Consider the following 111,950-nt stretch of genomic DNA (forward strand, 5'->3'; position numbering starts at 1 on the left):
CCATGGCTGAGAGCAGCGCGAACACCGAGATCAGGCCGTTCCGCGTCGAGATCCCGCAGGCCGACCTGGACGACCTCCGCGACCGGCTGGCCCGCGTCCGGTTCGCCGACGAGCTCCCGCGCGACCAGGTCACCACCGGCGAGCCGGCCGGCCCGGTGCAGCCCGGCTGGGAGTACGGCGTGCCCGTCTCGTTCGTCCGCGACCTCGTCGCCCGCTGGCGCGACGAGTACGACTGGCGCGCGCACGAGGCGCGGCTCAACGCGGTCCCGCAGTTCACCACCGAGATCGACGGCCAGCTCGTGCACTTCGCGCACGTCCGCTCCCCGGAGCCGGACGCGACGCCCTTGATCCTCACGCACGGCTGGCCGAACACCTTCGCCGAGTACCTCGACCTGATCGGCCCGCTCACCGACCCGCGCGCGCACGGCGGCGACCCGTCCACCGCCTTCCACGTCGTGATCCCGTCGCTGCCCGGATTCGGCTTCTCGGGCCACACCGCCGAGAAGGGCTGGGGCGCCGCCCGCACCGCCGACGCCTGGCACGAGCTGATGCGCCGCCTCGGCTACGACCGGTACGGCGCGCACGGCAACGACGCCGGCGCCATCGTCAGCCCCGAGATCGGGCGCCGCCACCCCGACGCCGTCATCGGCGTCCACGTCAACCAGATCTTCTCGTTCCCGTCCGGCGACCCCGCCGAGTTCGAGGGCCTCGGCCCCGAGGACATGCGGTACCTGCGGTTCCTCCAGCAGTTCGTCGAGCACGCCATCCACGACCGCGCCCAGCAGGCGCAGCCGCAGACCCTCGCGCACGCGCTCGCCGACTCCCCGTCCGGGCAGCTCGCCTGGATCGGCCAGCTCCTCGGCGGCGTCCCCGACCCCGACACCATCCTGACCAGCGCGTCGATCTACTGGTTCACCAACACGGCCGCCTCGTCCGCCCGCTTCTATTACGAGAACGCCCACGAGGAGAAGGCGACCGAGCCGACCACGTTCCCGATCGGCCTCGCCTCGTTCGCCTACGACTTCCGGCCGCTGCGCCGCTTCGCCGAGCGCGACCACACCACCATCGTCCACTGGAACGAGTACGACCGCGGCAGCCACTGGGCAGCCCACGATGCCCCCGACCTCCTGGTGGCCGACATCCGCGAGTTCTTCACCAAGCTCGCCTGACCCCGGCCACCCGCCGTCCCGGCGCCCGGCGGCACGACCCCGCCGGGCGCCTCGAACCGGCCGGCGCGGCATGGGCGCGGCACGGGCGCGCGACAGGCCCGCGGCGCGTAAGCTCGTACACCCGGACCCCCTTTGAGCTGGTACTACGCGGCGAGAGCGAGACCGAGACGTGGACCCATACGTGCTGACCCTGTCGTGCCCCGACCGGCCGGGCATCGTCGCCGCCGTCTCCGGGGTGCTCGCCGACCGCGGATGCAACATCGTGGAGAGCCAGCAGTTCGGCGACCCCGACTCCGGCACCTTCTTCATGCGGGTCCAGTTCACCGCCCGGCCCGGCACCGACGCCGACGAGCTGCGCGGCGCGTTCGCGTCCCTCGCCCCCGACCTCGGCCTCGAGTGGCGGCTGCACGACCTGTCCGAACGCCCCCGCGTGCTGATCATGGTGTCGAAGGGCGGGCACTGCCTGAATGACCTGCTCTACCGGCAGCGCTCCGGGCTCCTCGACATCGACGTCGTAGCCGTCGCGTCCAACCACCCCGACCTGCGGCCGCTCACCCAGTCGTACGGCATCGACTACCACCACCTCCCGGCCGGGCCCGGCGGCAAGGCCGCGCAGGAGGCCGAGATCCTCGCCCTGGTCGAGCACTACCGCGCCGACCTCGTCGTCCTCGCCCGCTACATGCAGATCCTCTCGGACGACTTCTGCGCCAAGCTCCCCGGCGCGATCATCAACATCCACCACTCCTTCCTGCCGAGCTTCAAGGGCGCCCGCCCCTACCACCGGGCGCACGAGCGCGGCGTCAAGCTGATCGGCGCCACCGCGCACTACGTCACCGCCGACCTGGACGAGGGCCCGATCATCGAGCAGGAGGTCGCCCGCGTGGACCACACCCACAGTCCGGAGGACCTGGTGGCGGTCGGCCGCGACGTCGAGTGCCTCGCCCTCGCCCGCGCCGTCCGCTGGCACGCCGAGCACCGCGTGCTGCTCAACGGAGACCGCACCGTCGTCTTCCGCTGACCGTTCGCGCAGGTGAAAGCGTGAGATGTCGGCATGGCGTGTTTCACTCCACGTGACATTGCCTCACTATGAGTAGTGAGAGATCGTCCGGACGTGCCGGTGGCTCACGGGGGTGGCTATGGCCGAGGCTCTGGTCAAGGACCTGATCGAGGAAGAACGCAGCAGGCGTCAGGCACGGCGCCTGGCTGTCCGCGAGTTCCGTCCGCGGCGCGCGTTCGCCGGGCTGGCGGCCGCGCTGGTGGTCACCGCCGCGGGCGGGATCGCCGCCATCGAACTGCTCGCCGCCGCGCTGCACTCCGGCGTCCACCCGGTCCCCGGCATGGGCGCCCTCGTGCACGCGCTGCGGCACCGCCCGTGGAGCGACGCCGGCGTCCGCGAGGCCGCCGCCGCGATCGCCGGCTGCGGGCTGCTGTTCCTGCTCGCCGCGGCGCCCGGGCGGCTGCGCGGCGTCCCGCTGGACGGCGCCGACCCGCGCCTCGCGGGCGTCGTCCGCCGCGCCGCGCTGCGCCGGGCCGCCGCCGACGCGGCGCTGACCGTCCCCGGCATCGAGCGCGCCCGCGCCCGCGGCCTCGGCGTGCTGCGCCGCCGGCTGGTCGTCCGGGTCGCCACGAACTACCGCAACCCGGCGAACCTCGAGGAACTGGTGCACACCGCGGTCACGGCGCGCCTCGACAGGATCGAGCCGATGCACCGTCCCCTGGTCGACGTCCGGCTCGGCTGGCGGAAGGACTGACATGAGGATCCCGATCGCGGCGACCGGCGCCCTGCTGCTGCTGTGCGGCGCGTCCGCCCTCGCCCTGGGCGTGTCCGGTCTCGGCGGGCACCCGCCGCTCGACCCGGCACTGGTGCGCTTCGCCTCCGGCAGCCCGTGGTTCCTGGCCGCCGCCGCCGGCGTCGCCGAGATCCTGGCGCTCGCCGGGCAGCTATGGCTGGTCGTGCAGGGCCGCACCGTCGTCCACCTGCGGTGGCCCGACCTGGACCCGCAGACCCGCGCGCACGCCCGCGCCGCCGCGGACGTCCTCGTCAAGACCACCAAGGAGCTCCCGGACGTCCAGGACGTCCGCGTCCGCCTCACCGGCACCGTCAACCGGCCGCGCCTGGTCATGCACGTGACCTGCGCCGGCGACGCGCTGCTCAGCGAGGTGTACGGGGAGCTCGGCGCCGGCCCGGTCGAGCGCTACCGCCGCGCCCTGGGCATGCCCGACCTGAAGGCGATCGTCCGCTTCCGCCTGGCCTTCCCGCAACAGCAGAAGCGCCCGAGGACGCCCCACCCGGAAACCGCCTGACCCCCACCGCCGCCAAGCCCCTGCCCGGACCGAAAGGATGCCGCGGACGCACCGTGCCGCAGCACGCCGAAGCCCCGGGGACGCGCCAACGTCCCCAGAACGCGCCGGGCTGGGACGTGCCGGGCAGGGGTGTGCCAGGCCCGGCGTGCGCCAGGCTCGGGGTGTGCCGGGCCGGGGTGTGCAGGGCTGGAGATATGTGGGGCTGGGTGTGCAGGGCCGAGGGTATTAGGGGGCGGTGGCGCGGCGTTGTCGGAGTCCAGGGAGCGCGCCGCGCAAGGGTGAACCGGACGTGCCGGTGCTCACGGAGCTTGTTGTCCTAGGGGTGAGCGTGAGCGGAACCGGTGACCGCAACGGGCGCGGGGGTTAGGCCCAGCCACGCGACAACCGAACCGTCGCGATCGCGTGCGAAGCCGGATTCGAGCGAAGCGAGAATCCGATCGCGCAGCGAGCCCCCAGGGCGAGTCGGAGCGATGCTGCGATCGCACGCATTGCCCGCCGAAGGAAGGCCGTCTAGCGGCCTGACGCCAAGGGCAATGCAAACAAACACGCGACACCCGTCCGGGGCGGCGCCGGGCGGGGGCGGCGCCGCGCCCCGGACGGGTGCCCGCGCTCGGGCAGGCGCCCATGCGCCGCGGAGCGGACGCATGCACACGATGGGCGCCCGCGCACACGGAAGCTGTGCAGGTCGTAGGGCATGCACCCGTCACTATGCGCGATCTTCTGGTAACGGTCACGGTTGTGTACATTTCGTTCACGGCATTGCCGAAACGAAAGGTACGGGTGGGATGCGGCGTCCCGGTTGGGCGGCGCCCGGACGCTGGAGCCTGGCCCGGCAGCTGCTGGCGCTGCAGGCGGCGATCGTCGCGCTGCTGGTGGCGGTCGGGGCGACCCTCGCGTACCTGGACGCCCGGCGGGCCACGGACGAGCGGGCGGCGCACACGGTGACGGCGCTGGCGGAGAGCATCGCGGACGCGCCGGACGTGCGGGCGGCGGTGGCCGCGCCGTCGCCGAGCCGGATCCTGCAGCCGTACGCCGAGCGGATCCGGCACGACACGGGCGTGGACTTCATCACGATCATGAGTCCGGAGGGGATCCGGTACACGCATCCGAATCCGGCGCGGATCGGCGGGCGGTTCGTCGGGAACACGGCGCGGGCGCTGGCGGGTCACGAGTTCACCGAGACGTACACGGGGACGCTGGGGCCGTCGGTGCGGACGGTGGTCCCGGTGTTCGGCGACGGGCACCGGGTGGTGGCGCTGGTGGCGGTCGGGATCACGATCCGGGCGATCTCGGCGGAGCTGCGGCGGCGGCTGCTGGCGTTGGTGGGGATCGCGGCGATGGTGCTGGCGATCGGGATCGGCGGGAGCTGGCTGGTGGCGGCGCGGCTGCGGCGCCAGACCCGCGGGGCGGCGCCGGGCGAGCTGCGCGGGATGTTCGAGTACTACGAGGCGATCCTGCACGCCGTGCGGGAGGGGCTGGTGCTGCTGGACCGCGGCGGGGGCGTCGTGCTGTGCAACGACGCGGCGCGCGAGCTGCTCGATCTGCCGCCGGACGGTCCCGGCGGGCGGCATGTCGGTGAGCTGGGGCTGCCGGAGGAGCTGGTGGCGTCGATGACGTCGCCGGAGCCGCGCGCGGACGAGATCCATGTCGGGGACACGCGGGTCCTGGTGGTCAGCACGTCACCGGTGCGGTCGGGGGACCGGGCGATGGGGAACGTGGTGACGCTGCGGGACCACACGGAGCTGCAGGGGCTGACGGGCGAGCTGGACACGGTGCGGGGGTTCGCGGAGTCGCTGCGGTCGCAGGCGCACGAGGCGGCGAACCGGTTGCACACGGTGGTGTCGCTGGTGGAGCTCGGCCGGCCGGAGCAGGCGGTGGAGTTCGCGACGGCGGACCTGGCGGCGGCGCAGCGGCTGACGGACCGGGTCGTCGGGTCGGTGCGGGAGCCGGTGCTGGCGGCGCTGCTGCTCGGCAAGTCCGCGGAGGCGGCGGAGCGCGGCGTCGAGCTGGAGATCGCGGAGGACACCGCGATCGACGGGGTGGTGGAGCCGCGCGACCTGGTCACGATCCTCGGGAACCTGATCGACAACGCGGTGGACGCGGCGGTGGAGAACGCGGGGGTGCGGCCGCCGCGGGTCCGGGTGAGCGTCCGCCGGGAGGAGGGGCGGCTCGTCCTGCGGGTCGCCGACAGCGGCCCGGGGGTGGATCCGGCGGACGTCCCGGAGATGTTCCGCCGGGGCTGGACGACGAAGTCGTCGGGCGGCCCGGTGGGGCACGGGCTCGGCCTGGCGCTGGTCGGCCGGGCGGTCCGGCGGCACGGGGGCACGGTGGAGGTCGCCGGTGGCGCCGGCGAGGGCGCGGTGTTCACCGTCCGGCTGCCGGTGGAGGCCCGATGATCTCGGTGCTGATCGTGGAGGACGACCCCGTCGCGGCGGAGGCGCACCGCTCGTACGTCGAGCAGGTCGCGGGGTTCGCGGTCGCGGGGGTGGTGCACTCGGGCGCGGACGCGCTGCGGTTCTGCCAGGGGACGCGGGTCGACGTCGTCCTGCTGGACTTCTACCTTCCCGACACCCACGGCCTGACGGTCTGCCGGGCGCTGCGGGCCGGGGGCAGCGAGGTCGACGTCATCGCGGTGACGTCCGCGCGAGACCTCGCGGTGATCCGTTCGGCGGTGTCGGTCGGGGTCGTCCAGTACCTGCTGAAGCCGTTCACGTTCGCGTCGCTGCGCGACAAGCTCGTCCGGTACGCGCGGTACCGGGAGCAGCTGGTGGGCTCGGGCGAGGTGTCGGGGCAGGCCGATGTGGACGGCATGCTGGCGACGCTGCGGACGCCGGACCACCGGTCGCTGCCGAAGGGGATGAGCGGCGAGACGCTCGACGCGATCACCGAGGTGCTGACGGGGGCGCCGGAGGGGCTGTCGGCGGCGGCCGCCGCGGACCTCACCGGGGTGTCCCGCGTCACCGCGCGCCGCTACCTGGAGTACCTCGCCGAGAACGGCCTGGCCACGCGCCGTCCGCACTACGGGCAGGTCGGCCGGCCGGAGGTCCGCTTCTACCCGGGGTAGAGGGGCGCGCCGCGGGGTACCTACGGGACGAACGATCCGTCAGCGACATCGGGGGAGTTGTCGTGGGTGACCTGAACGACAAGGTGGACCGCAGGACCGCCGAACCGGAGCGGAGGAACGAGTCGGGCGAGGCCCGCCCGGCGCGCCCGGCCCGCACGGCCCGCAACGGGGAGGCCGCCGACGACGCCGGACGCGCGGGGGACAAGCCGCGCAAGGTCAAGCCGGGCGACGCCGCCCGCAAGATGCGCGCGATGTTCAAGGGCTAGCCGCCCTTCGCGGCGGGGGCCGGCGGCGTGCCGCCGCCGGCCCCCGTTTCGCATGTAAAACCCTCTTGACCTGGCCATTCGCCCGCGCCGTACGGGTTTGGTGTGATCCGCGCTGAGCATCAATCGCACATTGCCGACGCATCGGGGGGACACCGTGAGCCAGGATGAGGGACGCAGGGAGGGCACGGTCGCCACGCAGGACCGGCCCGACGAGGGCTTGCGCCGCGCCCGTTCCGGCGGGTCGAGCGAGCTGGTGACGTCCGGCGGCCGCACCGAGATCGCCGACGTGGTGGTGGCCAAGATCGCCAGCATGGCGGCCCGCGAGGTGGGCGGCGTGCACGAGATGGGCGCGGGGATGAGCCGCACGATCGGCTCGGTGAAGGAGCGGCTTCCCGGCGTCGCCGCCGATCCGACGCAGGGCGTCGGGGTGCAGGTCGGGGAGCGGCAGGCGGCGATCGACATCGACCTCGTGGTCGACTACGGGGCCTCGATCCCCGATCTCGCCAACGCGGTCCGCTCCAACGTGATCGGGCAGGTCGAGCACATGTGCGGGCTGGAGGTCGTGGAGGTCGACATCACGGTCGACGACATCCACCTGCCGGGCGACGACCGCGAGGAACCCGAGCAGCCGACGGGCCCCCGGGTGCTATGACGGCCCGGACCCGGAGGACGCGGCCCGCCGCCGCGGAGGGCGCGGGCCGCCAGGCCCATGCCCGGATCCCGCCCGTCCCGCAGAGCCCGCCGCCCCGCGCGGCGACCGGAACCGCGGCGGCACGGCAGGGCACCGAGCGGGCCCGTGAGGATCCGGACGGCAAGGGGCGGCTCGTGGAGCGGGTCGCGGAGGCGGTGACCGGCTGCCGGTCGGTGGCCGGGCTGACCGCCGGGCCGCGGGCGCGGATCATGACGTACCGGGCGGGGCGGCCGCTCGCCGGCGTCGCCGTCCGGGACGCGGAGATCGAGGTCGGGGTGGTGGCGCTGGTGGAGCGGCCGCTGCCGGAGACGGCCGAGGACGTGCGGCGGGCGGTGCGCCCGCTCGCCGGGGACCGCCCGGTGCACGTCCTGATCGGCGACATCGCCGAAGGGGGAGCGACGTGATTCCGATATGGCCCCTGGTGGGGCTGGGCTTCGGGGTGGCGCTCGGGTTCGCGGGCGCGTTCGGCGGGTTCGGCCCGTTCTTCATCGTGCTGTTCCTGGGCTGCCTCGGATTCCTGACGGGACGGGCGATCGAGGGGAACCTCGACATCCGCCAGCTGTTCTCGTTCAACACCGGCCGGCGGCCGCGATGACGGCGGACCGCGCGCGAAGCGAAGGTGCCGAGCCTGACGGGCGCGTGGCGGCGGACGAGGAACGCGCCGGACAAGCGCCCGCTGAGGCCCACGCGGGTGAGGCCCACGCGGGTGAGGCCCACGCGGGCGAGGGCCACATACCTGCCGGCGAGCACAGGCCGGATGCGGCGCGTTCGGCGGGGGAGGCGCGTCCGCCGGGGGAACGGGGCCGGACGACGATCAGCGACCGGGTCGTGGCGCGCATCGTGGCGAAGGCCGCCGAGGAGACGGCGGGGTCGGGCGGCCTCGACCGGTCGGTGCTCGGCGTCGGGCTGCCGGGGCGCCGCGCGGCCCGCACCGACGTGCGCGTGCACGGGAAGGTCGTCACGGCGAAGGTGGCGCTGTCGGTGGAGTACCCGATGCCGGTGCGGGACGTGGCGCGCCGGGTGCGCGAGGGCGTCCGCACGCGGGTCGAGTCGCTGACCGGGCTCACCGTGCGGCAGGTGGACATCGACGTGGCCGAGCTGGAGCGGCCCGGCGGGAGGACCGTGTCATGATCACGCATGCCGGACAGCGGCGGGTGCCGGCGCACGGCACGCGGACGTCGGGGGAGCGGCGGGCGGACCGGGCGGCGCGGCACGCGTTCCGGTCGCGGCGGGTCCGGATCGGCTCGCTCGCGGCGCTGCTGCTGACCGCGGCGTCGGTGATCGCCGCGATCGACGTCCTCTCCGCGATGTTCGGGTCGTCGCTGCACGTCATCGCCTACCGGGAGCTGCTGGACGTCCGGTGGGACGGGTGGGTCACCCGGGCGATCAGCGGAGGGCTGGTGCTGGTCGGGCTGGTGTTCCTGCTGGCGGGGCTGCTGCCCGGGCGGTCGCGGGTCGTCCCGCTGCACGGCCGCGTGCCGGACGTGGTGATGGGCGTCAGCAAACGCGGACTGTGCCGGGCGATCGCGGCGGCGGCGGAGGACGCGACCGGGGTGTCGCGGGTCCGGCGGGTCCGGCTGCGGCCCAGGCGCGTGACGGTGGTCGCGGAGACGCCGGTGCGCGACGCGCGGGGGCTGGAGGACGGCGTCACGGACGCGGTGCGCGCGTGCCTGGAGCGGATACGGCCGCTGCAACCCCGGACCGTGAAGGTGCGGATGAAGCGCAAGGAGACCTAGATGGCGGGGGACCGAACGGTCAGGGGGCGCGGATGAACCGGGGGCCCGCTCATCTCAACCGGACCGGGCTGGTCCTGGTCGGGGCGCTCATGATCGCCGTGGGCGGGGCGGGGCTGGCGCGGGGGGCCGGCGTGTTCGGCCACGGCCGGGCGACCGGCCCGGTGTTCAGCGGCACCGTCCGGCGGTACGCCGCTGAGCACGACTGGTTCTGGCCGGCGGTCGCGGCGGCGGTGATCGTGCTGGCGCTGCTCGGGCTGGCCTGGCTGTTCGCGCAGGGCCGACCGGGACGGCTGCCGGGGCTGACGATGGAGCCGGACGCCGCCGGCGGGCGGACGCGCCTGTCCGGGAAGGCGGTGACGGACGCGCTGGAGTCCGAGGTCGGCGAGTACCCGGGGGTGCGGACGGTGCGGGCCCGGCTGATCGGTTCGTCGCGGCGCCCGGAACTGCGGCTGAACGTCGCGTACGGGCGGCGCGCGGATCCCGCGGAACTGCGGAGCCGCATCGAGGAGGAGGGGATGCCGCGGCTGGCGGCGGCGCTGGGCCGCGAGTCGGTGCCGGCGGTGGTGCGGCTGCGGCTGGTGAAGGGCGAGCGGGCGGACACGCTGCTCTGACCTTTGGCGACACCTTTGGGGCCTGTTGGGCGTGAAGGGTGGTTTGCCCGACTAGCGTCTTGTAGTGAACATGACGTCGAGGGAATGAGGAGGCTCGCTTGGTCGACCTGCCAATTCCGGGTGGCTCCGTCGAGGGGCCCTTCGACGCATGGAAGGAACAGACGGACCACGGCATGGGCCCCTCCCGCTAGAGCGGCCCGAAGACCCGGGGGTGCGGCGACGCCGCGCCCCCGGGTTCTTTGTGCGGCGGCCGTTCCCTCGCGATCAGTGAGTTGTGTTTTCCAACCTACTCCGCTTTGATGGTTGGAAAACACAACTCACCAGGAGCGCCATGCCGCCCGCCACCCCCTCACCCCCGCCCCGCCCAACCCCGCCCCCGACTCCGACCTCAACCTCGCCCTCGACTCCGCCGTCGACTCCGCTTTCGCCTCGGCTAGACCCCGCACCGGCTTCACCGGATGCGGGACGGTTCGGTGTGGTCTTCGCAGTCGTGGCGGCCGGTGTCGCCATGGCCAACCTGGACGTCTTCATCGTCAACGTCGCGCTCCCGGACGTCGGGCGGCACTTCACGGGGGCGTCGCTGTCGTCCCTGTCCTGGATCCTCAACGCCTACGCGGTCGTGTTCGCCGCGCTGCTCGTTCCCGCCGGACGGTTCGCCGATCGCACCGGGCCCAAGCGGGCCTACCTGGGCGGCATCGCCGTCTTCACCGTCGCGTCCGCGCTGTGCGCGGTGGCGCCGGATGTCTGGTCCCTGGTCGGGGCGCGCGCCGTCCAGGCGGCGGGCGCCGCGTTCCTGACCCCGTCCTCGCTCGCGCTGCTCGTCGCCGCCGCGCCGTCCGCACGCCGGCTCGCCGCCGTCCGCGCCTGGACCGCGATGAGCGGCCTCGCCGCCGCGCTCGGCCCCGTCGCCGGCGGCCTGCTCACCCAGCTCGACTGGCGCTGGGTGTTCCTCGTCAACGTTCCCGCCGGCATCGCCGTGCTGCTGGCCGGCCCGCGCGTCATCCGCTCACCGGCCCAAGCCGCCGCCCCAGCCCAAGCCGCCGCCCCAGCCCAAGCCGCCGCCCCAGCCCAAGCCGGTGCCTCAGCCCAAGGCGGTGCCCCAGCCCAAGGCGGTGCCCCAGCCCAAGGCGGTGCCCCAGCCCAAGGCGGTGCCCCAGCCCAAGGCGGTGCGCTGGCCCAGGGTGGTGCGCCGGGCCAAGGCGGTGCGCTGGCGCAAGGCGGTGCGCTGGCGCAAGGCGGTGCGCTGGCGCAAGGCGGTGCGCCGGGCCAAGGCGGCGCGTTGGACGAGGGCGGCGTGCCGGGCCAAGGCGGCGTGCCGGGCCAGGGCGGTGCGCTGGCCCAGGGCGGCGCGTTGGACGAGGGCGGCGTGCCGGGCCAAGGCGGCGCCTCGGGCCAAGGTGGTGCGCCGGGCCAGGGTGGTGCGCTGGCCGCGCGGGCGGCGCGGCCTGATCACGCCGGGGTGGGCTCGCGGGCGGTGCGGCCTGATCTTGCCGGGGCGGGACTGCTGACGGCGGGCATCGCCGCGCTCGCGCTCGCGCTGGTCAAGAGCAACGACTGGGGCTGGGGCTCCGGAGGCGTCATCGGGACGCTGGTGGCGGCGGCGGTTCTGCTGGTGCTGTTCGTGCACCGGTCGGCGCGGCATCCCGAGCCCGTGCTGCCGCTGCGGCTGCTCCGGGTCCCCGGCTTCGCCCCGGCGTCCGTGGCGAACCTGCTCTTCGCGGTCGCGTTCGCCGCGATGCTGCTCTCGGCGGTCCTGTGGTGCCGGCAGGTCTGGCACTGGTCCGCGCTGCGGACGGGCCTCGCGATCGCGCCCGGCCCGCTGATGGTCCCGGGCCTCGCCGTCGGCGCGGGTCCGCTGGCCCGGCGCACCGGCGCGGCCCCCATCGCGATCGCCGGCTGCGCGGCCTTCGCGGCGGGCATCGCGTGGTGGACGTGGATGATGACCCCGGACGACGGTTACGCCGCCGGCATGCTGCCCGGGATGCTGCTCACCGGAGTCGGCGTCGGGCTGGCGCTCCCCACCCTCGTCGGCGCGGCGGTGTCCGCGCTGCCGCCCCGGGACTTCTCCACCGGCTCCGGCATGGTCACGATGGCGCGGCAGATCGGCACCGTCCTCGGCGTCGCGATGCTGATCGCCGCACTGGGCTCGGACGCCGCACCGGGCGGGGCGGGCGCGTTCGACGACGGCTGGCGGCTGGTCCTCCTCGCGACCCTCGCGACGGCCGCCGCCTGCCTCCTGGTCCGCCGCCCCCGACCCTCGGCCGCCGCTCCGCCCGGCGACTCCGCCGGATCCGTCCAGGCGGAGGAAATGTGAGAGGCGGCACGCTCCCCAGTGGGTTGTGTTTTCCAACTCGCTGGGCGGATACTGGACAGTAAGTTGGAGAACACAACGGAGGTGGTCATGCGGGACGCGGTGATCGTGGAAGCGGTGCGCACGCCGGTCGGCAAGGGCAAGCCGGGCGGCGCGCTGCACGCCGACCATCCGGCCGACCTGCTGGCGCGGACGCTGAGGACGCTCGTCGAACGGTCCGGGATCGACCCCGCGCAGGTGGACGACGTGATCGGCGGCGTCGTCACCCAGGTCGGCGACCAGGCCCTCAACATCACCCGGACCGCCGTCCTGGCGGCCGGGTTCCCCGAGACCGTGCCGGGCATGACCGTCGACCGGCAGTGCGGCTCGTCCCAGCAGGCGCTGCACATCGCCGCGCAGGGCGTGCAGAGCGGCGCGTACGACATCGCGATCGCGTGCGGCGTGGAGTCGATGTCGCGGGTGCCGATGGGGTCGAGCGTGCTGCCCGGCAGCGACCCGTTCGGCCCGATGCTCAAGGAGCGGTACCCGGACGGCCTCGTCGGGCAGGGCATCAGCGCCGAGCTGATCGCCGCGAAGTGGGACCTGTCCCGCGAGGAGCTCGACGCGTACGCCTACGAGTCGCACCGCCGCGCCGCCGAGGCGTGGAAGAACGGCGAGTTCGACCGCGAGGTCGCCTGGAGCGGGCAGCGCGACGAGACCGTCCGGCCCGGCACGTCACCGGAGATCCTCGCCGGTCTCAGGCCCGCCTACTACGACGAGCGGACGGCGGCGCGGTTCCCCGAGATCGGATGGAAGGTCACCGCCGGGAACGCGTCCCCGATCAACGACGGCGCCGCCGCCGTCCTGGTCATGGGCGCGGACGTGGCGGAGCGGCTCGGCCTGCGCCCCCGCGCCCGGTTCCACGCGTTCGCGGTCACCGGCGACGACCCGCTGCTGATGCTGACGGCGATCATCCCGGCGACGGAGAAGGTGCTGGCCAGGGGCGGCCTGACCCTGGACGACATCGACCTGTTCGAGGTGAACGAGGCGTTCTCCCCGGTCGTGCTCGCCTGGCAGCGCGAGACCGGCGCCGACCTCGCGCGCGTCAACGTCCGCGGCGGCGCGATCGCCATCGGCCACCCGCTCGGCGCGAGCGGCGCCCGCATCATGACGACGCTGCTGCACGCCCTGGAGGACCGCGGCGGGCGCTACGGCCTCCAGACGATGTGCGAGGCCGGCGGCCTCGCCAACGCGACGATCGTCGAGCGCCTGTGACCAGCCGACCGAACGTGGCAGGCGGGCCGATCGTGGCAGGCGGGCCGATCGTGTCCGGCGGGGCGTTCGGAACCGGCGGCTAGGCTTCCGGTATGCCGAAGGACGCCCATCCCCGCGAGTGCTCCATCGCCGACACCCTCGACATCGTCGGCGAGCGCTGGACGCTGCTCGCGATCCGGGAGCTCAGCTACGGCGTCCGCCGGTTCGACCGGATCGCCCGCAACACCGGGGCGGCCCGCGACATCCTCACGACCCGGCTCCGCAAGCTCGAGGCGAACGGGATCGTCCGCCGCGAGCGCTACAGCGACCACCCCGTCCGCTACGAGTACCACCTCACGGCGGCGGGGCGGGAGCTGTGCGACGTGCTGATCGTCCTGATGGCGTGGGGCGACCGGCACCTGCACCCCGACGACCCGCCGGTCCGCTGGCAGCACTCCTGCGGCGAGACCCTCAGCCCGATGGTGATCTGCCGGCACTGCGGCAACGAGGCGCGTCCCGGCGCCCACTCGCCGACGGGGCGGGGCGCGCTGACGTCCTGACCCCGGAAAGACGGCGGAATGCGATAGAAGAGTGGACATCTTCAGGAAGGTGCGAGATGTCCGCGATGCCGTTGAGGGCCGGTGATCCGACGCACGTCGGTTCCTGGGAGATCGAGGGGCGGCTCGGCGAGGGCGGGCAGGGCGTCGTCTACCTCGGGCGCGGGGCCGGCGGCGAGCCGGTCGCGGTCAAGGTGCTGCGCGGGCTGGACGAGGAGGCGCTGCGGCGGCTGGGCCGGGAGGTCGAGACGGCCCGGCGGGTCGCGCCCTTCTGCACGGTGCGCGTCCTCGACGTCCGGCTGGATCCGGCCTCCGCCTACGTGGTCAGCGAGTACGTGGACGGCCCGTCGCTGCAGGACGCGGTGAAGGCCGAAGGGCCGCGGCGGGGCGCGGCGCTGGAGCGGCTGGCCATCGACACGGCGACCGCGCTCGCCGCCGTCCACTCCGCGGGGGTCGTGCACCGGGACTTCAAGCCGCACAACGTGCTGCTCGGCCCGGACGGCCCGCGGGTCATCGACTTCGGGATCGCGCGCGAGGTGGACGTCACGTCCTCGCTGACCAGGGGCCCGATCGGGACACCGGCGTACATGGCGCCCGAGCAGATCGAGGGCCGCCCCGCCACGGCCGCGGCGGACGTGTTCTCCTGGGGCGCGACCATGGTGTTCGCCGCGACCGGGCATCCGGCGTTCGCGCGGGACGGCGTGCAGGCGCTGTTCCACCAGATCCTCAGCGAGGACGCGGACCTGTCGGGCCTGGACGGGTGGCTGCGCGACCTGGTCGCGTCCTGCCTCGCCAAAGACCCCGCCGAGCGGCCGACGGCGGCGGAGGTGATCTCCCGCCTGACGGCGCGGACCGCCTGGCAGCCCGTCGACACGCTTCCCGCCGCCGCGTCGTCCGCGTCCGCGTCCGTGTCGCCGCCTCACGCGTCCGTGCCTCTTCCGCCCGAGGCACCGCCTCCCGCGTCGCCGCTTCTCGCCTCCGGGCTCGCCGGCACCGTGCCGCAGCAGGCACCGTGGACGGCACCGCCGGGCTGGCCGCAGCCGGGCCTTCCTCCGGGCGAAGCGCGCCGCCGCCGCCGGGTCTGGCCGTGGCTGACGGCCGCCATCGCGCTGCCGGTCGTCGCGGCCCTGGTGGCGGGCGGCGTCTTCGTGGTGCGGCAGGTGCTGCGCCACGAGAGGCCCGCCGCCGTGTCGTCCCTCCCGGCGGACATGTGCTCGATCTACGACTCGAGCGCGGGGAAGCGGGTCCTGGCCGACATGGGCGCCGCGAAGGGCAAGCGCATCCCGCGGAACAGCGCCGACCAGTACGGGGAGTGGAGGCTCTGCGCGTTCGGCACGGACCTCTTCCCGCCGACGGACACCTTCCAGATCCAGCTGAACCTCTACAACCGCGACGACCCGCGTAAGGGGATCGAGGACGCGCGCAAGGCGTTGCACGGCGGCTCGAGCTTCGGTTGCACCTCGGCGCCCGCCACCGGCGGCGGCGTGGGCGAGGAGAGCTGCGAGGGCGTCACCAGCAGTTCGTGGGCCGAGGTCGTGGCGCGCAAGGGCAACGTCATCGCGATGGCCTCCTGCTCCGCGGCGACCATCGACGACCGCTACCGCCAGGCCCTGCGCCGCGCCGCCGACCTGGCCCTCGACAAGGCCCTGTAACCCACGGCACACCGCTGTAACCCACGGCGCGACCCGCGCGGCCGGCGGATCAGGCCCGCGACCCCACCGGCGAGGCGCGGCCGCCGCTCAGCACTCGATGACGTTGACGGCGAGGCCGCCGCGCGAGGTCTCCTTGTACTTGTCGAGCATGTCGCGGCCGGTGTCGCGCATGGTCTTGATCGCCTTGTCGAGGGAGACGAAGTGGCGGCCGTCGCCGCGCAGCGAGATGCGGGCGGCGCTGATGGCCTTGATGGCGCCGACCGCGTTGCGCTCGATACAGGGGACCTGGACGAGGCCGCCGACGGGGTCGCAGGTCAGGCCGAGGTTGTGCTCGATGCCGATCTCCGCGGCGTTCTCCACCTGCTCGGGGGTGCCGCCGAGGACCTCGGTGAGCCCGGCGGCGGCCATCGAGCAGGCGGAGCCGACCTCGCCCTGGCAGCCGACCTCGGCACCGGAGATCGACGCGTTCTGCTTGAACAGCACGCCGATCGCACCGGCGGTGAGCAGGAACCGGACGGCGCTCTGGTCGTCGCCGCCCCGCACGAACCGGTCGTGGTAGTGCAGGACGGCAGGGATGATGCCGGCGGCGCCGTTGGTCGGGGCGGTGACGATGCGCCCGCCAGCGGCGTTCTCCTCGTTGACGGCGAGCGCGAAGAGCGTGACCCAGTCCATCGCGTGCAGCGGGTCGGACGCCTGCTCCGCCGACAGCTGGCGGTGCAGCTGCGGGGCGCGCCGCCGCACCTTCAGGCCGCCCGGCAGGAGGCCCTCGCGGGTGCAGCCGCGGGTGACGCAGGCCCGCATGACCTCCCACAGCGTCAGGAGCCCCTCGCGGATCTCCTCCTCGGTGCGGCCGAACGCCTTCTCGTTCTCCAGCATGAGCGCCGAGATGGACAGGCCCGTCTCGCGGCAGCGGTCGAGGAGCTCGGCGGCGGTGTCGAACCGGTGCGGCAGGACGGTGTCGTCCGGCTTGATGCGGTCGGCGCCGGTGGCGTTCTCGTCCACGATGAAGCCGCCGCCGACCGAGTAGTACACCTTGGAGCGCAGTTCGTCGCCGGACGCGTCGAACGCGGTGAACCGCATCCCGTTGGGGTGGCCGGGCAGCGACTCCTTGCGCTCGAAGACCAGGTGCTCGCCGACGGCGAAGGGCACGTCGTGCGAGCCGAACAGGCGGAGGGACTTGCGCTCGCGGATCGCGGCGAGCCGCTCGTCCACCGTGTCGACGTCGACGGTCTCGGGCTTGTCGCCTTCGAGGCCGAGGATGACGGCCTTGTCGGACCCGTGCCCCTTCCCGGTGAGGCCGAGGGAGCCGTAGAGGACCGCCTGGACGGACGCGGTCCGCTCCAGCAGGCCGTCCCGGCGCAGGCCGCGGGCGAAGCGGTGGGCCGCCGCCATGGGGCCGCCCGTGTGCGAGGACGACGGGCCGATACCGATCTTGAAGAGGTCGAAAACGCTGATGGCCATGGGTGCTACCTCGTCGTAGCGCGCGCCCCCCTCCCGCCCTGAGGGGGAAGGGGGCGCGTGGGAGTTACAGGTCGGGGTACAGCGGGTGCTCGTCGGCGAGGGCCTTCACCCGGGCCGACAGCGCGCCGGCGTCGAAGGACGGCTGCAGCGCCAGCGCGATGACGTCGGCGACCTCGGCGAAGTCCTCGGCGGTGAAGCCGCGGGTCGCCAGGGCCGGCGTGCCGATCCGCAGGCCGGACGTCACCATCGGCGGGCGCGGGTCGTTCGGGACCGCGTTCCGGTTGACGGTGATGCCGATCTCGTGCAGCCGGTCCTCGGCGTCGCGGCCGGTGAGCTCGGAGTCCACCAGGTCGACCAGGACGAGGTGCACGTCCGTGCCGCCGGTGAGCACCTTCACGCCGGCCTTCGCCGAGTCCTCGGCGAGCAGCCGCTCGGCGAGGATCTTCGCGCCCTCGACGGTGACGGCCTGCCGGGCCTTGAACTCGTCCGACGCGGCGATCTTCAGCGCGACCGCCTTGGCGGCGATCACGTGCTCCAGCGGGCCGCCCTGCATGCCCGGGAACACCGCCGAGTTGATCTTCTTGCCGTACTCCTCGCGGGCGAGGATCAGGCCGCCGCGCGGGCCGCCGAGCGTCTTGTGCGTCGTGGTGGTGACGATGTCCGCGTACGGGACGGGCGACGGGTGCAGCCCCGCCGCGACGAGCCCCGCGAAGTGCGCCATGTCCACCATGAGCAGCGCGCCCACCGAGTCGGCGATCTCCCGGAACGCGGCGAAGTCGAGTTGCCGCGGGTACGCCGACCAGCCCGCCACGATCATCTTCGGCCGGTGCTCGGCGGCGAGGGAGGCGACCTCGTCCATGTCGACCAGGCCGTCCTCGGCGCGGACGTGGTAGGGCACCACGTTCAGCACCTTGCCGGAGTAGTTCAGCCGCATCCCGTGGGTGAGGTGCCCGCCGTGCGCGAGGTCGAGGCCGAGGATCGTGTCGCCGTGCTGCAGCAGCGCGAAGTAGACCGCGGTGTTGGCCTGCGCGCCGCTGTGCGGCTGCACGTTGGCGTGCTCGGCGCCGAACAGCGACTTGGCGCGGTCGATCGCCAGCTGCTCGGTGACGTCGACGAACTCGCAGCCGCCGTAGTACCGCTTGCCCGGGTACCCCTCGGCGTACTTGTTGGTCAGGACGGAGCCCTGCGCCTCCAGCACCGACACCGGCGCGAAGTTCTCCGACGCGATCATCTCGAGGGTGGACTGCTGGCGGCGCAGCTCGGCGTCCACCGCCTCGGCGACCTCGGGGTCCGCCGCGGCGAGGGAGTCGTACAGACCCACGTCAGCTCTCCTCGATCAGCTTGTCGTAGGACTCGGCGTCCAGCAGGTCGCCCGGCTCGTCGGAGATCCGCACCTTGAAGATCCAGCCCTCGCCGTACGGGTCGTCGTTGATCACCTTGGGCTCGTCCACCACCGCGCTGTTGATCGCGGTGATCTCGCCGCTGACCGGCGAGTACAGGTCGCTGACCGACTTGGTCGACTCGATCTCCCCGCACGGCTCGCCGGCCTCGACGGCGTCGCCCTCGGAGGGCTGCAGCTCGAGGTAGACGATCTCGCCGAGCGCGTCGGCGGCGTGCGCGGTGATGCCGACCGTGACGATGCCGTCCTCGCCACCCAGGCCGGCCACCCACTCGTGCTCTTCGCTGTAGCGGAGCTGCTCCGGAACGCTCACGATCTTTTTCTCTCTCTTCCCATGTGGGGGCCGGGCCCCCACACCCCCGGACGACTGTGTTTCAGGAACGCTTGTAGAACGGCAGGGCGACCACGTCGACCGGCTCCTGCCTGCCGCGCACGTCCACCGCGAGGCCGGCCTCCTCGACGCCGCTGTCGAGGTAGGCCATGGCGATCGGCGTGCCCAGTGTGGGCGACGGGGCGCCGCTGGTCACCACGCCGCACGGCGTGCCGTCCGGCGCGACGACCCGGTACCCCTTCCGGGGCGCGCGACGCCCGCGCGCCACCAGTCCCACGAGCCTACGGCCCGCGGGGGTCTGCGCCTGCGCCGCCAGGGCCGCCTTCCCGACGAAGTCGACCGCCTTGTCCAGTTTGACCACACGGCCGAGGCCGGCCTCGAACGGGGTCGTCTCCCGGGTCAGCTCGTTGCCGTACAGCGGCATCCCGGCCTCCAGGCGGAGCGTGTCGCGCGCGGAGAGCCCGGCGGGCACGACCCCGTCGACCGCCGCGAGCGCCTTCCACAGCGCGACGGCGTCGGCGGCGTCCACGAACAGCTCGAAGCCGTCCTCGCCGGTGTAGCCGGTGCGGGCGATCAGGGCGTCCACGCCGGCGACGCGGTCGGCGAGGATGGCGTAGTAGCGCAGGTCGGCGAGCGGCGCGCCGGTGAACCCTTCGAGGATCTCCTGCGAGCGCGGGCCCTGGAGCGCGATCAGCGCGTAGGCGTCGGAGCGGTCGTCGACGGCGGCCTCGAAGCCCGCGGCCCGCTCGGTGAGCGCCTCCCGGACCACCGCGACGTTCGCCGCGTTCGCGACCACCATCCAGGTCTCGTCGGCGAGCCGGTAGACGATCAGGTCGTCGAGGACGCCGCCGTCCGGGTCGCAGATCATCGTGTACCGGGCCTTGCCCACCGCCATCGGCGACAGGTTGCCGACCAGCGCGTGGTCCAGCGCGTCGGCGGCGCCGGGGCCGGACAGGAAGATCTCTCCCATGTGGGACAGGTCGAACAGCCCCGCGCCGGTGCGGACGGCCTGGTGCTCGGCGGTCTCGCTCCGGTAGCGCAGCGGCATCAGGTAGCCGGCGAAATCGACGAGGTTCGCGCCGAGGTCCTGGTGGACGTCGTGCAGCGGCGTCTTCTTCGGGGTCGGGTCGGCGGACATCGGTTCGGCTCCTTCGTCGCGGGCGCGCGTGGTCCATCGTCCCACTCGCGCACCGGGCGTATCGGTGCCTCCCCCTCTGTCATCGGCGCCTGAGAGCTTCACCCGCCGCCCCGTACGGGACGCGGCGCGGGCTTTCACCTTCGGCGGGGGACGGGGTCCCCGCTTTCCAGAGGTCGCCTGGTCCGTGCGGTCCGTGGGCCTGAGAGGTTCCGGGGAGGATTTGCTCCTTCGGCGTCCCACGCCGGCTGCGTGGAACTCTCCCGCACGGGATCAACGGCGTCGCGCCCAGGCTAGCAGCGGCAACGCCGTGCGACCAGCGGCCGCCGCGCCGGGCCGGCGGCGCGGCCGGAGGCGGCGCGTGCTCCGGCCGAGCCGCCCTGCCGGGCCGCCGCGCGGCCGCTACTTCGGTGTGGCGGCGGGGGTGCCGGACATCGCCTTCACGCACGCCTGCAGCGCCGCCTTGATCTTGGCCAGCTCGGCCTTCGACGGCGTCGAGCTCGGGTGCGGGCTGGGCATCGTGATCCCGTGCTTGCGCACGCAGTCGTTGAACTTCTGCGCGGCCTGCGCCGTCCCGTTCCCGCCGGGGGCGGTGGGCACGGCCCCCGTGCCCTTCGAGGCGCCGGACGCCCCGGAACCCCCCGGCGGCGCGGACGACGCCGCCGGGGCCGGCGCGGCGGTGGTGGGCGACGAGGCGGCGCTCTTCTTGTGGTCCGAGCCGCCGCATCCGCCGAGCGCGAGCGACAACGCCAGTACCGCCACGAGACTGCGCTTCACAGGATCACTTCTCCAGAGACCGGGGTGGAAAGCGCCATGATGCGCAGAAGGCCGCGCGTGCGCCTACCGACGGGCGTGCCAAGAAAACGCGGGCCGGTTAGCACCGCTGCGCATAGCGGGCGCCCTAGAGGGGCGTCACATAGGCCCCGGAGATGCCGCCGTCCACCAGGAACTCCGACGCCGTGATGAACGACGCGTCGTCCGACGCCAGGAACGCGACCGCCGCGGCGATCTCCGACGCCTCCGCGAAGCGCCCCACGGGGACGTGGACGAGGCGCCGCGCCGCCCGCTCGGGGTCCTTGGCGAACAGCTCCTGAAGGAGCGGGGTGTTGACGGGGCCGGGGCACAGCGCGTTCACCCGGATGCCCTGCCGCGCGAACTGCACGCCCAGCTCCCGCGACATCGCCAGCACGCCGCCCTTGGACGCGGTGTAGGAGATCTGCGAGGTCGCCGCGCCCATCACCGCGACGAACGACGCGGTGTTGATGATCGATCCCTTGCCCTGCTCCAGCATGTACGGGATGACGTGCTTGCAGCACAGGTAGACGCTGGTCAGGTTGACGTCCTGCACGCGTTTCCAGGCGTCCAGGCCGGTCTCCAGGATCGAGTCGTCGTCGGGCGGCGAGATCCCGGCGTTGTTGAACGCGACGTCCACGCGCCCGTAGGCGCCGTGGACCGTCCGGTACAGGGCCTCGACCGCGTCCTCGCTGGTCACGTCCACCTCGACGAACAGTCCGCCGAGCTCGTCGGCGGCGCTCTTGCCGGCGGTCTCGTCGACGTCGGCGACGACGACCTTCGCGCCCTCGGCGGCGAAACGGCGCGCGGTGGCCAGGCCGATGCCGCTGGCGCCGCCGGTCACGACGGCCACCCGGCCTTCCAGACGCTGCATGCTGCTCTCTCTCCTGTCACTCGCGGGGCTTGCGGAGGCTTGTGGGGCTTGCGGGGGGCTTGCGGGGCGGGTGCCGGCCGGGTGCCGGCCGGGCTCAGTCGGCGGCGATGAAGACGTTCTTGGTCTCGGTGAACGCGTCGAGCGCGTCCGGGCCCAGCTCGCGGCCGAGGCCGGACTGCTTGAACCCGCCGAACGGCGTCCAGTACCGCACGGACGAGTGGGAGTTCACCGACAGGTTCCCGGCCTCGACGGCGCGGGAGGCGCGCAGGGCGCGGCCGATGTCGCGGGTCCAGATGGAGCCGGACAGCCCGTAGGGCGTGTCGTTGGCGATCCGGTACGCGTCGGCCTCGTCCTCGAACGGGACGACGGTGACGACCGGCCCGAACACCTCGTCGTGCCAGGCCGGGAGCGTCGCGTGGTCGGGGGTGGCGAGGACGGTCGGCGGGAACCAGAAGCCGGGGCCCTCGGGCGCCGAGCCGCGGATCACGACGGGCGCGCCGTCGGGCACGTACGACGCGACACGGTCCCGGTGCGCGGCGCTGATCAGCGGCCCGACCTCGGTCTTGGCGTCGCGCGGATCGCCGACCGCGACGCCGTGCACGGCCGGTTCGAGCAGTTCGAGGAACCGGTCGTAGACGGGCCGCTCCACCAGGATGCGGGAGCGGGCGCAGCAGTCCTGGCCGGCGTTCTCGAACACCGCGTACGGGGCGGTCGCGGCGGCCTTCTCCAGGTCGGCGTCCGCGAAGACGATGTTGGCGGACTTGCCGCCGAGCTCCAGCGTCAGCCTCTTCACGCCCGGCGCGCACGCCTGCATGATCTCCTTGCCGACCCGCGTCGAGCCGGTGAAGACGATCTTGCGGACGTCCGGATGGTCGACCAGCCGGCGGCCCGCCACCGGCCCGGCGCCCGGCAGCACCTGCAGCACGCCCTCCGGCAGCCCCGCCGCCAGCGCCAGCTCCCCGACGCGGCGGGCGGTGAGCGGGGTGAGCTCCGCCGGCTTGACGATCACCGTGTTGCCCGCGGCGAGCGCCGGCGCCATGCCCCAGCCCATGATCGGCATCGGGAAGTTCCACGGCACGATCACGCCGACGACGCCGAGCGGCTCGGCGAACGTCACGTTCACCCCGCCCGGCACCGGGATCTGCCGCCCGGCGAGCCGCTCCGGCGCGGCGGCGTAGTAGTGCAGGACGTCCCGCAGGTTGCCGGCCTCCCAGCGGGCCTGCCCGACCGGATGCCCGGCGTTGCGGACCTCCAGCGCGGCCAGCTCCTCCAGGTGCGCGTCGACCTGCTCGGCGAACGCCCGCAGCAGCCGCGCCCGGTCGCCCGGCGCCACGTCCCGCCACGCCGGGAACGCCCGCTTGGCCCGTTCCACCGCCGCGTCGGTCTCGTCCGCCGACGCCAGCGCGACGACCTCCACGACCTCCTCGGTCGCCGGATTCAGAACCTCGAACTCGCTCATGTCCCCCTCGATACGTCGCCGGCCCGCGGCGGGCCGCCGCCATAAGCCGCCCCATGGCGGCGGCCCGCCGCGAGCGAACGTGGTCCGGTCACGCGTGGCCCGCGGCTACAGGCGCTCGAAGCCGCGGAACATCTCCCAGTCCGTCACCGCGCGGTCGTAGGCGTCCAGCTCTACGCGCGCGTAGTTGGCGTAGTGCTCGACGACCTCCTTGCCGAACGCGTCGGCGGCCAGCGAACTGCGCTCCCAGTCGGCCGCCGCCTCGCGGAGCGTCCCGACCACCGTCTCCGCGTCGGTCGCGTACGCGTTGCCCGCGTACGGCTCCTCCAGCGGCAGCTCGTTCTCGATGCCCTGCAGGCCCGCCGCGACCAGCGCCGACACCGCCAGGTAAGGGTTGACGTCGCCGCCCGGCACCCGGTTCTCGATCCGCAGCGACGGCCCGTGCCCGACGAGCCGCAGCGCGCACGTCCGGTTGTCCACACCCCACTTGATCGCGGTGGGCGCGAACGAGCCCGGCTGGTAGCGCTTGTAGGAGTTGATGTTCGGCGCGTACAGCAGGGTGAAGTCGCGCAGGCACGCCTGCTGCCCCGCGATGAAGTGCTCGCCGATCTTCGACAGCCCGTGCGGGCCGTCCCCGGCGAGGACGGGCGTCCCGTCGGCGTCGCGCAGCGAGATGTGCACGTGGCAGGAGTTGCCCTCGCGCTCGTTCGGCTTCGCCATGAAGGTGATCGACATGCCCTCCTGGGCGGCGATCTCCTTCGCGCCGGTCTTGTACAGGACGTGGTTGTCGCACGTCCGCAGCGCCTCGTCGAACCGGAACGCGATCTCGTGCTGGCCGAGGTTGCACTCGCCCTTGGCCGACTCGACGTACATCCCCGCGCCGGTCATGCCGTTGCGGATCCGGCGCAGCAGCGGCTCGACGCGGGCGCCGCCGAGCAGCGAGTAGTCCACGTTGTACTGGTTCGCCGGGGTGAGGTCCCGGTACGCCTTCCGCCAGGCGTCCTCGTAGGAGTCCTGGTAGACGACGAACTCCAGCTCCGTCCCGACGTAGGCGCCCCAGCCCCGCTCCGCCAGCCGGCCGAGCTGGCGGCGCAGGATCTGCCGGGGCGAGGGCGCCACGTCGGACCCGTCCTCCCACACGATGTCGGCGTGGACCAGCGCCGCGCCCTCCTGCCAGGGGACCCGGCGGAGCGTCCCGAGGTCGGGGCGCATGACGAAGTCGCCGTAGCCCCGCTCCCAGGACGACATGGAGTAGCCGTCCACCGTGTTCATGTCGACGTCGACGGCCAGCAGGTAGTTGCAGCCCTCCGAGCCGTGCCCGGCCACCTCCTCCAGGAAGTAGCGGGACGACAGCCGCTTGCCCTGCAGGCGCCCCTGCATGTCGGTGATCGCGACGATCACGGTGTCGATCCGGCCCTCCGCCGCCTCCCCGCGCAGCTCGTCGAGGGTGAGCGATGTGGTCACGTGTCCGGTCTCCTAACGGGCTAGCCCAGCGACTGGAGTTCCTGCTCGATGGCCGCCAGCTCCTCGGCGCTGCCCTGCACCTTGGGGCCGGTGAACCACTTGCGGGCCGACAGCACCCACCACAGGCCCGCGCCGCCGAGGACGACGAGGATCGCGATGGGCGAGTAGTTGAAGGTGTCCTTGGTGATCGGCTTCGCCGGCGGCAGGACGAACAGGATCGAGATGACGACGACCCAGACCACGGCGAGCGTGCCGATCGGCTTGCTCCACCTGCCGAGGCTCCACGGGCCGGGCTTGAAGTCCTTGCCCTGCCGCAGCCGCAGGAACGTCGGGATCACGTAGGCGATGTAGAGGCCGATCACCGCGACCGACGTCACCGCCAGGTACGCGGTCAGGTTCCAGATCGCGGGCAGGGCCAGCACGAACGCGCCCCCGGCGGCCAGCCAGATCGCGTTGGTGGGGGTCCGGCTGCGCTTGTTGATCCGGTGCCAGAAGGACGAGAACGGCAGCGCCCCGTCCCGCGAGAACGCGTAGATCATCCGGGAGTTCGCCGTCACCGAGGACATCCCGCAGAAGAACTGCGCGCCGAACGAGACCAGGATCAGCAGCTTGCCCATCGTGTCGCCGGTCGCCGCGATGAAGATCTCCGCGGGGCCGCCCTCGACCGCCTTGCCGTAGTCCTGGATGGCGAAGGTGACGCCGAGCAGCAGCACCCAGCCCGCGACGACCGAGATCAGCACCGAGTTCACGATGCCCTTCGGCCCGGACCGCGCCGCGTCGTGCGTCTCCTCGGTCATGTGCGCGGACGCGTCGTAGCCGGTCAGCGTGTACTGCGACAGCAGCAGGCCGATCAGCGCCGCGTACGCGCCGTACTGCCAGCCCGTCTCGTTGACGAACTTGCCGAACACGAATCCGGCGGACTGGTGGTGCGACGGCTTGACCGCCAGCACCCCCACCACGAACGCGACGCCGAGCACGTGCCACCAGACGCTCACGCTGCTCAGGACCGACACGAGCTTCACGCCGAACTGGTTCAGCAGCGCGTGCACGACCAGCAGGATCGCGAACAGCAGGAACGTGTGGCCGAGCGTCACGCCGTAGCCGAACTGCAGGTCCAGCAGCGGGTTCAGGAAGGCCGCCGACCCGTAGACGATCGCGGCGGTCACCGCGACCTGGCCGATGAAGTTGAACCAGCCGGTGAACCACGACCACGCCGGGCCGTTCGACGGGGCGAGCTTGGCCGCCCAGTAGTACAGGCCGCCGGCGGTCGGGTAGCTGGAGCACACCTCGGCCATCGCGAGCGCGACCAGCAGCGTCATCGCGCCGACGCCGAGCCAGCCCCACGTGATGACCACGGGGCCGCCGCCCTTGAGGCCGATGGTGTAGGAGGTCAGGCAGCCCGACAGCACCGAGATGATGGTGAACGAGACCGCGAAGTTGGAGAAGCCGGACATGGACCGGCTGAGTTCCTGGGCGTAGCCCAGCTCGTGCAGCCGTTTCTCGTCGTCGGACATGGGATCGGGGGATGCCTTGTGCTCGTCGATGCTCACGAGCACCTCCTCGCGTGCCACGGGGGGTTTCGACACAGCCGCAATGGGCTAATGACAGACCATTAATGTTTGCGGAGGGGTCCCGCGTCAACCCCCCGAACGACGACGAAACGCACATGTAACGTGGAGCCCGAAGCCCCCCGCGGACCGAAGGACGGTCATGCCCGCACCCGAGCCTGACCCCCGCGCGCCCGGCGCGGACGCCCCCGGCTCCGGCGTCGCCGACCTGGCGGCCGCGGCGGTGTTCCGGCCCGTCCGCACCGGCAACGCGTTCGAGGAGACCGTCGAGCGCCTCCTCCAGGCGATCAAGCTCGGCGTCGTCGACCGCGGCGAGCGGCTCCCGCCCGAACGCGAGCTGGCCCCCCTCCTCGGCGTCAGCCGCGTCACGCTCCGCGAGGCGATCCGGGCCGTCCAGCAGGAGGGCTACGTCGAGTCCCGCCGGGGCCGCTTCGGCGGGACGTTCGTCACCTACGAGCGGCCGAAGCCCCGGCAGTCCGACCTCAGGCGGGCCCTCGCCCAGATGGGCGGCGACCTCAACGACGCCCTCACCTTCCGGATGGCCGTCGAGACCGGCGCCGCGCAGATCCTCGCCACCACCGACCTGCCGCCCGCCAAGCGGGCCCAGCTGCGCGGGCGCCTCGCCGAGCTGAACGCCGCCGGCCCGGACGAGTACCGCCGCCTCGACACCCTCTTCCACCTCGCCATCGCCGAGATGACCGGGTCCGCGCTGCTGTCGGCCGCCTGCGCCGACGCCCGGATGCGCGTCACCGACCTGCTCAACGCCATCCCCGTCCTCGGCCGCAACATCGAGCACGCCGCCGTCCAGCACGCCGCCATCGTCGAGGCGATCCTCGCCGGCGACCCCGAGGCCGCCCGCCGCGCCGTCGCCGAGCACCTGGAGGGCACCGCCGCCCTCCTCCGCGGCTTCCTGGGCTGAGGCGTAGCCGCAGGTGATTTTCCACAAAAAGGGTGCTCAATCAGTGGAGAGCGATATAAATGCCACATTATGCTTTCCTCTGAAATCCGCCGGGCATTGGGCGGTAAGGTCTGGCCGTGCTGCTCAGATACAAGTACCGGCTCTACCCGACGCCAGGGCAGTGCATTTCGCTGGCCAAGGCGTTCGGATGTGCACGCGTGGTCTTCAATGACGGGTTGCGCGTCCGGCAGGCCGCTCGCGAGGCCGGGCTGGCGTACATCAAGGACGCAGACCTGCAACAGCAAGTGATCACCGCGGCGAAGAAGACGCCTGAGCGGGCATGGCTGGCGGAGGTGTCAAGCGTGGTGCTCGTCCAAGCACTTGCCGACCTTCATCTGGCCTACCGGAACTTCTTCGCCTCCATCACCGGGCATCGCAAGGGACCGAAGTTCGCGCCGCCCCGGTACCGGTCTCGCAAGGACCGACGTCAGACCATCCGGCTCACGCGCAACGGGTTCCGGCTGCGCCCCAACGGGCGCCTGTACGTGGCGAAGCTCGGCGAAATACCGGTGCGCTGGTCCCGTCCACTTCCTGCGGAGCCGTCGAGTGTCACGATCGTCCAGGACTCCGCCGGACGCTACTTCGCATCGTTCGTCGTCGACGCCGATGACGATGCGCTGCCCGTGAACGGGCGCCGGATCGGCATCGACCTCGGCCTCGCCCACTAATACGCCCGCGTCGTCGACGCACGCCGTGACTTCCACCACCAGCTCTCCACCTGGATCATCCGTGATAACCAAGCGGTGTACGTGGAGACGCTGAGCGTGAAAGGACTCGCACGCACCCGGCAGGGCAAGTCCGTGCATGATGCGGGATGGTCCGCGTTCCTCGCGCTGCTGGAGACCAAGGCCGCCCGGTACGGGCGCACCTTCGTCCGCGTCGACAGGGCGTTCCCCTCCTCTCAGTTGTGCTCCGCGTGCGGACGCCGGGACGGGCCCAAACCCTTGCACGTACGACAGTGGGCATGTCCTGGGTGCGGCGCCTGCCACGATCGTGATCACAATGCCGCGCTCAACATCCTTCATGAGGGGCAGCGCATCGTCGCCGCAGGACGTACCCCGGAAGTGGGGCATGCGGAGACGCTAAACGCCTGTGGAGGCCGGGTAAGGCCGCCTTTGCAGGTGGCACGGGCCGTTGAACCAGGAACCCGCCAGAGGCCAGGGGACGCGGGGTGGCCGGCCACGCGCGGCCCCCGAGCAGGCTGGAATCCTTGCCCTGCAGGGCAGGGAGGACGTCAAGTAGTCTGAGGTGATTGCTGGAGGCCACCCCTCGGTGCGCGGGGTGCACGACGGAGGGGCATGACGCATGGGTTGGCTGGCGGGAGTGCTGATCCTGTTCTTCGGCCTGCTGGCGTCCATCGCGCTGCACGAGCTCGGCCACTTCAGCTTCGCCAAGCTGTTCCGCGTGCGGACGACCCAGTTCATGGTCGGGTTCGGGCCCACGATGTGGTCCAAGCGCAAGGGCGAGACCGAGTACGGCGTGAAGTGGATCCCGCTCGGCGGCTACATCCGCATGATCGGGATGCTGCCGCCGCGCAGGGGCGACGCCCCCGGTACCGTCCGGCGGATCAGCACCGGCCCCTGGCAGGGCCTCATCGAGTCCGCGCGCGGCGCGGCGCTCGAGGAGGTGCGGCCCGACGACGGCGACCGGGTGTTCTACGCCAAGCCGTGGTGGCAGAAGCTGATCATCATGTTCGCCGGGCCCGCGATGAACCTGGTGCTGGCGGTGGTCTTCTTCTCGATCCTGCTGATGGGCATCGGGCAGCAGACCGCGCAGCCGGTCATCCAGGAGGTCTCCGAGTGCGTCGTCCCGGCGAGCCAGTCGAACGTGACGAGCTGCCCCGCGAACGCCACCCCGACCCCCGCCCACCAGGCCGGAATGCGGCCCGGCGACCGGATCCTGTCCTTCCAGGGCCACAAGATCAAGGACTATGAGCAGCTCCGGAAGCTGATCCGCGACTCCGGCGGGCAGAACGTCCCGGTGACGATCCGGCGCGACGGCCGGGAGATGGCGCTGACCGTCCCGATCGCCCGCAACCAGATGTACGACCTCAAGGACGACACCAAGATCGTCAACGTGGGGTTCCTCGGCATCACGCCGACCCAGGCCATGGAGCGGCAGGGGCCCGGCGCCGTCGCCGAGGCCATGGGGTCGATGACCGAGCACACCGTCGGCGCGCTCGTCCGGATGCCGCAGAAGATGGTCGGCGTCTGGAACGCCGCGTTCGGCGGCGACAAGCGCGACCCGAACGGCCCGGTCGGCGTCGTCGGCGTCAGCCGCATCGGCGGCGACGTCGCCGCCTCCAAGACCCTCACGACCACCGAGAAGGTCTGGTACTTCGTCATGCTGCTCGGCTCGCTGAACCTGGCGGTCGGGCTGTTCAACCTCGTCCCGCTGCTCCCGCTGGACGGCGGCCACATGGCGGGCGCGCTGCTGGAGGCGCTGAAGAAGGCGTTCGCGCGGGTCTTCCGCAAGCCCGACCCCGGCTACGTCGACGTCGCCAAGGCCCTGCCCGTCACCTACGTGATGGCGGCCGTCCTGATCGTCATGGGCGGCCTGCTCATCTACGCCGACGTCTTCAACCCGATCAGATTCAAGGGCTGACCGGGTTCCGCGGCCGATCCGCCGCGGGGGCCGGTCAGACGGCGACCGGCATCTCGCCGGTCTTCAGGAACGCGTCCAGCGCCGCCTCGTAGGGGGCGATGTCCAGGCGCTGCGCGGCGAGCCACACGTCCGACCCGTACGTGCCCGCGTAGCGCTCGCCGCCGTCGCAGATCAGCGTCACCACGCTGCCGCGCTCGCCGCGCGCCCGCATCCCTGCGATCAGCTCCGCCGCGCCCCACATGTTGGTGCCCGTCGACCCTCCCACGTCCCGGCCGCTGACCCGGCTCGTCCAGCGCATCGCCGCGACGGACGCCGCGTCCGGCACCTGGATCATCCGGTCGATCACCGTCGGCAGGAACGACGGCTCGACCCGCGGCCGGCCGATGCCCTCGATCCGCGAGCCCGCCGCGGTCCGCTCCGGGTCGCCGTCAGCGAACGAGCCGAAGAACGCCGAGCCCTCCGGGTCCACCACCGCGAGCCGCGTCTGGAACCGCCGGTACCGGACGTACCGGCCGATCGTCGCGGACGTCCCGCCCGTCCCGGCGCCGACCACCACCCAGGACGGCTCGGGGAACCGCTCCAGCCGCATCTGCTCGAAGATCGACTCGGCGATGTTGTTGTTGCCGCGCCAGTCCGTCGCCCGCTCGGCGTAGGTGAACTGGTCCATGAAGTGCCCGCCGCACTCGGCGGCGAGCCGCCGCGACTCGTCGTAGATCGCGGACGGGTCGCCGACGAGATGGCAGCGGCCCCCGTAGAACTCGATGAGGCCGATCTTCTCGGGGCTCGTCGTCGCCGGCATCACCGCCACGAACGGCAGCCCGAGCAGCCGCGCGAAGTACGCCTCGGACACCGCCGTCGACCCGCTGGAGGCCTCGATGATCACCGTCCCCTCGCGGATCCAGCCGTTCGCCAGCCCGTACAGGAACAGCGACCGCGCCAGCCGGTGCTTCAGCGAGCCCGTCGGGTGCACCGACTCGTCCTTGAGGTACAGGTCGATGCCCCACTCCGGGGGCAGCGGGAACACGTGCAGGTGCGTGTCGGCGCTGCGGTTGGCGTCGGCCTCGACCTTGCGGATCGCCTCGGCGATCCAGGCCCGGCCCCCGGGGTCGCAGCGGTCGGCGGTACGGCTCACGTGATGTTCCCCTCGATCCTCGTCGATCACCCGGGTCCCACGATATCGGCGCATGTCACCGGGCATTATGGTGCCCAGCAGGGGGGCACATGATCGACCTTTTCCGGCACCGGATCGTGGAGACCGGGCGGCTGCCGCTGTTCGGCTTCTTCACCGCGTTCATCCTCACGTTCGTTCTGACGCGGGTGATCGTCCGGCTGATCCGCGCCAACGTGAGCGGCTGGTTCGGCAACGTCCGGGCCGGCGACACCCACGTCCACCACGTCGTGTTCGGCGTGGTGCTGATGCTGGTCGGCGGTGTCGCGAGCCTCGCCACCCCGGACGCCTACGTCGCGCTCGACTGCGCCGCGGCCGTCGTGTTCGGGGCGGGCTCCGCGCTCGTGCTGGACGAGTTCGCGCTGCTGCTGCACCTCAGCGACGTCTACTGGACGGAGAAGGGCCGCGCGTCCGTCGACGCCGTCTTCGTCGCGATCGCCGTCACCGGGCTGCTGCTGCTCGGCATCCGCCCGTTCGGGTTCGCCGACGCCGTCCCGGACCCGGCGGGCAGCGCCCTCGCGCGGGCGTACTTCGCCTCCACCGTCGCCAACCTCGTCCTCGCGGTGATCACCCTGCTGAAGGGCAAGATCTGGACGGGCCTGATCGGGCTGTTCCTGCCCGTCCTGCTGGTGGTGGGCGCGATCCGGGTGGCGCGCCCGGGGTCGCCGTGGTCGCGCTGGCGGTACGACCCGGACTCGCGCAAGTACCAGCGGGCCGTGCACCGGGAGGTCCGGTTCCGGCGGCCGCTGATCCGGGCGAAGATCTGGGTGCAGGAGTTCATCGCCGGCCGCCACGACCTCATCCCGCCGGAGCTGCTGCAGCGCAGCGCCGACGCCGCCGAGCGCGCCCGCCGCCGCCGGGTGGCCCGCGCCGCCCGGAAGGCCGCCGCCCGGGACCGCCGCCGCGCCCAGCGCCGCACCACGGCGCGGGAGCAGCGGCGCGCGGCGGCACGGGAGGAGCGCCGCGCCGCCGGGCGCGGCCGCCGGAGCGTCGCCGACCGCCTCCAGCGCCGCGCCTTCGCGCGCGGCCGCACGAGTGCCACCGCCCGCCGCCTGACCCGCCGCCTGGGCGCCGACGACCCGCCGCAGCCGCCCCGGCCGCCCCACCTCCGCCGCAAACTCCCCACCCGCCGCTGACCCGCACCCGCCAAGCCCGCCCCGGCCGTTCGCCGGCGAGGCCGGTTTCCAGGCCCGCACCTAGCGGCAGCGCTCGTGCCCGGCCACGCAGCGACCCGGACCGTCGCGATCGCGAGCGAAGCCGGATTCGAGCGAAGCGAGAATCCGATCGCGCAGCGAGCCCCCAGGGCGAGTCGGAGCGATGCAGCGATCGCACGCAGCGCCCGTTGAAGGAAGGCCGTCTAGCGGCCTGACGCCAAGGGCGCTGCTAGTAAACAGGCGCTACTGCGCGGACGGTTTCGATGGTGTCGGCTTCGGTGGCGGTCTTGTCGGGGCGGTAGCGGAGGACGCGGGCGAAGCGGAGGGCGATGCCGCCGGGGTAGCGGGGGCTCTGCTGGACGCCGTCGAAGGCGATCTCGACGACGAGCTCGGGCCGGACGTGGACGGTCCAGCCGTCCTCGCGGACGGCGAGCTCGCGGAGCTTCTCGGTCTGCCAGGCGAGGAGCTCGTCGGTGAGGCCCTTGAACGTCTTGCCCAGCATGACGAAGCCGCCGGTCTCGGGGTCGCGGGCGCCGAGGTGCAGGTTGGACAGCAGGCCCTGGCGGCGGCCGTGGCCCCATTCGACGGCGAGGACGACGAGGTCGAGGGTGTGGCGGGGTTTGACCTTGATCCACCCGGCGCCGCGGCGGCCGGCGGTGTAGGGGGTGTCGAGGGACTTGACGAGGACGCCCTCGTGGCCGCGGGCGACGGCGTCGTCGAAGAAGTCCTTGGCGGCGGCCGGGTCGGCGGTGACGATCCGCGGGATCCGCAGGTGCTCGGGGACGGCCCGGACGAGCGCCGCGTTGCGGTCGGCGCCGGGCGCGTCGAGCAGGTCGTCGCCGTCGAGGTGGACGACGTCGAAGAGGAACACCGTGAGGGGGACGGGCTCGGTGTCCTTGGCGGTGCGGGTCGCGGTGCGGGCGGCGGTGACCTGGAACGGGTACGGGGCGCCGTCGGGGCGCAGCGCGATGACCTCGCCGTCGAAGACGGCGTCGCGGACGGGCAGTTCGCGGACGGCGGCGACGACCTCGGGGAGCCGGGCGGTGATGTCGTCGAGGGTCCGGGTGAACACGCGGACGTCGCCGTCGCGGACGTGGATCTGGGCGCGGATGCCGTCGAGCTTCCACTCCACGGCGGCCTCCGCCTTGAGCTTGGCGAACGCCTCCTCGACCGACGGGGCGGACGCGGCGAGCATCGGCTTGACCGGGCGCCCGACCTCCAGGGTGAACGCGTGCAGCCCGGCGGTGCCGTCGGCGAGGGCGGCGGTGGCGACGGGGCCGAGGGACCCGCGCAGCATGACGGCGCGGCGGACCTCGGCGGACGGCACGCCGGCCGCCGCCGCGATCGCCTCGGCCATCACCCCGTCGAGGGCGCCCTGGCGCAGCTCGCCGGCCAGCAGCCGGATGAGGAAGCCCTGCTCGTCGCGGGTGGCGCGGCCGAGCAGCGCGGCGACCAGCTCGCGGCGCCGGGCGACGGACCCGGCCCCGGAGACGGCGCCGATCTCGGTGAACGCGGCGTCGACCTCGGGGACGGTGAGGGACGGCTCGGCGGCGGGCGGCGGGACGTCGCGCAGCGCGGCGTAGCCGACGCCGATCTGGCGCTGCGGCAGCTCGCCGGACAGGTAGGCGACGACGGTGGCGGCCTCGCCGGGCTCGGCGTCGCGCAGGCACTCCGCGAGCGCCGTGATCTTGGCCTTGCGGCCGGAGGTGCCGGCCACCTCCCGCGACGTCCGCGCGATCTCCGCTATCAGCACCTCCCCATTGTGACCACGGCGTCTGACAATTGACCCGGGCGGGACCCCTGGTCAGCCGAGGCGGTCCTGACTACGTTGACCAGTGGCGGGGTCGATGACGCGCGGGGGAGTGAGGAGCGGGGCGTGGGGCTGCAGCGCGAGCCGTTCCACCGGGTCTACTCGGCGCCGGAGCCGCCGTCGCCGAAGCGGCGGCCGCGGCTGCTGGCGCTGCTGGTCGCGCTGGTGGCGTTCGGCGGGGCCGCCGCGGCGGTGTTCCTGTTCCTGCCGGGGCACGGGAACGACGCGGCGGCGCCGCGGACATCGCCCTCCGGCACCGGCGCGACCGGCGGCGCGACCGGCCGCGGGACCGGCGACGCGACCGGCGGGACGGCGGAGCCGCCGCGCCCGTCCGAGACGCCGATGCAGGAGCAGCCGGTGGCGTCGCTGCCGAAGCCGTGCGCGATGGTCTCGGACCGGACGGTCGGCCGCACGATCCCGAAGCCCAGGCGGGCCGAGAGCGCGAACTCGACCTTCACGACGTGCACGTACACGGCGCAGGGGCCGGCGTTCCGGTGGCTGCGGGTCGAGGTGAACCTTCACGCGCCCGCGAAGACGCCGACGCCCGTGCAGGACGCGGAGGGCGACTACCGGGCGTCGTGGACGGAGGCGCACAGCGCGCCGCTCGTCCGCACGATCAGCCTGCGGCGGCAGCAGGGGATCGGTGACGAGGCGTACCGGTGGTTCAAGGCGGACGAGGGGCAGCCGACGGTGGTCGGCGAGGTGACGACGCGGTTCCGGAACGTGCTCGTGACGGTCAGCTACAGCGAGCAGGCGGCGAAGGGCCGCGCGGACGCCCGGGAGGGGGCGTGCCTCGGCACGGCGGAGGGCGTCGCGCGGGAAGTGCTGGCCACCTTGGCGCATTTCTGACCTGAATCGGCCGATCATGGCTTATTTTCTGTCAGAACCTTCTAAGGTGATTCCGGTAAAGGGGAGGAAGTGCGGCGGCCGTGCTCCCACTCACGTCCGGCGGCCGGCGCGCTTTGCGGCGCATGGGGAGGAGGAGGTCGACGACGTGACCGTTTCCGCGGTTGGAGTGTCCTGGGTGAGGTGATCTCCAGGTCAGCTGCCCGTTCTCGCCGACCGGGCCGCGGAGTGGACCCCGCTCCGCGGCCCTCGGCGTTCCCGATTCCGGACCATTGAAAAACCGTGCGGTATTCGGCCGCTGCCATTCCGTCACCGAATTCGTTTCGGTTTCGAGGGAAATGGCCGCGCGGTAGAACCGGTTACTATTTTGCGAGTCCCGCACGAACCCACACGTCGCGAGCCCGGCCGTCCAGGAATCCGACCTCGTCGAAGAACGCGGTGCACTTGCGGAACGCCCACGCCATCGTCTCCCGGCGGTGCTCGCTGCGCGCCGCGACCCGGCGGGCCAGCTTCGGGTCCAGCCCGACCGCCGTGTAGCAGGACGGGTGGATCACCTGCGTCGCCATCAGCCGGGTGCCCTGCGCCAGCGCGTACGCCGCCGCCCGCCGCCGCACCGGCGACGCGCGCGCGACGAGCCGCTTCAGCTCCTCCCGCGCGTACCGGATGTGCCGCGCCTCCTCGATCACGTGGATCCGGGTGACCTGCCGGATCATCGGCTGCACGCCCTCGTCCGGGAACGTCAGCCGCTGGAACGCGTCGGTGAACTCCTCCACCACCAGCGTCCCCGCGAACATCGGCATCGGGTCGTACACGGCCCCGAACAGCTTCGCGAAGTGGTACTCCGCCGCGCGCGGCCGGTGGGTGCGCAGCCCGCAGGTGCGCACCATCCGGCCGAACATCTTCGAGTGCCGGCACTCGTCGGCGATCTCCGTCAGCGCGTAGGCCACGTGCTCGCTGTCGTAGCGGCTCCGGTAGGCGTGCTGGACGAGCGCCTGCATCAGCAGCATCTCCGACCAGATGCCGAACGAGGCGATGCTGCACATCTCCCGCTTGGTCAGCTCCACTCGCTGCCGGTGCGTCAGGCCGTCCCACAGCGGTGTCTCGTAGATCGACACCAGCTGCGGCGGCGCGTACCAGACGTCGGGGTCCTGCGGCGCGTCCCAGTCGACGTCGGCGTCCGGATCGAAGGAGTGCTTGCGGGACGTCCGCAGCAGCCGCTCGGCGACCACCTCCCGGTCGGTGAGCTCCAGCGTGTGGTCGCCGTCCTTGCAGCGAATCCGCGCGGTCCAGGTGGTGGGGCGGTCGGTCAGCAGTTCGGGGGGCATCGATCCTTCTCCTCTCCTGGGGGAGGCCGAGGAGGGCCGCGCGAGGCCGTGCGCCGCACGGCGGGGCCGGCCCTATTGCACGGGGATTCGTGCGAGCAGGCGGGTGGACGCCGGCGAGATGCGGGAGAGCGCGTGCAGCAGGTGGCCCTCGAAGTTCACCGGGACCACGGCCTTGTTCTTGATGATGGCGTCGACGACCCGCTCGGCGACCTTCTCCGGCGGGTAGTTGCGCAGCTTGAGCGCCTTCTGGCCGCGGACGCGGACCCGCTCGCGGTGCGCCGCGTCGCCGCCGACGAACGTGGCGTTCTTGACGATGTTGGTGCCGGCGAAGCCGGGGCAGACGGCGGTGACGCCGATGCGAGAAGACGCCAGCTCGGCGCGCAGGCACTCGCTGAGCATCAGCACGCCGGCCTTGGTGGTGCAGTAGGCGGGCAGCGACCGGGTCGGCGCGAACGCGGCGGCGGACGCGATGTTGACGATGTGGCCGCCGAAGTTGGGCTTGTCGGGCTTGTTCGGCAGCGCGTTGACGCGCTCGACCATCTGCTTGCCGAACAGCCGCGACCCGTGGATGACGCCCCACAGGTTCACGCCGAGGATGCGGTTCCAGTCCTCGACGCCGTGGTCGAGGAACGGGCCGCTGACGGCGATCCCGGCGTTGTTGACGACGATGTCGGGGACGCGGTGGGCCTCGCGCACCTCGGCGGCGAACGCCTCCATGGCGGCGGCGTCCGCCACGTCCACCTCGTAGGCGCCGCCGCCCGGGCCGAGGGTCTTGGCGAGGGTCACGGTCCGCTCGGCGGACGGGAGGTCGATGTCGGCCGCCAGGACGGTCGCGCCGCGTTCGGCGAGGGCCAGCGCGATGGCGCGGCCGAACCCGCTGCCGGCTCCGGTGACGACGGCGAGCGCCCCGTCGAAGTGCGCGAGTGGCATGCAGACCTCCGAGATGTCCCGAGCGGAATGATCCCCAACCGTACTCAGCCCGCAGCGGCGTCCGCGATGACCGCGTCGACCTCCGCCTTCCGCTCGGCCTCCTCGGCCGCGAACCGCTCGGCGTCGAGCTTCTCGGCGATGTCCTCGTCCTGGTTCATCAGCGCCTCCAGGTCGGCCTTGGACATGTCGAGGACGCCCATGTCGTCGTAGGTCCGCTGGATGCGCTCGCTCCACAGGCCGATGTCCTTGACGCACGGGACGATGCGGCTGAACAGCAGGCTCTGGAACATCTGCATGTAGGGGGAGTTCTCCACCATCTCGTCGACCTCCTTGGGGTCGATGCCGAAGTTGGTCCAGATCTCCCGGCCGCGGATGCGGTCGCGCATGAGGTAGCAGCCCTCGATGACGAAGTCCTCGCGCTCCCTCAGCTCGGCTGCGGACAGCTGCTTGTAGTAGTCGCGCAGGGCGAGCCGCCCGAACGCGACGTGCCGGGCCTCGTCCTGCATGACGTAGGCGAGGAGCTGCTTGGGCAGTGGCTTGGTGGTGATGTCGCGGATGACGCCGAACGCGGCGAGCGCGAGGCCCTCGATGAGCACCTGCATGCCGAGGTAGGGCATGTCCCAGCGGGAGTCGGTGAGGGTCTCGTTCAGCAGGTCCTGCAGCTTGGTGTTGATCGGGTAGACCATCCCGACCTTCTCGTGCAGGAACCGCGTGAACAGCTCGACGTGCCGGGCCTCGTCCATGGTCTGCGTGGCGGAGTAGAACTTGGCGTCCAGGTCGGGCACCGACTCGACGATCCGGGCGGCGGTGACCATCGCGCCCTGCTCGCCGTGCACGAACTGGGAGAACTGCCAGGACGTGGAGTGCTGCCGCAGCTCGCCGCGCTGCTTGTCGGTGAGCTTGTCCCAGTACTTGGTGCCGTAGATGGCGAGGGACTGGTCGGGGACGCCGAGGACGTCGTGCGGGTCGACCTCCAGGTCCCAGTCGATCCGCTTGACCGAGTCCCACTGCTTGTCCTTGCCCTTCTGGTACAGGGCGAGGAGGCGGTCGCGGCCGTCGTCGTACTCCCACGTGAAGCGGGCGTCGCCGGCGAGCGGCACGTTCCAGGTGGACTTGCCGACGGGCTCGGTGTAAAGGTCATGGGTCGACACGGCGTTCCTCCCCGAGGGCGCGACACGTACGATGTACGTAAGACGTACGATGTACGTACCGTGTCACGGTGCACTTACGGGTGTCAACGGCGGGAAGGGGCGGGACCGATGAACGGCGACGTGACGTCCGACACGCCGGCGCCGCGACCCGTCCTGACCAGGGCGCGGATCGTGCAGGCGGCGGTCGGGCTGATCGAGCGGGAGGGCGCGGGCGCGCTGTCCATGCGCCGCGTGGCGGGCGAGCTGGGCGTCGCGGTGATGTCGCTCTACAACCACGTGCCGAACAAGGACGCGCTGCTCGAAGGCGTCGCCGAGCACGTCATCGCCGGCCTGGAGCTGGAGGACGAGCCCGACGAGCCGTGGCAGACGAGGGCGCGCGCCCTCGTCCGGGCGTTCCGGAAGGTCGCGCACGACTACCCGCGCTGCATGACGATCGTCCTCACCCACAAGATCGACACCCAGCTCGGGCTGCGCCCCGCCGAGCGGGCCCTCGCGCTCGCCGACGCCGCCGGCTTCGACGGCCCCACCTCGGTGCGGATCATGCGGGCGCTGATGGCCTACGCGCTCGGCGCGCAGCTCCGCGAGACCGGCGTGGTGAAGACGCTGGACAACCTCGTCGAGACCCAGGCCGAGTCGTGGGCCAAGCTCGACGCCGCCGAGTTCCCGCACGTGGTCGCGCTCTCCGAGGAGCTGGCCAGCCACGACCCCGAGACCGACTTCGAGTTCGGCCTCGACCTGCTCATCGGCGCCCTCGACGCCCTCCCGCGCGGACGGGGTCAGCAGCCCTGACCGGCGCCTTCCGCTCCGCCGGCGCTCCGCTCCGGGCGCCGGTCAGGCGAGGTAGGGGCTGAGGCCCTGCCAGCAGAAGTCGGTCATGTAGCGCGCGGCGTCCTCGGCGGTCACCTCGGGATGCCAGGTCCGCCACTGGGCGAGCCGCTCGCACGCGCCGATGATGATCTCGGTGAACGCGGCGATCGCCGGCTCGCCCGCGTGCGGGGCGAAGGCGGCGAGCACCCCGGAGATCAGCTCGCTCTGCTGCCGGCGGGTCGCCTCCACCGCCTCGACGGTCTCCTGCGACCCGGCGGCCGGCTCGCGCAGCAGCATCGCGAACGACTTGCTGTGCGCGTCGATGAACCCGAAGTAGGCGGCCATCCCGCGCCAGAGGATGTCCTTGGGGTCGGTGGCGCCCGCCATGGCCTTCTGCGTGACGTCCAGCAGCTCGGCCTTGGAGCGGCTCACGCACGCGACGAGCAGCCCGTCCTTGGAGCCGAAGTACTCGTAGAGCATCGGCTTGGAGACGCCGCAGCGCTCGGCGATCTCGTCCATCGAGGTGCCCTGGTAGCCGCGCTCGCCGAACACCTCCTCCGCCACGTCCAGCATCTGGCGCTCGCGCTCCGCGCGCGACATCCGGCGGCGGCGCTGCTGGCGGTGCGGTGTGGCGGCACTCACAGCGGAATCCTATCTGTTGGACCTACCGTCAGTAAGCTACTCCTAGTAACTTACTCCGAGTAGGTTACCGCGAGAGGACGGGATATGAGCGAGCGCGCCCCGGCGATCGTCATCATCGGCTCCGGCTTCGCCGGGCTCGGCATGGCCATCCGGCTGAAGCAGTCCGGCTTCCACGACTTCGTCATCCTGGAGAAGAGCGAGGCCCTCGGCGGGACCTGGCACGACAACACCTATCCCGGCTGCGCCTGCGACGTCCCGTCGCACATGTACTCCTTCTCCTTCGAGCTCAACCCGGGCTGGTCGCGGATGTTCGCCCCGCAGCCCGAGATCCGCTCCTACATGGAGCGCACCGCCGACAAGTACCGCGTCCGCGAGCACATCCGCTTCGGCAGCCACGTCGACAGCATGGAGTACCAGGACGACGAGCGCAGGTGGAACGTCGCCCTCACCGACGGGACCGTCCTCACGCCCCGGGCCATCGTCTCCGGCATCGGCGCCCTGCACATCCCCTCGTTCCCCGACCTGCCGGGCATCGAGAGGTTCGAGGGCACCACCTTCCACTCCGCCGAGTGGGACCACTCCTACGACCTCACCGGGAAGCGGGTCGCCGTCATCGGGACGGGCGCCTCCGCGATCCAGTTCGTTCCGCGGATCGCGAAGAAGGCCGGGGAGCTGGTGCTGTTCCAGCGGACGCCGCCGTGGATCCAGCCCAAGCCCGACTTCACCTTCCCCAAGCCCGTCCGCACCGCGTTCGACAAGGTGCCCGGCGCCGCCCGCGCGTTCCGCAACGGCATCTACTGGGCCCTGGAGGCCCGCGCGATCGGCTTCACCATCGACCCGCGGCTGTCGTTCCCGCAGGAGAAGCTCGCCCGCCGGCACCTGGAGAAGCAGATCCCCGACCCGGAGTTGCGCGCCAAGGTGACGCCGGACTACACCATCGGCTGCAAGCGCGTCCTGCTGTCCAACGACTACTATCCGGCCCTCACCCGCCCGAACGTGACCGTCGAGACGTCCGGCATCGCCGAGGTGCGGGAGCGGTCCGTCGTCACGGAGGACGGCGAGGAGTACGAGGTCGACTGCATCGTCTACGGCACCGGGTTCAAGGTCGTCGACGCGCTCAACGAGCTGCGCGTCACCGGCCGCGGCGGCGTCAAGCTCCAGGAGATCTGGGCGGACGGCATCGAGGCCCACCGCGGCACCACGGTCCCCGGCATGCCGAACTTCTTCATGCTGCTCGGCCCGAACACCGGCCTCGGCCACAACTCCGTCGTCTTCATGATCGAGGTGCAGATCCAGCAGGTGCTCAGCTGCCTGCGGCTGCTGCAGGAGTCCGGCGCCGTCGCGATCGAGCCGAAGCCCGAGGCGTCCCGCCGCTTCAACGACCGGATGCAGCGGCGGCTGCGCCGCGCCGTCTGGAACGAGGGCGGCTGCAACAGCTGGTACCTCGACGACCAGGGCGTCAACCGGACGCTGTGGCCCGGCCACACCTTCGAGTTCTGGGCCGGCAACCGCAAGGCCAAGCCGGAGGAGTACATCCTCACGCGCTAGGCGGCGGCCCGGCCGGATGCGCGGGCGCCGGGGACGTGTTAGGCAGGGGCATGCCCAAGCCACTGATGCCGCGGCGCCTGCGCCGCATCAACAAGGCCGTCACGAACCGGGTGCAGGGCGTCTACGCGCCCTACCTGCCGCCGCTCGCGGTCATCGTCCACAAGGGGCGGACGTCCGGACGCGAATACCGGACGCCCGTCACCGCGTTCCGCAACGGCGACCGGCTCATCGTCGGCCTGCCGTACGGGGCCGACACCGACTGGGTGCGCAACCTGCTCGCCGAGGGGCGCGGCGGGGTGGAGCGGCTCGGCCGCGTCCGGCGGATCGCCCGCCCGCGCGTGCTCACCGCCGCCGACGCCGCCGAGCTGCCGCCGGCCGCGCGGGCCGTCGCGCGCTACATGGACGTGCTGGTCGCCGACCTGGAGGACTGACCCGGCCCGGGCGGCAGGCCCGGGCGGCTACTTCTCCGGTGCGAACATCGGCCGGAAGCCCGCGACGAGCTGCCGGACCACCGGCCGCTGCTCGTCGGGCGTGCGGCCGCGCAGGTCGTGGATCGGGTCGAGGCCGTCGTAGTAGGGCGCGAGCGCCAGGAACGGCAGCAGCGTGAGGATCATCGTGGCGAGGACCTGCAGGTCGGCGTCCTCGCGGATGCCGCCCTGCGCCTTCCACAGGTCCAGCGTCGGATGGATGACCTGCAGGTAGTGCTGGTTCGCGGTGTCGCGCACCACCGACCGGACGCTGTTGTCCAGCTCGAAGTTCGTCGCGGCGGTGACCGCGCGCTCCAGCGGGTGGTCGGCCATGTACTCGGTCCAGTCGCACAGCACGTCGAACAGCCACTCGTCGAAGGACTGGTCGAAGTCGACGCGGGCGATCCGCCGCTCCATCTCCTCGCGGATCCGGCGGGACGCCTCGTCGCAGACGAACGCGAAGAACTCCAGCTTGTCGCTGAAGTACTGGAACAGCGAGCCCTTGGCGATGCCGGCCTCGCGGGCGATGGTGTTGAGGCTGCCGGTGGAGTACCCGTGCTCTCCGAACTCGCGCATCGCCACCTCGAGCACCCGTTCCCGCTTGGCGACGTTGAGGCGGAACCACGTGGACGTTGGCATGGACCCCTTCGACTTTCCGTCAGGAACCGGTAACCCTGAGGTCAGGATAACCGTCCATCGCATCTCGTGTGAACCAAATGTCACTCTCGCGCGTCGGGTTCCGCGCCCGCCGCCGGCTCCAGGTACCGCAGCGTGAACTCGGCGGACGCGAAGTCGCCGCCCTGCGGGGTGCCCGGCCCGACGAACGTGTCCGGAATGCCGTGTTCGGCGGCATCGTCCAGGGGCCGGTAGCCGAGCCGCTCGTCCAGTTCCCAGAACCGCCGCGCGTTCGCCGACACCGCGTACGCCGCGAGGAACCCCGGCGCCGGGACGGTCAGCGCCGCCAGCACGAAGCCGGCGCAGTCGCGGTGGCTCAGCCAGGTCGCCAGGTGCCGCGGCTCGTTCGGCGCCGCGTCGAGGCTGCCGATGCGCAGGCACACCACGTCCAGCCCGAACTTGTCGACGTACAGCCGCGCGAGCGCCTCCACCGCGACCTTGCTCACCCCGTACAGGCCGTCCGGGCGCGGCGGCATCTCCGCCGACACCGTCTCGGTGGAGGGGTACAGGCCGGTCAGCCTGTTGCTGCTCGCCAGCACCACCCGCCGGACACCGGTCACCCGAGCCGCCTCCAGCATCCGCTGCGTGCCGAGGATGTTGCCCTCGACCAGCTCGGGGAACGGCGCCTCGTCCCGCACCCCGGCGAGGTGGACGATCGCGTCCGCGCCCGCGACGATCTCCGCCGCGTCCGACAGGTCGGTGCGGTGCACCACCTCGTTCGGCGCCTCCGCCTCCAGCGGCACCCGGTCGGCGAGCACCAGCGTGCCCGCCGCCTCGCGCAGCGGCCCCCGCACGGCGGATCCGACCCGGCCCGCCGCCCCCGTCAGCACGATTCTTCCCAACGTCATGGTCAGCAGTGTTGCAGTGTCGATGCAATGCCGCCCCAAGGGGCTCGCCTTCGGCTTCGCCTCACCGGTCAGATGGCGCGCTCGCATGACGGTTCGCACCGTTGCAGGGCGGCTGTTCCGGTGCGCTTAGGTTGGTCGTATGTGCGTGTCCATGGACCAGGCCGCGTTCTCCGGGACGACGCTCTACGCGGGGCGGCGGCACCATCCCGAGCACGGCCTCATCGAGGTGCTCGGGTACCAGAACACGGCCGTGAACCTCGCGGGCGGCCCGAACGCGATGCTGCTGCACGTGCCCGCGCGCGCCCTGACGCCGGAGAACTTCCTCGCGCTCCGGCAGAGCGAGGCGGACGTGCTCAACCTGATGGTGGACGCCCTGACACCGGTGCCGGCCGCGACGATGGACTGGATGGAGGCCGACGGACCCGGCGTGCGGGTGTTCGACCACGACGTCTACACGGTCCTGCTGGCCGAGGACCCGACGCTGATCCCGGCGGCGCTGGACCGCGTCCCGCCGCACCGGAGGCCGCGTCCCGATCCCGAACTCATGGATTTCTACGCGACGCATTTCCCCCGGCACGTGATCATTCTCTGCTGCTTCGACAATGCCGACGCGCGCCGGGCGAAACCGCTGCTGATGTGGTACGAGCCGGACGACCCGGACCGCGTCGTCGTGCCCGCGCTCGACTGCCACACCGGCGGCGCGCCGCGCCTCGACGAGCCCGTCCGCACCGACCACTGGGTCGTCTTCGGCGCCGACGGCGCGTCCGGCGACGGCTGGGAGCCCGTCGCCTATCCCGGAAAAATGCGCTACAGCCTGCGCGAATACCTCCCGGACGCGGTGGCGGGGACATACTTCTCGGGCGCCGCGCCGAACGGCGACTTCGCGATCGCCCACGACGACCTCCTCGCCGGGCGCCTCGACCGGATCGAGCGGCTCGCCCCTTCCTGACCCGCCGGTGCGCGCCGGTTGATAATCCGGGCCGGCGGCCGAGGGCGGTAATTCGTCGCTCGCTGACAACCTTTTCCCCGCGCCTTGAAAGGTCATTCGCCGCCTGATTCAGTCGTCCCGTTGACCGGGTCTCGACGGGTGGAGGTGGGGCGGGTGCGGATGCGTTCACGGTCGGCCGGCGGCGCGCTGTTCGCGGGGCTCGGGGTGGCGGCGGTGCTCGCCGTGTCGGGCGCGTCCCCGGTGATCGCCGAGCCCGCGCCGTCCACCACCCCGTCCGGGGAGTCGCCGGCGCCGACCGACAGCCCGTCGCCGACCGACACCCCCACGCCGACCCCGACGGACTCGCCGACGGACGACCCGACCACGCCGCCGCCGGACACCGGCTCGCCCACCCCCACGCCGCCGCACGGCTCCTCGCCGACGCCGTCGCACACGCCGACGCACGTCCCGGGCGACCCGCACGATCCGGGCACGCCGGCGAAGCCGGTGCTGTCGGTCGCGGCCACCGTGTCGTCGGCGACGGTCCGCCCCGGCGGCTCGATCACCGCCACCGTCCGGGTGTCGGCGTCCGGTGCCACCGCGTCCGGGACCGTGCTGCGGGCGTCGGCGACGGGCGGCGCCACGGCGACCCCGTCCGAGCAGGGCCTCGGCGGCGTCGGTGCGGGCGGGACGTCCGCGACGGTGACCGTCCGGGTCCCGTCCGGCGCGAAGCCGGGGACGATCCGGCTCACCGTGCGCGCGTCGGCGGCGCACGCGGCCGCCAGGACGCGGACCTACATGCTCGTCGTCACCGAACCGTCCGGCGCGCTGCCGCCGGGCATCAGCCCGGGCGCGCTGCCGCCCGGCGTCCCGCCGGTCACCCCCGAGGGCGTGCCGGGCGGGCTGACCGGCCCGGACGTCGTGCTGCCCCCGGTCGTCGGCCCGCAGACCGCGCCCGCGCCGATCGCGCCGGTGCCGGTCGCGAACCTGCGCGCGCTGCCCCGGGACTCCTCGAACCTCGACGACCTGACCGCCCTGCAGGCCGGCGTGCTCGCCGCGATGGCGTCCTCGGTGACGCTGCTGCTGCTCAGACTGCGGCTGGCCCGCCGGGAGGGCGTCTCGCCCCGGCGGCCCGGCCGCCTCCACCTCCACCTCCGCCGTGCCCGTCCCCGACTCGACGGGCCGCCGGTGCGGCCCGTCCCGGCGCGGCCGGTGCGGCCCCGGCCGAGACCCGCCGCCGCGCCGCCCGCGGCGGTGTGGACGGTCGCGTCGTGGACGACCCCGGAGGCCCGGGCGGCGCTGCGCGCGGAGGCGGCACCGAAGCTGGACTGGCGGGAACCGGAACCGCGGCGAGAGCCCGAACCGCGCCGGCGCCGGAGCAGGCACGCCCGCCGCGGCCCGCGCCTCGCGCTCCTCCCGGCCAGGGCCCGCTGAACCGCCGTGCCGGGCGTCCGCGACGCGGCGCTCCCCGTCCCGGAGGCCCGGGGCGGGGACGCCGCGTCAGCGGGCCAGGCGGATGAGGATGCGGCACACCTCGTCGATGATCTCGGCGGCGTCCGCCTCGCCCTCGGCCGTCGCGATCTCCCGTCCGGCCTCGCCGATCACGGTGGTCAGCACCAGGCTCAGCACCTCCCCGGCGCGGCCCGCCGGGGTGCCGGCCGTGCCGTGCAGCAGCTTGGTGTTCTGCGCGATCCAGTGCTGCGCCCGGCTCCGGCGCATCAGCGACGAGCCGGACGGCCCCTCGCCGCCGTGGAACAGCCGCGCCGCCTCCCGCCGCTCCCAGCACACCCGCAGGTAGGCGCGGGCGCCCGCGATGAACAGCGCGATCGGGTCGTCCTCGCCGGCCTTGCGGGCGGCGGACACGGCCCGCGCGGCGCTCCGCTCCTGCTCGTCGGTGAGCTCCTCCCACAGCGCCACGTACAGCCCGGCCTTGCCGCCGTAGTGGTGGTACAGGCTGCCGACACTGATGCCGGACCGTTCGACGATCTCGGCGATGCCGGCGTCGGCGTAGCCGCGGTCGGCGAACACCCGCTGCGCCGCGGTCAGCAGCGCCTGCCGCGTGGCGTCCGCGCGCGCCCACTGCCGCCGGTCGGTGCCGGCCTCGCCCGCGCCGCCCGCCTGGCGCGCCCTGCTCGTGGTCATCCCCACATCGTGCCCGGATCGGGGCCCGGCCACCAGCACGCGCCGTCCGCGTCGCCTATCGGCCGCGGCTCAGTACCAGTGGTGCGCCGACCACCAGGACCACGCGCCGCACGGGTCGTGGTAGCGGGCCTTGATGTAGCCGAGGCCCCAGGCGATCTGGGTGGGGGAGCTGGTGCGCCAGTCGGCGCCCGCGCTGGCGAGTTTGGAGCCGGGCAGCGCCTGCGGGATGCCGTACGCGCCGCTGCCGGGATTGACGGCCCGCTCGTTCCAGCCGCTCTCGTGGTTCCAGAGCGTCAGCAGCGACGACCAGCAGTTGCCCCAGCCCTTGGCCGCGTTCATCTTCTTGCCGTACGCCTTGTTCTCCGCGGCGCTCGGGTTGGACTTGGCGAGCCGCTCCTTCTCCTTCTCGGCCTTCAGCTTCGCGCGCGCCGCCGCGTCCTTCTTGGCCTGCTCCTTGAGCTTCTTCATGTACGCCTGGTGCTCCTTGTAGGCCCGCTCCTTGGCGGCCGCGATGGAGTCGGCGGTGATGGCGTCCATATCGAAGCCCTGGAGGTGGGCGAGCATGTCGTTGGTCGACAGGCCGCTCGACGCGGCCTTCGGCGGCTCGGCCTCGCCGAGGACCTTGTCCCAGTCCACGAACGCCACCCCGCCGGCGAGCACCGCGATGCCCGCCACGGTGATGGTGACGTTGTGGGTGAGCAGCTTCCAGGCGCGCCGCCGCTTTCCCGGGCCGTACTGCGCGGACAGCTCCCGCGCGTCCCCGGACGGGCCGTACGGGCCGGAGGCTTCCGGCGGGGCGAGCGTGTCGAGCGCCTCGGGGGACGGCCGGGGCGCGGGGACCCGGGCGTCGTCCCGGCGGCCGCCGGCGCCCCGCTCCCGGGCCCGCCGCCGGCCGCCGCGCCGCTGCTCGGAGCGGGTGCGGCCGGAGGCGGAACCGGTGCGTCTGCGCGTGCCGTGACTCTGTGGCATAGGAGAAGACTGCCTTATCGCCCGGGTCTTGTGTTGTCGATGACGATGTACGCAGGCGATGTCACAGCCGGTTCACCGCGCCTCGCGGCGGGCTCCGCCCGCTCAGAGCTCCAGGTCGCCGGCCGCGAGCCGGGCCGGCTGGAGCGCCTCGAACAGGTCGCGGTGCATCCCGTCGAACGGCGCGAGCGCGCCTTCCGGGTCCTCCAGCGCGAGGTTCGCGGCGTTGACCTGCTCGCGTCCCGCCGCGGTGATCTGCACGAGGGTGGCGCGCCGGTCGCGGGGGTGCCGGGCGCGCTCGACGAGCCCGGCCGCCTCCAGCTGGTCCACGGTCAGCTTCACGGTCGTCGGATGCATCATCAGGATCCGGCCGAGGGTGCTGAGCCGGGCGTTGCCGTGCCCGATGAGCGCCAGCGTGGTCAGCAGGAAGTAGCCGGTCCGGCTCAGCCCGAACCGTTTCAGCTCGGTGTCCAGTGCCTTCTTGAGCATCTGGTGGAGCCGTTCGACCGAGCTGATCGCCATGAAGGGCCACGGCCCGCCGGCCATGCCCTGTCCCGACCAGCGGTCCCTGATGCCGGTGACCAGCGGGTCCACGCCGTCCTCCCGGGCTCGTTCCGCGCCTCGCCGCGCCTCGATACGCACGCCCGAGATCGTAGCTTCGGACAAATCATGATGTAAGTACTCGCTTCTTAGAACTTCTTCCAATAGAGTGCTCCAGATCACAAGCGGGACGAGAGTGTCCGTGTGACCCTGGTGGTCCCGTGAGTGGTACCGGTCTCGACCGAGACCACAGGTGGCGCGGAACACCCCTAGGACACAGCGGCGCCCCCGTGGTAGAGCAGGGAACCGGAGTATCGGATGGGCGCCGACGTCCGAGAACGAAGGAGGCTGGGATGACCCTTCACGCACCCCCCGCGGGGGAGGGCACCGGCTGATGGCCCTGAGCCTGACGAAGGCCCCGGACCTGGCACGCAGACGGGTCGAGCGCGCGCTCGACGAGACCGGGCTGCTGTGCGTGACCCTCCTGGAGGGGCTGCGCCGCACCTGGGACCTGCGGCAGTGGTGGGGCGAGTTCGTCGAGCAGTGCTGGTTCCTCGCCCGGGTGACCAGCGTGCCGGTGATGCTGATCGCGGTGCCGCTCGGCGCCACCATCTCGCTGCAGGTCGGCGACATCGCCCGGCAGCTCGGCGCCCAGTCGGGCACCGGCGCGCTGCTGACCGCCGCGATGATCCAGCAGGTGGCCCCGCTGGCCGCCGCGCTGCTGGTCTCCGGCGTCGGCGGCTCGGCCATCACCGCGGACATGGGCGCCCGCAACATCCGCGACGAACTCGCGGCCATGGAAGTCATGGGCATCAACCCGATCCACCGCCTGGTCACCCCCCGGCTGTGGGCGGCGAGCATGGTGTCCGGCCTGCTCTGCTCCGTCGTGATCCTGGCGGGCGTGCTCGGCGGCTACTACTTCAACGTCATCCAGCAGGGCGTCAGCCCGGGCGCGTTCTTCGACGGCGCGACGACCCTGCTGCAGTTCTCGGACCTGGTCATCACCCTGTTCAAGGCGTGGATCTTCGGGTTCATCGCCGCCGCGGTCGCCTGCTACATGGGCATGAACTGCGACCTCGGACCGGTCGGCGTCGGCCGGGCGGTGAACAAGGCGGTGGTGGTCACCTCGATCGTGGTGTTCGCCACCAACTACATCCTCACCATGATCTACCAGGTCCTGTTCCCCCCGAGGTTCTGATGGTCGCCATTTCCCCCGTACGCAAGCTGGGCCGGGCCGTCAAGGGCCGCACCGCCGGGCTGTCGGCCTCGGCCAACCTGCCGATCTTCCTCGGCCGGGTGCTGTACCACCTCCTCTTCGACATCATCATCCGGCGCAAGTACGGCAAGACGCTGGCCAAGCAGGTCAGCGACATCACCGTCGGCGTCGGCGCGCTGGTGATCGGCGGCGGCATGATCTTCGTCATCGCGACGATGTCGCTGGCCACCGGCGCGATGGTCGGCCTGCAGGGCTACCCCGGGCTCGAACGCATCGGCGCGGAGGCGTTCACCGGGCTCGTCGCCAGCTACTCCAACGTCCGCGAGGTCACCCCGATCATCGCGGGCGTGGCGCTGGTCGCGCAGGTCGGCACCGGCTTCACCGCGGAGATCGGCGCGATGCGCATCTCCGAGGAGATCGACGCGCTGGAGGTCATGGGCATCAACTCGCTGGCCTACCTGGTGTGCACCAGGGTCGCGGCCGGCGTCATCGCGCTCGTCCCGCTCTACCTGGTGTCGCTGTTCATGGCGTTCTTCGCCACCCGGTTCATCACGATCCAGTACTTCGGCCTGTCGCCCGGCATCTACGACTACTACTTCCACCTGTACCTGCCGCCGATCGACGTGTTCTACAGCGTCATCAAGGTCGCCGTCTTCGCGTTCATCGTGATGTTCATCCACTGCTACCGCGGCTACTACGCCGCGGGCGGCCCGGTCGGCGTCGGCGTCGCCGCGGGCCGCGCGATCCGGGAGTCCACCATCCTGATGATCCTGATGAACCTGCTCCTGTCGTACATCTTCTGGGGCCACGGCAGCACGGTGAGGCTGACCGGATGAGCGACGAGAGCCTCTCCTCCCGGTCCCGGACGATCTTCGGCCTGGTCGGCGCCGGCGTGATCGCGGTCGCCGCGGTCGCCGTCGGGATCTCCACCACCCCCTCGTACGCGGGCTCCACCTACTACGACGCGACGTTCGGCACCGCCGGCCAGGGCCTGGACCCCGGCAAGTCGGACGTGAAGATCCGCGGCATCGCGGTCGGCTCCGTCGACACGATCAAGCTCGGCCGCGACGGCCGGGTGACCGTGAAGATCCGCGTCGACAAGGGGGTCCGGGTCCCCGACACGGCCACCGCGACGATCGAGCCGGTCTCGGTGTTCGGTCCGAAGGACCTGGTGCTGGACCCCGGCGCGCACGAGCTGTCCGGCCCGTTCCTCAAGGACGGCGGGCGGGTCGTGAAGACCGCCGACCCGCAGGACCTGTCGCAGACGGCGTGGCCCGCCTACAACCTCACCAAGGCGATCAACCCGGACGAGGTGGCGACGATCCTGCACACCCTCGGCGCCGGGCTGTCCGGTGAGGGGCCCGCCGCGCGGCGGCTGATCCAGAACGGGTCGACGGTGGTGGACGCCACGTACGCCGACCGCGCGTACATCCAGGCGCTCCTCAACGACATCAACGGGCTGTCGGGCACGCTCGCCGCGCACGGTGACAACATCACCCGGTTCACCGGCGACTTCAACACGCTGTCGCAGGTGATCAACGCCAAGCCGGACAAGATCGACCAGCTGCTGACGCAGGCGGGGCGGCTCGGCGACACCGTCGGCACCACGATGCGCGGGCACGGCGCGAACCTCGGGAAGCTCATCGACAACGTCGGCGGGGTCGCCGCGACGGTGCACTCCGAGAACGACAAGCTGCCGGTGCTGATGGACAGCCTGAACGGCTTCTTCGCCCTGCTGGCGCGCATCATCCGGATCCCCGGGCCGTCGGGCACCACGATCGCGCAGGCCAAGGAGGCGCTCAGCCTCGACCTGTGCCAGGTCTTCATCGACGTGTGCACCACCGACCCGTTCCAGCCCAAGGGCAAGACGGCGAGCACGGCGGGAGGGCGGCCATGAGCCCGGTACGCGGCAAGGCCGCGCGCGGGCCGGAGTACACCACGATCCTGAAGTTCCTGGTCTTCCTCGTGGTGACCCTCCTGCTGACCTTCTACATCGGGCAGCAGATCCTCGGCGCCAGCTTCAACTCCCGCTACAAGCTGACCGCGACGTTCGACGACGTCACGGGCCTGCTCACCGGCGACGAGGTGAAGGTGGCGGGGACGCCGGTCGGCCAGGTGAAGAGCATCAAGGTGGTGCGCGGCAAGGCCGTGGTCGGGATGGCGGTCGACAAGGACGTCCGGCTGCCCGCCGACTCCACCGCCGCCGTCCGCTGGCGCAACGTCATGGGCCAGCGGGTCATCTACCTGGAGCCGGGCAGCAGCCCCGCGAGGCTCGGCAACGGCGACCGGGTGCCGCACACCCGGTCGGTGGTGGACCTCGGCGAGATCCTCAACAGCCTCGGCCCGCTCACCCAGAGCCTCGACCCGAACCAGCTCAACAAGATCCTCTTCTCCTTCTCGCAGGCGCTGGACGGCAACGAGCAGAACATCGCGCTGCTGACCGACAACCTCGACGCGCTGCTGCAGACCTTCGAGGCCCGCCGCGACACGATCAAGGGGATGATCGACGACTACGAGACGGTCAGCGACGCGATCGCCAAGCGGGACACCCAGATCGCCGCCAGCGTCGACAACCTGGCGTCGCTGACCGGCGTGTTCGCCGACAACCGCAAGCTGCTGGAGAACGCGGTCGTGCAGATCTCGGGCGTCACCACCAACCTGAACGCGGTGCTCGGCGGCAACGACGCGCAGCTCGCCCGCATCATCGACAACCTCGGCAAGTTCAGCGACACGTTCCGGCTGAACGTCGACCAGCTGGAGAAGATGGTGCAGCAGCTTCCGCTGACCCTCCGCGAGCTGTTCGCCGCCGCCAACGGCGGGCACTTCCTGCGCACCAACGCGCTGTGCCTGAACGTCGTGCAGGGGCCGTGCCCCTTCCCGATGCAGCTGCCGAAGGCGCCCGGCACCAAGCAGCCGTCCAAGCAGGACCTGGCCAAGCTGAAGGCGATGCTGACGGGGAGTGGCGGCTGATGGCGCTCAAGTCCCTGCGGGACGTCAACCAGCGGCTCGTCGCGATCGTGACGCTCGCGGTGCTCGCCGCCGCGCTGATCTTCGCGTTCGCGATCGGCCAGCTGCACCTGTTCGACCAGGGCTACACGATGAGCGGCTACTTCTCCGACCAGGCCGGCATCAAGAAGGGCGACGACGTGCGCGTCGCCGGCGTGAAGTCCGGCCGGGTCACCGCGGTGGAGCCGGACTTCGCGCACGGCCGGGTCCTCATCACCTGGCACGTCAACGCCGGCATCGACCTCGGCCGCGACACCCGCGCGGAGATCGAGACGACGACGCTGCTCGGCGGCCGCTACCTGAAGCTGTCCGGCCCGGTCGCCAGGCCCTACCTGGCGAGCCTGCCGGAGTCCCGGCGGCGGATCCCGCTGGACCACACCGGCGTCCCGTTCACCGTGCCGCAGGCGCTGGAGAACACCCAGAACATCGTCGGCAAGCTCGACGAGAAGAGCATGACGAAGCTGCTGACGGAGGTCGCGGCGATCAAGTCGCCGGGCGCGGCGAAACTGCACCGGATCCTGGAGAACATCCAGGACCTGTCGCGCACGCTCAACGACTCCTACCCGCAGATCCAGAACCTGATCGAGGCCAGCAAGACCATCACCGGCACGCTGGCGAGCAAGGACGACAAGCTCCGGGAGATCATCGACTCCAGCCAGGTGCTGCTGCGGTCGCTGGTGAACCGGCGCAACGAGCTCGCCGCGACGATCGGGCAGGGCAGCCGGACGGTCCGCACCCTCGACAACGTCATCTCCAGGAACCAGAAGAAGCTGGACGCGCTGCTGGACAACCTGCACCTGCTGACCACCCGGCTGGCGCCGAACATGGACGCGCTGAACACCGACTTCTCGCTGCTCGGCCCGACGTTCCAGCAGGTCGCGAACCTGAAGGGGAACGGGCCCTGGATCGAGGGCGTGCTCACCGGGCTCGGGCCGATCCAGCCGCCGGGACCGATCTCCACGCGGCGTTCCCCAGCCGGGCAGGGAGGCAACTGATGGGCCGCCTCATTCCGACGAAGCCGGCACGGGGGGCGCGGGACGTCCCCTCGCGGGCGAGGCCGGCCGGACGGGCCCGTCCGGCGCGGGCCGTCGCGGCGGCGCTCGCGCTGGCGCTGGCCGCCGCGCTCGGCGGCTGCTCGATCGGCTCGTCCGGCGGCGAGCGGACGATGACCGTCTACGTGCCGAAGGCGCGCTCGTTCTACCCGCAGTCGAAGGTCCTGGTGATGGGCGTCGACGTCGGGCGGGTCGACACGGTGAAGCAGCTGGACGACAAGATCAAGGTGACGTTCCACATCGGCCGGGACGTCCCGCTGCCGCAGGGCGTGCAGGCCTCGATCGTCCCGCTGAACCTGGTGGGCGAGCGGAACCTGGTGCTGCACCCGGCGTGGAAGCCGGGCGAGCCGAAGGAGACCTCCAACGTCATCCCGATCGAGCGGACGACCGTGCCGGTCGAGGTGGACGACGCGCTGAACTCCTTCACCAACCTGGCGAACGCGCTCGACCCGACGAAGATGCAGACGGCGCTCGGCAAGGCCGCCGACTCCGTGAACGGCAACGGCAAGGAGTTCAACGCCACGCTGGAGCAGAGCGCCCGGCTGGTGGAGAACGTCGCCGGGCAGGACAAGGACCTGATCGAGGTCGCGCAGAACCTCAGCCGGATGGCCGGGGTGGTCCGGGGCCGCGAGCAGGTGCTCGGCACCATGATCCAGGACTTCGGGCAGGCGACGCAGGTGCTCGCCTCCGAGCGCGGCGACCTGCAGGAGCTGATCGGCGCGGTGCTGGACCTGTCCAAGAACGGCGACAAGCTGCTCAAGAGGTACAAGGGGCAGCTGCCCTACGACCTCGCCGTCCTCACCCGGGTCGCGCTGGTGCTGAAGGGCAACACCAAGCAGATCGCGCAGCTGCTGAACGTGCTGCCGGGCGTCAGCGACGCCCTCATCGGCGGCTACGGCAAGAAGGACAAGTCGCTGCACATCCGGTTCGCCACCGACGCGTTCGTGCGGACGTGGCTGAAGGGCCTGATGGACACCGACGAGGTCGACTGCCCGCTTCCCGCGCCCAACTCCAACTGTCCCTGGCAGAACGGAGGCAACTGATGGGCAGGAAGGTCGTCTTGCTCGTCCTCGCCACGGTCCTCGCGCTCTCGGGCTGCAACTACAAGACGGTCGGGGCGCCGAAGGGGCACCTGACCCTGACCGCCGAGTTCAGCGACGTGCAGGGGCTGGTCGCCGGGCACAGCGTGAAGATGTCCGACATCACGATCGGCAGCGTCACCAAGGTGGAGCTGGACGGCTACCGCGCCAAGGCGACGCTGTCCATCAAGGACGGGGTCAAGATCCCGCAGGGCACCCGCGCCGAGATCAAGGTGACGTCGCTGCTCGGTGAGAACTTCGTCGACCTGCAGATGCCGCCGGGCGCCAGCATGGACCGCGGCCCGTTCCTGGCGAACCACGCGGCGATCACGCAGACCAGCGTGCAGCCGGCGTTCGAGCAGGTCGTCGGGCAGGCGGGCCCGCTGGTGCAGGCGCTGGCCGGCAACGACGTGGCGACGGTCGTCAACGCCGGCGCCACCGCGCTGGACGGCAACGGCACGCGGCTCAACACCTCGATCGCCAAGGCGACGAGCCTGCTGAAGCTCGTCGCGGACCAGCGCGAGCAGCTCGGCGAGTCGGTCGACCACCTCGCCAAGCTGGGCCGGTCGCTGGCCGCCGGGGACGGCGCGCTGAACGAGGCGCCCGTCCAGATCGAGCGCACCACCCGGCTGCTGGACCAGGACAAGCGGAAGATCCTCGGCACGGTCGCCAAGCTCACCGAGGCGGCCCGGCAGCTGAACGACAAGGTGCTCGAAGGGCGGGTCGCCCGGTTCCGCAAGCTGCTGGACGACCTCGACCCCGTCCTCGCGCAGCTCGGCAACAACCGCACCCGGCTGACGAACCTGGTCAACGGGCTGGTGACCTTCACCGACAAGCTCCCGAGGGCCAGCTACGACGGGCAGTTGCTGCTGTACCCGCTGCTGAACATCCTCTGGCCGGACGGGACGCCGGTGCTCGGCGGCGACAAGCCCGCGAAGAAGAAGAGCAAGGCGACGGGCGGCGGCAGCGGCGGCGGCGCGGGGGACACCGAGCTGCCGAAGCAGTTCCGGACCGCGTTCCCCGACCTCGACAAGATCCTGCAGGGGCGGCAATGACCAGGCGAGTGACGATCAACCTGGCGGTGTTCGGCGCACTCGCCGTGATCATGATCGTGTGGGCGTTCCGGAACGTGGTGCACTTCGACTTCATCGAGCGGCCGTACCACATCACGGCCGAGTTCGAGTCGTCGCCGGGCCTGCACCCGAACTTCGAGGTCGACTACCTCGGCCTGCGGGTCGGCAAGATCGACTCGGTGAAGCTGCAGGGGAACAAGGTCGTCGTCCGGCTCGACATGGAGCGCGGGGTGAAGATCCCGCGCGGCGTCACCGCGGCGGCGGCCCGCAAGTCCGCGGTCGGCGAGCCGGTGGTCGAGCTGACCCCGGCCCCCGGGCAGGCGGGCGCGCCGCCGATGAGGCCCGGCACCGTCATCCCGGTGTCGCAGACGAAGGTCCCGCCGAAGTACAGCGACCTGTTCGGCGCGGTCATCAAGTCCCTGGACGCCATCAACCCCGACGACGCGAAGGTGCTCACCCACGAGCTGGCGGAGGGCCTCGCGGGCCGCGAGGACTCGATCCGCCAGATCGTCAACGGCGGCGACCAGCTCACCCAGACGTTCGCGCAGAACACCGAGCTCCTGGACGGGCTGACCCGGGACCTCGGCAAGATCACCAGCGTGCTGAACCGGAACCGGGGGGCGCTCGGGGCGGGCATCGACAACGTCGCCGCCCTCACCTCGGCGCTCGCGCAGATGCGCGGCCAGCTCGCCGAGCTGCGCGACCGCGGCCCCGGCCTGCTGTCCACGGTGAACCAGCTGCTGGACGAGACCGGCCCGAACTTCGACTGCACGGTCGACATGCTCGGCACCTGGGGCATCTCCGCCTACAACCCGAACTACCTGTCGGACCTGAAGACGACCCTCGCCGTCGCGCCGCAGCTCAAGACCGTCCTCGACAACGTCATCGGGCTGGACCAGGGCAAGCCCGTGCTGAACGTCATCTTCGAGATCACGCTGAAGCACCAGGCGGCGCTGGAGTACAAGTACCCGCTGCCGCAGCCGCAGCTGGCCACCGTGCCGACGTGCGCCGGGGGCCGGACGCCGGACCTGGACGTCAAGCAGAACACCTACCGGGCGAAGAACCCGGGCGACGTGATCCCCACCCACGATCCCGCGCTCGACAAGCCGCTGAAGGCGCAGAACGCCGCGAACAACGGCAAGGACCCTTCTGGTGGGCCACCCGTTTGGCTAATCTACATTCCCCCGGTTCTGGCACTGATGGTGCTGATCAGGGTCATGATGGGCTCGGTGCCCGTGGTGTCCCGCCTGTCCCGGCTTCGCCGCCGGCACAAGGACTGACCCCAATCCCCGTAGGAGTACCGAAGTGACAGCCAAGACCACCAAGGAAGCCGCGGACGCCGCCCGGGAGAGCCACCCGGACGGCGAGGCCGACGAGGTCGAGGCGGTCGCGTCCGAGCAGGACGAGGCGGTCGAGGACGCGGAGGCCGCGCAGGCCGGGGCGTCGGAGCAGGAGGACGGCGCGGAGGACGGCGCCGCGGAGGCCGCCGAGCGGCCCGCCGCCGCGCGGCCGAAGCGCAAGCGGCGGGTCCGGGTCATCGAGGTCATCGACGACGATGACGACCTCGAGGACGTCCTGGAGGCGATCGAGGCCGAGGACGAGGAGGACGAGCGCCCGGCCCGGCCCGCGAAGGCCGCCCGGCCCGCGGCGAAGGCGGCGAAGCCCGCCGCCAAGGCGTCTCCCGCGCGGCCCGCCACGGCGAAGCCCCGTCCGGAGCGGCTCGAGCCCCCGGAGGAGGAGGCCGAGGAGCGGGCGGACGCGGCGGCGCGTCCGGCGCGCAAGGTCGGCCCGTTCTCCTACACGCCGACCCGCCCGCCGAAGGAGCACGCCGACTCGTCGTCGCTGGTCCGCGTCATCGCGACGGTCGTCGTGGTGGCGGTGCTGGCGAGCCTCGCGATCTGGCAGTGGACGAGGGCGAGCGGCCTGGCGTCGGACAAGGACGCCCGCGGCGAGGTCTCCAAGGTGGCCCTGCAGTACGGGGACGTGGCGTTCAACTACAACGCGTCCAACTACCAGTCGCAGGCGGCCAAGGCCGAGAAGCTGATGGCCGGGGACCTGCTCGACCAGTTCAAGCAGTCCACGCTGCCGGGCCTGACCGCGGCGTTCAAGAGCGACTCCCAGGTCGGGATGTCGTCCAAGAGCACCGACGTGTTCGTCGGCAGCGTCAACGGCAAGTTCGCCACCGTGGTCGTCATGGTCGACATCGGCCTGCAGACCAAGGACGGCAAGGTGAGCCAGCCGGCCACGCTGCTGCGCCTCGCGCTGGCGAAGGTCGACGGCAAGTGGAAGGTCACCAAGCAGTACCCGTCCGGCGTGAACGACAGCAACCAGAACGCCGGGAGCGGCGGCCTGGTGCCGGGGAGCAGCGCCGCGTCGCCGTCCCCGAGCACGACCGGGAGCGGCAAGCCCAAGAACTGACGCACGCGGCGTCCCGCGCCCCGCACGGTGGAAGCCGTGCGGGGCGCGGCGCGTTGTGCAGGGGAACGTGTCGGAGGGGGCGGGCAGAATGTCGATGGTGACGGAGCGTTCGGTCTCAGACGGCGGCACCCGGGTGCCGGACGAGGTGATCCAAGAGTTCGGCGCGCTGCTCGGCGCCGCGGCCCTGCTGGAGCGCATCGCGGGCCGCGAGCTGGAGCGCCGCTGCGGCATCCGGCACGCGGTGTTCGAGGTGCTGCTCCGGCTGTCGTCCGCGGGCGCGGACTGCCCCGACATGGGCGGGCTGGCCGGCGAGCTGATCCTCACCAGCGGCGGCATGACCCGGCTGGTCGACCGGATGCAGGAGGCGGGGCTCGTCCGCCGCCGGCCGCACGAGGGCGACCGCCGCCGCCACCTGGTCGAGCTCACCGATGCGGGCCGCGCCAAGCTCGACGAGGCGATGCGGGTGCACGCCGAGACGCTCCGCGAGCACTTCGCGGGCCCCCTCACCGACGAGCAGCGCCACGCCCTCGTCTCGGCCCTCCGCACCCTGAGCACCACCGCCCGCAAGGAACTCGGCACCCTGAGATAACCGCATGCCGCAGCGCCACGAGCCGCACGCCGCACGGTCACGAGGGACCCGAGCGGTGGCGTGAGGATCGACTGCGTCGTGACGGCAGTTCCAGGGGGTCGCCCCCCTGGGAATCATCTCGAGTAGTGCTCGACGACGAGTTGCTCGTCGCAGATGACGGGGATCTCGCGGCGTTCGGGGAGGCGGGTGAGCCGGGCGGCGAGGGCGTCGTGGCGGACGTCGAGGTAGGGCGGGACGGTGTCGGTGTGGCCGCCGGCGGCGGCGATCTGGAAGGCGTCCATGCCGCGGCTGCGTTCGGCGACGGTGATGACGTCGCCGGGGCGGAGGCGGAAGGAGGGGCGGTCGACGCGGCGGCCGTTCACGAGGATGTGGCGGTGCACGACGAACTGGCGGGCCTGGTAGATCGTGCGGGCGAGGCCGGCGCGCAGGACGAGCGCGTCCAGCCGGCGTTCGAGGTCGACGAGGAGGGCCTCGCCGGTCTTGCCGCCGGCCTTGGCGGCCTTGGCGAAGGCGTTGCTGAGCTGGGCCTCGCGGATGTTGTACTGCGCGCGGAGCCGCTGCTTCTCGCGGAGCCGGACCTTGTAGTCGCTCTCCTGCTTGCGGGCGCGGCCGTGCACGCCGGGCGGGTAGGGGCGGGCCTCGAAGTACGTGACGGACTTCGGGGTCAGCGGGATGCCGAGGGCCCGGGAGAGGCGGACCTTGGGCCGGGGGTTGTTCATCGCGCTCCTCAGTGGTTAGGTAAGCCTTAGTTAGGCAAGCCTAACTCAGTACGTCAAGGAGGCCATGGTGGGGCGAGCGGACACGACGGGGACGCGGGTGGGCGGGCCGACGGCGGCGGAACGGGCGCGGACGCTCGCCTACGGCATGGGGGACGGCGTCCTCGCGGCGCCGGGCGTCCCGCACACGCCCGTCCCGGCCTACACGACGGACCTCGACGGGCGGCCGCTGCTGCTCCTGCCGAAGGACTCGCCGCTGGTCAGGGCGCTGGACGGGGAGGACGACCTGCCCGCCACGCTGCGGATCTGCGACGTCGCGCCGGTGCCGCTCGCCGACCGGGTGCGGGGCCGGGCGTGGCTGCACGGATGGCTGACGGAGCTGCCGCCGGCCGGGCTGCGGGCCGCCGCGCTGCGGCTGTCCCGCCCGCACCCGCGTCCCGAGCTGCTCGACCTGGCCGCCGAGGAGCCGCCGAGCGACGGGGAGTGGACGGTGCTCACGATGGACGTCGCGCAGGTCGAGATCGAGGACGCCTGGGGCGGCGCGACCCTCGAACCCGAGGAGTACGCGGCCGCCGCGCCGGACCCGTTCGCGGCGATCGGCGCGGGCATCCTGGCGCACCTGGACTCCTGCCACCGCGACGAGCTGAAGGGCCTGCTGCCGGTGTCGGCGTCCCCGTCCGGCGACCCGGACGGGTTGCCGGAGGTCCGGCCGCTCGGGCTGGACCGGTACGGGATGTGGCTGCGCTGCTCCGCCCCGTCGCCGGATGCGGGCGGGACGTTCGACCTGCGGCTGACGTTCGGCGAGCCGGTCAGTGATCTCCACGGCCTGCGCCGGGTGTACCGGCACCTGTTCGCGCACGCGACCCCGTAGTCCGTACGGGACGAACACCGAAATATCAGTCCATATGGCCGTGATCTCACGGATGGCGCGGACCGTCCCCTTCGGGACATGCTCGGGTCTCCGGCCGCGGGACGCCGCCCGTCGCCCGCCCGGGACGCCCCGGCCACCGGCTCGCCCTCGCGGGGTGGGTGAGCAGGCGGACGGGAACCGTACCGGGCGGCGGGACGGCGGCGGCCCCGGCCGGGCCGGTGGTCCGGCGCCGCGGAGCGGAAGCCGGGGGCGTGGTCCGGGCCACTGGTCGAACCTCTCCAGGCCACTGCCCGCGATTGGCTCTGCCGCTCGCCCGCCGCCGCACCGCAGGCTGGGAACATGACCGGACACCATCCGCAGACCCGAGCCGTCCACCCGCCCGTGATCACGCCGTCCGGCAGCCGCCCGCTCGGCCAGCCGATCTACCAGGGCCACCTGTTCGCCTTCGACGCCGCCGACGACCTCGCCGCCGCGTTCCACGGCCCGGGGCAGGCGTTCCTGTACGGGCGGATGAGCAACCCGACCGTCCGCTCCCTGGAAGAGGCCCTCGCCGAGATCGAGGGCGGCGCCGGGGCCCTCGCCACCGCCGCCGGCATGGGCGCGGTCAACGGCGTCCTGATGGCGCTGCTGAAATCCGGCGACCACGTCATCGCGCAGTCGTCGCTCTACGGCGGCACGTACGCGCTGCTGCACGACCTCGCCGACCGGTGGGGCGTCGAGCTGACGCACATCCCCGGCGACGACCCCGGCGAGGTCCGGGCCGCGCTGCGCCCGAACACGCGCATGCTCTACCTGGAGACGGTCGCGAACCCGACCACCCACGTCACCGACATCCCCGCGTTCGCCGAGGCCGTCCGGGGGACGGGCGTGCTCACCGTCGTCGACAACACGTTCGCGCCGCTGCTGTTCCGGCCGCTGGAGCACGGCGCCGACATCGTCGTCCACTCCGTCACCAAGTTCCTCAGCGGGCACGGCGACGTCATGGGCGGCGCCGCCGTGTTCGCCGACCCGGACCTGCACCGCCGCGTCTGGGACCACGCCGTCGAACTCGGCTCCACCGCCGACCCGTTCGCCGCCTGGCTGACCCTCCGCGGGCTCGCGACCGCGCCGATGCGCGTCGCCCGGCACAGCGCGAACGCCCTCGACCTCGCCCGCCGCCTCGCCGGGCACGCGTCCGTCGACCGCGTCCACTACCCCGGGCTCGTCGACCACCCGCAGCACGAGATCGCGCGCCGGCTGCTGCCGGACGGCGCCGGCGGCGTCCTGTCGTTCGAGCTGGCCGGCGGGCGCGAGGCCGGGCGGGTGTTCAGCGAGTCGGTGCGGCTGGTGTCGCTCAGCCCGTCGCTCGGCGACACCGGCACGCTCGTCATGCACCCCGCGAGCACGTCGCACCGCCAGATGGACGCCGCGTCCCTCGCCGCCGCAGGCATCGGCGAGGGCACCGTCCGCCTCGCCGTCGGCCTGGAAGACCCCGACGACCTCTGGCAGGACATCGAGCAGGCCCTCGCGAAGGCCACCTGACCGAACGCGGAGGCTAGAGGTAGAAGCCGGTGGCGGTGGAGGGGGCCGCGTGCGTCTCGGGACGGTGCTCGCCCTTGCGGAGCGCGGCCAGCTCCGCGAGGGTGGCGCCGTCCGGGCCGATCTCGGACGCGGCGTCCGAGCCGTCCAGCCACGCCACCGACTCCTCGCGGGACAGCCGGCCCACCTCGATCTGCGCGAGGCAGCGCCCCGGCCGCACCACCGCCGGATGCAGCATCGCCAGATCCTCGTTGGTGGTGATCGCCACCAGCACGTCCCGGCCCTGCCCGAGCATCCCGTCGGTGAGGTTCAGCAGCCGCGACAGGCCCTGGCCCGTCGACTGCTTCGCCTCGCCGCGGATCAGCTCGTCGCAGTCCTCCAGGATGAGCAGCCGCCAGCGGCGGTTCTCGTCCTCGTCGTCGCCGACCGCCACCTCCATGAGGTAGCTCGGCGTGCCGAACAGCGCCTCCGGGTCCAGCACGCAGTCGGCCTGGCACCACTTGCCCCACGCCCGCGCGAGCGCGCGCAGCGCCGTCGTCTTGCCGGTGCCGGGCGGGCCGTGCAGCAGCAGGAGCCGGCCCGCCACCTCGTCGCGCGTCAGCTTCATCACCCGGTCGAGCGCGTCGGCGACCGCGGCGGTGTAGTTGCCGCGGATGTCCTCCCACGCGTCGGCGGAGATCGCCCGCTCGTCCCGGGACGGCCCGTGCATCCCCATGTGCCAGAAGCCCATCTCGACACTGGTCTCGTCGGTCTTCGGCGGATCCGTCGCGTCCTTCACCGACGCGTCCAGGACCGACTCCGCCAGCGCGTCCGACACCGCCGACACCGCGAGGTACGCGCTGCCGTTCTTCCACCGGTTCGTCAGCAGCGTCCAGCCGTCGCCCTCGGCCAGCACCGACTCCTTGCCCTTCTCGCGGGCCACCCGCACGAGCCGCGCCCCGTCCGGGCGCAGCGGCGCCTCCGGGCGGACGTGGTCCAGCCGCGTCGACCGCGACCACGGCTGCTCGCCGGACGCGAACGGGCGCAGCGACAGCACGTCCATCACGTCGGCGGGGGAGTTGTTGTCGCTGAGGTTGAAGACCACGGGCAGCGTCGCGTCGGGCCCGGGGTCGCTCGCGTTCTCCCCGGGGCCGACGAGATGCAGGACGTCCTGCGCGCTCTCCCGCGACATGGTCATGTCACTGATCATCAGGCGTCGCGGGCGGGTGCGTCCACCGAATTAGGGACACCGGAGCGGCTCAGGCGGCGCCGCCCTCGCGCTCCTGCCGGGCGGCCCGGCGCGCCTCCGCCTCCTGGAAGTCGAGCTTCTCGGCCTCCTCCGGCGTCGGCGCCGTGCCGCCGAGGTAGGCGGGCTGCCACCACTTCTCGCCCGCCTTCGGGACGTCGGGGTACTCGCGCTGCGCCTTCTCCAGCAGCTCGGACATGCGGCCCCGCAGGTCCTCGGTGACCTGGTCGTAGTCGTCGCCGCGCTTGGGGTACATGGGCTCGCCGACGAGGATCGTCACCGGCACGTTGCGCTGCAGCAGCCGGCGCTTGCGGCCCTTCGTCCACAGCCGCTGCGGGCCCCAGATCGCGACCGGGATCAGCGGGGTCTTGGACGCCACCGCCATCCGCACCGCGCCGCTCTTGATCTCCTTCACGGTGAACGACCGGCTGATCGTCGCCTCCGCGAACACCCCGACGATCTCCCCGCCGCGCAGCGCCTTCAGCGCCGCCGCGTACGAGGAGGCGCCCGCCTCCCGGTCGACCGGGATGTGCTTCATCCCGCGCATCAGCGGCCCGCCGACCCGGTTGTCGAAGATCTCCTTCTTCGCCATGAACCGCACCAGCCGGCCCGCCGGGTGCGCGGCCAGCCCCGCGAAGATGAAGTCGAGGTAGCTGACGTGGTTGCTGACGAGCACGGCACCGCCCTCGGCGGGAATGTGTTCGGTCCCCTCCAGACGGAACTTGATGTTCAGGGCCTTGAACACGCCAAGAGCCGTCTTGATCACTGGCGGGTACACGCGTTCGGACATGTCAGCACCGTACTTGAGGCACGCCATGATCAGCGAGTGCGGCGCCGGGATCGCGATGGATCCCACAAGCGGCCGGAACTCTGAGAAGGTGGGGGGTGTGACGTGATCCGCCGATGGTGAAGGGGGATGAGCATGGAACCGTTGGACGCGGCGGCGGACGTGCACGCGCTCATCCGCGACGTGCTCCCGGCGCTGGCGCCCAGCGCCTGGTTCGACTCCGGAACGTCCGAGGTGGTGCTGCCGCTCGGCCGGTCCGAGGCGCGCGCCTCCAGCTGGACGGTCCTGGAGCGCTGCGCCCGCGAGCCGCGCTCGGCGTGGCCGCAGGTGGTGGACGAGTGGGTCCGCGAGGTCGGCGACCGCGCGTTCCTCGCCGTGGGCGAGATGGAGCTGTTCGGCGACGTCCGCGAGCTGCTGCGGCTGCGGATCGTGCCGAAGCTCGCACCGCGCGACCGGGAGGGCCTCGTCGTCGTCCCGGCCGGCGACCACTTCGACGCGATGGTGATGATCGAGCATCCGCGCTACGGCGGGCCGCTGACGAAGGCGCGGGCCGGCCTGCTGGGCCTGCACAAGCTCGGCTACGTGATGACGAACACCCATGACCGCGAGCTGTCGGACGTGTCGGTGCACGACCAGCCCCTGCTGCCCGGACGCAACGTCCGGGTGGTCGCGAAACCGGGCAGCCGGTACGTGTCGGCGCTGCTCAGCGAGGTCGACCAGTTCCTCCCGGTGCCGAACGAGCACGGCGCGCTGGTCGGCGTCCCGTGCCACAGCACGCTGCTGCTGTACCCGATCACGTCCACGGCCGTCCGCGAGGTGCTCCCCGTCTTCGCCGACGTCGTCCGCGAGATGCACGCGGCCGCCGACGACCCCTGCGCCCCCGGCGTCTACTGGAGCCACGGCGAGCGCCGCCTGACCCCCCTGCCCCCCGACGCCCCCCACGAGGGCACCGGCGAGTTCGCCACCCTCCTCCGAAGACTGCCGCGTTGACCCAGGGGGGCGACCCCCTGGAACCCCTGTTGCGACGGGGGACGCGTTTCCCGCTCCGCTGGCGCTCCGCGGGAAACGCGTCCACCACCACGGGCAGGCCCGCTGCGCTCGCTGCACTCGCTCCGCGTGCCTGCCCGTGGTGGTGGCTGGGGTCTGGTCTTTCGTATGGGTGTTCAGCCGGGTCTTCCGGGCCGGCTTTTACGGGAGTTTCCAGTCGATGGGTTGGGCGCCTTGTTGTTCCAGGAGCTGGTTGGCGCGGGTGAAGGGGCGGGAGCCGAAGAAGCCGCTGTTGGCGGAGTAGGGGCTCGGGTGCGGCGACTCGATGCAGGGGACGTTGCCGAGCATCGGCTTGAGGTTGCGGGCGTCGCGGCCCCACAGGATCGCGACGAGCGGGCGGTCGCGGGCGGCGAGGGCGCGGATGGCCTGCTCGGTGACCTGCTCCCAGCCCTTGTCGCGGTGCGAGCCGGGCTTGCGCGGCATGACGGTGAGGGACCTGTTCAGCAGCAGGACGCCGCGCTCGGCCCAGGGCGTGAGGTCGCCGTTGGACGGCTCGGGGTGGCCGAGGTCGTCGCAGTACTCGCGGAAGATGTTGACGAGGCTGGCGGGCAGCGGCCGGACGTCGGGGGCGACGGAGAAGCTGAGGCCGACCGGGTGGCCGGGCGTCGGGTACGGGTCCTGGCCGACGATCAGCACCCGGACGTCGTCGAACGGCTGGGTGAAGGCGCGCAGGATGAGGTTCCCGGCGGGCAGGTAGCGGCGTCCGGCGGCGACCTCGGCGCGCAGCCAGTCGCCGGCGGCGGCGATCGTCCCGGCGACGGGGGCGAGGGCCTGCGCCCAGCCGGCTTCGACGATCTCGGTGAGGGGGCGTGCCGTCATGGCGCATCAGCCTAGTGCGATGATCAACGGGGCGGAGGGCGAACCGTTTCTTGATCAGGCCTGTGACGTTCCCTGACCAGAACAGGGCGGCCGATCGGGAAAAGGTTTCCTGTTGCCCTAATCGGCAGATGAACCGGGTGAAACGTCCCGTTAAGTCGGCGTTACTTCCCGCCGTGGAGCGTTGACGTTCCGCGTCCGCCGCCGAAACCTGGGAGGGCAGGCAAGTGCCGGACGAGCGGACGGGACGATCGGATGAACCAGCTGACCAGCGTGGACGCCACATTCCTGAACGCCGAGATGGGCAACGTGCACGCCCACATCGCGGGGCTCGGGGTGCTCGATCCCGCGTCGTGCCCGGGCGGGCGGCTCACCGTCGAGCAGGTGGCCGGCCTGGTGCGCGACCGCGCCCACCTGGCGCCGCCGCTGCGGCGGCGCCTCGTCCGGGTGCCGCTCGGCCTGGACTTCCCGTACTGGGAGGACGACCCGGACTTCGCGCCGGAGAAGCACATCGTCGAGATCGGGCTGCCCGCGCCCGGTGACGACCGGCAGCTCGCCGACGCGGTCGCGATGCTGCACGAGCAGCCGCTCGACCGGTCCCGCCCGCTGTGGGAGATCGCGCTGATCCAGGGGCTGCGGGGCGGCCGCGTCGCCGTGTACCTGAAGGTGCACCACGCCGCGATCGACGGCGTGCTGGCGGCCGAGACGCTCGCCGCGCTGCTCGACCTGTCGCCCGAGCCCCGCGAGCTGCCGCCGGACGACGCCGCTCCCACGCGCGCGCCGAGCCCGGCGGCCATGGTCGGGACGGGCCTGCTGCGGGCGGCGGCGCACCCCGTCCGGTCGGTGCTGTCGGTCGCGCGCACCGCCCCGTACCTGGACGAGATCCCCGGCCTCGCGTCGATCCCCGGCATCGGTTTCGTGTCGTCGCTGGTGCAGGGCGCGCTGGGGCGGCCGGAGGCGCCGCCGGTGCCGCGGGCCGCCGCGCCGCCCACCCCGTTCAACCGGCCGGTGGGGCGGCGCCGCGCCGTCGCCTGCGGCGAGCTGCCGCTCGCGGACGTCAAGGAGATCCGGCGGGGGCTCGGCGGCAGCGTCAACGACGTGGTCATGGCGCTGTGCGCGACCGCGCTGCGGCAGTGGCTGGACAAGCGCGGCGACCTGCCGGACGGCCCGCTGGTCGCGGGCGTGCCGGTGTCGCTGCGGCTGGCGGGCGGCGCCGGTCCCGGCGGCAACCAGGTGTCGATCATGAGCACGCCGCTGGCCACCCACATCCCCGACCCGGCCGAGCGGTACGCCGCCGTCCGGCGCGACATGGACCTGGTCAAGCGGCGGTTCACCGCGTCGTCGGGCGGCTGGGTGCGGGAGATGAGCGGGCTGCTGCCCGCGCCGGTCGCGGGCGCCGTCACCCGGTTCGCGCTGCAGGCGGCCTCGGCGGTGTCGCTGCGGCCGGTGAACCTCGTGGTGTCGAACGTGCCGGGGCCGCAGTTCCCGCTGTACCTGTGCGGCGCGCGGGTGCTCGGCTACTACCCGATCTCCGTGGTCACCGACGTCAGCGGCGGCATGAACATCACGGTCTTCTCCTACGACGGCAAGGTGGACGTCGGCATCGTCGCCTGCCGCGACCTGGTGCCCGACCCGTCGGAGCTCATCGACCACCTCGACGACGCGCTGGACGAGCTGCGGGCGCTCAGCCGGCAGGCCCTCGGGGAGGGCTGACGGCGCTCAGCCGCCGATGCCGAGGGCGGCGCGGTGCCGCCGGGCCAGCGCGAGCGCGGCGGCTCCGGCCGGCTGCATCGGCTCCGGGACCGGCCCGCCGAGGTCCGCCATGGACACGCGGCCCTCGTCGTTGACCTCGACGAGCCCGCCGAACAGGTCCGCGAACGCCGCGTCGTCCATCACGACGGCGGTCAGGATGTCGAGCGCGAACGTCAGCGGATCGACGCCGAGCCCGAGGAAATGGGCGCGGACGCGGCGCTCCTTCCGCGCTCGCGTCATCGCCCGGTGGAACGGCCATTCCTCCTGGACGAAATGGTCGCCGTAGTCCTCGTCCATTCCGAGCAGTTCCTCAGCGTATTCGCGGACCATGCAGCGCCACAGGTCGAGGTCGTCGCGCTCGTCCGCCAGCGGCTGGAAGACACCGACCGGCATCACCTGGTGGAGGCCGCCCGCGTGCGCGACCTTCGCCGGGTCCCGCCAGTGCAGCACGTACGCGCCGGACACCGTGACGGTCAGCGTCGTGATCGCGCACAGCGCCGTCCGGCGGCGCAGGTCGCAGGGGTCGCCGACGCGGCGGCGCAGGCCGTCTCGGCCGGCGGCCAGCTCGTGCGCGGCGGCCTCGCCGACGTTCACGCCGTCGAAGTACCGGCCGGGGCCGAACCGCAGCATGGGCGGGGCGGCGGCGAGCAGGCGGTAGCTCGGCCGGTCGTCGAAGATCCTCGGCGGGGCGAGCGCGGCCAGGGCGCCCGCGTAGGTGCGGTACCTGTCCGGGAGCCCGTCGGACGGGTCGGCGACGGCGGGCGGTTCGGGTGCCGGGTCCCATTCCAGCCGGACGTTCTCCAGGGGGACGGGGGCGTCCGGGATCCATTCCTCGCGGCACATCAGCCGTGTCCCCGCGACGCGCGGGACGCCGGGGTAGAGGTCGCTCGCGAGCCGCCCGAGGCGGTCGCGGCCGGCGTTCAGCAGCGCGCGCTCGGCCCGCCACCGTTCCTCGTCAGCGTTCACCACGCCGACCGTAGGCCATGGGGGCCGCGCCCGCGCGACCCGATCCGGGTCCGGATCACCGGAGAACGTGACCTAAAGTAGCGATACGTGCAGACCGCCCAAAGCGTAGAAAACCCCCTGGAACCCCTGGAGAAGCGGAGCGCGGCGCCCCTCGCCTGGGCGCTGTGGGGCGTGGGCGTCCTCGCCTACGTGGTGGCGGTCCTGCACCGGACGTCCTTCGGCGTCGCCGGCATCGACGCGGTCCACCGCTTCGGCGCGTCCGCCGGGATGCTGGCCTCCTTCACCGTCCTCCAGCTCCTGGTCTACGCGGGCCTCCAGATCCCCGTCGGGCTGCTGCTGGACCGCGTCGGCCCCCGCTGGATGATCGCCGGCGGCGCGCTGCTGATGGCCGCCGGGCAGGCGCTGATGGCCGTCTCCACCTCCGTCGGCACCGCCGTCGCCGCCCGCGTCATGGTCGGCGCCGGCGACGCGATGACCTTCATCAGCGTGCTGTCCATCGTCGCGACCTGGTTCCCCGGCCGGCAGGCGCCCGTCGTCACCCAGCTCACCGGCCTGCTCGGCCAGCTCGGCCAGGTGCTCAGCGCCGTCCCGCTCGTCGCGCTGCTGCACGGCCCCGGCTGGACGGCCGCGTTCGGCTCCGCCGCCGCCCTCGGCGTGCTCGTCGGCGTGCTGTCCGTCGCCGTCCTGCGCGACTCGGCGCCCGGCGCCGTCCGCACCGCGCCCCCGCCGCTGCGCCAGGTCGGCCGCGACCTGCGCGCCGCCTTCCGGCACCCCGGCACCCGCCTCGGCCTCTGGACGCACTTCGTCACCCAGTTCTCGTCCAACACCTTCGCGCTCATGTGGGGCTACCCGTACCTGGTGTCCGGCCAGGGGATGCGCCCCTCCGCCGCGTCGACGCTGCTCACCCTGTTCGTGCTGGCCAACGTCGTCTCCGGGCCGTTCGTCGGGCGGCTCGTCGCCCGGTACCCGCTGCGCCGCTCCCGGCTCGTCCTCGGCATCGTCGGGGTCAACGCCGCCGCCTGGGCCGCCGTCCTCGCCTGGCCGCCGCCCGCGCCGGCCTGGCTGCTGGTCGTGCTGGTGGTCTGCGTCGCGCTCGGCGGGCCCGGCGCCATGATCGGCTTCGACTACGCGCGCACCTTCAACCCGCCCGCCCGGCAGGGCACCGCCACCGGGATCGTCAACGTCGGCGGCTTCGCCGCCGCCCTCGTCACCATCCTGCTGATCGGGTTCGTGCTGGACGCCCTGTCGCCCGGCAAGGACTTCACCCCGTCCGCCTTCCGCGCCGCCTGGACCGTCCAGGTCCTCATCTGGACGATCGGCGTCGCGGGCGTGCTGCGGACACGCCACCTCACCCGCCGCCACCTCGCCCTCTCCGAGGACCGGTAAAGGCGCAGGAAAAGCCATTCTCCGGCCGGCCGTAATATGTCACCGGCTCGGTCAGATCCATCTTGACGCTCGGTGGACATCGATGTGTAGAGTTGATCTGTTTTCGACCGACAACTGCACGAGGGGCACCGGGTGGCGGACGGGCAGGACGGCGGCGCGGCCGCCTGGACACAGGTCGTCTACGTCCCCTCCCGCCGCTTCCACCAGGGCGACGGCATCGCCGAGTTCGTCCTGAGCCGGTTCGAGGACGGCCGCAGCGTCCTGCCCATGTACTCCTCCCTCGAACTCCTCGTCGCCGGCTGCGGCGAGGACCAGCCCTGGGTGGCCGTCCAGGTCCGCGCCCCCGAGGGCATCGAGGAGCTCGCCGAACTCGCCGGGGCCGACGTCGTCCTCTGGGACGTCGACTTCAGCCAGGTGGAGGGGGACGCCTCCTGACCGGCCGCCGGCTCGCACGGACCGGGGCGGGGCGAGGCCCGGCGGCGGACGCCGCCGGGCGGACGGGTCAGGGCCGCAGCTCCAGCGTGCAGCACTTGGGGCCGCCGCCGGCCTTGCGGAGCTCCGACAGATCCACCGGGACGGGCTCGTACCCGTGCTCGCGCAGCGTGCCGATCAGGCCGGCGGCCTCGGCGTTGATGACGACGTTGCGGCCGTCGCAGACCGCGTTGAGGCCGAGGACGGCCGCGTCCGCCTCGTCCGCGATCACGGCCTCCGGGAAGAGCCGTTCGAGCACCGCGCGGCTGCCGGGCGAGAAGGCGCCCGGGAAGTAGGCGACGTTCGCGCCGCCGAGCGGGAACAGCGCGGTGTCCAGGTGGTAGAAGCGCGGGTCGATCAGCCGCAGCGTCACCACCGGGCGGCCGAGGAACTCCTGCGCCTCCTGGTGGGCGGCGATGTCGGTGCGGAAGCCCGTCCCGGCCAGGATGACGTGGTCCAGCGTGAGGAAGTCGCCCTCGCCCTCGTTGGTGTGCTCCGGCAGGAGGACGTCCGGGAAGCCGTTCTTGCGGAGCCAGTCGGCGTAGGCGGGGCCTTCGGCGGCCCGCTCGGGGAAGGTGAACCGCGCGCCGTAGGCCCGCCCGCCGACGACGAGGGCGCCGTTCGCGGCGAAGACCATGTCCGGGAGGCCCTCGATCGGGTCGATGAGGCTGACCTCGTGGCCGAGCGACAGGTAGGCGGCGCGCAGCGCCTCCCACTGCGCGACGGCCCGCCCCGCGTCCGCGCCGGCGGCCGGGTCCATCCACGGGTTGATGGCGTAGGTCACGGCGAAGTGCTCGGGGCGGCACATCAGGTAGTGCCGCCGCAGCGCGGTCCGCCGCGGGGTGGTCGGCTCCGTCGCCGGCATCACGGTCATGCTGTCTCCTGGGGCTGCCAAAACGACTCGACTAAGCGAAAGCCTAGAAACGAACGCGCCGCATTCCAATGCGTCGTCCTTGCGCTGACCTGCGGATTCGTTGCGTGTTGCGCCCTGCGCACGGCGAATCGTTGCGGTGCCCCGGCAGGAGGCGGAAGTGTCAGGCGGGTGGCCGGGGGAGCGGGGTGAACATGTGGTCGAGCATCGTGTGCAGGAAGGCCCGGAACCCCGCCACGTCGTCGTGGGGGCAGGGGGCGGTGCTCGGGGTGTGGCGGCGGGGCGGCTCGTCCGGGCCGCTGTGGACGACGCCGCCGGTGAGGAAGCCGTAGACGCACCAGACCACGCTCCAGATGAGGTAGTCCGGATCGACGTCGGGCGGGACGAGGCCGCGCACCGTGTCGGCGATGTCGCGGGACAGGGGCTTGGTGTAGACCTCTTCGAGGTCGGGCAGGTCGGCGGCGTCCCCCATCCACCGGTGCTGCCAGAGCGCCAGGACCTGCGGATGGGAGGCGTAGAAGTCCAGGTAGGCGTCCGCGAGGAGCATGATGCCGCGCCGGTCGGGGGTGAAGCCGGCCAGCGCCTCCCGCAGCGCCGTCTCCTCGGCCTCGTCGGCGTGGCGCATCACGATGCGGTACAGGTCGGCCTTGGTCGCGGCGACGCGGCGGACGGTGTCGAGGTCGATGCCCGCCGCGTCGGCGATCATCTGCAGCGACGTCCCGTCGTACCCGAGTTCCGCGAAGATCCGCGTCGCGGTCTCGGTCAGCCGGTCCTCTTCGGTTCCCTCCATGGAAATCACTCTAAGTGAAGGGCTCGTGACGGTCGCGGGTGCCGTCGTGCGGAGAGGGCGCGCGGTGTGCGCGCCCGCCCCGCCGCAGGGTCAGGCGGATTCGGTGGGGAGCCCGGCGGCCACCCAGTCCTCGATTCCTTCGCGGTACTTGCGGACGTTGGTGTAGCCGAGCGCGGTGAGCCGGTCGGCGACCTGCCCGCTGTTGGGGCAGGCCGGGTTGGAGCAGTAGGTGACGATCGCGGCGGCGCGGTCGGGCAGCAGGGCGGGCGCCTGCGCGTCCACGTCCGCGGCGACGAGCGGCACGGCGCCGGGCAGGTGCTGCTTGGCGTGGTACTCGCCGCCCAGCGCGTCGACCACGGTGACGGTGCCGGCGTCGATCGAGGCCTTGAGCTCGTCCCGGCCGATGGGTGCGGTCATGGCAGTGCCTCCCGATGAGACGGACTATAGTCCGGTTATGCCTCGAGACGATACCGGACCGCAGTCCGCTTCTGCAACGCCCCTGGAACTGCTGCGCACCCCGCCGCCCAAGGAGCGCGCGGACGCCGCGCGCAACCGCGCGGCCGTGCTGGAGGCGGCCGGCCGGCTGTTCGCCGAGCGGGGCGTCGAGGCGGTGTCGATGGACCAGGTGGCGGCTGAGGCCGGCGTCGGCAAGGGGACGCTGTTCCGGCGCTTCGGCGACAAGGCGGGGCTGGCCGCCGCGCTGCTGGACGCGCGGGAGCGCGTGCTCCAGGAGGCGATCCTGCACGGACCGCCGCCGCTCGGGCCGGGGGCGGGGGAGGAGGAGCGCCTGGTCGCGTTCACCGGGGCGTACCTCGACTACCTGCTGGAGCACCTGGCTCTCGTGCGGATGTCGGAGACCGCGTCACCGGGCGCGCGGTACCGGATCGGCGCGTACCGGTTCTGGCACCGCCACGTCGCGATCCTCGCGCACGGCGCGCCGGACCCCGAGTACGCCGCGCACGCCCTGCTCGCGGCGCTGTCCGCCGAGCACGTGGCGGCGCTCCTGCCGGAACTGGGCGAGGAGCGCGTCAGGGAGGGGAGCGTCCGGCTCGCCCGGTCCGTGCTGCGGTGACCGGGCGGCGGGACGCGGTGTGGAGGGACGGGGCGGGGAGGGACGCGGCGCGGCGTGCCCGTCCGCGGCGGGGCGGGCACGCCGGAGCGGATCAGAGGTTGATCATGTGGCCGGCGAGGCCGTGCACGGCCTCCTTGATGGCCTCGCCCAGGGTCGGGTGGGCGTGCACGTTGCGGGCGACCTCGTGGACGGTCAGGTCCCACTGCTGCGCGAGGGTCAGCTCGGGCAGCAGCTCGGTCACCTCGGGGCCGATCAGGTGCGCGCCGAGGATCTCGCCGTACTTGGCGTCGCTGATCACCTTCGCGAAGCCGTCGCCCTCGCCCATGCCGAGCGCCTTGCCGTTGGCGCTGTAGGGGAACTTCGCGACCTTGACGTCGAAGCCCTGCTCCCGCGCCTGCGCCTCCGTCCAGCCGAACGAGGCGACCTGCGGCTGGCAGTAGGTGGCGCGCGGGATCATCACGTAGTCGAGCTCCATCGTCTCGGCGCCCGCGATGGTCTCGGCGGCGACGATGCCCATGGACTCGGCGGCGTGCGCGAGCATCAGCTTGGCGGTGACGTCGCCGATCGCGTAGATGTGCGGGACGGACGTGCGGCAGCGGCCGTCCACGTCGATCGCGCCGCGCTCGGTGAGCTGCACGCCGGTCTTGTCGAGGCCGTAGCCGTCCACGTTCGGCTGGAAGCCGATCGCCTGCAGCACCTTGTCGGTCTCGATGACCTGCTGGGCGCCGTCCTTGCCGGTGACGGTGACCTTGACCTTCTCACCGGAGTCGTCGATGCCGTCGACCCGGGTGGAGGTCAGCACGTCGATGCCGAGCTTGCGGTACCGCTTGGCCAGCTCCTTGGAGACGTCCGCGTCCTCGTTCGGGACCATCCGGTCGAGGAACTCGACGATCGTGACCTTGACGCCGTAGTTGTGCAGGACGTAGGCGAACTCGACGCCGATGGCGCCCGCGCCGGCGATGACGATGCTCCCCGGCAGCTCGGAGCTGAGGATCTGCTCCTCGTAGGTGACGACCCGCTCCGACAGCGACGTGCCGGGCAGCAGCTTGGTGTGCGCGCCCGCCGCGATGATGCAGTCGCCGAAGGTCACGGTCTCGGTCGAGCCGTCGGCCTTGGCGACCTCGAGGGTGTTCGGGTCGGTGAACGTCCCGCGCCCGTCATAGGAGGTGATCTTGTTCTTCTTCATCAGGAACTGGACGCCCTTGACGAGCTTGTCCGATACCTGGCGGCTGCGCTGGAAGGCGACGCCGTAGTCGAAGGCGACGGTGCCCTCGACGTTGATCCCGTAGGTCTTCTGCTCCTGGGTGAAGATGTGCGCCAGCTCGGCGTTGCGCAGCAGCGCCTTCGAGGGGATGCAGCCGACGTTGAGGCACACGCCGCCCCAGTACTTCTCCTCGATGATCGCGGTCTTCAGCCCGAGCTGTGCCGACCGGATCGCGGCGACATATCCACCCGGGCCCGCGCCCAGGACCACGACGTCAAAGTGTTCGCTCATATTCATTGACGATATTCGGCGCGGGGCCGTGCTCGCATCCCGGACGGCGCCGCTGCGGCGCAGGTCGCACCGGCATGCGCGCCGCCGTCCGAAATCGATCACGCGGCGTGACGAACGGGCTCCGTTACGGCTCCGTCGTCACATGCTGTTAGGCTTTGTGCGTTGCGATCACGGCCCGGGGACCTCGCCCGGCGGCTCGGCCCCTGACCGTGCTCGGGCGAGTGCGCGCTCGCTCCACGGGCCTCCCCGGGAGGCCCGCCTCCGGCACCGTCTCCCGGTCGGACGCCGCGCTCGCGCGATGGACCCGGCACTCCGGGCGGGCCCCGCACCGGCCGGAGGCCCGAGCCGCCGGAGGCCCCGCCGCCGCACCTCCGGGGCAAGCTCCCGCGGGCCGGTGGCGCGGACCGCTGGGACACGGACCGCCGGAACACGGCGGCACCGGCCGATCGTTGCCCTCAGATGCCCCTGTCCCCGGGTGCGGCGACCCGTCCCGAGCCGAGTGGAGGAGAAGCCGAGTGAGGATTCCCAAGCGCGTCAACGCCGTCCTGGACTGGATGGAGCAGCACTTTGGCGCACTTGCGGTGGTCGTCGCGCTGATCGTCGTGGCCCTGGTCGCCACGCTCGCGCCGCCGCTGGTCGGGCTTCCCGTCGCCGGCTTCGTCATCGGGCTCGCCGTCGGCGGGTTCCTCGTGCACGTGCGGCTGAGCCGGCGGATCGCGCGGGCCCGCGCGGAGGTCGACGACCTGCTCCGCGAGAACGGCGCGCTGCGGCACCGCAACACGATCCTCGCCAGCGGCGTGATCACCCGGGGCGCGCAGGAGACGCAGGCGCTGGTGGCCATCCCGGAGGACGACGAGGACCTCGTGGAGGACGACCCGACCCGCACCGCGGCGCTCCCGGAGCTGACCGACGAGCTGCTCGGCGGCGACCCGGGCGACACCCTCGGCGACGGCGTCGTGAGCGGTGCCGAGGCCACGGCCGAAGTCCCCCCGGTCGACGTTCCCCCATCCGACGTTGCTCCGGCCGAAGCTGGCGCGGAGGAGCCCGCCGGGGACGAACCCGCAGGGGACGAAGAGGACGAAGAGGACACCGCCAAGAACGTCCGGAGGGCGTGAGCGCGCGCCTCCCGCCGAGTCATCGGACCGCCAAGACCGTGCGTTAACTCCGCCGATCTTCGGGCAGGGGACTGCCGGGAGGTGCGGATGAACGCAGAGTCCGGTCCGGATCCCGCGGCCACGCGGGGAACGGGGACGGCCGACGGTGGCGACCACGTCGCGACCGAGGACGTGGACCTCGGCGCGGTGCACAAGGCCGTCATAGCGTCCGCGATGGGCAACTGCATCGAGTGGTTCGACTTCGGCGTCTTCAGCGCCGGGGTGATGACCTCGATCATCGGCACCAAGTTCTTCCCCGAGCACATCTCCGGCAGCGCGACGCTGCGCTCGTTCGCGCTGATCGCCGCGGCGTTCCTGGCCCGCCCGTTCGGCGGGCTGTTCTTCGGCCCGATGGGCGACAAGCTCGGCCGCAAGCGGGTGCTCGCCACCACGATCATCCTGATGTCGGGCTCCACCTTCGTGATCGGCATCCTGCCCGGGTACGGCGCCATCGGGATCGCGGCGCCGCTGCTGCTGCTGGCGGTGCGCCTCACGCAGGGGTTCTCCACCGGCGGCGAGTACGGCGGCGCCGCCACGATGATCGCCGAGTACGCGCCGACGAACCGCCGCGGCTACTTCGGCAGCTTCCTGGAGTTCGGCACGCTGACCGGCTACATCCTGGGCGCCGGGCTCGTCCTGCTGGTGAACGTGGCGGTCGGGGACGCGGCGATGCACGCCTGGGGCTGGCGGATCCCGTTCCTGCTCGCGCTGCCGCTCGGGGTCGTCGGGCTCTACGTGCGCACCCGGATCGAGGACACCCCGACCTTCCAGCGGATGGAGGAGTCCGGCAAGAAGGCGCGCTCGCCGCTGAAGGAGACCTTCGCGCACTACTGGAAGGTCATCCTGATGCTGATCGGGATCGTCTTCCTGCTGAACGTCGCGGACTACACGCTGCTCACCTTCATGCCGTCGTACCTGGTCGACTTCCTGCACATGGGCAGCGTGAAGTCGCAGCTGGTCACGATCGGGGTGGAGGCCGCGATGATGGCGGTGATCCTGCCGACCGGCCACCTGTCGGACCGGATCGGCCGCAAGCCGGTGCTGCTGATGGCGGCGGTCGGGTTCCTCCTGCTGAGCTGGCCGGCGTTCGCGCTGATGCAGACCAACAACTGGTTCGGCATCGTGCTGGGGTACGCGATCATCGGCGGGCTGCTGGTGCTGATGCTCGCGGTGATCGGCGCGACGTTCCCGGCGATGTTCCCGACGAAGGTGCGGTACGGGGCGTTCGCGATCGGCTACAACATCTCGACGTCGCTGTTCGGCGGCACCGCCGCGGTGCTCGTCGGCTCGCTGATCGACGTGACCGGCAGCAATTACATCCCGGCGTACTACATCATGCTCGCGGCGGCGGTGGCGCTGGTCCCGATCCTGATGATCAAGGAGACGGCGAACGTGCCGATCGAGCGGGTCGGGATGGCGAACGCCCCGGAACCGGTGGGCTCCGGGGCGCGGTCCTGACCCCCGCCGCCCGACGATGTGATGCGCGCCCGGCTATCGCCGGACGGTGTCACTTCTGTGGCGCGAAGGGGAACATATAGCTCGTTGCGCCCGTTCAATTACCGTCGGTAGCGTCTCCGTTGGTTCACCCATGGCAGACCCTCGACGAATCGGCGGTGCGGACGTGACGGAAGAGCAGTTGAGCCTCAGTACCTCTGCGGCACGGAACCTGGCGACCACGACCAAGTCCGTCCCCCAGATGCAGGGGATCACCTCCCGGTGGCTGCTGAAGCTGCTGCCGTGGGTGGAGGCGTCGGGTGGCGCCTACCGCGTCAACCGGCGGCTCACCTACACGGTCGGCGACGGGCGGGTGACGTTCGTGACGACCGGCGCGGACGTCCGGGTCATCCCCCGCGAGCTGGGGGAGCTGCCCCCGCTGCGCGGCTACGAGGACGACCTGGCCCTGGACGCGCTGGCCGGCCGGTTCACCCAGCAGGAGTACGAGCCGGGCGACGTCATCGTCGAGCAGGGCCGCCCGATCGACCGGGTCGTCCTGGTCGTGCACGGCAAGCTCAGCAAGGTCGGGACCGGCGAGTACGGCGCGGAGGCCGTGCACGGGACCCTCGCCGACGGCGACTTCTTCGGCGAGCGGGCGCTCGTCGGCTCCGACGAGGGGGCGGAGCCGGCGACCTGGGAGCACACCGTCAAGGCGCTCACCGCGGTGACGGTCCTCAGCATGAGCGAGTCCGACTTCCAGGAGACGCTCGGCCAGTCCGCGTCGCTGCGCGAGCACCTGGACGCCTACCGGGAGAGCCCCGAGCGGGCGAGCAACGAGCACGGCGAGGCCGCCATCGACCTGGCGTCCGGGCACGAGGGCGAGCCGGTGCTGCCCGGCACGTTCGTCGACTACGAGGGCTCCCCGCGCGAGTACGAGCTGAGCGTCGCGCAGACGGTCCTGCGCGTCCACACCCGCGTCGCCGACCTCTACAACGAGCCGATGGACCAGGTCGAGCAGCAGCTCCGGCTGACCATCGAGGCGCTGCGCGAGCGGCAGGAGCACGAGCTGGTCAACAACCGGGACTTCGGCCTGCTGCACAACACCGACCTCACGCAGCGGGTCCACACCCGGTCCGGGCCGCCCACCCCCGACGACATGGACGAACTGCTCACGCTCGTCTGGAAGGACCCCGCGTTCTTCCTCGCCCACCCGAAGGCGATCGCGGCGTTCGGCCGCGAGTGCAACGCCCGCGGCGTCTACCCCGACAGCGTCGACGTCGGCGGCCACAAGGTGCCCGGCTGGCGCGGCGTCCCGATCTTCCCCTGCAACAAGATCCCGGTCAGCACGACCGGGACCAGCTCGGTCCTGCTGATGCGCACCGGCGAGGCGACGCAGGGCGTCATCGGCCTGCACCAGACCGGGCTGCCGGACGAGTACCAGCCGGGCCTGTCCGTCCGGTACATGGGCATCGACGACAAGGCGCTCATCAACTACCTGGTCAGCTGCTACTACTCGGCGGCCGTCCTGGTCCCGGACGCGCTCGGCATGCTGGAGTCCGTCGAGGTCGCGCACGGCGGTGCGGCGTAGTGCAGCCGTTCGAACTCCCCGAGTTCTACGTGCCGCATCCCGCGCGGCTGAACCCCCGGGTCGACGCGGCCCGCGAGCACTCCCGCCGCTGGGCGTACGAGATGGGGATCCTCGGGCCCGACGCGACCGGGCCCGAGGTCTGGGACGAGGCCGAGTACGACGCGCACGACTACGCGCTCCTGACCGCGTACACGCACCCGGACGCGCCCGGTCCCGTCCTGGACCTGGTGAACGACTGGTACGTGTGGGTGTTCTACTTCGACGACCACTTCCTCGAACGGTACAAGCGGCCCCGCGACCTCGCGGGCGCCAAGGAGTACCTCGCGCGGCTCCCCGCCTTCATGCCGGTGAAGGCGGGGGGTCCGCCGCCCCCCGAGCCGGCGAACCCGGTCGAGCGGGGGCTCGCCGACCTGTGGGAGCGGACCGTCCCGCTCATGTCGGAGGACTGGCGGGCCCGGTTCGCCGAGAGCACCCGCAACCTGCTGCAGGAGTCGGCGTGGGAGCTGGCGAACATCGACGAGTCCCGCGTCCCGAACCCGATCGACTACGTCCAGATGCGCCGCAAGGTCGGCGGCGCGCCCTGGTCGGCGGACCTGGTCGAGGTCGCGGCGGGCGCGGAGGTGCCCGCCCGGGTCGCCGGGACGCGCTCGCTCCGGGTGCTGAAGGACGCGTTCTCCGACGCCGTCCACCTGCGCAACGACATCTTCTCCTACCAGCGGGAGACCGAGAGCGAGGGCGAGGTCAACAACGGCGTCCTGGTGATGGAGCGGTTCTTCGGGACCGGGCCGCAGCGCGCCGCCGAGATCACCAACGACCTGCTCACGTCCCGGATGCAGCAGTTCGAGCACACCGCCGTCACCGAGCTGCCGGTCCTGTTCGAGGAGCGCGGGCTGAGCCCGGCGGAGCGCCGCGACGTGCTGCGCTACGCGCGGGGCCTGCAGGACTGGCAGTCCGGCGGGCACGAGTGGCACCTGCGGTCCAGCCGCTACATGAACGAGGGCGCGGTGCGGCGGGGCGGGCCGTCCGGGCCGCCTGGGCTGCCGGAGATCGCCCGGCTGCTCGGGCTCGGGACGTCGGCGGTGCGGATCCGGTCGCTGGCCGGCCCGCCGGGCCCGCCCCCCGGCGCACCGGACGGCGGCGCGGGGTTCCGGATTCCCGAGTTCTCCCTCCCGTACGAGCCGCTGGTCAACCCCCGGATCGCCGGGCTCCGCGCGCACACGGCGGAGTGGGCGCGGGACATGGGCATGCTGGACGCCGGCGTGCCCGGCACCTGGACGCCCGAGGCGTTCGACGCGGCCGACTACGCGATGTTCGCGGCGCTCACCCATCCCGACGCGCCCGGCCCCGAGCTGGAGCTCATCGCCGACTGGCACCTGTGGCGGTTCTTCTTCGACGACCTCTTCGCCGAGCGCTTCAAGCGGCCCCGCGACCTGCTCGGCGCCAAGGCGTACATGGCGCGCCTGCTCGCGCCGCCCGCCCCGAGCGCGGCGGCCGATCTGGAGCCGTGCGCGCCGCCCGGCCCATGCGTGCCGTCCGGTCCGGGCGCGCCGTCCGGCTCGTGCTTGCCGTCGGGTTCGGGCGCATCGCCTGATCCGGTGGAGCGGGGGCTCGCGGACCTGCGGGCCCGCACCGCCGCCGCCATGTCCGACGACGAGCGCGCCGGGCTCGACGAGGCGCTGCGGCAGCTCACCGACAGCTGGCTGTGGGAGCTGGCGGGGCTCGTCCACAACCGCGTCCCCGACCCCGTCGACTACATCGAGATGCGCCGCCGGACGAGCGGCGCCGCGTTCACCGCCGCGCTGCTGCGGCACGCCCACGCCGGCGGGCTGCCGCCGGACGTCCTCGCGTCCACCCCGATGCAGGCGCTGCACGACACGTTCGCCGACGTCGCCGGGCTCCGCAACGACCTGCTCTCCTACCCCAAGGAGGTCGGGGAGGACGGGCTCAACAACGCGGTCGTGGCCGTCGAGCGGTTCCTCGGCTGCGGGACGCAGCGCGCCGCCGACATCGTCGCCGACCTGGTCGAGGCGCGCGTCCGGCAGTTCGAGCGGACCGCCGCGGCCGAGCTGCCGATCCTCGCCGCCGAGTCCGGCCTGGACGCCGCCGCCCGCGACGGCCTCGCCCGCCATGTCCGGGCGATGCGCCGCTGGACGGCCGGCGACCTGCGCTGGTCCACGACGACCGGCCGGTACGCGCCGCCCGTCCGCGGCACCGCGCCGCCCGCCGCCCCGCCGGCCGGGGGTGCGCGGCTCCGCGTGCCGTCCGGGCCGTCCGGGCTCGGCACCTCGGCGGCCCGCACACCGTTCCGCCCGGCGCGTCCCGCACCGGTGCGGCCCAGCGAGACCCAACCAGCGATCCCCCGGAGGTAGCGGCACATGACCGACCCGCAGCTGGCCCTGAGCACGCGGGCAGCGCGCAATCTCGCGACCACCACCAAGTCCGTGCCGCAGATGCAGGGCATCACCCCCCGGTGGCTGCTGTCGCTGCTGCCGTGGGTGCGGGCGGACGCCGGCACCTACCGGGTGAACCGGCGGCTCACCTACGAGCTCGGCGACGGGCGGGTGACGTTCGTCAACGACGGCGCCCACGTCCGCGTCATCCCCGGCGAGCTCGCGGAGCTGCCGCAGCTCAGCGGGCTCGACGCGATGGTCCTGGACGCGGTGGCCGGGAGGTTCACGCAGACCGAGTACGAGCCCGGCGACACGATCGCGGCGGCCGGCGACCCGCGCGACCGCGTCCACCTGATCGCGCACGGCAAGGTCGCCGAGGTCGGAACCGGCGAGTACGGCGGCGAGACGCAGATCGCGATCCGCGACGGCGGCGACTTCTTCGGCGACGAGGCCCTCCTCGGCGACGCGGGCGAATGGCCGCACACGTTCCGGGCCCTCACCCCGGCCATCGTGCTGACCCTGTCCCCGACCGCGATCGTCGAGCTCACCGAACGGTCGGAGACGCTGCGCGCGCGCCTGGAGGAGTACCGCAACACCCCGAAGCCGCCGCAGACCCGGCACGGCGAGGCCGCCATCGACCTGTCGTCCGGCCACGACGGCGAGCCCGTGCTGCCCGGCACGTTCGTCGACTACGAGACCTCGCCCCGCGAGTACGAGATGGCCGTGACGCAGACGCTGCTGCGCGTCCACACCCGCGTCGCCGACATCTACAACAAGCCGATGAACCAGATCGAGCAGCAGCTCCGCCTCACCATCGAGGAGATCCGGGAGCGGCAGGAGCACGAGCTGGTCAACAACCGCGACTTCGGCCTGCTGCACAACGCCGACCTGCGGCACCGCATCCAGACCCGCGGCGGCCCGCCCACCCCCGACGACATGGACGAGCTGCTCGCCCGCCGCCGCAAGACCCGCTTCTACCTCGCTCACCCGAAGGCGATCGCCGCGTTCGGCCGCGAGTGCACCCGCCGCGGCGTGTACCCGGGGACCGCCGAGGTCGACGGCGGGCGGCGCGTCCAGGCGTGGCGCGGCGTCCCGATCTACCCGTGCGACAAGATCCCGATCACCTCGACCGGCACCACGTCGATCATCGCGATGCGGACGGGCGAGGACGACCAGGGCGTCATCGGCCTGCACCGCACCGGCATCCCCGACGAGGTGCAGCCCGGCCTGTCGGTCCGCTTCACCGGCATCGACGACAGGGCGATCCTGTCGTACCTGGTCAGCGCCTACTACTCGGCCGCCGTGCTGGTGCCCGACGCGCTCGGCGTGCTGGAGAACGTCGAGATCGGCCGCTGACGGGAGGACGGGACATGTCGGTGGAGACCTCCGCCCGATCCGCCGCCGAGGTCCTGGCGTGGAGCCGGGGCCTGGTGGAGCCCGCGCTGCGGTCCGTGATCGAGGCGATGCCCGGCTCGATGCGCGGCATCGCCGAGTTCCACTTCGGCTGGCGGGACGAGGCGGGCCGCCCCGCGGCGGGGGCGAGCGGCAAGTCCGTCCGCCCGGCGCTGACGCTGCTGGCGGCCGAGGCGGCCGGCGGGACGGCGGCCGCCGCCGTCCCGGCCGCCGTCGCGGTCGAGCTGACGCACAACTTCTCGCTGCTGCACGACGACGTCATGGACGGCGACCGCACCCGCCGGCACCGGCCCACCGCGTGGACGGTGTTCGGGGTCAGCGCCGCCATCCTCGCCGGGGACGGGCTGCTCGCGGGCGCCTACGAGGCGCTCGCGGACGCGCCGTCCCCGGACCCGGCGGCCGCGGTCCGGATGCTCAGCCGCGCGGTCCTCGAACTGGTGGAGGGGCAGAGCGCCGACACCGCGTTCGAGGACCGCGCCGACGTCACGCTGGCCGAGTGCCTGGCGATGGCGGGCGGGAAGACCGGCGCGCTGCTCGGCGGCGCGTGCGCGCTCGGCGCCCTGTACGGGGGCGGCGCCGGGCGCGCGTCCCGGTACCGGACGTTCGGCGAGCGGCTCGGGCTGGCGTTCCAGCTGGTCGACGACCTGCTCGGCATCTGGGGCGACCCGGAGGTCACCGGCAAGCCCGTCCACTCCGACCTGCGCAACCGGAAGAAGTCGCTGCCGGTGGTGGCGGCGCTGACGTCGGGGACGCCGGCGGGGGAGGAGCTGGCGGCGCTGTACCTGCGGCGCGGGGCGCTCGCGGGCGACGAGCCGGCCCGCGCCGCCGCGCTGATCGAGGCGGCGGGCGGCCGCGCGTGGGCGGCGGCGGAGGCGGACGCGCTGGTCGCGAGCGCCCTCACCGAGCTGGACGCCGCGGACCCCGCCCCGGCGGCGGCCGCGGAGCTGCGGTCGGTGGCGCACCTGCTCACGCACCGCGACCACTGACCTCCGGAAAACCCGGCACCGCCGTCGTTATAGTGCGGGTGTGCCGGACCTCCCTCCCCTCGAACCCACCGACCCGCGGCGGCTCGGCGGCTACCGGATCACCGGGCGGATCGGGGAGGGCGGGCAGGGCGTCGTCTACGCCGCCGTCCCCGACGGCGGCGGCGACCGGGTCGCGATCAAGCTGTTCCACGCGCAGCTGACGGGCGATCCGGGCGCGCAGGACACGTTCGCCCGCGAGCTGGAGGCCGCCAAGCAGGTCGCGCGGTTCTGCACCGCCCAGGTGCTGGACTCCGGCGCGTTCGGCAGCCGCCGCTTCATCGTCAGCGAGTACGTCGACGGGCCGCCGCTGAGCGCGGTCGTCCGGGAGGGCGGCCCGCGGTCGGGCAGCGCCCTGGACCGGCTGGCGATCGCGACGGCGACGGCGCTGGTCGCGCTGCACGACGCCGGGGTGGTGCACCGCGACTTCAAGCCGCACAACGTGCTGCTCGGCGCGGACGGCCCCCGCGTCATCGACTTCGGGATCTCGCGGGCGCTGTCGGGTGCGCAGACCGTGGTGAGCCGCGCCGTCGGGACCCCCGCGTACATGGCGCCCGAGCAGCTCCAGCCGGGCGAGCTGGGTCCCGCGGTGGACGTGTTCGCGTGGGCGTCGACGATGGTGTTCGCCGCGACGGGCCGCCCGCCGTTCGGGAACGAGTCCATCCCGATCGTGATGAACCGGATCGCGCACGAGCCGCCGCGGCTCGACGGCGTGGAGGAACCGCTGCGGGGGCTGCTCGCCGAGTGCCTCGCCAAGGACCCGGCGCGGCGCCCGACCGCGCAGAACGTGCTGGACCGCCTCGTCCGCCGCTCGCAGCAGACGGCGTCCGGCGGCGTCCCCGCGCCTGCGCCCGCGCCGGTCCAGCCGCCCGCGCCCGCCGCGGTGTCGCCTGCGCCTGCCGCGCCGCCGCCCGCGCCCGCCCCGGTGCCCGGGGCCGTTCCGGCGGCGGACGCGTCGACCGTTCCGCATGAGCGGCGGCGCGGACGGCGGCGGGCGGGCGTGCTGGCCGGGGCCGGCGCCGCGGTCGTCGCGGGCGCCGCGGTGTTCGGGTTCGTGCAGATGGCGGACGGCGACACGGGCGGCGGGGGCCCGCACGCGTCTCCGCAGGGGACGTCGGGCACCGCCGCGGGCGAGGGGCGGGCCGCGGAGGCGGGACGCGCGGGCGCCCCCGGCGGCGGGAGCCCGGCCGCGACCCGGAGCCCCGGCGCGAGCCCGAGCCGGAGCGCGACGGCGTCGCGTCCGGCATCGTCGAGGACGTCGAGCGGGCCGTCGGCCCGACCGTCGTACAAGCGGGTCGAACTGGGGCCCGGCCACTTCACGGCGTACTGCGCGAAGCTCGGCTGGGAGTGGGAGGAGTACCGGGACACCCCGCAGCCCGGCGCGTACTGCGTGGCGCACAAGCGGGCCGCCCAGCTGATGTCGAAGGCGCAGCTCGACGCGGGATGCCGCTGGCGGTACGACGACCCCCGCGCCCAGCACTACTTCAAGGGCAAGTCGAACTACTGCTACACGACGAAGCCCGTCTCCTAGCAGCGGGTGCGCGCGGTGCGGCCCAGGCCCGCGATGAGGATGGCGCCGACGACCAGGTGCATCGCCATCAGCGCGACATAGGTGCCGGGGCCTTCGGAGTCCAGCGGGCCGGTCAGCGAGACGCCGAGGACGATGCCGGCGGTGATGCCCCAGGTCCGGCCGGGGCGCTTCGCGCGGCGTTCCAGGACGGCCAGCAGCCCCCAGGCGGCCAGCCCGACCAGCAGCGTGAACACGGTCACCGCGGCGGGACCGACGTGCTGGCCGCGTGCGTGCATGCCGGCACCGCCGATCGGGTCGGCGACCGCCCAGACGAGCAGCGCGGCGCCGGCCGCGGCGACGACGGTGAGGGCGCGGCGGGCGGTGACGCCGCGGGCGGGACGGGTTCCGGTCATCTCGTTCATGGCCGCCACGATCGCCGCCGGACGGGGCGCGGCGCATCGGGCGGGCGGCTGCGGCGGATCCGCCCCCGGTCCGGGGGACCCCCTACTTCGGTAGGTGTCGGGGCCGCGGGGCCCCGCTTTACCCTGACCCCGTGAACAGCGAGGACATCTGCGAAGCCGAGCGGCGCAGCCCCCGGCTCGCCGTCGGCGCGGCCGTGGTCGTCGCCGCCGTCGGGGCGCTCGGCGCGGTGACGCTCTGGGGCCGGCCCGCCGGGGACCCGGTGCCGCTCGGCCTCGACATCGCGGCCGGGGTGCTGGCCTGCGCGCTGTCGCCGTCCGTCCTGTGGCGCCCGGTGCCGGGGGCGCTCGCGCTGACCGTGCTGGCCGCGCTGTCCCCGGCGGCGACGCCCGCGGCGACCTTCGGCGCGTTGCACGTCGCGCAACGGCGCCGGTTCCCGGTCGCGGTCGCGGTCGGCGCCGCGGGGATCGCCGCGCACGCGGCGCGCGGGCTCTGGCGGCCGATGGGCGGCATCACCTACGCCTGGTGGCTGCTGCTGGTCGTCCTCGCGTACGGCGCGCTCGCCGGGTGGGGCGCGCTGACGCAGGCGCGCCGCGCGCTGCTGGACTCGCTGCGCGAGCGGGCCCGCCGCGCCGAGGCGGAACAGGGCCGCCGCGTCGCCGAGGCCCGGATGCTGGAGCGCACCCGCATCGCCCGCGAGATGCACGACGTCCTCGCGCACCGGCTGTCGCTGCTGGCGACCTACGCGGGCGCGCTGGAGTACCGTCCGGACGCGCCGCCGGAGAAGCTCGCGCAGGCCGCCGGGGTGGTCCGCGCCGGGGTGCACCAGGCCCTCGACGAGCTGCGCGAGGTGATCAACATCCTGCGGGACGAGAACGCCGGCGACGACGACCGGCCCCAGCCCGTCCTCACCGACCTGCCGGCGCTGGTGGCGGAGTCCCGCGACGCGGGCGGGAGCGTGCAGCTGCGGGACGAGGTCGTCGAGCCCGCCGCGCTGCCCGCCGCCGCCGGGCGCACCGCGTACCGGGTCGTCCAGGAGGGGCTGACGAACGCCCGCAAGCACGCCGCGGGCCGCCCCGTCCGAGTGGCGGTCGAGGGCCGTCCCGGCACCCGGCTGGTGATCGACATCCGGAACCCGCTGCCGCCGGACGGCACCGCCCCGCTCGCCCCCGGCACCGGGACGGGCCTGGTCGGGCTGACCGAGCGGGTCCAGCTGGCCGGCGGCCGGCTGGACCACGAGGTCGCCGCCGGGGAGTTCCGGCTGCGCGCCTGGCTACCATGGCCGGCGTGACGGCTTCCGGGACCAGCGGTGACCGCCCCCTGCGCGTGCTGATCGTGGACGACGACGCACTCGTCCGGGCGGGCCTGTCGATGATGCTGGACGGCGTCCACGGCATCTCGGTCGTCGGGGAGGCGGCGGACGGCGCGGAGGTGCCGGAGGCCGCCGACCGGCACGCGCCCGACGTCGTCCTGATGGACCTGCGGATGCCCCGGGTCGACGGCATCACCGCGACCCGCGGCCTGCGCCGCCGCGATCCCGCGCCCGAGGTCATCGTCCTGACCACGTTCGACACCGACGAGAACATCCTGCACGCGCTGCGCGCCGGCGCGAGCGGGTTCCTGCTGAAGGACACGCCGCCCGCGCAGATCGTCGACGCGGTCCGGCACGTGGCGTCCGGCGAGCCGATCCTGTCGCCGCGGATCACCCGGCGGCTGATGGACCGCGCCGCCACCCAGGCGGGCGCCTACGAGCGCGCCCGCACCGCGCTCCGGCGGCTCAGCCCGCGCGAGGGCGACGTGGTCGTCGCGATCGCGGAGGGCCGCTCCAACGCCGAGATCGGCGCCGCGCTGTTCATGAGCGTGGCGACCGTCAAGGCCCACGTGTCGAGCATCCTGACGAAGCTGGATCTCGACAACCGCACCCAGATCGCCCTGCTCGCCCACGACGCCGGGCTCGCCTGACCGGGCGGCAGGCCGTGGCGGCGGACCGCCACGGCCGGGACGTCTCCGCAGGTCAGCCGAGGGCCACGCGCACGGTCGCGGCCGTCAGCACGAAGCACAGCGGCGTGTAGACGGCGAGGTTGAGCCGGTAGAAGGCGGATTCGCGGCGAGCGCCGACGCCCAGGGCCCAGACGACGCCCGCGCCCGCGCGCAGGGCGACGCCCGCGGCGACGGCGACGGTCCCCGCCGCCGGGATCCAGCCGGGGACGCCGGTGAGGATCATCCCGGCCCGCGCCGGAACGGCGATCGCGCCGGCCGCCAGGACGAGGACGAGCGGCGCCAGCACCCGGGGAGTGAAGGGGACGTCCGCGTTCAGCAGGCCCTGGGACAGGGCGGCGACGTCGCGGGCGGGCCAGGTGCGGCCGGTCATCCAGTACACGTGCAGGACGGCGTCGAGGCCGAGGACCGCGGCGGCCAGGAGGGCCGCCAGTTCGAGAATGCTCATGCCTGGAAGAGGGCGCGGACCTCCCGCGCCACTCCCGTGATCCGCGTCACTCCGCCGGAGTGAACCGCCTGACGAACCGGCGCAGGACGGCGGGGCCCAGCACGCGGCGCAGCACCGGGCCCGCGACGCGCACGCCCGGGACGCGGAACCCGGCCATGTACGCGAAGCGGGTCGCGTCCCCTTCGGGAACGGCCGCCATGCCGAACACCAGGAAACGGCTCTGCATCAGGCACCAGCCGGGACGCAGCACCATGTCGAAGCGCGCGCGCAGCCCGGAACGTCCGTGCACCATCGCGCGCATCCTCTCGCCCTCGCGTTCGGTGACGCGCAGGGACCGGACGTCGGGCACCAGGCCGGGGAAGCCGCGCTCCGGATCGCCCAGCACCGTCCACACGTCCTCGAACGCGGCCGGCAGGACCGCCTCCTCCAGCAGGGCACCGGGGTACGCGGCGGCCAGCGCGCGGAGCCGGCGCACGCCGTCCAGCTCTCCGAGCGGCCAGGTCACGGCGGGCTCCCTTCGTTGCGCCAGCTCAGCCGGAACCGCGCCCGCGCCCGGAACAGCCGCGACCGGACGGTCCCGGCCGGGACCCGCAGCAGCCGCGCCGCGGTCTCCTCGTCCAGCCCCTCCAGGTCGCGCAGCACCAGCACGGCGCGGTGCTCGGGGGACAGCCGGTCGAGCACGTCGCGCACGTCGGCGGCCAGCGACGGATCGCCGGGCGCGGGCAGGTCGGCCGGCTCGGCGGGGACGGCCCGGGACGACTGCCGGGCCACCCGGACGGCCTCCCGGACGGCGATGACCCGCACCCAGCCGAGGAGCGCGTCCGGATCGCGGAGCGTCCGCAGGTTGCGCATCACCGCGATCAGCGCCTCCTGCGCGGCGTCCGGCGCGTCCTGCAGCGCGATCGGCCCGCAGAGCCGCCGCACGTACGGGGCGAGCGCCGCGAGCACCTCGTCCAGCGCCATCAGGTCGCCGCGTTGCGCACGCCGCACGACGTCGGGGTCCGGCGTGCTCACGGGCCCGACCTTACTCCCGGAATGACTCGATAGTATGTTCGAGTCGTGCATGTCCCGTTCCTGTGCCCGCGCGGCCACCGCCTCGTCCCGGGCCGCGTGATCGTCGGCTGGTCGCCCTGCGTCTGCCCGCCCTGCGGCGGCCGCGCCCGCGGCCTGCGCGGCCACCGCACCTACCTCTGCCTCGACTGCAAGGACGAGCACGTCACGACCAAGTGCTACCTCCCGCACCACGTCCCCGCCCAGGGCGCCGCCTACCGCTGGCCGTGACCCCCGGAGGCTAGGGTGGCGATCATGGGTGGACGGTGGGCGCTCGGCGGGGACCTGGACGTCGCGCGGATCGGGTACGGCGCGATGCGGCTGTCGGGCTGGCCGGGCGGCCCCCGCCCCGACCGCTACACGGCCCTCGCCGTGCTGAACCGCGCCGTGGAGCTCGGCGTGAACCACATCGACACCTCGAACTACTACTCCCACGACGGGGTGTCGGCCAACGAGCTGATCCGCGAGGCGCTGCACCCCTACCCGGACGACCTGGTGATCGTCACCAAGGTCGGCGCGCTCGTCGAGGGCTCCGACATCCACCTGCCCGCCGAGGAGCACACCGGCCTCACCCCCTCCGGCCTGCGCCGCGCCGTCGAGGCGAACCTGCGCACCCTCGGCCTGGACCGCCTGGACGTCGTGAACCTGCGGATGGGAGTCCTCGGCCCCTCCGAGGACTCCCTGGCCGAGCCCCTCGAATCGCTGCTGGCGCTGCGCGACGAGGGCCTGATCCGCCACCTCGGCGTCTCCAACGTCACCCCGGCCCAGGTCGCCGAGGCCCGCCGGATCGCGCCGATCGCGTGCGTCCAGAACCAGTACAACGTCGCCCGGCGCGACGACGACCCCCTCGTGGACGCGTGCGCCGAGGCGGGCATCGCCTACGTCCCGTTCTTCCCGGTCGGCGGCTACGAGCCGCTCACGGCCGACCACCTCAACGCCGTCGCCGCCCGCCACGGCGCGACCGTCCCGCAGGTCGCCCTCGCCTGGCTGCTGGCCCGCTCCCCGAACATCCTGCTCATCCCCGGCACCGGTTCCCCGGCCCACCTGGAGGAGAACATCGCCGCCGCCGACCTCCGCCTCACCCCCGAGGATCTCGCCGACCTCGGCTGACCTGCCGGGAACCCGGAGACGCCGTCCGAGGGATAACCGGTGTAGGCACACCGCGACCCTGGGAGGCCCCCGATGGCAGAGCCGTCCGCACGACCGGCCGCGTGGTGATCGGTATCCGGGCGCGGCCGGGCCGCCCGGCCGCGACGGCGCAGGGCGACGCGGAGCTGATCCGCAGATCGCTCGCGGAACCGGAGGCGTTCACCGGCCTGTACGACCGGCACGCGCCCGCGATCCACCGGTACGTCGCGCGCCGCCTCGGACCCGACGCGGCCGACGACCTGATGGCCGAGACGTTCCTGATCGCCTTCCGCAAGCGGCGCCGCTACGACCTGGCCCGCGCGGACGCCCGGCCGTGGCTGTACGGGATCGCGACCCGGCTCGTCGCCCGGCACCGCAAGGCGGAGACGGCCCGGTACCTGCTGCTGGAACGGCTCGGCGGCGAGACGGCCGCCGAACCCGTCGACAGCGAGGCCCGGGTGGCCGCGCAGGCGCTGCGGGGACCGCTCGCCAGGGCGCTCGCCGGCCTGCCCGAGGCCTACCGGGAGCCGCTGCTCCTGGTGGCCTGGGCCGACCTGACCTACGAGGAGGTGGCCGCGGCGCTGGAGATCCCCGTGGGCACCGTCCGGTCCCGGCTGTCGCGCGGCCGGGCCCGGCTCCGCGCGGCGCTCGGCGGCGCCGACCCGACCGAGGAGGACGTCGATGGATGAGATGGCGCTGCTGCGCGAGGCCGGGTCCGGCGTCGCGCCGCCCACGGACGACGCGCTGCGCGCGGGACGCGACCGGCTCACCGCCGCCGCGCGCCCCGCCCGCCGGTGGTCGCGCCTCCCGAAGCCGGCCGTCATGGGGCTGCTCGCCGGGACGGCCGCGGTGGCCGCCGCGGCCGCGATCACGGTGGCGCAGGTCGTCGCGCCGGACGGCCACGGGGCCGCCACGGCCGCCGCCGCGGAGGTGCTGCGCGACGCCGCCGCCACCGCCCGCAGCGGGCCCCCGGTCGGACCGGGGGTGTACAGCTACACGCGGGAACTGGTCGTCCACCCTGGTGCGCCGGGCGAGGAGCAGTGCACGGAGACCTGGCTCCGTCGGGACGGCTCGATGGCGGCCTTCGCCAAGTACGCGGAGCGGTACGTCGGCCGATGCGATCCCGGCAACCGGCCGGGCCGGATTCCGGCCACCGGATCGGAGCACGACGACCGGCGCCCGGACGCCGACGTTCGCACCCTGCCGGCCGACCCGTCCGCGCTCCGCGCGCGGCTGTACTCCGACGCCGCCCACGGCCGGGGCGAGAACCCGGACACCACGGGCTCGCGCGACCAGATCGTCTTCAACCGCATCGGACGGCTGCTGAGCATGACCGTCCCGCCCGACCTGCGGGCCGCGCTGTTCCAGACGCTCGCGACGATCCCCGGCGTCGACGCCGTCCGCGGCCAGAAGGACGCGCTCGGGCGGCCGGGGATCGCGCTGGTCCGGTCCTTCGACGACAGGACGGTCCCGGGCAGCCTGGCGATCATCCTGGCCCCGGGCACGTACCGCTACCTCGGCTGGAAGACGGTGCAGGACATGGGGGACGGATACCAGACCGAGCTCACGGCCCTGGTGGCCACCGCCGCCGTCTCGAGGCCCTTCCAGCGCCCCTGAGACGTCCCGCCTGACCCCGCCTGGCCCCGCGGCCGGGCGGGGTCACGCGGTCGGCGGGAGCGGCGGCAGCGGCAGGGGGAGCCCCGGCAGGCCGTCGATGCTGGTCGCGACGTGCTCCTTCTTGTGGAAGTAGGCGTCGAGCGACTCGTCGGTCTCCCGGGCGAACCGCGACCCGTGCAGCGGGCGGTCCTCCTCGTACGTCATGAACGGGACGGCGTACCCGCACGTGTCGCGGATCTTCTCGGCGCGGACGACGATGATCGCGCGCAGCCCGTGCAGGGTCGGGTCGATGTCCGGGAAATGGCGCATCAGCCCGTCCCAGCGCGGATCGTCGCGGAACACCGGCTCGCCGCGCCCGTGCACCCGCACGATGTTCGGCGGGCCGTCGAACGCGCACCACATCAGCGTGATCCGGCCGTTCTCCCGCAGGTGGGCGATCGTCTCGGCGTTGCTGCCCGCGAAGTCGAGATAGGCGACGGTGAGTTCGTCGAGCACCGCGAACGATCCGGTCAGGCCCTTCGGCGAAAGGTTGACGGTGCCGTTCCCGTCCAGCGGCGCCGTCGCGGTGAAGAAGATGTGCTGCGACTCGATGAACGTCCGCAGCCTGCCCTCGATGCGCTCATAGCTCTTCCCCATCCCCCGAGTATGACCGGGCGGCGAGGGCGGTGCGGGTGGTCTCCAGGAGGGTGCGGGAGTCGGCGGGGGTGAGGGCCTTCTCCTCGACGAGCTTCCAGGTGTCCCACAGGTCGGCCTGGGCGGTGTCGATGCCGAGGGCGGAGTGGACGAGGGAGATCCGCTCGGTGACGCCGGGGAACTCCAGGACGTCGAAGGCGCCGTGCAGGCCCGGGTACGCGCCGGCGCCCGTCGGGACGACGCGGACGGTCGCGCGGGCGTCGGCGGCGAGGTCGAGCAGGTGCGCGACCTGCGCGTGCAGGACGTCGGCGCGGCCGCCGGGGCTCTCCAGCATGTAGCCGTCGATGATCACGTCGAGGGTGCGGGGCTCGCCGAGGGGGCGGTGCTCCTGGCGGTTGCGGAGCAGGTCCCACTCCTCGTCCGGGTCCGCCTCGCGGAGCCCGAAGACCAGGCGGGCGTACTCCTCGCACCAGACCAGCTCGGGCATGCGGGCGATGCCGAACGTGTGGATGTACGGGGACTCCGACTCGACGGTGTAGATGTCGCGGACGAGGGCCTTCAGGCGTCCGACGTGGCGCGCCAGCCAGGGCGGGCCCTCGGGCCGGGTCGCGAGGTCGACGAGGACCGCGCGGACTCGGTCCGGGACGTCGTAGGCGTCGAGGATCGCGCCGACCTGCTCGGGGGTGGGGTCGCCGAAGCCCGTCTCGACGCGGGCGAGCCAGTCGGCGTCGCGGCCGAGGAGCGCGGCGGCGTCGGGGTAGGACAGCTCGAGGAGCTCCCGGATCTTCCGCAGCTGCTGCCCGAGGCTGCGCGCGTTGATGTTCGGGGCTCGGTAATCCACCGGCATGCCTCCAGGGTAGGAGCATCGCGGTTCCGGTGCGCGGTTTTCCGATCGCCGACCGTGACGGCCGCCGGTGGCGCGGGCGGTTGAATTTTCATTTTCCTGTGCCTCTTATTGGGCTGGCCGTCCATTACGGAGGACGGCATCACGTTCGGCTTCGCCGTAGTCGCGGTGTGTGCGGTGAAACGGTCAAAGAGGCATGGGAGGGTGTTCGGGGAACGGGCGGGCGGAAACGAGCGGCCAATGGGACGGGCGGTGCCAGAATGGCCGCCGGAGGGCCGAAAATTTGTCATCGGATGATGGCTTCGGCTTCTTGACGTGGGCTCGAACGCTTGCCTACAGTCGAGTAACTTAGGTTGATCTTGGAGTGGAGCGGGCGTCGACGTGGTCGCCCGCGCCCTCTCGGGACGCCATTCGCGGCGGTCGCCGTATTTTCCTTCACTCATGGGCTCCGTGGTCATTCCGGCATGCCCGGATTTCCGGGTGGAGGGAGAGCAAGTGCCGCCGGCCTCTCCGCATTCTGGAGGTTTTCCGTGAATTCTCGAATAGCGATCGTCGGCATGGCGTGCCGGTTCCCGGACGCCGCGGACCCCGGCGAGCTGTGGGACAACGTGCTGGCCGGGCGCCGGTCGTTCCGGCGCATCCCGTCCACGCGGATCAGGCTGGAGGACTACTACAGCGCCGACCGCGACTCGGCGGACCAGATCTACATCACCGAGGCCGCGCTGCTGCGCGACTGGGAGTTCGACCGGGTCCGGTTCAAGGTCGCCGGGTCGACGTTCCGCAACGCGGACCTGACGCACTGGCTCGCGCTCGAGACGGCGGCGGAGGCGCTGGCCGACGCCGGGTTCCCGGAGGGGCGCGGCGCGCCGGGCGAGACCACGGGGGTGCTGGTCGGCAACTCGCTGACCGGCGAGGGCATCCGGGCGGCGCAGATGCGGCTGCGCTGGCCCTACGTGCGGCGGGTGGTCGCGGACGCGCTCAAGGACGACGTGGCGGGCGACCGGCTCGCGGCGCTGCTGGCGGAGCTGGAGCACTCCTACAAGGCGCCGTTCCCGGTGCCGGACGGCGACTCGCTGGCCGGCGGGCTGTCCAACACGATCGCCGGGCGGATCTGCAACCACTTCGACTTCAACGGCGGCGGCTACGTCGTGGACGGCGCGTGCGCGTCGTCGCTGCTGTCGGTGATCACGGCGTGCAACGCGCTGGTCTCCGGCGACATGGACCTCGCGGTCGCGGGCGGCGTGGACATCAGCGTGGACGCCACGGAGCTGATCGGGTTCTCGCGGGCGGGCGCGCTGGCCGTCGAGGAGATGCGGGTCTACGACCGGCGGTCGGCCGGGTTCTGGCCCGGCGAGGGCTGCGGGATGGTCGTGCTGATGCGCGAGGAGGACGCCGTCGCGCGCGGCCACCACGTGCACGGCTTCATCGACGGGTGGGGCGTGTCGTCCGACGGCGCGGGCGGCATCACCCGGCCGGAGACCGACGGGCAGCGGCTCGCGCTGGACCGGGCGTACCGGCGCGCCGGGTTCGGCCCGGACGAGGTCGGCTACTTCGAGGGCCACGGCACCGGGACGGCCGTCGGCGACGCGGCCGAGCTGGAGACGCTGATCGAGGCGCGCCGCGCGGCGGGCGCGGGCGGGGTCCCCGCGGCGGTCGGCTCCATCAAGGCGAACATCGGGCACACCAAGGCCGCGGCGGGCATCGCCGGGCTGATCAAGGGCGTCAAGGCGGCCGGGACGGGCGTGCTGCCGCCGACGACGGGGTGCGAGCGGCCGCACCCGCTGCTGGACGAGGGCGGCGACGCGCTGCGCGTGCTGCGCAAGGGCGAGGCGTGGCCGGAGGGCGTGCCGCTGCGCGCGGGCGTCAGCGCGATGGGCTTCGGCGGCATCAACACGCACGTGGTGGTCGAGGCGCCGCGCCCGTCCCGCCGCGCGCGCGTCGACACTCGGACCCGCTCGGTGATCAACTCGCCGCAGGACGCGGAGCTGTTCGCGCTGGACGCCGGCTCGCCGGCGGCGCTGGCCGAGCGCGCGACCGCGCTGGCCGCGGTGGCGGAGGCGGCGGCGCGGTCGGAGCTGCCCGACCTCGCCGCGCACCTGGCCGGGCGGCTGGACCGCCGGCCGTGGCGGGCCGCGGTCGTCGCGAGCGCCCCGGCGCAGCTCGCGGACGCGCTGCGCCGCGTCGCCGAGCTCGCCGCGGAGGGGACCGAGCGGCACATCGACCCGGCGGCCGGCGTGTTCGTCGGCGGGCCGGGCGGGCTGCCGCGCATCGTGTTCCTGTTCCCCGGCCAGGGGTCGGGCACCCGGTCGGACGGCGGGGCGCTGCGCCGCCGCTTCGACACGGTCGACGAGCTGTACGAGGCGGCCGCGCTGCCGGCCGGCGCCGACCAGGTGGAGACGGCGGTCGCGCAGCCGCGCATCGCGACCGCGTCGGCGGCGGGGCTGCGGGTGCTGACGGGGCTCGGCGTGCAGGCGCAGGCGGCCGTCGGGCACAGCCTCGGCGAGATCACCGCGCTGCACTGGGCGGACGCCCTCGACGAGGAGGCGCTGCTGCGGATCGCGGCGGCGCGCGGCGCGACGATGAGCGAGCTGGCCGAGGACGGCGGTTCGATGGCGGGCGTGTCCGCCGACGCGGAGACCGTCGCCGCGCTGCTCGCCGAGCAGGACGACGGCGTCGTCATCGCGGGCCACAACGGGCCGAGGCAGACGGTGGTGTCCGGGCCGTCCGACGGGCTGCTGGCGGTGATCGGCCGTGCGACCCGGGCCGGGCTCCAGGCCGTCCGGCTGCCGGTGTCGCACGCGTTCCACTCGCCGCTGGTCGCGCCCGCCGCCGACGCGTTCGCCGGACGGCTCGGCGAGGAGCCCCTCGCCGGTCCGCGCCGCCAGGTGTACTCGACCGTGACCGGCGCGCCGCTGTCCGCCGCGATGGCGCCGGACGAGCTGCGCGCGCTGCTGCGCGAGCAGATCACCGCGCCGGTGCTGTTCGCCGAGGCGCTCGCGGCCGCCGTGAACGGAGCCGGAGGCGACTCGGGGGGTGCGGGGGGTCGTCCCCCCTCGGCGGGCACTGCCGACGCGGACCTGCTGATCGAGGTCGGGCCCGGGCAGGTCCTCACCCATCTCGCCCGCGAGATCACCGGCGTCCCGGCCGTCGCGACCCGCACCGACGAGGACTCGCTCGGCGGGCTGCTCGCCGCGCTCGGCGCCGCGTTCGCCGCGGGCGCCGGCGTCCGCGTCGCCGACCTGTTCGCCGACCGGCTGATCCGCCCGTTCGACCCGGACGCCGAGCCGGCCTTCATCGCCAACTTCTGCGAGATCGTCCCGGAGGTGGACGCGGCGCTGCTCGCCGACGCGTCCGCGCGGGCCGCCACGTCCGGCGGCGGCGTGCCGGGGGGCGACGTCCCCGGCGAGGTGGACGCCGGCGACCCGCTGATGCTGATGCGCACGCTGGTCGCGCGCCGCGCCGAGTTCCCGCTCGAGGCCGTCCAGGCCGACAGTAAGTTCCTCGACGACCTGCACCTCAGCTCGATCGTGGTGTCGGAGCTGGTCGGCGAGGCCATGCGGACCCTCGACCTCGCCGAGACCGCCGCCCCGACCGGCTACGCGACCGCGACGCTCGGCCAGGTCGCCGAGACGCTGCAGGAGCTGGTCGCGACCGGCGGCGCCGGAGCGGAGGACACCGAGGCCGCCGCCGCGAGGATCGTCCCGCCGGGCGTGGGCCCGTGGGTGCGGGCCTTCGCGGTGGACCGCCGCCCGGCCGCCGTCCCCGGACGGGCCGCGCCGCGCATCCCGGGCGCCTGGCGGGTCGTCGGCGACCACCCGGCCGCCGGCGCGCTGCGCGAGGCGCTGGAGGCCGCCGAGCTGGGCGAGGGCGTCCTGGTGATCGTCCCGCTGGGGGAGGGGCGGCTCGCGGCGCTGCGCGCGGGCGCCGCCGCGGTCCTCGCCGGCAAGGACGTGACGCGCTGCGTGCTCGTCCAGGACGGCCCCGGCGCGGCCGGGTTCGCCAAGACCCTGCACCTGGAGGCGCCCTGGGTGGCGACGACCGTCGTGTCCGCCGACCTCGCCGACCCGGCGGCCCCGGCGCTGGTCGCGGCGGACGCCGCCGCCACGACCCGGTTCCGCGAGGTGATCCACGAGGGCGGCGTCCGCCGCGAGCCCGTCCTCGCGCCGGTCGCGCCGCACGGCACCGACCTGCCGCTCGGCCCGGACGACGTGCTGCTCGTCACCGGCGGCGGCAAGGGCATCTCCGCCGAGTGCGCCCTCGCCCTGGCCCGCGAGACCGGCGCGAGGCTCGCCCTGGTCGGACGGTCCGACCCGGCCGGCGACGCGGAGCTGACCGCCAACCTCGAACGCATGGCGGCCGCCGGCGTCACCGCCCGCTACCTGCGCGCCGACGTCACCGACGCCGCCCGGGTCGCCGCGGCCGTCGCCGAGGCGGAGGCGGAGCTCGGCAAGGTCACCGCCGTCCTGCACGGCGCCGGCGGCAACGTCCCGAAGCTCCTCCAAGAGCTCACCGACGACGACTACGCCCGCACGATCGACCCCAAGGTCGCCGGGCTGGAGGCCGTCCTCGCCGCCGTCGACACGGCGGGCCTGCGGCTCGTCGTCACGTTCGGCAGCATGACCGGACGCGCCGGGCTGCGCGGCGAGGCCCACTACGCCGCCGCCAACGAATGGCAGAGCGACCTGGTCGAGCGGCTCGCCGCCGAGCTGCCGCACTGCCGGTTCCGCGCCGTCGAGTGGTCGCTGTGGTCGGGCGTCGGCATGGGCGAGCGGCTCGGCTCCGTCGAGAACCTGTCCCGCGCCGGCGTCACCACGATCACCCCCGACCAGGGCGTGGCGATGCTGCGGGCGCTGGTCGCCGACCCGGACGCGCCCGTCGTCGCCGTCGTCACCGGACGGTTCGGCGAGATGCCGACCGTGTCGTTCGGCGCGGACGAGCCGCCGCTGCTGCGGTTCCTGGAGCGGCCCCGGGTGAACTACCCGGGCATCGAGCTGGTCGCCGACTCCGAGGTCGGCTGGGCCAGCGACCCGTACCTCGCCGAGCACGTGTTCGGCGGCGGCACCGAGGCCGTCCTGCCCGGCACCGTCGGCATGGAGATCATGGCGCAGGCCGCGGCGGCGCTGCTCGGCCTCGACGTCGGCGCGGGCTCGGGGGCGGGGACCGCGCCGGTCCTGACCGACGTCGAGTTCCTGCGGGCGATCGCGGTCGCGCAGGACGCGCCGGTCACCGTCCGGGTCGCGGCGCTGCGCGACGAGTCCGGCGCCGTCACGACCGTCGTCCGGTGCAGCACCACCAACTTCCAGGTGGACCACTTCCGGGCGGTCTGCGAGCCGCCCGCCGCGACGCCGAAGGGCGCCGGGCTCGTCCGGCCGCAGGACGCCGCGCTGCCGCCCATGGCGATCGACCCGCAGACCGAGCTGTACGGGCCGATGCTGTTCCACGGCCCCCGGTTCCGGCTGATGGGCGACATCCGGCGCGCCGACGCCACGCACGTCACCGCCCGGCTGCTGCCCGACACCCGCGTCGACTGGTTCGGCCGCTACCTGCCGCCGACGCTGTTGCTCGGCGACCCCGCCGCCCGCGACGCCTACATGCAGCCGCTCGCGCTGTGCGCGCCGACCGTCCTGGCGATCCCGGCGGGCGTGCGGCGGCTCGTCCCCGGCCCGAACGCCGGCGCGACGCCCGCGTTCGTCCACGCCCGCTACCGGGTGGACGAGGACTGCTGGGACATGGAGGTCACCGACGAGGACGGCGAGCTGATCGAGACCTGGGAGGGCTTCACCACCCAATTGGTGGAGAAGTTCCCGCTCCCCGCCGGCTGGGTGCCCGCCCTCCTCGGCCCCTACGTCGAGCACGCCCTCGTCGCGTTCGGCCTGGCCGGGCGCGCGGTGGTCGACACCGACCCGGACGGCGCGTCCCGGCGCGAGGCCGCCGGGCTGGCCGTGCGGCGGCTGCTCGGCGGGGACGTCGAGCTGCGGCACCGCCCGGACGGCAAGCCGGAGGCGAGCAGCGGAGAGACCGTCTCGATCGCGCACCGCTCCGGCGTCACCCTCGCGACCAGCACCCCCGGCTGCGACCTCGAACTCGTCACCGCGCGCGACCGCGACGCCTGGGCGGGCCTGCTCGGACCGGACGGCCTCGCGCTCGCCGAGGCCCTCACCGAACGCTCCGGCACCGCCGGACGCTCCGGCGGCGCCGAGGACTTCGACACGGCCGCGACCCGCGTGTGGGCGGCGGGGGAGTCGGCGGTCAAGGCGGGGCTGCCCGCCGGGACCCCGTTCACCCTGCACTCCACCCACGAGGACGGCTGGGCCGTGCTGGCCGCCGGGGACGTCCGCGTCGCGACCATGGCGACCGGCGTCCGGGGCGTCGCCGAACCGGTCGTGCTGGCCGTCCTGACGGAGCCGTCCGGGGAGGCGCGGGCGTGAAGGGCTACGAGTACCGGCACGTCGTCACCATCGAGGACACCGACCTGCTCGGCAACGTCAACTACGTCAACTACATCAGCTGGCAGGGCCGCGCCCGCGAGCTCTGCCTGCGCGAGTACACCCCCGACGTCGTCGCCGGGTTCGGCGACGGGGTGCGGCTGCTCACCGTCAGCTGCCGGTGCGAGTACCTCCGCGAGCTGACGATCTTCGACGAGGTGATCGTCCGGATGACCCCCGGCGAGGTCGGCCAGACCCAGATGACCATGCGGTTCGAGTACTGGCGGCAGCGACCCGACGGCGAGGAGCTCGTCGCCACCGGGGAGCAGCGGATCGCCTGCGTCAGCCCCGACGCCGACGGGAACATGGCGCCCGCCCGGCTCCCCGAGTCGATGCGCCGCCTCGTCGAGGCCGTCACCGCCGGCCGCCGCTGAGCCGCCGAGCCCGCCGCTGAAAGGAGAAGGACCATGGAAGGCGTGTCCGCGACGGCCCGCTGGACGGCCGCCGCCCGCGCGGTGGAGTCCCGCCGCCCCGACGCCCTGTTCACCGACGACCTCGCCGAGGCCCTCGCCGGACCCGAGGGCTTCGCGCGCTGGGAGCGCTACGACAACCCCGGCACCACCGAGTTCCTCGCGATCCGCACCCGCTGGCTGGACGAGGTGATCGCCCGGTCCGCGCACACCCAGGTCGTACTGGTCGCGGCCGGGCTCGACACCCGGTCGGCCCGGCTGCCCTGGCCGACCGGGACCGTCCTGTACGAGCTCGACCAGGCCGACCTCATGGAAGGGAAGGAGAAGAGGCTCGCCGAGCTGGACGTCCGGCACCGCTGCGACCGGCGCGGCATCGGCACCGACCTGACCGGCGACTGGGACGGGGCCCTGCGCGCCGCCGGCTGGGACCCGGCCGTCCCCACCCTGTGGATCGTCGAGGGCCTGCTGTTCTACCTGCCCGAGGACGCCGCCCGGGCGCTGCTGACCAGGCTCGGGACGCTGTCGGCGCCCGGCAGCGCCGCGGCCGGGGACCTGCTGTCCCACCAGTCCATGATCAGCGAGTTCACCCAGGAGGGCCTGGCGCGGCTGCGCGCCGACGGCTGCCCCTGGCTGTGGGGCACCGACCGCCCCGAGGACGTCCTCGCCGCGTGCGGCTGGACGGTCGGCGAGCTGAGGCTGCCGGGCGAGGAGGGCGCCTCGTTCGGCCGCTGGCCGTGGCCGCCGCTGCCCCGCGACACCACCGGCCTGCCGATGAACTACCTGTTCACCGCGACGGTCTGAGCGGCCCTCCGCGGGCCGGGACGCGGCGCCCCTCGGCGCGCCCCGGCTCGGCCCGCGGGGTCACTTCAGCGTGTGCTCGGACAGGTTCCAGAAGTCGGTGAGGGCGGCGGCGGTCGTCTCCGGCGCCTCCCAGGCGGGGGAGTGCGCGGCGCTCGGGATCACGACCCGGGCCGCGTTGAGCCGCTCCGCCATCTCCGCCTGGGCGCGCGGGTCCCAGACGTCGTCGTCCTCGCCGTACAGGACGAGCGTCCGCAGGCCCGTGTCGCCGCAGTGCTTGGCGAGCTCGTCGACCCGGTCGGGCGCGGTGAGGATCTCGCGGGACATGCCGACCAGCCCCGCCTCGGAGTTGCCGAGCGTCCGGTCCTTCAGGAACGCCAGGATGTCCGCCTGGACGCCGCTCGCGACGTAGTCCGGCTCCATGCCGACGCTCCAGATCGCGGCCATGCCCAGCTCGGGGATCGCGTCCCGCAGCGCCCGCGCCTTGTCGGCGGACGGCCCCGTCACGGCGGACGGCCCGGAGCTCATCAGCGTCAGCGACGCCGGCCGCGCCGGCCCCGCCAGGACCGCCTCCCGCGCCACCAGCCCCCCGAACGAGTGCCCCACCAGGTGCACCGGCTCGGGACCCAGCGCCTCCAGCAGCGCCACCAGGTCGGCGCCGAGGGCCGCGCGGCCGTAGGCGTCCGGGTCGTCCGGGCCCGGCGTCTCGTGCTGCCCGCGCATGTCGATCGCCACGACGCGGCGGCCGGACGCGGCGAGCGTCGGCAGCATCGCGAGGAAGTCCTCCTTGCTGCCGGTGAGGCCCGGCACGAGGAGGGCGGGACACCGCTCGGGCACCCGCGACCCCGGCATCGCCTCCAGCGCGGCGAACGGGCCGCGCGACGTCTCGACGGTCGTCCGGCTCACGCCGGGGGGCAGGGTCAGGAACCGGGGCGTACTCACGGAGTGCCACCATACTAAACGGGCATCCGCCGGCCACCGCCGCGAAACCCCGCGGTGGTAGCTTCTCAGCGTGCGAGCGAAGCCGGCGATCTCGGCGCATCGACGGGACGACGCGGGCCTGAACGGCCTGCGCGACGCGGTCGGATCCGGGGCCGAGTACGTCGAGATCGACGTCCGGCGCACCGGTGACGGGCGGCTGGTCGTCCACCACGACCGCGAGGTCGGCGGGCTGCCGCTGGCACGGCTGTCCTACCGCCGGGCGAAGGAACTGTCACCCCGCCCGCTGCCGCTGGTGGACGAGGCCATGGAGCTCATCGCCGCGTCCGGCGCGCAGGGCCACCTGGACCTGAAGGAGCGCGGCTGCGAGCACGAGACCGTCGCGCTCGCGATCGAGGCGTTCGGGCCCGGCGGGTTCGTGGTGACGACCCGCGAGGTGGCCTCGCTCGTCGAGATCAAGAGGAGCTTCCCGCGGACCCGGACGGCCCTGTCGGTGGGCCGCAACCTCTGGGAGCCGGGCGTCGCCCGCGACCTCGCGCCGCTGCGCCAGATCCGCCGCGCCGGCGCCGACATGGTCGCGCTCAACCACCGGCTCGCCCGGGTCGGGGTGCTGCGGCAGTGCGGCCGCGCCGGCATCCCCGCGATGATCTGGACGGTCAACGCCGAGCCGCTGATGCGCCGGTTCCTCGGCGACCCCCGCGTCGCCGTCCTGGTCACCGACCACCCCACCACCGCCCTCGGCATGCGGGACGGCATTTAACTGCATTGCCCTTGGCGGTCGGGCCCTGGGGGCCCTCCCTTCGGTGGGCAATGCGTGCGATCGCAGCATCGCTCCGACTCGCCCTGGGGGCTCGCTGCGCGATCAGGTTCTCGCAAGCTCGAACCTGGCTTCGCACGCGATCGCGACGCTTCTGGCCCGTGACCGGTCCGGATCCTGGGCGACGTGCGGAGCACCGGTAACCGCGAGAGCACGGGCGGGCCGTGTCTCGCGGTCGGTGCGGGCGTCAGGCCGTCTGGGTGGCCTCGGTCGTGTCGGCCGCGGGCTTGCCGGCGCGGGTGCGGCGCCGGGTGCGGCTCCGCTTGCGCTCGGTGGCGACGGCGTCGACGACATTGTCGGACGCACCCTCCGAGGCCGCCGCGGTCGCGCCGCCCTCGGTCGCCTTGCCCTCGATCGGCTGCCCGCCGCGGGTGCGGGTCCTCGCGCGCTTGCGGCGGCGGGGGCGCGGACGCTCCCGCTCCCGCTCCTCGCGGCGCGCGGTGCTGCGCACCTTGCCGGTCTCGCCGATGTCCTCCAGCTCCTCGGCGTCCAGCCCGGCCCGCTCGTGGCGGTGCTCCTTCGGCAGGGTGCCCTTCGTGCCCTCGGGGATGCCGAGCGCCTCGAAGAAGTGCGGAGAGGTGGAGTAGGTCTCCTCCGGCGCCGCGAACGGCAGGTCGAGCGTGCTGTTGATCAGCTTCCACCGGGTCAGGTCGGCCCAGTCGATCAGCGTGACCGCGACGCCCTCCTTGCCCGCGCGGCCGGTGCGGCCGATGCGGTGCACGTAGGTGTCGGCGCTGTCCGGGCACTCGTAGTTGACGACGTGCGTGACGTCGTCGACGTCGAGCCCGCGGGCCGCCACGTCGGTGGCGACCAGCACGCCGATCTTGCCGTTGCGGAACGCGCGCAGCGCCCGCTCCCGCTGGCTCTGCCCGAGGTCGCCGTGCACGGCGGCGGCGTCGAAGCCGCGCTGCGCCAGGTCGGCGGCGACCCGGTCGCAGGCACGCTTGGTCTGGCAGAAGATCATCGTCAGCCCGCGGCCCTCGGCCTGCAGCAGCCGCGCCAGCATCTCCGGCTTGTCCATCTGGTGGGCCTGGAAGACGTGCTGGACGACCTGCGGCGTCGCGTCGGACTCGGTGTGCGACTCGGCCCGCACGTTGGTCGGGCGGGTCAGGTAGCGGCGCGACAGCGCGACGATCTCGCCCGGCATGGTCGCCGAGAACATCATCGTCTGCCGCTGCGCGGGGATCCGGTCGATGATCCGCTCGATGTCGGGCAGGAACCCGAGGTCGAGCATGCGGTCGGCCTCGTCCAGCACCAGCACGCCGACCTGCGAGAGGTCCAGGTGCTTCTGCTTGACCAGGTCGAGCAGCCGGCCCGGGGTGCCGACGACCACGTCGACGCCCTCGCGGAGCGCGTCGATCTGCGGCTCGTAGGCGCGGCCGCCGTACACCGACAGCACGCGGGTGCCGAGCTTGCCGCCGGCGACCAGCAGGTCATCGGTGACCTGCAGGGCCAGCTCGCGGGTGGGCGCTACGACGAGCGCCTGCGGCTTCTTGCCGCCGTGCTCGATGCGCTGGAGCAGCGCCGCGCCGAACGCCAGCGTCTTGCCGGTGCCGGTGCGCGCCTGCCCGATGATGTCGTGGCCGCCCAGCGCGATCGGCAGGGCGAGCTCCTGGATGGGGAACGCTTCCACGATGCCCTCGGCCTGCAGGGCATCTGCTATCTCGGGGACGACCCCGAGTTCACGAAAGGTAGTCAGGGCTTTCAGCCTCCAATATGCGGGGTCCTCGCTCCCCGGTGCGGCGCGGCTCGTCGCCCGCGTCGGCAGGATGCCGGCGGGCGGGCCCGTCAGGGGCGCTGTCGATCGAGGTCACAGTCGCCGCCGGCTGGGCTTCGCCGTCCTGGCGCGCCCGCCGGTCGCTTCCTGTGGCCGCGCGCTCGCGCGGGAGGGACCAGCCGTTGATCAAAATGTCTCGGCGACCGCAGTCAGGGGTTGAAAGCAGTCACTCATTGTGGCTGCGTGCGGTCACACTCCGCCACGCAGTGTACCGACCGTCAGTTGCATACACCAATAGCCGATCACTAGACCCAACGTTTCCGTGTTTTCGTCTATTCCATCCCCGCTCGCCAGCGCCGATCCGTGGCGTGGAACGGGCCCGGACGGACCGGCGCGACGGCCCCTCCCGGCGGCCACATCCGGACACCGCGGGGCGCGGACGAGCACCGGTTGCCCGGGGGCGTCCCGTGCCCCAGATTGATGGGCATGATCGAACCGTCCGGGGCCGACACGTCGGGGGCGTCCCCATCGCCCGCCGCGCCGTCCGGGGACGCGCCGCCGTCCGCCTCGCCCGCCGAGCCGCCGTCCGCCGAGCCGCCGTCCGTCGAGCCGCCGTCCGGGGACGCGCCGTCCGTCGAGCCGTCGTCCGGTGCTGCGCCGCCGTGGCGTGTCGAGGGCTTCACCGAGGTGCGGGAGCTGGGCGCGGGCGCGCAGGGCCGGGTGGTGCTGGCGCGGCACTCCGCCGCCGGCGCGCCGGTCGCGATCAAGTACCTGGTCCGCCGGGACGGCGACGACGCGGCCATCGAGCGGCTGCGCGCCGAGGCGGTGATGCTCGGCCGCGTCGACGATCCGCACGTCGTCCGGCTCTACCGGTTCGTCAGCGCCGCGCGCGGGGCCGCGCTCGTGATGGAGGCGGTGGACGGGGTCTCGCTCAAGCGGATCCTGGCCGAGCACGGCGCGCTGGAGCCGGAGGCGGCGCTCACCGTGCTGAAGGGGTCCCTGCGCGGCCTCGCCGCCGCCCACGCGGCCGGCGTGGTGCACCGCGACTACAAGCCCGCCAACGTCGTCGTCCGCGCGGACGGGCTGAGCAAGCTGATCGACTTCGGGATCGCCACCGCGACCGGGGACGGCTCCGGGGCCGGGACGCCCGCCTACATGGCGCCCGAGCAGTGGGAGCGGCGGCCCGCCTCGCCGGCCACCGACGTGTACGCGGCGACCTGCGTGTTCTTCGAGTGCGTCACCGGCGGCCGGCCCTTCTCCGGGGATCTGGCGGCGCTCCGGGCCGGGCACCTGCACGGCGCGGTCCCGGCCGAGCGCCTCCCGGAGGGGCTCCGGGACCTGGTCGTCCGGGGGATGGCCAAGGCCCCGCATGACCGCCCGCCCGGCGCCGCCGCGTTCGCCGCCGAGCTGGAGACGGCCGCCACCGCGGCGTACGGGCCGGGCTGGGAGGGGCGGGGCGTCCGCGCTCTGGCGGGCGCGGCCGTGGCCTTCGCGGCCGTGTTCCCGCTGGCCGCGGCCGGACTGGTCCCGGCGGCCGCCGGAGGCGCAGCGGCAGGCGGTGCGGCAGGCGGTGCGGCGGGCGGCGCGGCGGCGGGCGGGGCCGCGGCGGGCGGGGGCGCCGGGGTCGGCGCGGCGGCCGGCGGCGGCCTGTTCGCGGCGACCGGGGCCAAGGTCGCCGCCGCGGTGGCGGCCGCCGCCGCGCTCGCGGCGGGCGGCGCCGGGGCCTACACGGCCGCCTCCTCCGGGGGCGGCGGCACGCAGGCGCGGACGGACCTGCGGGTGCGGCCCGTGTCGGTCGTCCGGACGACCGGCCACCCCGCGACGCGCGTCACGGCGAGCTACCCGCAGCTGAGCGGGCTGCCCGCCGCGGTGCTGGCGAAGGCCAACGCGGCGGTCCGCGAGCCCGCCGAGAGCTGGGCGCGGAGGGCCGGCCAGGAGCTGGCCGCCTTCACCGGCACCGGCGACCCGGCGACCCCCTACACGGGCAAGGTGACCTACGAGGTGGGGCTGAACGGGCCGAAGCTGTTCTCCGTCCGCTACTCCTACAGCGGGACGGTCCTGACCAGGAACACGGCCCTGGCGCAGATGGTCACGGTCGACCTGACCACCGGGCGCGCGGTGCCGCCCCGCGACTTCTTCCGGGCGGACGCGCTCACGACGGCGAGCACCCGCGCCTTCACCCGCCTGCTGATCGAGTACGGGCCCGGCGGCGGCTCCCTGTGCGAGAACGAGCCGGCGGGTCCGGACACCGGTGCCGTCACGCCCGCGATGATCAGGGACGGCAACGTCCAGGTGCTGCCGACGCGCAAGGGGATCGACTTCTACCCGCCGGAGCCCGCGCTGGGCTACAGCATGGCCTGCGGACGGGCCTGGCGGGCGTTCAGCGTGCCGTACCGGCGGCTCGGCCCGTTCATCCGCCCGGACGTCTTCCGCGCGGCGGGCGTCGCCGTACCGTCGCCCTGACGCCCCGGACAGGGGAAGGCCCCCGCTCGCGGGGGGAGCGGGGGCCTTCCATGGTGCCGGCCGGGAAGCCGGGGGATCGCCCGGCCGGAGGGGGCCGATCAGAAGCTGCGGCTGCGCCGGCGTCCGCCCCAGCGGCCGCCGCCGCGGCTGTTGAGCGAGGTCAGCGCGGCCACGCCGATCGCGGCGATCACCACCGCGAAGATGAGCGCGATGACCCAGCCGGCGCCGAGCGCGGAGGCGATCGCGCCGCCGAGGATCGCGCCGACGATGCCCACGCCGATCGTCAGCAGGATGCCGATCGGGTTGCGGCCGGGCACGATGAGCCGTGCCAGCGCCCCGACCACGGCACCGGCGATGATGAACCAGAGGATCGTCAGCATCTCAGTCAGTCCGTTTCGTTTCCGGGGGGCCGGAAGATCCGGCCCGTTGGTCGCAAACCGGTATGCCCGTTCCTCCGGAAACAAACAAAATCTTCGTCAAGACGCTTGCCGACCTGCCGGGACATCAGCTAGAGCAGCCGGCCGGACGCGCCGCGTGACGGCCCGCGCGCGGCCACCGAACCTCGCAGGGTCACCGGCGCACGCGCGGTCACCGGCTCACGCGTACTGGGTGCCGAAGCCCACGCCGCGGCGCTCGTCCTCGGCGATCTCCAGGTAGCCGACCCGCTCGGCGGGCACGACGACCCGCCCCGCGCGCCGGTCCTTCAGCACGAACACCCCGCGCGGCTCCGCCAGCGCGCCGGCGAGGGCCTCCTGCACCTCGTCGGCGGACTGTTCGGTCTCCACGACGATCTCCTTCGGCACGTTCTGCACGCCGATCCGAACCTGCACGCGCTGCTCCCCTCGTCGGTCCCGTCCCGGCACCCGCGGGACGGTCCTTCGATGGTCGCACGGAGACCGGCGGATCGGCCGTCCCGCCGCTTCGCCGCGAGTGAAACGCGGCGGTCAGCCCTGCTCGCCGGTCCGCGGGAAGCCGGAGATGCCGCGCCAGGCGAGGCGGGCGATGATCTTCTCGGCGGTGTCCTTGGGGATCGCGCGGTGCTGCGACAGCCAGAACCGGGCGCTGACCTCGGCCATCCCGACCAGGCCCATGCCGAGCAGGTGGGCCTCGTCGCTGGCGGCGCCGGTGTCCTCGGCGATCACCTGGGCGATCATCTCGGCGCACTGCTGGTTGGCGCGGTCGACGCGGGCCCGGACGGGCGCCACGTTGCGCAGGTCCGACTCGAAGACCAGCCGGTACGCCTCGCCGTCGCCGGCCACGAAGTCGTAGAACGCCTGCATGCTCGCCTGCACGCGCAGCTTGTTGTCCGTGGTGGACTCCAGCGCGTCGCGCACGGTCTTCACCAGCGCCTCGGCGTGCTCGTCCAGCAGGGCCAGGTACAGCTCCAGCTTGCCCGGGAAGTGCTGGTAGAGCACGGGCTTGCTGACGCCCGCGCGCTCGGCGATCTCGTCCATCGCCGCCGCGTGGTACCCCTGCGCGACGAACACCTCCTGGGCCGCGCCGAGCAGTTGCCTGCGGCGCGCCAGCCGCGGCAGGCGCGTGCCACGGGGGCGTGCGTCCGGGGTAGCCGTCACCACACTCTCCGATCACCAGATCAGTGCGACGGTAGAGGGTGTCCGTCGCGGGGAAACAATCCCACCATCCTACGCGCCGGTAACCTCGTGGGTCACTAACAAAGACCACCGACGTTCCTCGCGCGCGCAGGTCAGTGTATTTCCGGCGGCGGACCGCCGCAGCCGGACGCGTCGTCCGCCGGACCCGGACGGACGCTCCGGCGCGGCGGCCGCGGGCCGCCGGCGGTCAGCGGTAGTCGTCCTCGTCGAGCGGGATCTCCCGGTGCTGCTCGGCGGCGTCGGCCTCGTTGACGTCCATCGGCAGCTGCGCCGCCCACTCGGTCGTCTCCTCGCCGTCCTCGCCCTCCTCGCCGAGGTCGGCCCGCTGCTCGGCGGTGTCGGCCTCGTTGGCGTCCTCGGGCAGCGGCTCCCGCTCCAGGTCGTCGGTCTCGCTCATCACGCGTCCTCCTCGGAAGGGCCCATCGGAAGGTCCGTCACAGGCGGCCGGCCAGTTCCCGCAGCGGCGCCTCCACGGACTCGCCGTAGGTCGGGAACGCGTGCACGACGTCGGTGAGCACGCTCAGCGGCGTCTCCGCGCGGATGGCCAGCGCGATCTCGCTCATCCACTCCTCAGCGTAGAGTCCGGCGGCGGCGGCGCCGATCAGCAGCCCCCGGGAGCGGTCGGCGTACAACTCGACCCGGCCGCGATCGTCGGCCTCGACCGCCGCCCGCGCCGTCGCGGCGAGGTCGTACCCGGCGGTGAGGAGGTCTATTCCGAGTTCCTCCGCCTGCTTCGGGGAGATCCCGACCGCGTAGACGGTGGGGGTCGTGTACACGACCCGGGGGATCGCGCGGTAGTCGGCCGCGCGGTGCTCGCCGAGCAGGTTGGCCAGGACGAGCCGCGCCTGGTAGCGGGCGGCGTGCGTGGTGCGGGCGACGCCGGTGACGTCGCCCGCCGCCCACACGTCGCCGGACGTCGACGGGACCCGGCACGTCTCGTCCACCGGCACGCCGTGGCCGGGCGACGTGGCGACGCCGAGGGTCTCCAGGCCGAGCCCCTCGACCCGGGGGCGGCGCCCGGCGGCGACCAGGATCCGGTCGGCGTCCAGCGTGCCGCCGTCCGACAGCCACAGCCGCAGCCCCGACTCCTTGCGCTCGACGTGGCTCAGGCCGGCGCCGAGGCGCAGGTCGACGCCCATCCGGCGGAGCGCGTCGGCGAGCACCTCCCCGGCGAACGGCGCCTCGGCGGTCAGCAGCCGCCCGGACGCCTCGACCAGCGACACCTGCGAGCCGAACGCCGCGTACACCTGCGCCAGCTCGCAGCCGACCGGGCCGCCGCCGAGGACGACGAGCCGGCGCGGCAGGTCGGGCACCGACAGGGCGCCGTCGCTCGTCCACAGCGGGACGTCGGCGAGGCCGTCGACGGGCGGGATCACCGGCTCGCTGCCGGTGCACAGCACGAGGTCGCCGAAGCCGTGCTCGGCGCCGTCCACCTCGATCCGGCCGGGCGCGGTCACCTGGCCGCGGCCGCGCAGCACGGTGACGCCCTCCTCGGCCATCCGGGCGACGATCCGCTCGTCCGCGCGGTACCCGGTGAGGGCGTCGCGGCGGGCGACCGCCATCTCCCAGGTCTCGCCGCGCCGCGCCGACAGCAGCAGCGATTTGGACGGGACGCACGCGAAATACCGCGATTCACCGCCGACCAGGCGGTTCTCGACGAGCGCGACGTCGCGCCCGGCGCGGGCGAGGCCGGTCGCGACCAGCTCTCCCGCCGTCCCCCCGCCCAGCACCACGGCGTCGTAGTGATGGTTCTGCGACAACTGATCTTCCTTCCGCACCGGCGGGTGTGTCCCCGCTCACATTGCGTCCCCGTGCTCATGGTGGCGGAAGTCGGCGCCGGAGCGTGGCCGTTCGGACACATACGGCGCCCGAAAAGGGGGAGATCGTGTCGCGGCGGCGGGCCGGCGGGGTCACGGGAGGGCGCGCCTGCGCCCGTCCAGCAGGGGTTCCAGCAGGTCCCCGTGCTTGTCGACCCGCCCGAGCACCTCGTCGGGGGAGAACACCAGGTCGGCGGCGTCCCCGCAGGACTCCAGCTCCTCCCAGGTGATCGGGGTGGACACCGACGGGCTGGACGCGGCGCGCAGCGAGTAGGGCGCGACGGTCGTCTTGGCCGGGTTGTTCTGGCTCCAGTCCACGAAGACCCTGCCCTTGCGCAGCCGCTTCTCCATCTTCGCGACGACCAGGTCCGGATGCTCCGACGCGAGGCGCTGCGCGGCGGCCTTGGCGTACTCCGACGTCCGCGCCGCGTCGTTCGGCTCCTTGATCGGCACGTACAGGTGCAGGCCCTTCTTGCCGCTGGTCTTCGGGTAGGAGTCGAAGCCGTCCTCGGCGAGCACGTCGCGCAGCAGCCCGGCCACCTCGCACGCCTCGACGATCGTCGCGGGCGCCCCCGGGTCCAGGTCGAACACCACCAGGTCGGGGGCGCGCAGCCCGCCGCGCGGGCCGACCTTCCACTGCGGGACGTGCAGCTCCAGCGCGGCGAGGTTCGCGCACCACACGAGCGTCGGCAGGTCGTCGACGACGACGAAGTCCGCCGTCTCGCGGCCGGACGAGCTGCCCGGCGTGGGGATCTCCGCCGTCCGCACCCAGTCCGGCGTGTGCGAGGGCGCGTTCTTCTCGAAGAACTTCCCGCCGTCCACGCCCTCCGGCCAGCGGATCCGGGTGGCCGGACGGTCCTTCAGATGCGGCAGCATCACCGGCGCGATCCGCGCGTAGTAGTCGATGACCTCGCCCTTGGTGAACTCCGGGTACAGGTTCTTGTCGAGGTTGGACAGGCTGAGCCGGCGGCCGTCCACCTCGACCTGCCGGCCGCTCACCACGGGTGCTCCGGCGCGGGGGTCTCACTGCTCACTCGTGACCTCCAGGGGGTCCTTGTCGTCGCGCAGCCCGCGCCAGGACGGGAAGCGGAGGCGGCCGTCCCTGGTGCGGGCGCTGTAGGCGACCTCCCCGACGAGGCGCGGCTCAACCCACTGGGCGTCGCGGGCGTGCTCGCGCGGGACGGCCTCGTCGAACGGGCTGGTCGGGCGGCGCAGCGGCCACAGCGCCTCGTACAGCTCGTCGAGGACCCGGTCGCTGAAACCGGTGCCGACGTGCCCGACGAACCCGAGCCGCCCCTTGGGGTCGTACTCGCCGAGCAGCAGCGAGCCGACGCCGCCCTCGCGGCGTCCCCGGCCGGGCTTCCAGCCGCAGACGACCACCTCGCGGGTCTGGAAGTTCTTCACCTTGCGCCAGAAGTCGACGCGGCGGCCCGGCCGGTACGGGGAGTCCAGCCGCTTGGCGAGCAGGCCCTCCAGGTGCTCCTCGATGGTGAAGGCGAGCAGCTCGTCCACCTGGGTGGTGTCGCCGCCGTGCAGGTAGGGGGGCACCTCGACGGGTCCGCTGCCGGCGAGGTCGAGGCCGTCGAGCAGCGACCGCCGCTCGGCGTAGGGGACGTCGTAGAGCACCCGGCCGTCCAGGAACAGCACGTCGAAGACCACGTACCGGACGGGGACCTCGCGGATCAGCCGGGGGTGCGGCTCCGACACGTGCATCCGCCGCTGGAGGCGCTCGAAGCTCGGCCGGCCCCGCTCGAACGCGACGATCTCGCCGTCCAGCACGACGTCGTGGTCGGGCAGCAGATCGGCGAGCGCGGTGAGCTCGGGGTAGCGCGAGGTCACGTCGTTCCCGCGCCGGCCGGTGGCGCGGACGCCGTCCGGCGACACCTGCGAGACGACCCGGACGCCGTCCCATTTGAGCTCCAGGCCCCAGCGTCCGCCGTCGTCGGGGAGGTCGCCGGTGGCGGCCATCATCGGCTCGACGGGCCATGGCATGGTCATACCGGCGTCTTACCCGATGCCCGCGCCCAAGAAAAGGATCAAGTGCCCGTTATGGCGCAAATCGAACGGGGTTGCGACGCTAAGGGGAGGAGCGGACCGGGCTGGGTAAGGACAACGGCATGCGGAGCATCTGGAAGGGCGCTATCTCGTTCGGGCTGGTGACGATCCCGGTGAAGCTGTACTCCGCGACCGAGCAGCGGGACGTCAGCTTCCACCAGGTGCACCGGGAGGACGGCGGCCGCATCCGGTACAAGCGGGTCTGCACCGTCGACGGCGAGGAGGTGCCGTACTCCGACATCGCGAAGGGGTACGAGCTGCCGAGCGGCGAGATGGTGATCCTCACCGACGAGGACTTCGCCGACCTGCCGCTGACCACCAGCCGCCGCATCGACGTGCTCCAGTTCGTCGAGGAGTCCGAGGTCGACCCGATCTACTTCGCCAAGTC

At 73.2% G+C, this 111,950-nt stretch carries 107 protein-coding genes, 1 pseudogene and 2 riboswitches (1 of these 110 cut by a window edge); of the genes and pseudogenes, 64 read left to right on the forward strand and 44 right to left on the reverse strand.

Features of this window, described 5'->3' with window-relative positions; genetic code table 11:
* Positions 1-2: 2 nt before the first annotated feature.
* From ABT299_RS06935 to ABT299_RS07015, 17 genes are all read left to right on the forward strand, one after another.
* Positions 3-1,169, forward strand: a complete 1,167-nt coding sequence (locus tag ABT299_RS06935) for an epoxide hydrolase family protein (RefSeq protein ID WP_500250062.1) — start codon at positions 3-5, stop codon at positions 1,167-1,169.
* A 169-nt stretch (positions 1,170-1,338) separates the two neighbouring features.
* Positions 1,339-2,187: a formyltetrahydrofolate deformylase gene (purU, locus tag ABT299_RS06940; RefSeq protein WP_190868384.1), complete on the forward strand. Its 849-nt coding sequence runs from the start codon at positions 1,339-1,341 to the stop codon at positions 2,185-2,187.
* A 118-nt stretch (positions 2,188-2,305) separates the two neighbouring features.
* A complete protein-coding gene (locus ABT299_RS06945; protein WP_500250063.1) occupies positions 2,306-2,920 on the forward strand; it encodes a DUF6286 domain-containing protein in 615 nt (204 codons plus the stop codon).
* Position 2,921: 1 nt separating this feature from the next.
* Complete coding sequence (locus ABT299_RS06950) at positions 2,922-3,473, forward strand: hypothetical protein (protein ID WP_500250064.1); 552 nt, start codon at positions 2,922-2,924, stop codon at positions 3,471-3,473.
* Positions 3,474-4,258: 785 nt separating this feature from the next.
* Positions 4,259-5,869, forward strand: a complete 1,611-nt coding sequence (locus tag ABT299_RS06955) for a sensor histidine kinase (protein ID WP_387026754.1) — start codon at positions 4,259-4,261, stop codon at positions 5,867-5,869.
* Positions 5,866-6,537: a response regulator gene (locus ABT299_RS06960; RefSeq protein ID WP_190868273.1), complete on the forward strand. Its 672-nt coding sequence runs from the start codon at positions 5,866-5,868 to the stop codon at positions 6,535-6,537. The genes ABT299_RS06955 and ABT299_RS06960 overlap by 4 nt, the downstream gene beginning before the upstream one ends.
* Before the next feature lie 62 nt (positions 6,538-6,599).
* Positions 6,600-6,803, forward strand: coding sequence for a hypothetical protein (locus tag ABT299_RS06965; protein ID WP_190868274.1), 204 nt, complete (start codon positions 6,600-6,602; stop codon positions 6,801-6,803).
* A 154-nt stretch (positions 6,804-6,957) separates the two neighbouring features.
* Complete coding sequence (locus ABT299_RS06970) at positions 6,958-7,455, forward strand: Asp23/Gls24 family envelope stress response protein (RefSeq protein WP_387026755.1); 498 nt, start codon at positions 6,958-6,960, stop codon at positions 7,453-7,455.
* Positions 7,452-7,898: a hypothetical protein gene (locus tag ABT299_RS06975; RefSeq protein WP_500250065.1), complete on the forward strand. Its 447-nt coding sequence runs from the start codon at positions 7,452-7,454 to the stop codon at positions 7,896-7,898. The genes ABT299_RS06970 and ABT299_RS06975 overlap by 4 nt, the downstream gene beginning before the upstream one ends.
* The gene (locus ABT299_RS06980) at positions 7,895-8,089 is read left to right on the forward strand and encodes a hypothetical protein (protein WP_194737750.1); all 195 of its coding nucleotides are present in this window, start codon (positions 7,895-7,897) and stop codon (positions 8,087-8,089) included. Before ABT299_RS06975 ends, ABT299_RS06980 begins: the two co-directional genes overlap by 4 nt.
* Positions 8,086-8,625 (forward strand): Asp23/Gls24 family envelope stress response protein, encoded by a 540-nt coding sequence (locus tag ABT299_RS06985; RefSeq protein WP_500250066.1) that lies wholly within the window; start codon positions 8,086-8,088, stop codon positions 8,623-8,625. The genes ABT299_RS06980 and ABT299_RS06985 overlap by 4 nt, the downstream gene beginning before the upstream one ends.
* Positions 8,622-9,230 carry a DUF6286 domain-containing protein gene (locus ABT299_RS06990; protein ID WP_500250067.1) on the forward strand — a complete coding sequence of 203 codons (609 nt, stop codon included), beginning with the start codon at positions 8,622-8,624 and terminating at the stop codon, positions 9,228-9,230. The genes ABT299_RS06985 and ABT299_RS06990 overlap by 4 nt, the downstream gene beginning before the upstream one ends.
* A gap of 32 nt (positions 9,231-9,262) precedes the next feature.
* Entirely contained in the window at positions 9,263-9,841 is a 579-nt protein-coding gene (locus ABT299_RS06995; RefSeq protein ID WP_500250068.1) for an Asp23/Gls24 family envelope stress response protein, read from the forward strand.
* A 475-nt stretch (positions 9,842-10,316) separates the two neighbouring features.
* Entirely contained in the window at positions 10,317-12,155 is a 1,839-nt protein-coding gene (locus ABT299_RS07000; RefSeq protein ID WP_500250069.1) for an MFS transporter, read from the forward strand.
* 87 nt (positions 12,156-12,242) lie between these two features.
* Complete coding sequence (locus ABT299_RS07005; protein WP_500250070.1) at positions 12,243-13,406, forward strand: thiolase family protein; 1,164 nt, start codon at positions 12,243-12,245, stop codon at positions 13,404-13,406.
* Between the two features lie 92 nt (positions 13,407-13,498).
* Positions 13,499-13,945, forward strand: coding sequence for a winged helix-turn-helix transcriptional regulator (locus tag ABT299_RS07010; RefSeq protein WP_387026763.1), 447 nt, complete (start codon positions 13,499-13,501; stop codon positions 13,943-13,945).
* Positions 13,946-14,001: 56 nt separating this feature from the next.
* Positions 14,002-15,594, forward strand: a complete 1,593-nt coding sequence (locus ABT299_RS07015; RefSeq protein WP_500250071.1) for a serine/threonine-protein kinase — start codon at positions 14,002-14,004, stop codon at positions 15,592-15,594.
* Between the two features lie 87 nt (positions 15,595-15,681).
* Here ABT299_RS07015 and ABT299_RS07020 read toward each other — a convergent pair whose 3' ends face one another.
* The 9 genes from ABT299_RS07020 to ABT299_RS07060 all read right to left on the reverse strand — a co-directional run bounded on the left by ABT299_RS07020 (position 15,682) and on the right by ABT299_RS07060 (position 26,056).
* On the reverse strand, positions 15,682-17,055 hold the full coding sequence (locus ABT299_RS07020; RefSeq protein ID WP_500250072.1) for an L-serine ammonia-lyase: 1,374 nt from the start codon (positions 17,053-17,055) through the stop codon (positions 15,682-15,684).
* A 64-nt stretch (positions 17,056-17,119) separates the two neighbouring features.
* Positions 17,120-18,376 (reverse strand): serine hydroxymethyltransferase, encoded by a 1,257-nt coding sequence (glyA, locus tag ABT299_RS07025; protein ID WP_347257138.1) that lies wholly within the window; start codon positions 18,374-18,376, stop codon positions 17,120-17,122.
* Position 18,377: 1 nt separating this feature from the next.
* Positions 18,378-18,767 carry a glycine cleavage system protein GcvH gene (gcvH, locus tag ABT299_RS07030; RefSeq protein ID WP_173099099.1) on the reverse strand — a complete coding sequence of 130 codons (390 nt, stop codon included), beginning with the start codon at positions 18,765-18,767 and terminating at the stop codon, positions 18,378-18,380.
* A 61-nt stretch (positions 18,768-18,828) separates the two neighbouring features.
* On the reverse strand, positions 18,829-19,923 hold the full coding sequence (gene gcvT, locus ABT299_RS07035; RefSeq protein WP_387026766.1) for a glycine cleavage system aminomethyltransferase GcvT: 1,095 nt from the start codon (positions 19,921-19,923) through the stop codon (positions 18,829-18,831).
* Between the two features lie 73 nt (positions 19,924-19,996).
* A riboswitch (glycine riboswitch) is annotated at positions 19,997-20,096 on the reverse strand.
* Positions 20,097-20,100: 4 nt separating this feature from the next.
* Positions 20,101-20,196: riboswitch (glycine riboswitch) on the reverse strand.
* 126 nt (positions 20,197-20,322) lie between these two features.
* Complete coding sequence (locus tag ABT299_RS07040) at positions 20,323-20,697, reverse strand: hypothetical protein (RefSeq protein WP_190868284.1); 375 nt, start codon at positions 20,695-20,697, stop codon at positions 20,323-20,325.
* A 124-nt stretch (positions 20,698-20,821) separates the two neighbouring features.
* A complete protein-coding gene (locus ABT299_RS07045; RefSeq protein WP_433140753.1) occupies positions 20,822-21,586 on the reverse strand; it encodes a 3-oxoacyl-ACP reductase in 765 nt (254 codons plus the stop codon).
* Between the two features lie 94 nt (positions 21,587-21,680).
* Positions 21,681-23,045 (reverse strand): aldehyde dehydrogenase family protein, encoded by a 1,365-nt coding sequence (locus tag ABT299_RS07050; protein WP_500250073.1) that lies wholly within the window; start codon positions 23,043-23,045, stop codon positions 21,681-21,683.
* A 105-nt stretch (positions 23,046-23,150) separates the two neighbouring features.
* On the reverse strand, positions 23,151-24,506 hold the full coding sequence (locus ABT299_RS07055; protein ID WP_500250074.1) for a glutamine synthetase family protein: 1,356 nt from the start codon (positions 24,504-24,506) through the stop codon (positions 23,151-23,153).
* 20 nt (positions 24,507-24,526) lie between these two features.
* Positions 24,527-26,056 carry an amino acid permease gene (locus tag ABT299_RS07060; RefSeq protein WP_347257139.1) on the reverse strand — a complete coding sequence of 510 codons (1,530 nt, stop codon included), beginning with the start codon at positions 26,054-26,056 and terminating at the stop codon, positions 24,527-24,529.
* 160 nt (positions 26,057-26,216) lie between these two features.
* Between ABT299_RS07060 and ABT299_RS07065 the strand changes: the two genes are divergently transcribed.
* The 4 genes and pseudogenes from ABT299_RS07065 to ABT299_RS07080 all read left to right on the forward strand — a co-directional run bounded on the left by ABT299_RS07065 (position 26,217) and on the right by ABT299_RS07080 (position 29,636).
* Entirely contained in the window at positions 26,217-26,993 is a 777-nt protein-coding gene (locus ABT299_RS07065) for a FadR/GntR family transcriptional regulator (protein ID WP_387026770.1), read from the forward strand.
* 116 nt (positions 26,994-27,109) lie between these two features.
* Complete coding sequence (locus ABT299_RS07070) at positions 27,110-27,700, forward strand: RNA-guided endonuclease InsQ/TnpB family protein (protein WP_500250075.1); 591 nt, start codon at positions 27,110-27,112, stop codon at positions 27,698-27,700.
* Positions 27,701-27,715: 15 nt separating this feature from the next.
* Positions 27,716-28,279 (forward strand): annotated as a pseudogene (locus ABT299_RS07075) (RNA-guided endonuclease InsQ/TnpB family protein); the annotation flags it as partial.
* Positions 28,280-28,337: 58 nt separating this feature from the next.
* Positions 28,338-29,636, forward strand: coding sequence for a M50 family metallopeptidase (locus ABT299_RS07080; protein ID WP_387026771.1), 1,299 nt, complete (start codon positions 28,338-28,340; stop codon positions 29,634-29,636).
* Between the two features lie 34 nt (positions 29,637-29,670).
* Here the strand turns inward: ABT299_RS07080 and cds1 are convergent, their stop codons facing one another.
* The gene (gene cds1 / locus ABT299_RS07085) at positions 29,671-30,768 is read right to left on the reverse strand and encodes an L-cysteine desulfhydrase Cds1 (protein ID WP_387026772.1); all 1,098 of its coding nucleotides are present in this window, start codon (positions 30,766-30,768) and stop codon (positions 29,671-29,673) included.
* Positions 30,769-30,857: 89 nt separating this feature from the next.
* Between cds1 and ABT299_RS07090 the strand changes: the two genes are divergently transcribed.
* On the forward strand, positions 30,858-31,940 hold the full coding sequence (locus ABT299_RS07090; RefSeq protein WP_500250076.1) for a hypothetical protein: 1,083 nt from the start codon (positions 30,858-30,860) through the stop codon (positions 31,938-31,940).
* A gap of 247 nt (positions 31,941-32,187) precedes the next feature.
* Here the strand turns inward: ABT299_RS07090 and ABT299_RS07095 are convergent, their stop codons facing one another.
* Complete coding sequence (locus ABT299_RS07095) at positions 32,188-33,711, reverse strand: ATP-dependent DNA ligase (protein WP_500250077.1); 1,524 nt, start codon at positions 33,709-33,711, stop codon at positions 32,188-32,190.
* Between the two features lie 123 nt (positions 33,712-33,834).
* Between ABT299_RS07095 and ABT299_RS07100 the strand changes: the two genes are divergently transcribed.
* Positions 33,835-34,617 carry a hypothetical protein gene (locus tag ABT299_RS07100; RefSeq protein WP_500250078.1) on the forward strand — a complete coding sequence of 261 codons (783 nt, stop codon included), beginning with the start codon at positions 33,835-33,837 and terminating at the stop codon, positions 34,615-34,617.
* 359 nt (positions 34,618-34,976) lie between these two features.
* On the opposite strand, the gene ABT299_RS07105 is transcribed toward ABT299_RS07100, so the two are convergent.
* The 3 genes from ABT299_RS07105 to ABT299_RS07115 all read right to left on the reverse strand — a co-directional run bounded on the left by ABT299_RS07105 (position 34,977) and on the right by ABT299_RS07115 (position 38,020).
* Complete coding sequence (locus ABT299_RS07105) at positions 34,977-35,939, reverse strand: AurF N-oxygenase family protein (protein ID WP_387026776.1); 963 nt, start codon at positions 35,937-35,939, stop codon at positions 34,977-34,979.
* A 72-nt stretch (positions 35,940-36,011) separates the two neighbouring features.
* Entirely contained in the window at positions 36,012-36,869 is an 858-nt protein-coding gene (locus ABT299_RS07110) for an SDR family NAD(P)-dependent oxidoreductase (RefSeq protein ID WP_433140731.1), read from the reverse strand.
* A gap of 44 nt (positions 36,870-36,913) precedes the next feature.
* Positions 36,914-38,020, reverse strand: coding sequence for a diiron oxygenase (locus tag ABT299_RS07115; RefSeq protein WP_190865901.1), 1,107 nt, complete (start codon positions 38,018-38,020; stop codon positions 36,914-36,916).
* Between the two features lie 108 nt (positions 38,021-38,128).
* Here ABT299_RS07115 and ABT299_RS07120 point away from each other — a divergent pair, with 108 nt between their 5' ends.
* Positions 38,129-38,809 carry a TetR/AcrR family transcriptional regulator gene (locus ABT299_RS07120; protein ID WP_500250079.1) on the forward strand — a complete coding sequence of 227 codons (681 nt, stop codon included), beginning with the start codon at positions 38,129-38,131 and terminating at the stop codon, positions 38,807-38,809.
* A 42-nt stretch (positions 38,810-38,851) separates the two neighbouring features.
* On the opposite strand, the gene ABT299_RS07125 is transcribed toward ABT299_RS07120, so the two are convergent.
* Positions 38,852-39,469: a TetR/AcrR family transcriptional regulator gene (locus ABT299_RS07125; RefSeq protein WP_347257039.1), complete on the reverse strand. Its 618-nt coding sequence runs from the start codon at positions 39,467-39,469 to the stop codon at positions 38,852-38,854.
* 84 nt (positions 39,470-39,553) lie between these two features.
* On the opposite strand from ABT299_RS07125, the gene ABT299_RS07130 reads away from it, so the two are divergent.
* Both ABT299_RS07130 and ABT299_RS07135 read left to right on the forward strand, forming a co-directional pair.
* The gene (locus tag ABT299_RS07130) at positions 39,554-41,017 is read left to right on the forward strand and encodes a flavin-containing monooxygenase (protein WP_190865905.1); all 1,464 of its coding nucleotides are present in this window, start codon (positions 39,554-39,556) and stop codon (positions 41,015-41,017) included.
* Positions 41,018-41,067: 50 nt separating this feature from the next.
* Positions 41,068-41,448, forward strand: a complete 381-nt coding sequence (locus tag ABT299_RS07135) for a nitroreductase family deazaflavin-dependent oxidoreductase (protein WP_500250080.1) — start codon at positions 41,068-41,070, stop codon at positions 41,446-41,448.
* A 27-nt stretch (positions 41,449-41,475) separates the two neighbouring features.
* On the opposite strand, the gene ABT299_RS07140 is transcribed toward ABT299_RS07135, so the two are convergent.
* Both ABT299_RS07140 and ABT299_RS07145 read right to left on the reverse strand, forming a co-directional pair.
* Positions 41,476-42,123 (reverse strand): TetR/AcrR family transcriptional regulator, encoded by a 648-nt coding sequence (locus tag ABT299_RS07140; protein ID WP_190865906.1) that lies wholly within the window; start codon positions 42,121-42,123, stop codon positions 41,476-41,478.
* Positions 42,124-42,203: 80 nt separating this feature from the next.
* Complete coding sequence (locus ABT299_RS07145) at positions 42,204-43,007, reverse strand: NAD-dependent epimerase/dehydratase family protein (protein ID WP_500250081.1); 804 nt, start codon at positions 43,005-43,007, stop codon at positions 42,204-42,206.
* 139 nt (positions 43,008-43,146) lie between these two features.
* Between ABT299_RS07145 and ABT299_RS07150 the strand changes: the two genes are divergently transcribed.
* Together ABT299_RS07150 and ABT299_RS07155 are read left to right on the forward strand one after the other, a co-directional pair.
* Positions 43,147-43,956, forward strand: coding sequence for a hypothetical protein (locus ABT299_RS07150; protein ID WP_500250082.1), 810 nt, complete (start codon positions 43,147-43,149; stop codon positions 43,954-43,956).
* A gap of 153 nt (positions 43,957-44,109) precedes the next feature.
* Positions 44,110-45,369, forward strand: coding sequence for a hypothetical protein (locus tag ABT299_RS07155; RefSeq protein WP_500250083.1), 1,260 nt, complete (start codon positions 44,110-44,112; stop codon positions 45,367-45,369).
* Positions 45,370-45,435: 66 nt separating this feature from the next.
* On the opposite strand, the gene ABT299_RS07160 is transcribed toward ABT299_RS07155, so the two are convergent.
* The 3 genes from ABT299_RS07160 to ABT299_RS07170 form a co-directional block, all read right to left on the reverse strand.
* The gene (locus ABT299_RS07160) at positions 45,436-46,077 is read right to left on the reverse strand and encodes a TetR/AcrR family transcriptional regulator (protein ID WP_190865915.1); all 642 of its coding nucleotides are present in this window, start codon (positions 46,075-46,077) and stop codon (positions 45,436-45,438) included.
* Positions 46,078-46,146: 69 nt separating this feature from the next.
* Complete coding sequence (locus tag ABT299_RS07165) at positions 46,147-47,046, reverse strand: aggregation-promoting factor C-terminal-like domain-containing protein (protein WP_500250084.1); 900 nt, start codon at positions 47,044-47,046, stop codon at positions 46,147-46,149.
* 102 nt (positions 47,047-47,148) lie between these two features.
* Positions 47,149-47,685, reverse strand: coding sequence for a MarR family winged helix-turn-helix transcriptional regulator (locus ABT299_RS07170; protein ID WP_347257040.1), 537 nt, complete (start codon positions 47,683-47,685; stop codon positions 47,149-47,151).
* A 292-nt stretch (positions 47,686-47,977) separates the two neighbouring features.
* Here ABT299_RS07170 and ABT299_RS07175 point away from each other — a divergent pair, with 292 nt between their 5' ends.
* From ABT299_RS07175 to ABT299_RS07220, 10 genes are all read left to right on the forward strand, one after another.
* Positions 47,978-48,781, forward strand: a complete 804-nt coding sequence (locus ABT299_RS07175) for an MlaE family ABC transporter permease (RefSeq protein ID WP_151543100.1) — start codon at positions 47,978-47,980, stop codon at positions 48,779-48,781.
* On the forward strand, positions 48,781-49,635 hold the full coding sequence (locus ABT299_RS07180) for an ABC transporter permease (protein WP_190865920.1): 855 nt from the start codon (positions 48,781-48,783) through the stop codon (positions 49,633-49,635). Before ABT299_RS07175 ends, ABT299_RS07180 begins: the two co-directional genes overlap by 1 nt.
* On the forward strand, positions 49,632-50,696 hold the full coding sequence (locus tag ABT299_RS07185; RefSeq protein ID WP_500250085.1) for an MCE family protein: 1,065 nt from the start codon (positions 49,632-49,634) through the stop codon (positions 50,694-50,696). Before ABT299_RS07180 ends, ABT299_RS07185 begins: the two co-directional genes overlap by 4 nt.
* A complete protein-coding gene (locus ABT299_RS07190; RefSeq protein ID WP_500250086.1) occupies positions 50,693-51,769 on the forward strand; it encodes an MCE family protein in 1,077 nt (358 codons plus the stop codon). The genes ABT299_RS07185 and ABT299_RS07190 overlap by 4 nt, the downstream gene beginning before the upstream one ends.
* A complete protein-coding gene (locus ABT299_RS07195; protein ID WP_387026786.1) occupies positions 51,769-52,800 on the forward strand; it encodes an MCE family protein in 1,032 nt (343 codons plus the stop codon). The genes ABT299_RS07190 and ABT299_RS07195 overlap by 1 nt, the downstream gene beginning before the upstream one ends.
* Positions 52,800-53,900: an MCE family protein gene (locus ABT299_RS07200; protein ID WP_387026787.1), complete on the forward strand. Its 1,101-nt coding sequence runs from the start codon at positions 52,800-52,802 to the stop codon at positions 53,898-53,900. Before ABT299_RS07195 ends, ABT299_RS07200 begins: the two co-directional genes overlap by 1 nt.
* The gene (locus tag ABT299_RS07205; protein ID WP_190865929.1) at positions 53,900-54,991 is read left to right on the forward strand and encodes an MCE family protein; all 1,092 of its coding nucleotides are present in this window, start codon (positions 53,900-53,902) and stop codon (positions 54,989-54,991) included. Before ABT299_RS07200 ends, ABT299_RS07205 begins: the two co-directional genes overlap by 1 nt.
* The gene (locus ABT299_RS07210; protein WP_190865931.1) at positions 54,988-56,289 is read left to right on the forward strand and encodes an MCE family protein; all 1,302 of its coding nucleotides are present in this window, start codon (positions 54,988-54,990) and stop codon (positions 56,287-56,289) included. Before ABT299_RS07205 ends, ABT299_RS07210 begins: the two co-directional genes overlap by 4 nt.
* A 25-nt stretch (positions 56,290-56,314) precedes the next feature.
* Entirely contained in the window at positions 56,315-57,427 is a 1,113-nt protein-coding gene (locus ABT299_RS07215; RefSeq protein WP_500250087.1) for a hypothetical protein, read from the forward strand.
* Positions 57,428-57,524: 97 nt separating this feature from the next.
* On the forward strand, positions 57,525-58,016 hold the full coding sequence (locus ABT299_RS07220) for a MarR family winged helix-turn-helix transcriptional regulator (RefSeq protein WP_500250088.1): 492 nt from the start codon (positions 57,525-57,527) through the stop codon (positions 58,014-58,016).
* A 113-nt stretch (positions 58,017-58,129) separates the two neighbouring features.
* On the opposite strand, the gene rpsD is transcribed toward ABT299_RS07220, so the two are convergent.
* Positions 58,130-58,735 (reverse strand): 30S ribosomal protein S4, encoded by a 606-nt coding sequence (gene rpsD, locus ABT299_RS07225; protein WP_190865935.1) that lies wholly within the window; start codon positions 58,733-58,735, stop codon positions 58,130-58,132.
* A 64-nt stretch (positions 58,736-58,799) separates the two neighbouring features.
* On the opposite strand from rpsD, the gene ABT299_RS07230 reads away from it, so the two are divergent.
* Entirely contained in the window at positions 58,800-59,603 is an 804-nt protein-coding gene (locus tag ABT299_RS07230) for a DUF2470 domain-containing protein (RefSeq protein WP_500250089.1), read from the forward strand.
* Positions 59,604-59,942: 339 nt separating this feature from the next.
* The gene (locus ABT299_RS07235) at positions 59,943-61,124 is read left to right on the forward strand and encodes a trans-sulfuration enzyme family protein (RefSeq protein WP_500250090.1); all 1,182 of its coding nucleotides are present in this window, start codon (positions 59,943-59,945) and stop codon (positions 61,122-61,124) included.
* Positions 61,125-61,137: 13 nt separating this feature from the next.
* Here ABT299_RS07235 and ABT299_RS07240 read toward each other — a convergent pair whose 3' ends face one another.
* Both ABT299_RS07240 and ABT299_RS07245 read right to left on the reverse strand, forming a co-directional pair.
* Positions 61,138-62,298 (reverse strand): DUF5925 domain-containing protein, encoded by a 1,161-nt coding sequence (locus tag ABT299_RS07240; protein WP_241756342.1) that lies wholly within the window; start codon positions 62,296-62,298, stop codon positions 61,138-61,140.
* A 61-nt stretch (positions 62,299-62,359) separates the two neighbouring features.
* A complete protein-coding gene (locus tag ABT299_RS07245) occupies positions 62,360-63,136 on the reverse strand; it encodes a lysophospholipid acyltransferase family protein (RefSeq protein ID WP_500250091.1) in 777 nt (258 codons plus the stop codon).
* Between the two features lie 132 nt (positions 63,137-63,268).
* Here ABT299_RS07245 and ABT299_RS07250 point away from each other — a divergent pair, with 132 nt between their 5' ends.
* The gene (locus ABT299_RS07250; RefSeq protein WP_433239611.1) at positions 63,269-64,123 is read left to right on the forward strand and encodes a hypothetical protein; all 855 of its coding nucleotides are present in this window, start codon (positions 63,269-63,271) and stop codon (positions 64,121-64,123) included.
* A gap of 198 nt (positions 64,124-64,321) precedes the next feature.
* On the opposite strand, the gene ABT299_RS07255 is transcribed toward ABT299_RS07250, so the two are convergent.
* Entirely contained in the window at positions 64,322-64,999 is a 678-nt protein-coding gene (locus ABT299_RS07255) for a uracil-DNA glycosylase (protein ID WP_190865945.1), read from the reverse strand.
* Positions 65,000-65,251: 252 nt separating this feature from the next.
* On the opposite strand from ABT299_RS07255, the gene ABT299_RS07260 reads away from it, so the two are divergent.
* Positions 65,252-66,709 carry a WS/DGAT/MGAT family O-acyltransferase gene (locus tag ABT299_RS07260; protein WP_387026792.1) on the forward strand — a complete coding sequence of 486 codons (1,458 nt, stop codon included), beginning with the start codon at positions 65,252-65,254 and terminating at the stop codon, positions 66,707-66,709.
* A 6-nt stretch (positions 66,710-66,715) separates the two neighbouring features.
* On the opposite strand, the gene ABT299_RS07265 is transcribed toward ABT299_RS07260, so the two are convergent.
* The gene (locus ABT299_RS07265; RefSeq protein WP_500250092.1) at positions 66,716-67,714 is read right to left on the reverse strand and encodes a hypothetical protein; all 999 of its coding nucleotides are present in this window, start codon (positions 67,712-67,714) and stop codon (positions 66,716-66,718) included.
* Positions 67,715-67,801: 87 nt separating this feature from the next.
* Between ABT299_RS07265 and ABT299_RS07270 the strand changes: the two genes are divergently transcribed.
* Positions 67,802-69,100: an MFS transporter gene (locus tag ABT299_RS07270; protein WP_500250093.1), complete on the forward strand. Its 1,299-nt coding sequence runs from the start codon at positions 67,802-67,804 to the stop codon at positions 69,098-69,100.
* Positions 69,101-69,232: 132 nt separating this feature from the next.
* Entirely contained in the window at positions 69,233-69,535 is a 303-nt protein-coding gene (locus ABT299_RS07275) for an SAV_915 family protein (RefSeq protein ID WP_190865951.1), read from the forward strand.
* Positions 69,536-69,602: 67 nt separating this feature from the next.
* Here the strand turns inward: ABT299_RS07275 and ddaH are convergent, their stop codons facing one another.
* The 3 genes from ddaH to ABT299_RS07290 all read right to left on the reverse strand — a co-directional run bounded on the left by ddaH (position 69,603) and on the right by ABT299_RS07290 (position 71,649).
* Entirely contained in the window at positions 69,603-70,445 is an 843-nt protein-coding gene (gene ddaH, locus ABT299_RS07280; RefSeq protein ID WP_190865953.1) for a dimethylargininase, read from the reverse strand.
* Between the two features lie 160 nt (positions 70,446-70,605).
* Positions 70,606-71,232: a TetR/AcrR family transcriptional regulator gene (locus ABT299_RS07285; RefSeq protein ID WP_500250094.1), complete on the reverse strand. Its 627-nt coding sequence runs from the start codon at positions 71,230-71,232 to the stop codon at positions 70,606-70,608.
* Between the two features lie 90 nt (positions 71,233-71,322).
* Positions 71,323-71,649 (reverse strand): rhodanese-like domain-containing protein, encoded by a 327-nt coding sequence (locus tag ABT299_RS07290; protein ID WP_500250095.1) that lies wholly within the window; start codon positions 71,647-71,649, stop codon positions 71,323-71,325.
* Between the two features lie 37 nt (positions 71,650-71,686).
* Between ABT299_RS07290 and ABT299_RS07295 the strand changes: the two genes are divergently transcribed.
* The gene (locus tag ABT299_RS07295; protein WP_500194401.1) at positions 71,687-72,304 is read left to right on the forward strand and encodes a TetR/AcrR family transcriptional regulator; all 618 of its coding nucleotides are present in this window, start codon (positions 71,687-71,689) and stop codon (positions 72,302-72,304) included.
* 91 nt (positions 72,305-72,395) lie between these two features.
* Here ABT299_RS07295 and lpdA read toward each other — a convergent pair whose 3' ends face one another.
* Positions 72,396-73,799 (reverse strand): dihydrolipoyl dehydrogenase, encoded by a 1,404-nt coding sequence (lpdA, locus tag ABT299_RS07300; RefSeq protein WP_500250096.1) that lies wholly within the window; start codon positions 73,797-73,799, stop codon positions 72,396-72,398.
* Between the two features lie 515 nt (positions 73,800-74,314).
* Between lpdA and ABT299_RS07305 the strand changes: the two genes are divergently transcribed.
* The 7 genes from ABT299_RS07305 (at position 74,315) to ABT299_RS07335 (ending at position 84,331) form a co-directional block, all read left to right on the forward strand.
* Positions 74,315-74,914, forward strand: coding sequence for a hypothetical protein (locus tag ABT299_RS07305; RefSeq protein WP_500250097.1), 600 nt, complete (start codon positions 74,315-74,317; stop codon positions 74,912-74,914).
* A gap of 87 nt (positions 74,915-75,001) precedes the next feature.
* Positions 75,002-76,411, forward strand: coding sequence for an MFS transporter (locus ABT299_RS07310; RefSeq protein WP_387026797.1), 1,410 nt, complete (start codon positions 75,002-75,004; stop codon positions 76,409-76,411).
* Positions 76,412-76,541: 130 nt separating this feature from the next.
* Positions 76,542-77,975, forward strand: coding sequence for a family 2B encapsulin nanocompartment shell protein (locus ABT299_RS07315; protein ID WP_190865968.1), 1,434 nt, complete (start codon positions 76,542-76,544; stop codon positions 77,973-77,975).
* Positions 77,975-80,344 (forward strand): terpene synthase family protein, encoded by a 2,370-nt coding sequence (locus ABT299_RS07320; RefSeq protein WP_500250098.1) that lies wholly within the window; start codon positions 77,975-77,977, stop codon positions 80,342-80,344. Before ABT299_RS07315 ends, ABT299_RS07320 begins: the two co-directional genes overlap by 1 nt.
* Positions 80,345-80,350: 6 nt before the next feature.
* Positions 80,351-81,721: a family 2B encapsulin nanocompartment shell protein gene (locus ABT299_RS07325; protein ID WP_387026800.1), complete on the forward strand. Its 1,371-nt coding sequence runs from the start codon at positions 80,351-80,353 to the stop codon at positions 81,719-81,721.
* Positions 81,722-81,735: 14 nt separating this feature from the next.
* Positions 81,736-82,764: a family 2 encapsulin nanocompartment cargo protein polyprenyl transferase gene (locus ABT299_RS07330; protein WP_500250099.1), complete on the forward strand. Its 1,029-nt coding sequence runs from the start codon at positions 81,736-81,738 to the stop codon at positions 82,762-82,764.
* 40 nt (positions 82,765-82,804) lie between these two features.
* The gene (locus ABT299_RS07335) at positions 82,805-84,331 is read left to right on the forward strand and encodes a serine/threonine-protein kinase (protein ID WP_500250100.1); all 1,527 of its coding nucleotides are present in this window, start codon (positions 82,805-82,807) and stop codon (positions 84,329-84,331) included.
* Here ABT299_RS07335 and ABT299_RS07340 read toward each other — a convergent pair.
* The gene (locus ABT299_RS07340; protein ID WP_500250101.1) at positions 84,328-84,732 is read right to left on the reverse strand and encodes a DUF6069 family protein; all 405 of its coding nucleotides are present in this window, start codon (positions 84,730-84,732) and stop codon (positions 84,328-84,330) included. The genes ABT299_RS07335 and ABT299_RS07340 overlap by 4 nt on opposite strands.
* A 131-nt stretch (positions 84,733-84,863) precedes the next feature.
* On the opposite strand from ABT299_RS07340, the gene ABT299_RS07345 reads away from it, so the two are divergent.
* Both ABT299_RS07345 and ABT299_RS07350 read left to right on the forward strand, forming a co-directional pair.
* Entirely contained in the window at positions 84,864-86,021 is a 1,158-nt protein-coding gene (locus ABT299_RS07345) for a sensor histidine kinase (RefSeq protein WP_500250102.1), read from the forward strand.
* Positions 86,009-86,692, forward strand: a complete 684-nt coding sequence (locus ABT299_RS07350) for a response regulator transcription factor (protein ID WP_500250103.1) — start codon at positions 86,009-86,011, stop codon at positions 86,690-86,692. The genes ABT299_RS07345 and ABT299_RS07350 overlap by 13 nt, the downstream gene beginning before the upstream one ends.
* A 52-nt stretch (positions 86,693-86,744) precedes the next feature.
* Here ABT299_RS07350 and ABT299_RS07355 read toward each other — a convergent pair whose 3' ends face one another.
* From ABT299_RS07355 to ABT299_RS07365, 3 genes are read right to left on the reverse strand one after another with little or no spacing between them, the layout of a single operon-like run.
* Positions 86,745-87,176, reverse strand: a complete 432-nt coding sequence (locus ABT299_RS07355) for a DUF3995 domain-containing protein (protein WP_387026805.1) — start codon at positions 87,174-87,176, stop codon at positions 86,745-86,747.
* Positions 87,177-87,222: 46 nt separating this feature from the next.
* Positions 87,223-87,681: a hypothetical protein gene (locus tag ABT299_RS07360; protein ID WP_500250104.1), complete on the reverse strand. Its 459-nt coding sequence runs from the start codon at positions 87,679-87,681 to the stop codon at positions 87,223-87,225.
* Entirely contained in the window at positions 87,678-88,190 is a 513-nt protein-coding gene (locus ABT299_RS07365) for a sigma-70 family RNA polymerase sigma factor (RefSeq protein ID WP_206700379.1), read from the reverse strand. The genes ABT299_RS07360 and ABT299_RS07365 overlap by 4 nt, the downstream gene beginning before the upstream one ends.
* A gap of 45 nt (positions 88,191-88,235) precedes the next feature.
* Between ABT299_RS07365 and ABT299_RS07370 the strand changes: the two genes are divergently transcribed.
* From ABT299_RS07370 to ABT299_RS07385, 4 genes are all read left to right on the forward strand, one after another.
* Positions 88,236-88,457: a hypothetical protein gene (locus tag ABT299_RS07370; RefSeq protein ID WP_151546928.1), complete on the forward strand. Its 222-nt coding sequence runs from the start codon at positions 88,236-88,238 to the stop codon at positions 88,455-88,457.
* Positions 88,458-88,481: 24 nt separating this feature from the next.
* Entirely contained in the window at positions 88,482-89,336 is an 855-nt protein-coding gene (locus tag ABT299_RS07375; protein ID WP_500250105.1) for an oxidoreductase, read from the forward strand.
* Between the two features lie 101 nt (positions 89,337-89,437).
* Complete coding sequence (locus tag ABT299_RS07380; protein ID WP_500250106.1) at positions 89,438-90,043, forward strand: RNA polymerase sigma factor; 606 nt, start codon at positions 89,438-89,440, stop codon at positions 90,041-90,043.
* The gene (locus ABT299_RS07385; RefSeq protein ID WP_500250107.1) at positions 90,036-90,971 is read left to right on the forward strand and encodes a CU044_5270 family protein; all 936 of its coding nucleotides are present in this window, start codon (positions 90,036-90,038) and stop codon (positions 90,969-90,971) included. The genes ABT299_RS07380 and ABT299_RS07385 overlap by 8 nt, the downstream gene beginning before the upstream one ends.
* A 42-nt stretch (positions 90,972-91,013) precedes the next feature.
* Here the strand turns inward: ABT299_RS07385 and ABT299_RS07390 are convergent, their stop codons facing one another.
* Together ABT299_RS07390 and ABT299_RS07395 are read right to left on the reverse strand one after the other, a co-directional pair.
* Positions 91,014-91,607 carry a pyridoxamine 5'-phosphate oxidase family protein gene (locus ABT299_RS07390; protein WP_500250108.1) on the reverse strand — a complete coding sequence of 198 codons (594 nt, stop codon included), beginning with the start codon at positions 91,605-91,607 and terminating at the stop codon, positions 91,014-91,016.
* Positions 91,591-92,451 (reverse strand): helix-turn-helix domain-containing protein, encoded by an 861-nt coding sequence (locus tag ABT299_RS07395; protein ID WP_500250109.1) that lies wholly within the window; start codon positions 92,449-92,451, stop codon positions 91,591-91,593. The genes ABT299_RS07390 and ABT299_RS07395 overlap by 17 nt, the downstream gene beginning before the upstream one ends.
* A 527-nt stretch (positions 92,452-92,978) precedes the next feature.
* On the opposite strand from ABT299_RS07395, the gene ABT299_RS07400 reads away from it, so the two are divergent.
* Genes ABT299_RS07400 through ABT299_RS07410 form a run of 3 tightly spaced genes read left to right on the forward strand, consistent with a single transcriptional unit; the run spans position 92,979 to position 100,144 of the window.
* Positions 92,979-98,876, forward strand: a complete 5,898-nt coding sequence (locus tag ABT299_RS07400; RefSeq protein ID WP_500250110.1) for an SDR family NAD(P)-dependent oxidoreductase — start codon at positions 92,979-92,981, stop codon at positions 98,874-98,876.
* Positions 98,873-99,307 carry a thioesterase family protein gene (locus ABT299_RS07405; protein ID WP_190868566.1) on the forward strand — a complete coding sequence of 145 codons (435 nt, stop codon included), beginning with the start codon at positions 98,873-98,875 and terminating at the stop codon, positions 99,305-99,307. The genes ABT299_RS07400 and ABT299_RS07405 overlap by 4 nt, the downstream gene beginning before the upstream one ends.
* Before the next feature lie 33 nt (positions 99,308-99,340).
* The gene (locus tag ABT299_RS07410) at positions 99,341-100,144 is read left to right on the forward strand and encodes a class I SAM-dependent methyltransferase (RefSeq protein WP_500250111.1); all 804 of its coding nucleotides are present in this window, start codon (positions 99,341-99,343) and stop codon (positions 100,142-100,144) included.
* A gap of 60 nt (positions 100,145-100,204) precedes the next feature.
* Here ABT299_RS07410 and ABT299_RS07415 read toward each other — a convergent pair whose 3' ends face one another.
* Entirely contained in the window at positions 100,205-101,083 is an 879-nt protein-coding gene (locus ABT299_RS07415) for an alpha/beta fold hydrolase (protein ID WP_190868568.1), read from the reverse strand.
* Between the two features lie 70 nt (positions 101,084-101,153).
* Between ABT299_RS07415 and ABT299_RS07420 the strand changes: the two genes are divergently transcribed.
* Positions 101,154-101,840, forward strand: coding sequence for a glycerophosphodiester phosphodiesterase family protein (locus tag ABT299_RS07420; protein WP_190868569.1), 687 nt, complete (start codon positions 101,154-101,156; stop codon positions 101,838-101,840).
* Positions 101,841-102,084: 244 nt separating this feature from the next.
* On the opposite strand, the gene ABT299_RS07425 is transcribed toward ABT299_RS07420, so the two are convergent.
* Entirely contained in the window at positions 102,085-103,530 is a 1,446-nt protein-coding gene (locus ABT299_RS07425) for a DEAD/DEAH box helicase (protein WP_347257165.1), read from the reverse strand.
* Between the two features lie 570 nt (positions 103,531-104,100).
* On the opposite strand from ABT299_RS07425, the gene ABT299_RS07430 reads away from it, so the two are divergent.
* Positions 104,101-106,077: a serine/threonine-protein kinase gene (locus ABT299_RS07430; RefSeq protein ID WP_500250112.1), complete on the forward strand. Its 1,977-nt coding sequence runs from the start codon at positions 104,101-104,103 to the stop codon at positions 106,075-106,077.
* A gap of 98 nt (positions 106,078-106,175) precedes the next feature.
* Here ABT299_RS07430 and ABT299_RS07435 read toward each other — a convergent pair whose 3' ends face one another.
* The 7 genes from ABT299_RS07435 to ligD (ABT299_RS07465) form a co-directional block, all read right to left on the reverse strand.
* Positions 106,176-106,457, reverse strand: a complete 282-nt coding sequence (locus tag ABT299_RS07435; protein WP_190868676.1) for a GlsB/YeaQ/YmgE family stress response membrane protein — start codon at positions 106,455-106,457, stop codon at positions 106,176-106,178.
* Positions 106,458-106,673: 216 nt separating this feature from the next.
* Positions 106,674-106,907, reverse strand: a complete 234-nt coding sequence (locus tag ABT299_RS07440) for a DUF3107 domain-containing protein (RefSeq protein ID WP_500250113.1) — start codon at positions 106,905-106,907, stop codon at positions 106,674-106,676.
* Between the two features lie 114 nt (positions 106,908-107,021).
* On the reverse strand, positions 107,022-107,651 hold the full coding sequence (locus tag ABT299_RS07445) for a TetR family transcriptional regulator (protein ID WP_190868678.1): 630 nt from the start codon (positions 107,649-107,651) through the stop codon (positions 107,022-107,024).
* A gap of 226 nt (positions 107,652-107,877) precedes the next feature.
* Positions 107,878-108,087 (reverse strand): Rv3202a family protein, encoded by a 210-nt coding sequence (locus ABT299_RS07450; RefSeq protein ID WP_190868679.1) that lies wholly within the window; start codon positions 108,085-108,087, stop codon positions 107,878-107,880.
* Positions 108,088-108,124: 37 nt separating this feature from the next.
* Positions 108,125-109,450 carry a dihydrolipoyl dehydrogenase family protein gene (locus tag ABT299_RS07455; RefSeq protein WP_194737836.1) on the reverse strand — a complete coding sequence of 442 codons (1,326 nt, stop codon included), beginning with the start codon at positions 109,448-109,450 and terminating at the stop codon, positions 108,125-108,127.
* 150 nt (positions 109,451-109,600) lie between these two features.
* The gene (gene ligD, locus ABT299_RS07460; RefSeq protein WP_500250114.1) at positions 109,601-110,506 is read right to left on the reverse strand and encodes a non-homologous end-joining DNA ligase; all 906 of its coding nucleotides are present in this window, start codon (positions 110,504-110,506) and stop codon (positions 109,601-109,603) included.
* Positions 110,507-110,530: 24 nt separating this feature from the next.
* On the reverse strand, positions 110,531-111,505 hold the full coding sequence (ligD, locus tag ABT299_RS07465) for a non-homologous end-joining DNA ligase (protein ID WP_190868681.1): 975 nt from the start codon (positions 111,503-111,505) through the stop codon (positions 110,531-110,533).
* 119 nt (positions 111,506-111,624) lie between these two features.
* Between ligD (ABT299_RS07465) and ku the strand changes: the two genes are divergently transcribed.
* Positions 111,625-111,950: the 5' end (the start) of a non-homologous end joining protein Ku gene (gene ku, locus ABT299_RS07470; RefSeq protein ID WP_500250115.1), read on the forward strand. 589 nt of this gene lie beyond the right edge of the window; only the first 326 of its 915 coding nucleotides appear in the window; the start codon lies at positions 111,625-111,627; the stop codon falls past the right edge of the window.

Source organism: Spirillospora sp. NPDC000708, assembly GCF_040299565.1.
Lineage (GTDB): Bacteria > Actinomycetota > Actinomycetes > Streptosporangiales > Streptosporangiaceae > Spirillospora.

What these genes read in the sequence shown, in the direction of transcription:
- ABT299_RS06935 (WP_500250062.1), top strand. Translation starts at nt 3, where the DNA reads ATGGCTGAGAGCAGCGCGAACACCGAGATCAGGCCGTTCCGCGTCGAG.
- ABT299_RS06945 (WP_500250063.1), top strand. Translation starts at nt 2,306, where the DNA reads ATGGCCGAGGCTCTGGTCAAGGACCTGATCGAGGAAGAACGCAGCAGG.
- ABT299_RS06950 (WP_500250064.1), top strand. Translation starts at nt 2,922, where the DNA reads ATGAGGATCCCGATCGCGGCGACCGGCGCCCTGCTGCTGCTGTGCGGC.
- ABT299_RS06955 (WP_387026754.1), top strand. Translation starts at nt 4,259, where the DNA reads ATGCGGCGTCCCGGTTGGGCGGCGCCCGGACGCTGGAGCCTGGCCCGG.
- ABT299_RS06960 (WP_190868273.1), top strand. Translation starts at nt 5,866, where the DNA reads ATGATCTCGGTGCTGATCGTGGAGGACGACCCCGTCGCGGCGGAGGCG.
- ABT299_RS06975 (WP_500250065.1), top strand. Translation starts at nt 7,452, where the DNA reads ATGACGGCCCGGACCCGGAGGACGCGGCCCGCCGCCGCGGAGGGCGCG.
- ABT299_RS06985 (WP_500250066.1), top strand. Translation starts at nt 8,086, where the DNA reads ATGACGGCGGACCGCGCGCGAAGCGAAGGTGCCGAGCCTGACGGGCGC.
- ABT299_RS06990 (WP_500250067.1), top strand. Translation starts at nt 8,622, where the DNA reads ATGATCACGCATGCCGGACAGCGGCGGGTGCCGGCGCACGGCACGCGG.
- ABT299_RS06995 (WP_500250068.1), top strand. Translation starts at nt 9,263, where the DNA reads ATGAACCGGGGGCCCGCTCATCTCAACCGGACCGGGCTGGTCCTGGTC.
- ABT299_RS07005 (WP_500250070.1), top strand. Translation starts at nt 12,243, where the DNA reads ATGCGGGACGCGGTGATCGTGGAAGCGGTGCGCACGCCGGTCGGCAAG.
- ABT299_RS07010 (WP_387026763.1), top strand. Translation starts at nt 13,499, where the DNA reads ATGCCGAAGGACGCCCATCCCCGCGAGTGCTCCATCGCCGACACCCTC.
- ABT299_RS07015 (WP_500250071.1), top strand. Translation starts at nt 14,002, where the DNA reads ATGTCCGCGATGCCGTTGAGGGCCGGTGATCCGACGCACGTCGGTTCC.
- ABT299_RS07020 (WP_500250072.1), bottom strand. Translation starts at nt 17,055, where the DNA reads ATGGCCATCAGCGTTTTCGACCTCTTCAAGATCGGTATCGGCCCGTCG.
- gcvT (WP_387026766.1), bottom strand. Translation starts at nt 19,923, where the DNA reads ATGTCCGCCGACCCGACCCCGAAGAAGACGCCGCTGCACGACGTCCAC.
- ABT299_RS07045 (WP_433140753.1), bottom strand. Translation starts at nt 21,586, where the DNA reads ATGCAGCGTCTGGAAGGCCGGGTGGCCGTCGTGACCGGCGGCGCCAGC.
- ABT299_RS07050 (WP_500250073.1), bottom strand. Translation starts at nt 23,045, where the DNA reads ATGAGCGAGTTCGAGGTTCTGAATCCGGCGACCGAGGAGGTCGTGGAG.
- ABT299_RS07065 (WP_387026770.1), top strand. Translation starts at nt 26,217, where the DNA reads ATGCCCGCACCCGAGCCTGACCCCCGCGCGCCCGGCGCGGACGCCCCC.
- ABT299_RS07080 (WP_387026771.1), top strand. Translation starts at nt 28,338, where the DNA reads ATGGGTTGGCTGGCGGGAGTGCTGATCCTGTTCTTCGGCCTGCTGGCG.
- ABT299_RS07090 (WP_500250076.1), top strand. Translation starts at nt 30,858, where the DNA reads ATGATCGACCTTTTCCGGCACCGGATCGTGGAGACCGGGCGGCTGCCG.
- ABT299_RS07105 (WP_387026776.1), bottom strand. Translation starts at nt 35,939, where the DNA reads ATGCCCCCCGAACTGCTGACCGACCGCCCCACCACCTGGACCGCGCGG.
- ABT299_RS07110 (WP_433140731.1), bottom strand. Translation starts at nt 36,869, where the DNA reads ATGCCACTCGCGCACTTCGACGGGGCGCTCGCCGTCGTCACCGGAGCC.
- ABT299_RS07120 (WP_500250079.1), top strand. Translation starts at nt 38,129, where the DNA reads ATGAACGGCGACGTGACGTCCGACACGCCGGCGCCGCGACCCGTCCTG.
- ABT299_RS07130 (WP_190865905.1), top strand. Translation starts at nt 39,554, where the DNA reads ATGAGCGAGCGCGCCCCGGCGATCGTCATCATCGGCTCCGGCTTCGCC.
- ABT299_RS07135 (WP_500250080.1), top strand. Translation starts at nt 41,068, where the DNA reads ATGCCCAAGCCACTGATGCCGCGGCGCCTGCGCCGCATCAACAAGGCC.
- ABT299_RS07140 (WP_190865906.1), bottom strand. Translation starts at nt 42,123, where the DNA reads ATGCCAACGTCCACGTGGTTCCGCCTCAACGTCGCCAAGCGGGAACGG.
- ABT299_RS07145 (WP_500250081.1), bottom strand. Translation starts at nt 43,007, where the DNA reads ATGACGTTGGGAAGAATCGTGCTGACGGGGGCGGCGGGCCGGGTCGGA.
- ABT299_RS07150 (WP_500250082.1), top strand. Translation starts at nt 43,147, where the DNA reads ATGTGCGTGTCCATGGACCAGGCCGCGTTCTCCGGGACGACGCTCTAC.
- ABT299_RS07160 (WP_190865915.1), bottom strand. Translation starts at nt 46,077, where the DNA reads ATGACCACGAGCAGGGCGCGCCAGGCGGGCGGCGCGGGCGAGGCCGGC.
- ABT299_RS07165 (WP_500250084.1), bottom strand. Translation starts at nt 47,046, where the DNA reads ATGCCACAGAGTCACGGCACGCGCAGACGCACCGGTTCCGCCTCCGGC.
- ABT299_RS07175 (WP_151543100.1), top strand. Translation starts at nt 47,978, where the DNA reads ATGGCCCTGAGCCTGACGAAGGCCCCGGACCTGGCACGCAGACGGGTC.
- ABT299_RS07180 (WP_190865920.1), top strand. Translation starts at nt 48,781, where the DNA reads ATGGTCGCCATTTCCCCCGTACGCAAGCTGGGCCGGGCCGTCAAGGGC.
- ABT299_RS07185 (WP_500250085.1), top strand. Translation starts at nt 49,632, where the DNA reads ATGAGCGACGAGAGCCTCTCCTCCCGGTCCCGGACGATCTTCGGCCTG.
- ABT299_RS07190 (WP_500250086.1), top strand. Translation starts at nt 50,693, where the DNA reads ATGAGCCCGGTACGCGGCAAGGCCGCGCGCGGGCCGGAGTACACCACG.
- ABT299_RS07195 (WP_387026786.1), top strand. Translation starts at nt 51,769, where the DNA reads ATGGCGCTCAAGTCCCTGCGGGACGTCAACCAGCGGCTCGTCGCGATC.
- ABT299_RS07200 (WP_387026787.1), top strand. Translation starts at nt 52,800, where the DNA reads ATGGGCCGCCTCATTCCGACGAAGCCGGCACGGGGGGCGCGGGACGTC.
- ABT299_RS07205 (WP_190865929.1), top strand. Translation starts at nt 53,900, where the DNA reads ATGGGCAGGAAGGTCGTCTTGCTCGTCCTCGCCACGGTCCTCGCGCTC.
- ABT299_RS07210 (WP_190865931.1), top strand. Translation starts at nt 54,988, where the DNA reads ATGACCAGGCGAGTGACGATCAACCTGGCGGTGTTCGGCGCACTCGCC.
- rpsD (WP_190865935.1), bottom strand. Translation starts at nt 58,735, where the DNA reads ATGAACAACCCCCGGCCCAAGGTCCGCCTCTCCCGGGCCCTCGGCATC.
- ABT299_RS07230 (WP_500250089.1), top strand. Translation starts at nt 58,800, where the DNA reads ATGGTGGGGCGAGCGGACACGACGGGGACGCGGGTGGGCGGGCCGACG.
- ABT299_RS07235 (WP_500250090.1), top strand. Translation starts at nt 59,943, where the DNA reads ATGACCGGACACCATCCGCAGACCCGAGCCGTCCACCCGCCCGTGATC.
- ABT299_RS07240 (WP_241756342.1), bottom strand. Translation starts at nt 62,298, where the DNA reads ATGACCATGTCGCGGGAGAGCGCGCAGGACGTCCTGCATCTCGTCGGC.
- ABT299_RS07245 (WP_500250091.1), bottom strand. Translation starts at nt 63,136, where the DNA reads ATGTCCGAACGCGTGTACCCGCCAGTGATCAAGACGGCTCTTGGCGTG.
- ABT299_RS07250 (WP_433239611.1), top strand. Translation starts at nt 63,269, where the DNA reads ATGGAACCGTTGGACGCGGCGGCGGACGTGCACGCGCTCATCCGCGAC.
- ABT299_RS07255 (WP_190865945.1), bottom strand. Translation starts at nt 64,999, where the DNA reads ATGACGGCACGCCCCCTCACCGAGATCGTCGAAGCCGGCTGGGCGCAG.
- ABT299_RS07260 (WP_387026792.1), top strand. Translation starts at nt 65,252, where the DNA reads ATGAACCAGCTGACCAGCGTGGACGCCACATTCCTGAACGCCGAGATG.
- ddaH (WP_190865953.1), bottom strand. Translation starts at nt 70,445, where the DNA reads ATGACCGTGATGCCGGCGACGGAGCCGACCACCCCGCGGCGGACCGCG.
- ABT299_RS07285 (WP_500250094.1), bottom strand. Translation starts at nt 71,232, where the DNA reads ATGGAGGGAACCGAAGAGGACCGGCTGACCGAGACCGCGACGCGGATC.
- ABT299_RS07290 (WP_500250095.1), bottom strand. Translation starts at nt 71,649, where the DNA reads ATGACCGCACCCATCGGCCGGGACGAGCTCAAGGCCTCGATCGACGCC.
- ABT299_RS07295 (WP_500194401.1), top strand. Translation starts at nt 71,687, where the DNA reads ATGCCTCGAGACGATACCGGACCGCAGTCCGCTTCTGCAACGCCCCTG.
- lpdA (WP_500250096.1), bottom strand. Translation starts at nt 73,799, where the DNA reads ATGAGCGAACACTTTGACGTCGTGGTCCTGGGCGCGGGCCCGGGTGGA.
- ABT299_RS07310 (WP_387026797.1), top strand. Translation starts at nt 75,002, where the DNA reads ATGAACGCAGAGTCCGGTCCGGATCCCGCGGCCACGCGGGGAACGGGG.
- ABT299_RS07315 (WP_190865968.1), top strand. Translation starts at nt 76,542, where the DNA reads ATGGCAGACCCTCGACGAATCGGCGGTGCGGACGTGACGGAAGAGCAG.
- ABT299_RS07325 (WP_387026800.1), top strand. Translation starts at nt 80,351, where the DNA reads ATGACCGACCCGCAGCTGGCCCTGAGCACGCGGGCAGCGCGCAATCTC.
- ABT299_RS07330 (WP_500250099.1), top strand. Translation starts at nt 81,736, where the DNA reads ATGTCGGTGGAGACCTCCGCCCGATCCGCCGCCGAGGTCCTGGCGTGG.
- ABT299_RS07340 (WP_500250101.1), bottom strand. Translation starts at nt 84,732, where the DNA reads ATGAACGAGATGACCGGAACCCGTCCCGCCCGCGGCGTCACCGCCCGC.
- ABT299_RS07350 (WP_500250103.1), top strand. Translation starts at nt 86,009, where the DNA reads ATGGCCGGCGTGACGGCTTCCGGGACCAGCGGTGACCGCCCCCTGCGC.
- ABT299_RS07355 (WP_387026805.1), bottom strand. Translation starts at nt 87,176, where the DNA reads ATGAGCATTCTCGAACTGGCGGCCCTCCTGGCCGCCGCGGTCCTCGGC.
- ABT299_RS07375 (WP_500250105.1), top strand. Translation starts at nt 88,482, where the DNA reads ATGGGTGGACGGTGGGCGCTCGGCGGGGACCTGGACGTCGCGCGGATC.
- ABT299_RS07385 (WP_500250107.1), top strand. Translation starts at nt 90,036, where the DNA reads ATGGATGAGATGGCGCTGCTGCGCGAGGCCGGGTCCGGCGTCGCGCCG.
- ABT299_RS07390 (WP_500250108.1), bottom strand. Translation starts at nt 91,607, where the DNA reads ATGGGGAAGAGCTATGAGCGCATCGAGGGCAGGCTGCGGACGTTCATC.
- ABT299_RS07395 (WP_500250109.1), bottom strand. Translation starts at nt 92,451, where the DNA reads ATGCCGGTGGATTACCGAGCCCCGAACATCAACGCGCGCAGCCTCGGG.
- ABT299_RS07410 (WP_500250111.1), top strand. Translation starts at nt 99,341, where the DNA reads ATGGAAGGCGTGTCCGCGACGGCCCGCTGGACGGCCGCCGCCCGCGCG.
- ABT299_RS07430 (WP_500250112.1), top strand. Translation starts at nt 104,101, where the DNA reads ATGATCGAACCGTCCGGGGCCGACACGTCGGGGGCGTCCCCATCGCCC.
- ABT299_RS07435 (WP_190868676.1), bottom strand. Translation starts at nt 106,457, where the DNA reads ATGCTGACGATCCTCTGGTTCATCATCGCCGGTGCCGTGGTCGGGGCG.
- ABT299_RS07450 (WP_190868679.1), bottom strand. Translation starts at nt 108,087, where the DNA reads ATGAGCGAGACCGACGACCTGGAGCGGGAGCCGCTGCCCGAGGACGCC.
- ligD (WP_190868681.1), bottom strand. Translation starts at nt 111,505, where the DNA reads ATGACCATGCCATGGCCCGTCGAGCCGATGATGGCCGCCACCGGCGAC.